The 113379-nt window shown below is 70.7% G+C and carries 107 protein-coding genes, 1 tRNA gene, 3 pseudogenes and 1 riboswitch (1 of these 112 cut by a window edge); of the genes and pseudogenes, 65 read left to right on the top strand and 46 right to left on the bottom strand.

Going from position 1 to position 113379, the window contains the following annotated elements; translation table 11 throughout:
* The 4 genes in view from ACF1B9_RS00805 to ACF1B9_RS00790 are tightly spaced (each overlapping or abutting the next) and all read left to right on the top strand, a layout consistent with a single transcriptional unit that may run on beyond the window.
* Positions 1-271: the 3' portion of an ABC transporter ATP-binding protein gene (locus ACF1B9_RS00805; RefSeq protein WP_391742085.1), read on the top strand. Its footprint begins 473 nt before the window's first position; only the last 271 of its 744 coding nucleotides appear in the window; the start codon falls outside the window, past its left edge; its stop codon occupies positions 269-271.
* Positions 271-1158: a branched-chain amino acid ABC transporter permease gene (locus tag ACF1B9_RS00800; RefSeq protein ID WP_391742086.1), complete on the top strand. Its 888-nt coding sequence runs from the start codon at positions 271-273 to the stop codon at positions 1156-1158. The genes ACF1B9_RS00805 and ACF1B9_RS00800 overlap by 1 nt, the downstream gene beginning before the upstream one ends.
* Entirely contained in the window at positions 1155-2309 is a 1155-nt protein-coding gene (locus ACF1B9_RS00795) for a branched-chain amino acid ABC transporter permease (RefSeq protein WP_391742087.1), read from the top strand. Before ACF1B9_RS00800 ends, ACF1B9_RS00795 begins: the two co-directional genes overlap by 4 nt.
* Complete coding sequence (locus ACF1B9_RS00790) at positions 2306-3226, top strand: alpha/beta fold hydrolase (RefSeq protein ID WP_391742088.1); 921 nt, start codon at positions 2306-2308, stop codon at positions 3224-3226. The genes ACF1B9_RS00795 and ACF1B9_RS00790 overlap by 4 nt, the downstream gene beginning before the upstream one ends.
* A 54-nt stretch (positions 3227-3280) precedes the next feature.
* On the opposite strand, the gene ACF1B9_RS00785 is transcribed toward ACF1B9_RS00790, so the two are convergent.
* The 6 genes and pseudogenes from ACF1B9_RS00785 to ACF1B9_RS00760 form a co-directional block, all read right to left on the bottom strand.
* Positions 3281-5257 (bottom strand): helix-turn-helix domain-containing protein, encoded by a 1977-nt coding sequence (locus ACF1B9_RS00785; protein WP_391742090.1) that lies wholly within the window; start codon positions 5255-5257, stop codon positions 3281-3283.
* A 30-nt stretch (positions 5258-5287) separates the two neighbouring features.
* Complete coding sequence (locus ACF1B9_RS00780; protein ID WP_391742091.1) at positions 5288-6130, bottom strand: 3-hydroxybutyrate dehydrogenase; 843 nt, start codon at positions 6128-6130, stop codon at positions 5288-5290.
* Between the two features lie 158 nt (positions 6131-6288).
* A pseudogene (locus ACF1B9_RS00775) lies at positions 6289-6399 on the bottom strand (aldo/keto reductase); the annotation flags it as partial.
* A gap of 102 nt (positions 6400-6501) precedes the next feature.
* Positions 6502-7257, bottom strand: coding sequence for a copper homeostasis protein CutC (locus ACF1B9_RS00770; protein WP_391742093.1), 756 nt, complete (start codon positions 7255-7257; stop codon positions 6502-6504).
* Entirely contained in the window at positions 7254-8777 is a 1524-nt protein-coding gene (locus ACF1B9_RS00765) for a M81 family metallopeptidase (protein WP_391742096.1), read from the bottom strand. Before ACF1B9_RS00765 ends, ACF1B9_RS00770 begins: the two co-directional genes overlap by 4 nt.
* A 22-nt stretch (positions 8778-8799) precedes the next feature.
* A complete protein-coding gene (locus ACF1B9_RS00760; protein ID WP_391742098.1) occupies positions 8800-10020 on the bottom strand; it encodes an ROK family protein in 1221 nt (406 codons plus the stop codon).
* Between the two features lie 282 nt (positions 10021-10302).
* Here ACF1B9_RS00760 and ACF1B9_RS00755 point away from each other — a divergent pair, with 282 nt between their 5' ends.
* The 5 genes from ACF1B9_RS00755 to ACF1B9_RS00735 are packed head-to-tail and all read left to right on the top strand — an operon-like array spanning position 10303 to position 16667.
* Positions 10303-12123 (top strand): peptide ABC transporter substrate-binding protein, encoded by a 1821-nt coding sequence (locus ACF1B9_RS00755; protein ID WP_391742100.1) that lies wholly within the window; start codon positions 10303-10305, stop codon positions 12121-12123.
* A gap of 50 nt (positions 12124-12173) precedes the next feature.
* A complete protein-coding gene (locus ACF1B9_RS00750) occupies positions 12174-13133 on the top strand; it encodes an ABC transporter permease (protein WP_391742102.1) in 960 nt (319 codons plus the stop codon).
* Positions 13130-14029, top strand: coding sequence for an ABC transporter permease (locus ACF1B9_RS00745; protein WP_391742103.1), 900 nt, complete (start codon positions 13130-13132; stop codon positions 14027-14029). The genes ACF1B9_RS00750 and ACF1B9_RS00745 overlap by 4 nt, the downstream gene beginning before the upstream one ends.
* Positions 14026-15735 (top strand): dipeptide ABC transporter ATP-binding protein, encoded by a 1710-nt coding sequence (locus tag ACF1B9_RS00740; RefSeq protein WP_391742105.1) that lies wholly within the window; start codon positions 14026-14028, stop codon positions 15733-15735. Before ACF1B9_RS00745 ends, ACF1B9_RS00740 begins: the two co-directional genes overlap by 4 nt.
* A complete protein-coding gene (locus ACF1B9_RS00735; protein ID WP_391742106.1) occupies positions 15732-16667 on the top strand; it encodes an ROK family protein in 936 nt (311 codons plus the stop codon). Before ACF1B9_RS00740 ends, ACF1B9_RS00735 begins: the two co-directional genes overlap by 4 nt.
* A 181-nt stretch (positions 16668-16848) precedes the next feature.
* On the opposite strand, the gene ACF1B9_RS00730 is transcribed toward ACF1B9_RS00735, so the two are convergent.
* Positions 16849-17835: an aldo/keto reductase gene (locus tag ACF1B9_RS00730; RefSeq protein ID WP_391742107.1), complete on the bottom strand. Its 987-nt coding sequence runs from the start codon at positions 17833-17835 to the stop codon at positions 16849-16851.
* A 225-nt stretch (positions 17836-18060) separates the two neighbouring features.
* Between ACF1B9_RS00730 and ACF1B9_RS00725 the strand changes: the two genes are divergently transcribed.
* The 4 genes from ACF1B9_RS00725 to ACF1B9_RS00710 all read left to right on the top strand — a co-directional run bounded on the left by ACF1B9_RS00725 (position 18061) and on the right by ACF1B9_RS00710 (position 22433).
* Positions 18061-19533, top strand: a complete 1473-nt coding sequence (locus ACF1B9_RS00725; protein WP_391742108.1) for a PHB depolymerase family esterase — start codon at positions 18061-18063, stop codon at positions 19531-19533.
* Between the two features lie 429 nt (positions 19534-19962).
* Positions 19963-20415 (top strand): hypothetical protein, encoded by a 453-nt coding sequence (locus tag ACF1B9_RS00720; RefSeq protein WP_391742109.1) that lies wholly within the window; start codon positions 19963-19965, stop codon positions 20413-20415.
* 105 nt (positions 20416-20520) lie between these two features.
* Positions 20521-21120 carry an ArsR/SmtB family transcription factor gene (locus tag ACF1B9_RS00715; RefSeq protein ID WP_391742111.1) on the top strand — a complete coding sequence of 200 codons (600 nt, stop codon included), beginning with the start codon at positions 20521-20523 and terminating at the stop codon, positions 21118-21120.
* Complete coding sequence (locus tag ACF1B9_RS00710; protein WP_391742112.1) at positions 21117-22433, top strand: MFS transporter; 1317 nt, start codon at positions 21117-21119, stop codon at positions 22431-22433. Before ACF1B9_RS00715 ends, ACF1B9_RS00710 begins: the two co-directional genes overlap by 4 nt.
* Before the next feature lie 152 nt (positions 22434-22585).
* Here the strand turns inward: ACF1B9_RS00710 and ACF1B9_RS00705 are convergent, their stop codons facing one another.
* Together ACF1B9_RS00705 and ACF1B9_RS00700 are read right to left on the bottom strand one after the other, a co-directional pair.
* Positions 22586-22819 carry a ferredoxin gene (locus ACF1B9_RS00705; protein WP_391742113.1) on the bottom strand — a complete coding sequence of 78 codons (234 nt, stop codon included), beginning with the start codon at positions 22817-22819 and terminating at the stop codon, positions 22586-22588.
* Complete coding sequence (locus tag ACF1B9_RS00700) at positions 22819-24279, bottom strand: aldehyde dehydrogenase (protein WP_391742114.1); 1461 nt, start codon at positions 24277-24279, stop codon at positions 22819-22821. The genes ACF1B9_RS00705 and ACF1B9_RS00700 overlap by 1 nt, the downstream gene beginning before the upstream one ends.
* A 244-nt stretch (positions 24280-24523) precedes the next feature.
* On the opposite strand from ACF1B9_RS00700, the gene ACF1B9_RS00695 reads away from it, so the two are divergent.
* The 8 genes from ACF1B9_RS00695 (at position 24524) to ACF1B9_RS00660 (ending at position 33655) form a co-directional block, all read left to right on the top strand.
* On the top strand, positions 24524-25021 hold the full coding sequence (locus tag ACF1B9_RS00695; RefSeq protein WP_391742116.1) for a lipocalin-like domain-containing protein: 498 nt from the start codon (positions 24524-24526) through the stop codon (positions 25019-25021).
* 373 nt (positions 25022-25394) lie between these two features.
* A complete protein-coding gene (locus ACF1B9_RS00690; protein ID WP_391742118.1) occupies positions 25395-26450 on the top strand; it encodes an MBL fold metallo-hydrolase in 1056 nt (351 codons plus the stop codon).
* A gap of 229 nt (positions 26451-26679) precedes the next feature.
* Positions 26680-26815, top strand: a riboswitch (cobalamin riboswitch).
* Between the two features lie 107 nt (positions 26816-26922).
* A complete protein-coding gene (locus ACF1B9_RS00685; RefSeq protein WP_391742119.1) occupies positions 26923-28197 on the top strand; it encodes a prenyltransferase/squalene oxidase repeat-containing protein in 1275 nt (424 codons plus the stop codon).
* Positions 28194-28880: an SCO2322 family protein gene (locus tag ACF1B9_RS00680; RefSeq protein WP_391742120.1), complete on the top strand. Its 687-nt coding sequence runs from the start codon at positions 28194-28196 to the stop codon at positions 28878-28880. The genes ACF1B9_RS00685 and ACF1B9_RS00680 overlap by 4 nt, the downstream gene beginning before the upstream one ends.
* Positions 28877-30052 (top strand): energy-coupling factor transporter transmembrane component T, encoded by a 1176-nt coding sequence (locus ACF1B9_RS00675; protein WP_391742121.1) that lies wholly within the window; start codon positions 28877-28879, stop codon positions 30050-30052. The genes ACF1B9_RS00680 and ACF1B9_RS00675 overlap by 4 nt, the downstream gene beginning before the upstream one ends.
* A complete protein-coding gene (locus ACF1B9_RS00670) occupies positions 30049-31773 on the top strand; it encodes an ABC transporter ATP-binding protein (RefSeq protein WP_391742122.1) in 1725 nt (574 codons plus the stop codon). The genes ACF1B9_RS00675 and ACF1B9_RS00670 overlap by 4 nt, the downstream gene beginning before the upstream one ends.
* On the top strand, positions 31770-32621 hold the full coding sequence (locus tag ACF1B9_RS00665; RefSeq protein ID WP_391742123.1) for an ECF transporter S component: 852 nt from the start codon (positions 31770-31772) through the stop codon (positions 32619-32621). Before ACF1B9_RS00670 ends, ACF1B9_RS00665 begins: the two co-directional genes overlap by 4 nt.
* 422 nt (positions 32622-33043) lie before the next feature.
* Positions 33044-33655 (top strand): hypothetical protein, encoded by a 612-nt coding sequence (locus ACF1B9_RS00660; protein ID WP_391742124.1) that lies wholly within the window; start codon positions 33044-33046, stop codon positions 33653-33655.
* Between the two features lie 77 nt (positions 33656-33732).
* On the opposite strand, the gene ACF1B9_RS00655 is transcribed toward ACF1B9_RS00660, so the two are convergent.
* Together ACF1B9_RS00655 and ACF1B9_RS00650 are read right to left on the bottom strand one after the other, a co-directional pair.
* Positions 33733-35016, bottom strand: a complete 1284-nt coding sequence (locus ACF1B9_RS00655; RefSeq protein ID WP_391742126.1) for an alpha/beta hydrolase — start codon at positions 35014-35016, stop codon at positions 33733-33735.
* 255 nt (positions 35017-35271) lie between these two features.
* Complete coding sequence (locus ACF1B9_RS00650; protein WP_376273357.1) at positions 35272-36441, bottom strand: steroid 3-ketoacyl-CoA thiolase; 1170 nt, start codon at positions 36439-36441, stop codon at positions 35272-35274.
* A 281-nt stretch (positions 36442-36722) separates the two neighbouring features.
* Here ACF1B9_RS00650 and ACF1B9_RS00645 point away from each other — a divergent pair, with 281 nt between their 5' ends.
* Both ACF1B9_RS00645 and ACF1B9_RS00640 read left to right on the top strand, forming a co-directional pair.
* Positions 36723-38000 (top strand): cytochrome P450, encoded by a 1278-nt coding sequence (locus tag ACF1B9_RS00645; protein ID WP_391742127.1) that lies wholly within the window; start codon positions 36723-36725, stop codon positions 37998-38000.
* A 133-nt stretch (positions 38001-38133) separates the two neighbouring features.
* On the top strand, positions 38134-39153 hold the full coding sequence (locus ACF1B9_RS00640) for an AEC family transporter (RefSeq protein ID WP_391742128.1): 1020 nt from the start codon (positions 38134-38136) through the stop codon (positions 39151-39153).
* A 148-nt stretch (positions 39154-39301) separates the two neighbouring features.
* On the opposite strand, the gene ACF1B9_RS00635 is transcribed toward ACF1B9_RS00640, so the two are convergent.
* Positions 39302-41287 carry a bifunctional glycosyltransferase 87/phosphatase PAP2 family protein gene (locus ACF1B9_RS00635; RefSeq protein WP_391742293.1) on the bottom strand — a complete coding sequence of 662 codons (1986 nt, stop codon included), beginning with the start codon at positions 41285-41287 and terminating at the stop codon, positions 39302-39304.
* Between the two features lie 394 nt (positions 41288-41681).
* Between ACF1B9_RS00635 and ACF1B9_RS00630 the strand changes: the two genes are divergently transcribed.
* Together ACF1B9_RS00630 and ACF1B9_RS00625 are read left to right on the top strand one after the other, a co-directional pair.
* Entirely contained in the window at positions 41682-42773 is a 1092-nt protein-coding gene (locus ACF1B9_RS00630; RefSeq protein WP_391742294.1) for a DUF2330 domain-containing protein, read from the top strand.
* Between the two features lie 169 nt (positions 42774-42942).
* Positions 42943-43431 (top strand): GNAT family N-acetyltransferase, encoded by a 489-nt coding sequence (locus ACF1B9_RS00625; RefSeq protein WP_391742129.1) that lies wholly within the window; start codon positions 42943-42945, stop codon positions 43429-43431.
* Positions 43432-43467: 36 nt separating this feature from the next.
* Here ACF1B9_RS00625 and ACF1B9_RS00620 read toward each other — a convergent pair whose 3' ends face one another.
* Complete coding sequence (locus tag ACF1B9_RS00620) at positions 43468-45534, bottom strand: DHA2 family efflux MFS transporter permease subunit (protein WP_391742131.1); 2067 nt, start codon at positions 45532-45534, stop codon at positions 43468-43470.
* Between the two features lie 395 nt (positions 45535-45929).
* Between ACF1B9_RS00620 and ACF1B9_RS00615 the strand changes: the two genes are divergently transcribed.
* From ACF1B9_RS00615 to ACF1B9_RS00605, 3 genes are all read left to right on the top strand, one after another.
* Entirely contained in the window at positions 45930-46967 is a 1038-nt protein-coding gene (locus ACF1B9_RS00615) for a peptidoglycan-binding protein (RefSeq protein ID WP_391742133.1), read from the top strand.
* Positions 46968-47239: 272 nt separating this feature from the next.
* Positions 47240-47800, top strand: a complete 561-nt coding sequence (locus ACF1B9_RS00610; RefSeq protein WP_391742134.1) for a poly-gamma-glutamate hydrolase family protein — start codon at positions 47240-47242, stop codon at positions 47798-47800.
* The gene (locus ACF1B9_RS00605) at positions 47764-48198 is read left to right on the top strand and encodes a hypothetical protein (protein ID WP_391742135.1); all 435 of its coding nucleotides are present in this window, start codon (positions 47764-47766) and stop codon (positions 48196-48198) included. Before ACF1B9_RS00610 ends, ACF1B9_RS00605 begins: the two co-directional genes overlap by 37 nt.
* A gap of 349 nt (positions 48199-48547) precedes the next feature.
* Here ACF1B9_RS00605 and ACF1B9_RS00600 read toward each other — a convergent pair whose 3' ends face one another.
* Both ACF1B9_RS00600 and ACF1B9_RS00595 read right to left on the bottom strand, forming a co-directional pair.
* A complete protein-coding gene (locus ACF1B9_RS00600; RefSeq protein ID WP_391742136.1) occupies positions 48548-49018 on the bottom strand; it encodes a hypothetical protein in 471 nt (156 codons plus the stop codon).
* Positions 49019-49183: 165 nt separating this feature from the next.
* Positions 49184-49426, bottom strand: a pseudogene (locus ACF1B9_RS00595) (IS110 family transposase); the annotation flags it as partial.
* Positions 49427-49502: 76 nt separating this feature from the next.
* Here ACF1B9_RS00595 and ACF1B9_RS00590 point away from each other — a divergent pair.
* Positions 49503-50153, top strand: a complete 651-nt coding sequence (locus tag ACF1B9_RS00590; protein WP_391742295.1) for an HAD-IA family hydrolase — start codon at positions 49503-49505, stop codon at positions 50151-50153.
* A gap of 17 nt (positions 50154-50170) precedes the next feature.
* On the opposite strand, the gene ACF1B9_RS00585 is transcribed toward ACF1B9_RS00590, so the two are convergent.
* Positions 50171-50905 (bottom strand): ABC transporter permease, encoded by a 735-nt coding sequence (locus tag ACF1B9_RS00585; RefSeq protein WP_391742137.1) that lies wholly within the window; start codon positions 50903-50905, stop codon positions 50171-50173.
* A gap of 269 nt (positions 50906-51174) precedes the next feature.
* Here ACF1B9_RS00585 and ACF1B9_RS00580 point away from each other — a divergent pair, with 269 nt between their 5' ends.
* From ACF1B9_RS00580 to ACF1B9_RS00570, 3 genes are all read left to right on the top strand, one after another.
* Positions 51175-51819 carry an HNH endonuclease family protein gene (locus ACF1B9_RS00580; RefSeq protein WP_376217117.1) on the top strand — a complete coding sequence of 215 codons (645 nt, stop codon included), beginning with the start codon at positions 51175-51177 and terminating at the stop codon, positions 51817-51819.
* 1274 nt (positions 51820-53093) lie between these two features.
* Positions 53094-53549: a DoxX family protein gene (locus ACF1B9_RS00575; protein WP_391742139.1), complete on the top strand. Its 456-nt coding sequence runs from the start codon at positions 53094-53096 to the stop codon at positions 53547-53549.
* Positions 53550-53935: 386 nt separating this feature from the next.
* The gene (locus ACF1B9_RS00570; protein ID WP_391742140.1) at positions 53936-54610 is read left to right on the top strand and encodes a DedA family protein; all 675 of its coding nucleotides are present in this window, start codon (positions 53936-53938) and stop codon (positions 54608-54610) included.
* Here the strand turns inward: ACF1B9_RS00570 and ACF1B9_RS00565 are convergent.
* The 3 genes from ACF1B9_RS00565 to ACF1B9_RS00555 form a co-directional block, all read right to left on the bottom strand.
* Positions 54591-54821, bottom strand: a complete 231-nt coding sequence (locus tag ACF1B9_RS00565; RefSeq protein WP_351075848.1) for a DUF2277 domain-containing protein — start codon at positions 54819-54821, stop codon at positions 54591-54593. The genes ACF1B9_RS00570 and ACF1B9_RS00565 overlap by 20 nt on opposite strands.
* A gap of 139 nt (positions 54822-54960) precedes the next feature.
* Entirely contained in the window at positions 54961-56334 is a 1374-nt protein-coding gene (locus tag ACF1B9_RS00560; RefSeq protein ID WP_391742142.1) for a DUF1254 domain-containing protein, read from the bottom strand.
* A gap of 226 nt (positions 56335-56560) precedes the next feature.
* The gene (locus ACF1B9_RS00555; protein ID WP_391742143.1) at positions 56561-56995 is read right to left on the bottom strand and encodes a hypothetical protein; all 435 of its coding nucleotides are present in this window, start codon (positions 56993-56995) and stop codon (positions 56561-56563) included.
* A 328-nt stretch (positions 56996-57323) separates the two neighbouring features.
* On the opposite strand from ACF1B9_RS00555, the gene ACF1B9_RS00550 reads away from it, so the two are divergent.
* From ACF1B9_RS00550 to ACF1B9_RS00540, 3 genes are all read left to right on the top strand, one after another.
* Entirely contained in the window at positions 57324-58307 is a 984-nt protein-coding gene (locus ACF1B9_RS00550) for a MerR family transcriptional regulator (RefSeq protein ID WP_391742144.1), read from the top strand.
* Positions 58308-58351: 44 nt separating this feature from the next.
* A complete protein-coding gene (locus ACF1B9_RS00545) occupies positions 58352-58426 on the top strand; it encodes a 50S ribosomal protein bL37 (protein ID WP_373302405.1) in 75 nt (24 codons plus the stop codon).
* A gap of 167 nt (positions 58427-58593) precedes the next feature.
* On the top strand, positions 58594-59727 hold the full coding sequence (locus ACF1B9_RS00540) for a sensor histidine kinase (RefSeq protein ID WP_391742145.1): 1134 nt from the start codon (positions 58594-58596) through the stop codon (positions 59725-59727).
* 393 nt (positions 59728-60120) lie between these two features.
* Here the strand turns inward: ACF1B9_RS00540 and ACF1B9_RS00535 are convergent, their stop codons facing one another.
* Both ACF1B9_RS00535 and ACF1B9_RS00530 read right to left on the bottom strand, forming a co-directional pair.
* Positions 60121-60438 carry a 4a-hydroxytetrahydrobiopterin dehydratase gene (locus tag ACF1B9_RS00535; protein ID WP_391742146.1) on the bottom strand — a complete coding sequence of 106 codons (318 nt, stop codon included), beginning with the start codon at positions 60436-60438 and terminating at the stop codon, positions 60121-60123.
* Between the two features lies 1 nt (position 60439).
* A complete protein-coding gene (locus ACF1B9_RS00530) occupies positions 60440-61684 on the bottom strand; it encodes a Twin-arginine translocation pathway signal (RefSeq protein WP_391742147.1) in 1245 nt (414 codons plus the stop codon).
* A 322-nt stretch (positions 61685-62006) separates the two neighbouring features.
* Between ACF1B9_RS00530 and ACF1B9_RS00525 the strand changes: the two genes are divergently transcribed.
* The 4 genes from ACF1B9_RS00525 (at position 62007) to ACF1B9_RS00510 (ending at position 64235) form a co-directional block, all read left to right on the top strand.
* Positions 62007-62156, top strand: a complete 150-nt coding sequence (locus ACF1B9_RS00525) for a hypothetical protein (protein WP_391742148.1) — start codon at positions 62007-62009, stop codon at positions 62154-62156.
* A complete protein-coding gene (locus ACF1B9_RS00520; RefSeq protein ID WP_391742149.1) occupies positions 62153-62332 on the top strand; it encodes a hypothetical protein in 180 nt (59 codons plus the stop codon). Before ACF1B9_RS00525 ends, ACF1B9_RS00520 begins: the two co-directional genes overlap by 4 nt.
* A 186-nt stretch (positions 62333-62518) precedes the next feature.
* Positions 62519-63058 (top strand): CYTH domain-containing protein, encoded by a 540-nt coding sequence (locus ACF1B9_RS00515; protein WP_391742150.1) that lies wholly within the window; start codon positions 62519-62521, stop codon positions 63056-63058.
* A gap of 61 nt (positions 63059-63119) precedes the next feature.
* Positions 63120-64235, top strand: a complete 1116-nt coding sequence (locus ACF1B9_RS00510; protein WP_391742152.1) for a radical SAM protein — start codon at positions 63120-63122, stop codon at positions 64233-64235.
* Positions 64236-64364: 129 nt separating this feature from the next.
* Here the strand turns inward: ACF1B9_RS00510 and ACF1B9_RS00505 are convergent, their stop codons facing one another.
* Both ACF1B9_RS00505 and ACF1B9_RS00500 read right to left on the bottom strand, forming a co-directional pair.
* Entirely contained in the window at positions 64365-64604 is a 240-nt protein-coding gene (locus ACF1B9_RS00505; RefSeq protein WP_391742153.1) for a helix-turn-helix domain-containing protein, read from the bottom strand.
* Between the two features lie 503 nt (positions 64605-65107).
* Positions 65108-65179: transfer RNA gene (locus tag ACF1B9_RS00500), tRNA-Val, on the bottom strand.
* 238 nt (positions 65180-65417) lie between these two features.
* On the opposite strand from ACF1B9_RS00500, the gene ACF1B9_RS00495 reads away from it, so the two are divergent.
* The 4 genes from ACF1B9_RS00495 to ACF1B9_RS00480 all read left to right on the top strand — a co-directional run bounded on the left by ACF1B9_RS00495 (position 65418) and on the right by ACF1B9_RS00480 (position 68720).
* The gene (locus tag ACF1B9_RS00495) at positions 65418-66182 is read left to right on the top strand and encodes a DUF4097 family beta strand repeat-containing protein (protein ID WP_391742154.1); all 765 of its coding nucleotides are present in this window, start codon (positions 65418-65420) and stop codon (positions 66180-66182) included.
* Between the two features lie 71 nt (positions 66183-66253).
* Positions 66254-67696, top strand: coding sequence for a hypothetical protein (locus ACF1B9_RS00490; protein ID WP_391742156.1), 1443 nt, complete (start codon positions 66254-66256; stop codon positions 67694-67696).
* A gap of 127 nt (positions 67697-67823) precedes the next feature.
* Complete coding sequence (locus ACF1B9_RS00485; RefSeq protein ID WP_391742157.1) at positions 67824-68414, top strand: DUF4383 domain-containing protein; 591 nt, start codon at positions 67824-67826, stop codon at positions 68412-68414.
* A gap of 75 nt (positions 68415-68489) precedes the next feature.
* Positions 68490-68720, top strand: a complete 231-nt coding sequence (locus ACF1B9_RS00480) for a zinc ribbon domain-containing protein (RefSeq protein WP_351075827.1) — start codon at positions 68490-68492, stop codon at positions 68718-68720.
* Between the two features lie 89 nt (positions 68721-68809).
* Here the strand turns inward: ACF1B9_RS00480 and ACF1B9_RS00475 are convergent, their stop codons facing one another.
* From ACF1B9_RS00475 to ACF1B9_RS00460, 4 genes are all read right to left on the bottom strand, one after another.
* Positions 68810-69469 (bottom strand): O-methyltransferase, encoded by a 660-nt coding sequence (locus ACF1B9_RS00475; RefSeq protein WP_391742159.1) that lies wholly within the window; start codon positions 69467-69469, stop codon positions 68810-68812.
* 220 nt (positions 69470-69689) lie between these two features.
* Positions 69690-70553: an HAD family hydrolase gene (locus ACF1B9_RS00470; protein WP_391742161.1), complete on the bottom strand. Its 864-nt coding sequence runs from the start codon at positions 70551-70553 to the stop codon at positions 69690-69692.
* Positions 70550-73261, bottom strand: a complete 2712-nt coding sequence (locus tag ACF1B9_RS00465; RefSeq protein WP_391742162.1) for a phosphoribosyltransferase — start codon at positions 73259-73261, stop codon at positions 70550-70552. The genes ACF1B9_RS00470 and ACF1B9_RS00465 overlap by 4 nt, the downstream gene beginning before the upstream one ends.
* A 100-nt stretch (positions 73262-73361) precedes the next feature.
* Positions 73362-74525, bottom strand: coding sequence for an HpcH/HpaI aldolase/citrate lyase family protein (locus tag ACF1B9_RS00460; protein WP_391742164.1), 1164 nt, complete (start codon positions 74523-74525; stop codon positions 73362-73364).
* A gap of 220 nt (positions 74526-74745) precedes the next feature.
* Between ACF1B9_RS00460 and ACF1B9_RS00455 the strand changes: the two genes are divergently transcribed.
* Entirely contained in the window at positions 74746-75651 is a 906-nt protein-coding gene (locus ACF1B9_RS00455) for a TerD family protein (protein ID WP_391742166.1), read from the top strand.
* A 138-nt stretch (positions 75652-75789) separates the two neighbouring features.
* Here the strand turns inward: ACF1B9_RS00455 and ACF1B9_RS00450 are convergent, their stop codons facing one another.
* The 6 genes from ACF1B9_RS00450 to ACF1B9_RS00425 form a co-directional block, all read right to left on the bottom strand.
* A complete protein-coding gene (locus tag ACF1B9_RS00450; protein ID WP_391742167.1) occupies positions 75790-76524 on the bottom strand; it encodes a Tellurium resistance in 735 nt (244 codons plus the stop codon).
* A 203-nt stretch (positions 76525-76727) separates the two neighbouring features.
* On the bottom strand, positions 76728-77867 hold the full coding sequence (locus tag ACF1B9_RS00445; protein ID WP_391742169.1) for a DUF475 domain-containing protein: 1140 nt from the start codon (positions 77865-77867) through the stop codon (positions 76728-76730).
* A 70-nt stretch (positions 77868-77937) separates the two neighbouring features.
* Complete coding sequence (locus tag ACF1B9_RS00440) at positions 77938-78513, bottom strand: TerD family protein (protein WP_361445306.1); 576 nt, start codon at positions 78511-78513, stop codon at positions 77938-77940.
* 158 nt (positions 78514-78671) lie between these two features.
* Positions 78672-79247: a TerD family protein gene (locus ACF1B9_RS00435; RefSeq protein WP_391742296.1), complete on the bottom strand. Its 576-nt coding sequence runs from the start codon at positions 79245-79247 to the stop codon at positions 78672-78674.
* Between the two features lie 146 nt (positions 79248-79393).
* Entirely contained in the window at positions 79394-79852 is a 459-nt protein-coding gene (locus ACF1B9_RS00430) for a peroxiredoxin (RefSeq protein WP_391742171.1), read from the bottom strand.
* 263 nt (positions 79853-80115) lie between these two features.
* On the bottom strand, positions 80116-80553 hold the full coding sequence (locus ACF1B9_RS00425; protein ID WP_391742172.1) for a DUF3052 domain-containing protein: 438 nt from the start codon (positions 80551-80553) through the stop codon (positions 80116-80118).
* A gap of 468 nt (positions 80554-81021) precedes the next feature.
* Between ACF1B9_RS00425 and aceE the strand changes: the two genes are divergently transcribed.
* Positions 81022-83763: a pyruvate dehydrogenase (acetyl-transferring), homodimeric type gene (gene aceE / locus ACF1B9_RS00420; RefSeq protein WP_391742174.1), complete on the top strand. Its 2742-nt coding sequence runs from the start codon at positions 81022-81024 to the stop codon at positions 83761-83763.
* A gap of 66 nt (positions 83764-83829) precedes the next feature.
* Here aceE and ACF1B9_RS00415 read toward each other — a convergent pair whose 3' ends face one another.
* Together ACF1B9_RS00415 and ACF1B9_RS00410 are read right to left on the bottom strand one after the other, a co-directional pair.
* Positions 83830-84246, bottom strand: coding sequence for a peptidase inhibitor family I36 protein (locus tag ACF1B9_RS00415; RefSeq protein ID WP_391742175.1), 417 nt, complete (start codon positions 84244-84246; stop codon positions 83830-83832).
* Positions 84247-84420: 174 nt separating this feature from the next.
* Complete coding sequence (locus tag ACF1B9_RS00410; protein WP_391742297.1) at positions 84421-86013, bottom strand: MFS transporter; 1593 nt, start codon at positions 86011-86013, stop codon at positions 84421-84423.
* A 134-nt stretch (positions 86014-86147) separates the two neighbouring features.
* Between ACF1B9_RS00410 and ACF1B9_RS00405 the strand changes: the two genes are divergently transcribed.
* The 7 genes from ACF1B9_RS00405 (at position 86148) to ACF1B9_RS00375 (ending at position 93952) form a co-directional block, all read left to right on the top strand.
* Complete coding sequence (locus ACF1B9_RS00405) at positions 86148-86840, top strand: TetR family transcriptional regulator (protein ID WP_391742177.1); 693 nt, start codon at positions 86148-86150, stop codon at positions 86838-86840.
* Positions 86841-87072: 232 nt separating this feature from the next.
* Positions 87073-88296, top strand: coding sequence for an alpha/beta hydrolase (locus tag ACF1B9_RS00400; RefSeq protein WP_391742179.1), 1224 nt, complete (start codon positions 87073-87075; stop codon positions 88294-88296).
* Between the two features lie 85 nt (positions 88297-88381).
* A complete protein-coding gene (locus ACF1B9_RS00395) occupies positions 88382-89356 on the top strand; it encodes a DUF4429 domain-containing protein (protein WP_391742181.1) in 975 nt (324 codons plus the stop codon).
* Between the two features lie 123 nt (positions 89357-89479).
* Positions 89480-90847, top strand: a complete 1368-nt coding sequence (locus ACF1B9_RS00390; RefSeq protein ID WP_391742183.1) for a sensor histidine kinase — start codon at positions 89480-89482, stop codon at positions 90845-90847.
* The gene (locus tag ACF1B9_RS00385) at positions 90844-91527 is read left to right on the top strand and encodes a response regulator (RefSeq protein ID WP_391742185.1); all 684 of its coding nucleotides are present in this window, start codon (positions 90844-90846) and stop codon (positions 91525-91527) included. The genes ACF1B9_RS00390 and ACF1B9_RS00385 overlap by 4 nt, the downstream gene beginning before the upstream one ends.
* 173 nt (positions 91528-91700) lie before the next feature.
* Positions 91701-92747, top strand: a complete 1047-nt coding sequence (locus tag ACF1B9_RS00380; protein ID WP_391742187.1) for an alpha/beta hydrolase — start codon at positions 91701-91703, stop codon at positions 92745-92747.
* Positions 92744-93952: an acyltransferase gene (locus ACF1B9_RS00375; protein ID WP_391742189.1), complete on the top strand. Its 1209-nt coding sequence runs from the start codon at positions 92744-92746 to the stop codon at positions 93950-93952. The genes ACF1B9_RS00380 and ACF1B9_RS00375 overlap by 4 nt, the downstream gene beginning before the upstream one ends.
* 46 nt (positions 93953-93998) lie before the next feature.
* On the opposite strand, the gene ACF1B9_RS00370 is transcribed toward ACF1B9_RS00375, so the two are convergent.
* Positions 93999-95015: an aldo/keto reductase gene (locus ACF1B9_RS00370; RefSeq protein ID WP_391742191.1), complete on the bottom strand. Its 1017-nt coding sequence runs from the start codon at positions 95013-95015 to the stop codon at positions 93999-94001.
* The gene (locus tag ACF1B9_RS00365; protein ID WP_391742193.1) at positions 95015-95476 is read right to left on the bottom strand and encodes a MerR family transcriptional regulator; all 462 of its coding nucleotides are present in this window, start codon (positions 95474-95476) and stop codon (positions 95015-95017) included. The genes ACF1B9_RS00370 and ACF1B9_RS00365 overlap by 1 nt, the downstream gene beginning before the upstream one ends.
* A 496-nt stretch (positions 95477-95972) precedes the next feature.
* Between ACF1B9_RS00365 and ACF1B9_RS00360 the strand changes: the two genes are divergently transcribed.
* Positions 95973-96161: a hypothetical protein gene (locus ACF1B9_RS00360; protein ID WP_391742195.1), complete on the top strand. Its 189-nt coding sequence runs from the start codon at positions 95973-95975 to the stop codon at positions 96159-96161.
* 142 nt (positions 96162-96303) lie between these two features.
* On the top strand, positions 96304-97125 hold the full coding sequence (locus ACF1B9_RS00355; protein ID WP_391742197.1) for a serine hydrolase domain-containing protein: 822 nt from the start codon (positions 96304-96306) through the stop codon (positions 97123-97125).
* Positions 97126-97131: 6 nt separating this feature from the next.
* On the opposite strand, the gene ACF1B9_RS00350 is transcribed toward ACF1B9_RS00355, so the two are convergent.
* The gene (locus ACF1B9_RS00350) at positions 97132-97569 is read right to left on the bottom strand and encodes an ATP-binding protein (protein ID WP_391742199.1); all 438 of its coding nucleotides are present in this window, start codon (positions 97567-97569) and stop codon (positions 97132-97134) included.
* Positions 97570-97654: 85 nt separating this feature from the next.
* Here ACF1B9_RS00350 and ACF1B9_RS00345 point away from each other — a divergent pair, with 85 nt between their 5' ends.
* Both ACF1B9_RS00345 and ACF1B9_RS00340 read left to right on the top strand, forming a co-directional pair.
* Positions 97655-98479, top strand: coding sequence for a helix-turn-helix transcriptional regulator (locus tag ACF1B9_RS00345; RefSeq protein ID WP_391742201.1), 825 nt, complete (start codon positions 97655-97657; stop codon positions 98477-98479).
* Complete coding sequence (locus tag ACF1B9_RS00340) at positions 98463-98729, top strand: DUF397 domain-containing protein (RefSeq protein WP_391742203.1); 267 nt, start codon at positions 98463-98465, stop codon at positions 98727-98729. The genes ACF1B9_RS00345 and ACF1B9_RS00340 overlap by 17 nt, the downstream gene beginning before the upstream one ends.
* A gap of 154 nt (positions 98730-98883) precedes the next feature.
* Here the strand turns inward: ACF1B9_RS00340 and ACF1B9_RS00335 are convergent, their stop codons facing one another.
* Positions 98884-99894 carry an MFS transporter gene (locus ACF1B9_RS00335; protein WP_391742205.1) on the bottom strand — a complete coding sequence of 337 codons (1011 nt, stop codon included), beginning with the start codon at positions 99892-99894 and terminating at the stop codon, positions 98884-98886.
* Positions 99895-100141: 247 nt separating this feature from the next.
* On the opposite strand from ACF1B9_RS00335, the gene ACF1B9_RS00330 reads away from it, so the two are divergent.
* The 3 genes and pseudogenes from ACF1B9_RS00330 to ACF1B9_RS00320 all read left to right on the top strand — a co-directional run.
* Complete coding sequence (locus ACF1B9_RS00330) at positions 100142-100666, top strand: TetR/AcrR family transcriptional regulator (RefSeq protein WP_391742298.1); 525 nt, start codon at positions 100142-100144, stop codon at positions 100664-100666.
* Entirely contained in the window at positions 100663-101316 is a 654-nt protein-coding gene (locus ACF1B9_RS00325; protein WP_391742207.1) for a hypothetical protein, read from the top strand. The genes ACF1B9_RS00330 and ACF1B9_RS00325 overlap by 4 nt, the downstream gene beginning before the upstream one ends.
* A gap of 103 nt (positions 101317-101419) precedes the next feature.
* Positions 101420-101746, top strand: a pseudogene (locus tag ACF1B9_RS00320) (prolipoprotein diacylglyceryl transferase family protein); the annotation flags it as partial.
* 18 nt (positions 101747-101764) lie between these two features.
* Here the strand turns inward: ACF1B9_RS00320 and ACF1B9_RS00315 are convergent.
* From ACF1B9_RS00315 to ACF1B9_RS00300, 4 genes are all read right to left on the bottom strand, one after another.
* Positions 101765-102274, bottom strand: a complete 510-nt coding sequence (locus ACF1B9_RS00315; protein WP_391742209.1) for a signal peptidase II — start codon at positions 102272-102274, stop codon at positions 101765-101767.
* 206 nt (positions 102275-102480) lie between these two features.
* Positions 102481-103212: a hypothetical protein gene (locus tag ACF1B9_RS00310; protein ID WP_391742211.1), complete on the bottom strand. Its 732-nt coding sequence runs from the start codon at positions 103210-103212 to the stop codon at positions 102481-102483.
* A gap of 311 nt (positions 103213-103523) precedes the next feature.
* On the bottom strand, positions 103524-104591 hold the full coding sequence (locus ACF1B9_RS00305) for a peptidase (RefSeq protein ID WP_391742213.1): 1068 nt from the start codon (positions 104589-104591) through the stop codon (positions 103524-103526).
* Positions 104592-104595: 4 nt separating this feature from the next.
* Positions 104596-105111, bottom strand: a complete 516-nt coding sequence (locus ACF1B9_RS00300; RefSeq protein ID WP_391742214.1) for a hypothetical protein — start codon at positions 105109-105111, stop codon at positions 104596-104598.
* Positions 105112-105432: 321 nt separating this feature from the next.
* Here ACF1B9_RS00300 and ACF1B9_RS00295 point away from each other — a divergent pair, with 321 nt between their 5' ends.
* Positions 105433-106023 carry a GNAT family N-acetyltransferase gene (locus ACF1B9_RS00295; RefSeq protein ID WP_391742215.1) on the top strand — a complete coding sequence of 197 codons (591 nt, stop codon included), beginning with the start codon at positions 105433-105435 and terminating at the stop codon, positions 106021-106023.
* Between the two features lie 153 nt (positions 106024-106176).
* Here ACF1B9_RS00295 and ACF1B9_RS00290 read toward each other — a convergent pair whose 3' ends face one another.
* Together ACF1B9_RS00290 and ACF1B9_RS00285 are read right to left on the bottom strand one after the other, a co-directional pair.
* Complete coding sequence (locus tag ACF1B9_RS00290) at positions 106177-106821, bottom strand: dihydrofolate reductase family protein (protein ID WP_391742216.1); 645 nt, start codon at positions 106819-106821, stop codon at positions 106177-106179.
* A 106-nt stretch (positions 106822-106927) separates the two neighbouring features.
* The gene (locus tag ACF1B9_RS00285; RefSeq protein WP_391742218.1) at positions 106928-107584 is read right to left on the bottom strand and encodes a pirin family protein; all 657 of its coding nucleotides are present in this window, start codon (positions 107582-107584) and stop codon (positions 106928-106930) included.
* A 146-nt stretch (positions 107585-107730) separates the two neighbouring features.
* Here ACF1B9_RS00285 and ACF1B9_RS00280 point away from each other — a divergent pair, with 146 nt between their 5' ends.
* The 5 genes from ACF1B9_RS00280 (at position 107731) to fabF (ending at position 112632) form a co-directional block, all read left to right on the top strand.
* Positions 107731-108930 (top strand): helix-turn-helix domain-containing protein, encoded by a 1200-nt coding sequence (locus ACF1B9_RS00280; protein WP_351075729.1) that lies wholly within the window; start codon positions 107731-107733, stop codon positions 108928-108930.
* A gap of 89 nt (positions 108931-109019) precedes the next feature.
* Complete coding sequence (locus tag ACF1B9_RS00275; protein WP_391742220.1) at positions 109020-109934, top strand: ACP S-malonyltransferase; 915 nt, start codon at positions 109020-109022, stop codon at positions 109932-109934.
* A 13-nt stretch (positions 109935-109947) separates the two neighbouring features.
* Positions 109948-110979 carry a ketoacyl-ACP synthase III gene (locus ACF1B9_RS00270; protein WP_391742221.1) on the top strand — a complete coding sequence of 344 codons (1032 nt, stop codon included), beginning with the start codon at positions 109948-109950 and terminating at the stop codon, positions 110977-110979.
* Positions 110980-111044: 65 nt separating this feature from the next.
* Positions 111045-111293 (top strand): acyl carrier protein, encoded by a 249-nt coding sequence (locus tag ACF1B9_RS00265; RefSeq protein WP_351075721.1) that lies wholly within the window; start codon positions 111045-111047, stop codon positions 111291-111293.
* Positions 111294-111369: 76 nt separating this feature from the next.
* On the top strand, positions 111370-112632 hold the full coding sequence (gene fabF, locus ACF1B9_RS00260) for a beta-ketoacyl-ACP synthase II (RefSeq protein ID WP_391742223.1): 1263 nt from the start codon (positions 111370-111372) through the stop codon (positions 112630-112632).
* A 135-nt stretch (positions 112633-112767) separates the two neighbouring features.
* Here the strand turns inward: fabF and ACF1B9_RS00255 are convergent, their stop codons facing one another.
* On the bottom strand, positions 112768-113262 hold the full coding sequence (locus tag ACF1B9_RS00255; RefSeq protein WP_391742224.1) for a DUF3145 domain-containing protein: 495 nt from the start codon (positions 113260-113262) through the stop codon (positions 112768-112770).
* Positions 113263-113379: the final 117 nt, after the last annotated feature.

Raw genomic sequence — 113379 nt, 5'->3', positions numbered from 1 at the left:
CGATGAACCCACCAAGGGCCTGGCGCCCAAGGTGGTCACCGAGGTCGCCCAGGTGCTGGAGCGGGCCGCCGAGGCGGTGCCGGTACTGCTCGTGGAGCAGAACCTGGCCGTCGTGCGACGCCTGGCCGAGCACTGTGCGGTGCTCGCCGACGGCCGGACGGCCCATCAGGGGCCGGCCGCCGAGCTGCTGGGCGACGCGGAGGCGGCTCGCAGGCTGCTCGGCGTGGGCCACGGCCCGCTCACCGCACACACCGTGGAGGCGGATTCCTGATGTCCACCGTCGTCCTGCTCACCATGACCGGACTCGGTCTGGGTGCGCTCTACTTCCTGATCGCGTCGGGGCTCTCACTGATCTTCGGCCTGATGGACGTGCTCAACTTCGCGCACGGGGCGCTGCTCTCCCTCGGCGCGTACGGCACCTGGTGGGCGGCGTCCGGTCATCTGCCGGGCGCCGGACCGGGCGGAGCGGGTTTCGTCCTCGCGGTCCTGTTCGGTACGGCGGTGGGCACCGCCGCCGCCGTGCTGCTGGAACTCGCCGTCGTCCGCCCGCTCTACACCCGGCCGCGCGAGCAGGTGCTCGCCACGGTAGGGGTGGGGCTCGCCGTCCCCGCGCTGCTGTCGGGGATCTGGGGCTCGGACGCCCGGACCTTCCCCGGGCCGAAGGCGCTGTCCGGCACCTTCGGCCTGTTCGGCGCGCAGGTCCCGGTCAACCGGCTGGTGCTGGTCGCGGCGGCGGTCGTCGTCCTCGTGGCGCTACGGCTCTTCCTCGGCCGTACCCGGCACGGTCTGGTGGTGCGGGCCGGGGTCGAGGACCGGGCGATGGTCACCGCCCTCGGCATCGACGTGCGGCGGGCGTTCACACTCGTCTTCGCGATCGGTGGCTGCGCCGCCGCGCTCGGCGGGGCGCTGGGCGGGCTGTACTTCGGTTCGGTCGACCCCCGACAGGGCACCTCGCTGCTGATCTTCGCGTTCGTCGTCGTGGTCACCGGGGGCATGGGCTCGGTGACCGGCGCAGCCGTGGCGTCCGTCGTCATCGGCCTGGTCCAGCAGTTCGCCAACTACTACACCGCAGCGGGTCTCGGCGACCTGGCCGTCGTCGTCCTGCTCGCCGCGCTGCTGCTTCTGCGTCCGCGCGGACTGACCGGGAGGCTCGCGTGAGCACCGCCACCGAGACACACGACCGCACCGGCGACCGGCACACGGTCGTGCCGGCGCCCGGGAACACCGCCCGGCTGCTGCACCGCTGGTGGCCCGCCGCCGCCCTGCTGGTCCTCGCCGTCGCGCCGTACAGCGCACTGCCGCTGCCCGGCCTCCTGGACGGACCCCTCGGCAGCCCGGGAAGTCTGCAACTCCTGGCCACCTGCCTGCTGTTCGGCGCCCTGGCGACCGGATACGACCTGCTGCTCGGCCGCACCGGGCTGCTCTCCTTCGGGCATGCGCTCTACTTCGCCGTGGGCAGTTACGCCACCAACATGTTCCTGCTGGAGGCGGGCCTTCCGTTCGCCGTCTCCGCGCTGCTGGGCCTCTGCTCCGGGATCGTGCTCGCGCTGGTGCTGGGATCGGTGAGCCTGCGGGTCACCGGCATCGGCTTCTCCATGGTGACGCTGGCCTTCGCCCAGGCGGGCTCGATCCTGGTCTCGCGCAACCCCGGTGGCCTCACCGGCGGCGAGGAGGGGCGGGCCGCCCCCGCCGATCTGCTGCCGTCCGGGCTCGTGGGGATCGAGCACACCGCGAACCTCTACTGGGTGGCGCTCGCCTACCTCGTCCTCACCCTCGCCGTCGTCCACTGGGCGGTCCGCTCCCCCACCGGCCGCGTCTGGGAGGGCATCAGGGAGAACGAGCGCCGGGTGGAGGTGCTGGGGCTGAAGCCGTACGGATTCAAGCTGACGGCCTTCGTCCTGGCGGGTGCGCTGGCCGCACTGGGCGGACTCGTGCATCTGCTGCTCACCGGCGGCTCGACCCCGCAGACGACCACCTCCGACTTCACGCTGTCCCTGCTGGTGATGGTGGTGCTGGGCGGATCGGGCACCCGCTGGGGCCCGATGGTCGGCGGCATCCTCTACACCTGGGCCGATCACCGGCTCGGCGACCTGGCGGGGTCGGGCGCGGTCGCCGACCTGCCCGCGGTGCTGCGGGTGCCGCTCTCCCAGCCGCTGTTCCTGCTGGGTGTGCTGTTCGTGGCCGTGGTACACCTGCTGCCCGGCGGCCTGGCCCGGCTGCCCTCCCGACTGGCCGCGGCACGCCGCGGGCCCACCGCCACCGAAACGCTCCCGGCCGTGCAGGCCCGGAAGGAGAACGGACGCCCGTGATTCCGTACGAAGAGATTCAGGTCCCCGTGACCGGGGGCGAGCTGGCGGTACTGCGGTGGCCGGCCGTCGATCCGGGCGCGCCGGCCGTCGTCGCCCTGCACGGCATCACGGCCAACGCGCTGTCCTGGGGCGCGGTGGCGAGGCGGCTGGAGGGCCGCCTCACCCTGATCGCCCCGGATCTGCGCGGCCGGGCCGGGAGTTCGGCCCTGCCGGGTCCGTACGGGATCGCCGCGCACACCGATGACGCCGCCGCGCTGGCCGAGGCGCTGGGGCTGGACCGGGTGGTGCTGGCTGGCCATTCGATGGGCGCGTTCGTGGCGGCGCTGGCCGCCGTACGGCATCCGGAACGGTTCGGGCCGCTGCTGCTGGTCGACGGCGGCATCGGCTTCCCCGCCCCCACGCATCTCTCCCCGGACGAACTGATGACCGCCGTGATCGGCCCGGCCATGGACCGGCTGTCGATGACCTTCCCCGACCGGGCCGCGTACCGCTCGTTCTGGCGGGCGCACCCCGCGTTCGCGGCCGCCTGGTCGGCCGAGGTGGACGCGTACATCCAGCGGGACCTGACCGGGGACGAACCCGCCATGCGCTCGACCTGCCGGATCGAGGCGGTACGCACCGACGGCGTCGGCCTCTTCGACGAGGAGGTGCTGACGGCGGTACGGAAGCTCCCCGCCCCGGCGACGCTGCTGTGGGCGCAGCGAGGACTGATGGACGAGGAGCAGGGCCTGTACGACGAGACCCGCCTGGCGGCGGCCGGGCTCGGCGACACGGAGGTGACGCCGGTGCCCGTACGGGACGTCAACCACTACACGGTGCTGACGGGCGACACGGGCGCGGACGAGATCGCCCGCCGCCTGCTGGCCCTGGCCGGGACCCCGAGCGCGTCCGACGCCACCGCCCCGCCCGGGACCTGAGCACCCGCCCGCGAGCCCACTCGCGCAGGCCCGCCCCGAGCGGCCGGGCGGCCGCTACCGATCCCGGCCGCCCGCCAACCGGTGCAGGCGCAGTGCGAGTTGGATCTCCAGGGCCCGACCCGGCTCGTTCCAGTCCCGTCCCAGCAGCACCTGTACCCGGTCCAGGCGCTGCACCACCGTATTGACGTGCACGTGGAGTTCGTCCTTGGCGCGGATGAGACTGCCCCCGGAACCGAAATAGGCGCCGAGGGTCCGCACGAGCTGGGTGCCGCGCTGCGCGTCGTACTCCAGCAGCGGCCCCAGCGTCGCCGAGACGAATCCGTCGACGTCCTGGGCGTTGCCCAGCACCACACCCAGGAAGCCGAGTTCGTCGACGCACGCGCCTTCCCCGGTACGCCCCAGGACCCGCATGGCACGCAGGCAGCGGGCGGCCTCCCCGTACGCGGACGCCAGCTCGCGGGCGCCACGCGCCGGTCCGGTGGCGGCGACGGTGACGGGGGCCTGGATCAGCTGCCCGAGCTGGGCGGCGGCCGAGCGCGCCGCGTCACCGGCGGCCGGGGCGGGGTCGTCGCTCGCTATCAACAGCACCACGTGCCCGGCGTGTTCGGCGCTCACCCCGTGGATGTCCCCGCCGAACAGATAGCGCATCGCGGCAGGGGCCAGCCGCTCCCGGGTTCCGCCCTCGGCCACCAGCAGCAGGTGCGGACGGTCGAGGTCGATGCCGAGGCGCCGGCCGCGTTCGGCGAGTCCGGCCGGGTCGCGGTCCGCGTCGGTGAGCAGGTCGGTGATCAGCTCGCCGCGGACCCGGTTCTCGGTCTCGGCGACCGTGCGACGCAGCAGCAGAAGGAGTCCGGTGACCACCGAGGCCCGTTCGAACAGCCGCCGGTCGGAGTCGTCGAGTTGTTCGCGCCGGTGCAGGACGAGACCGGCCAGGAGTTCCTGTCCGGCGAGGACGGCACAGATCCACCGGCCGTCGCGGTGCACGGCACGGGCTCCGGTACGGGACGCCTCGGCGGTCTCGGCCAGCCATCCGGCGTCCGTGCTGTCGGCGGCGAAGTCCGCGCCGTCGGGCCGGACCGCCGCCAGGAGCCGGCCGCCCGGGTCGTGAATGGTGAGCGGGGAGTCCAGCAGCCCCGCGACCGCCTCGGCGACGTCCTTGACGTCACGGCCGCGCAGAACCAGGTCGGTCAGCCGGTCGTGGGACTCCTCGGCCCGGCGCATGGCCGCCGAGTGCGCCCGGACGGCCGCGTTCGCCTCGGCCAGCTCGGCGTTCGCCCCGGCCAGTTCGTCCAGGGCGGACCGGGTGTCGGCGAGAGCGCGGGCGGTGTCGATGGCGATGGCGGCGTGTGCGGCGAGGGAGCACAGCAGGGCGACCTCGTCCGGGCTGAAGACGCGGGGCGCGCGGTCGGCCGCGAAGAGGACGCCGATGACCTTTCCCGTACCGCCGCGGCTGGAGCCCAGGAGCAGGGGCACGCCCAGGATGGCGACGAGCCCCTCGTCCAGCACCCCGGCGTTGATGTTGCGGGTGTGGTGGAAGCGGTCGTCGGTGCGGTAGTCATGGGTCGCGTACGGGCTCGCGGTCTGTGCCACCAGACCGCCGAGCCCATGGCCGAGCTCCAGCCGCAGCCGCTGGAAGAGCACCGACACCGACCCGTCGGTGACCCGCATATAGGTGTCCCCCGCCTCCTCGTCAGGGAGGGTGAGATACGCCGTGTCCGTACCGAGCAGCATCCTGGCCCGGCGGACGATGGCCTTCAGCACCTCGTCCAGGTCGCGGGAGGCGGCGAGATCACCGGCGGTGTCGAAGAGCGCGGTGAGCTGGAGCTCGCGGCGCCGGTGCTGCCGCAGGGCGCCCCTGATGCGCAGGGCGGTGGCGGTGGCCCGCTCCACCTCCGCCAGATCGCCCGCGGGCACGCCGGCGGCCCGCGCCTGCGAGGAGACGGCGCCCAGTGCCTCGGCGGGGGCGTCGTCGGCCAGCAGTTCGAACAGGCGCCGCAGATGGGGAGCGGCGGAGGCGGACGGTTCAGACATGGGCGGCCAGCGTTCGTAGGGGGCGGGAGGTCAGTTGGCGGTCCAGCCGCCGTCCATGGAGAGCGAGGTGCCGGTGATGTGCCCGGTACGCGGTCCGCAGAGCCACAGCACGGCCTCGGCGACCTCGTCGGGTTCGATGAGCCGCTTGATCGCGCTGCGTTCCAGCATGATCCGGCCCACCACCTCCACCTCGGAGATGCCGTGCGTACGGGCCTGGTCCGCGATCTGGTTCTCGACCAGGGGGGTGCGTACGTACCCGGGGTTCACGCAGTTGCTCGTCACCCCGTGTTCCGCCGCTTCGAGCGCGACCACCTTGCTGAGTCCCTCCAGTGCGTGCTTGGCCGTCACATAGGCCGACTTGTAGGGGCTGGCCCGCAGGCCGTGCACGGACGAGATGTTGACCACGCGCCCCCAGCCGCGTTGGTACATGCCCGGCAGGGTCCGGCGCAAGATGCGGAACGGGGCTTCCACCATGACGCGCTGGATCAACGCGAAGCGGTCCGGCGGGAATTCGTGCACGGGGGCGACGTGCTGGAGCCCGGCGTTGTTGACCACGATGTCCGCGTCCGCGGGCAGCGTGTCCACCGCCTCGGGCACCGACAGATCGACCACCCACGCCGTCCCGCCGAGCGTCTCGGCCAGATCCCCGGCGGCTCGGGCGGCCTTGTCCACCACATGGACGTGGGCGCCCGCGGCGGCCAGGGCCTGTGCGCAGGCCCGCCCGATACCGCTCGCACCACCGGTCACCAGGGCGGTGCGCCCGGCGAGGGGCCGGTCTGCGGATGCCGGCGAGGAGCCGGCGGCGGGCGAGGGGACGATGAGCGGGGCGGTGTGCGCGCCTGGCCCGTGGTCCGGGCTCTGAGGAGTCTCCATGGTCGTCACCGTAAGGAGACCGAAGCCCACGTCACACGGCGCCGGTGCACACACCGACGCACTCCGGCATGGTGGCGGCGTACATGGTGCGGGCCCTCGCCGGGGGCTGTCGGCGGGCGGCGTCCAGGGCGATCGGGGCAGCGGGACCGGGGCTGTCGGTGGGCCGCGTCGAGCGCCGCCCGCTGCTCGGTGGTCGGCTCCAGGTCCACGGCGGCCAGGCTCTCGTCGGACTGCGCGACGGAGGAGGCGCCGACCAGCGGGACGAACGGGATGTCGCCGCGGCAGAGGTGCGGACATGGTGCCGGGGCCCCCGCCGAGACGTGGGCAGGGCGAGTCCGTCGCGTACCGCCGGCTCGTGCCCCGGCCCGAGGTCAGCCCGCCGCCTCCACCGCCCGTCGTGCCTCGGCCACCACTTCGGGGTCGGTGACGAAGTGGGTGTCCTGCTCGGCCGACGCGCCCCCGGCGCCGAGCGGTATCCACTTGCCGCCGCGCCGGGGCAGCGCCCTCGCCTTGGCGGAGAGGTGGACAGCGGCGACGCCGACCGCGGTCAGGGCCGGGATGTCGGCGGGACGCACGCCGCCGCCGGCCATCACCTGCACCCCGGGTGCGGCGGCGGCCATCGCGGCGATCGCCGCCAGCCCGTCGGCCGCGGCGGGAGCGCCGCCCGAGGTGAGGACCCGGGTGAGACCGAGTGAAGGCAGCAGTGCGGCGGTGGCCACCGGGTCGGCGGCCTGGTCGATGGCGCGGTGCAGGGTGATGTCCACCGGGCGGCCCGGGGCGCGGGCCGCTTCGGCGAGCCGGGCGACCGCCACGGTGTCCAGGGCGCCGTCGACGGTCAGCGCGCCGATCACCACACCGGAGGCACCGGAGGCGATGACGGACCGCACCTCGGCGGCCATGAGCGCGATCTCCTCCGCGTCATGGACGAAGTCGCCCGGCCGGCACCTGACCAGCACCTGCACCGGGAGCCCTTCCGCGGCGACCGCCTCCACCAGGGCTGCCGACGGGGTCAGGCCGCCCAGCTCCAGGGCGGCGCAGAGTTCGACCCGGTCGGCGCCGTGCTCCCGGGCGGTCCGGGCGCCGGCCGGTGAGGTGACGGCGATCTCCAGGGCGGGGCGCGCGGTCACTCGTCGTCCCCGGTCAGCGGCTGGTCGGAGGCGGAGATGATGCGGGCCGACAGATCCGGGTCGGCCATCTCGCGGTCGAAGGGGAACATCGGGCGGCGGATGCGGTGGTGGCCCAGGCGCACCAGGTCCTGGTCCACACCACCGGGGGTGAGCGCCATCTTCCACCCGACCGACATGTCGAAGAGTTCGGGCTCCAGGTAGCCGATCTTCACGATCACGATGTCGGCCCCGCGCGGGTCGAGGTCCAGGTCGGTGAAGTCGTGCTCGTGGTGGTAGGGCTTGCGCAGCTCGGTGAGGATCGCGTACACGCTGCCGACCCGGATGACGACCTCGGTCCGGGCGTCGCGGTCGCCGTGCCGGATGGCGTGCACCGTACCGGTCAGGGTGACCGGGCCCGCGTGCCGGTCGTCCACCTCGGCGCCGGCGGTGACCGTGACGGTGGCGCCGACACCCGCGGCGACGGCGGTCTCGACCGCGGCCGGTCCCGGCACCGAGGCGTAGACGACGGTCGGGCCGTCGTCCTTCTGGAACTCCGGGCGGGCCAGCAGCCGGGTCAGGCCCCAGGTCACGTCACCGGCGCCCCCGGCGGTCGGGTTGTCCCCGGTGTCGCTGATGAAGTACGGGCGCTGGTCGGAGCCCAGGGCCTCGTCCAGGATGCCGTCGAAGGTGCCGGTCGGGGCGACGAAGTCGAAGTCGCCGCGGGCCTTCCAGAAGCCCTGGGCCAGGCGCTCGGCACCGGCCGACACGGCGGCCCGGTCGGTGCCGGTCACCACCACCACGGCGCGGTTGCGCGGTTCGTCGGCCCAGGCGTAGCCGACCCATATCGCGGCGTCGATCACGCCGTCCGTGGCCTCGACCTCGTCCACGGCGGCGTACACGCTCCTGGCCGGCTCGATCCGGGTGGAGGTCTGCTCGCCGGCCAGCAGCACCGGCACCGGCACCCAGGCCTTGACCGGGCGGGGCGCGCCGGAGACCAGCAGGTCCACCAGATTGCGGACGGCCCGCTCCTTGGTCTCCATGTGGTCCTCGTGCGGGGCCATCCGGTAGCAGGTGATCAGGTCGCTGCCGTGGGCGAGTTCGCGGGAAACATTGCCGTGCAGGTCCATCGAGGTGGAGATGATCACGTCGGGGCCGACGGTGGCGCGGATGCGCTCCAGCAGCACCGCCTCGGCGTCGTCGACGCCCTCCACGGTCATCGCGCCGTGGATGTCGTACCAGAGGCCGTCCGGCCGGGGCAGCGCGGCGAGCCGTTCGATCAGCTCGTCGGTCAGCTCGGCCCAGGCGGCGGCGGTGACGGTGCCGCCCGGCAGCGACTTGCCGACCAGGGCGCCGTGCCAGTCGGCCGCCTCGCGCAGTTCCTCACCGGGAGCCAGGAAGGGGTAGCGGTCCAGCACTTCGGCGCCGCGCGAGGGGTGGAAGGCGGCGGCCCGGGTGCGAGCGGGGGAGAAGGTGGACGACTCGATGCCGAGTCCGGCGATGGCTATGACCGGGCGGGCTGCGGCGGTGCGGGATTGCGACATGGCTCCTCGTAGGGGTGGGGCGTCAGACGTGACGGGGCGCTGGGGTGCGGAACCGGTCGGCGGCGCCGACCTCGCTCAGGGCGCGGGCCAGGGCGCGCTGCAGGGCGAACTGCCCGGCGCCGACCAGTCCGGCGTCGGCGCCGAGGCCGGCCCGCTCGATGGTGAGGTGTTCGGTGACGAGCGGGTGGCAGCTCTCGTAGAGCTGGCTGCGCACGGCGGCGACGAACGGTTCCAGGGTGGAGAGGATGCCGCCGAGGTAGACGGCGTCCGGATTGAAGAAGTTGACGTTGGCGGCGAGCACTTGGCCGAGGTAGTCGCCGGCCCTGCGGACCGCGCGGGTGGCCTCCGGGTCGGCGTCCATGGCCAGCCGGGCCACGTCCTCGGGGCTGCTGACGTCGGCCCCGCGCTCGCGCAGGATGCGGACCAGGGCGGCGCCGGACGCCACGGTTTCCAGGCAGCCGGTGTTGCCGCAGGAGCAGGGGGTGTCGGCGCCGGCGTCGATCCGGATGTGGGTGATGTCACCGGCCGCGCCGGTGCCGCCCCGGTAGAGGCGTCCGTCGACGATGACTCCGGCGCCGATCGCGGAGCCGATCTTCACCATGATCGTCTGCCGGTGCTCGGCAGGCCGTACGGTGTGCTCGCCGACCGCCATGCAATTGGCGTCGTTGTCCACGGCGGCCGGGACGCCGAAGCGTTCCTCCAGCCAGGCGGTGACCGGGAAACGGTTCCAGCCCGGCATCCGCGACGGCAGGACGACCGACCCCGACGCGATGTCCACCGGCCCGGGCAGCGAGAGCCCGACCCCGCGCAGCCGGCCACGTCCACGCTGCTCGGCCAGCGCCTCCAGGGTCTCGGCGAGCCGGGGCAGAGCCGCCTCGGGGCCGTCGGCGATCACGAAGGGGACGGTCGAGACATCGGTCAGACCGCCGCCGGGCAGCACCACACCGATCCGGGCGTGCCGACTGCCGAGGTCGGCGGCGACCGCGAACTCGTCGTTGCTTCCCAGTCTCAGCACTTTGCGGGGGCGCCCGCCGGTGGAGGACTGGGTGCCCTCCTCGGCGATCAGCCCGCGCTCCACCAAATGGGCCACGGTGAGAGAGATGGTGGAGGCGGCAGCCCCCAGCAGTCCGGCGAGTTCGGCGCGTGACGACGCCTGGCCCGATGCGACGAGTTCCAGGACCCGCGCGGCGAGGGCTGGAGTGCCTTTTGCGGCCCTGCGGTCCCATGCACTTATTTCAGTCATGTACGAAGTAACTTCCGCAACGATGGGTGTGGCGAAGACAATACGCCCGCGCTCGGCGCGGGGGAACAGCTTCGTGAAGGAAGTAGGCCCTACCTGAAACCCATTCAATCCACCCAAATACCCCCAATGGAGAGGAGTGATCGAGGCGAGAGGGCTTTTGCCAGAGGTGCAGTAACTTACTTTTTACTAATTCTTGTTTGTTTCTTCGGCATGTCCGGCGTTAGCTGTCGTGAACGCAGTGCCGGTCCCGGACATACGGGTCCTTTCACTCTGAGGAGAGTCATGTTCCTTGCTCACACGGCGAACAGCCGCCGCTGGGCCCTTGTCGCGGGCGCCGCTGTCACCGCGGGTGCTCTGCTGACCGGTTGTTCCGGGGGCGGCACTTCATCGTCGTCCGGCTCCGGCTCGTCGGACACCATCAACTACGCGCTGCCGGCCAACTTCACGCCGAACTGGATCCTCCCGGTCGGCACCGCCGCGCACCTGAACACCAACAACTCCTCCATATCCCAGTCCCTCTGGGAGCCGCTGATCGCGTACGACGGCTCCGCCGGCAAGGTGGGCTGGAACAAGGACAACTCGCTCGCCACCGCCGCAGACTTCGCCAAGGACAGCAAGAGCGTCACGATCACGCTCGGCGACCGGCACTGGAGCGACGGCAAGCAGATCACCTCCCGCGACGTGGAGTTCTGGTTCAACCTGGTCAAGGCCAACAAGGCCGACTGGGCCAGTTACAGCCCGGGCAAGGCGCCGGACAACTGGACCTCGCTGAAGATCGTCGACGACACGCACTTCACCATCACCTTCGACCAGGCGTACAACCAGCAGTGGATGCTCGGCAACGAGTTGAGCATGATCCGCCCGATGCCGCAGCACGTCTGGGACAAGACCAGCGACTCGGGCACCGTGTCGGACCTCGACCGCACCCCCGCGGGCGCCAAGCAGGTCTGGACGTACCTGAACGACGTCGCCAAGAAGATCTCCGGCTACGCCACCGACCCGCTCTGGAAGACGGTCAGCGGCCCGTACACCATCAAGTCGTTCTCCACGGCCGGCAAAGTCCAGCTGACGGCCAACGCCAAGTACGACGGCGGCGGCAAGGCCAACATCAAGACCGTGAACCTGCTGCCGTTCACCACCACGGACGCCGAGGAGAACGCGCTCCGGGCAGGCACGGTCGACTACGGCTACATCAACGCCACCAACCTCAGCCAGGAGTCGTCCTTCACCGCCAAGGGCTACACGGTGAAGCCGTGGTCCGGCTGGGCCATCACGTACATGCCCTACAACTTCAACAACCCGGCCATGGGCGCGGTGTTCAAGCAGCTCTACGCCCGCCAGGCGATCCAGATGTCGGTGGATCAGACCACCCTCTCCAAGGTCGTCTTCAACGGCACCGCGGTCCCCACCTACGGCCCGATCCCGCAGGGCCAGAGCTCGTCCTTCGTCTCGTCGGAGCAGGAGAACAACCCGTACCCGTTCTCCACCTCCAAGGCGAAGCAGCTGCTGACCGACCACGGCTGGAGCGAGCAGAACGGCACCATGGTGTGCACCGCGCCGGGCACCGGCGACAACCAGTGCGGCGCCGGCGTGGACAAGGGCACCAAGTTCCGGATGCAGGTGCTCTCGCAGTCCGGTTCGACCGTGACCGACAACATGATGAGCGCCCTGCAGTCGTCGTTCGCCAAGACCGGCATCGACTTCACCATCAAGACCGCCCCGGTCAACTCGGTCCTCTCGCAGGCCGGTCAGTGCAAGGCCGACCAGGCCGGCTGCAAGTGGCAGCTGTCGTTCTTCGGCACCGCGGGCAGCTGGTACTTCCCGGCCTACCCGAGCGGTGACTCGCTCTTCGCCACCGGCGGCGGCTCCAACTTCGGCAGCTACTCCAACTCCGCCGTGGACAAGCTGGTCACCCAGACCACCACCTCCTCCTCCGACGAGGCGGTGCAGAAGTACAGCGCGGCCCTGGCCAAGGACCTCCCGGTCATCTGGCTGCCGGAGCCGGACTACCAGGTCTCCGTGGTCAAGAAGGGCCTGGGCGGCTTCGCCCAAGACTCGCTCGCCAACTTCCACCCCGCCATGTGGAAGTGGACGACCAAGTGAGCCCGGCCGGTGACCCCGCGTACCACTGAGCCGAAGCGACCGGAAAACACATGAGCACTTCCTCGTACCTGATCAGGCGAGTCCTCCAAGCCGTCGTGGTGATCGTCATCGTGACGATCGTGGTCTTCGGTCTGCTGCACGCCCTGCCCGGGGGTCCCGCTCGCGGGATCCTCGGTCCGCAGGCCACGGCGCAGCAGATCACGTCCTTCAACCACGAGCAGGGCCTCGACAAGCCACTTCCCGTGCAGTACTTCTACTACCTGAACCAGCTGCTGCACGGCGACCTCGGAACCTCGTACACCCTCAATGAGCCGGTCTCCCAGCTCATCACCGAGCGGCTGGCCAAGACCCTGCTCCTGACCGCCCTGTCGGCGTTTCTCGGCCTCGTGCTGGCCATCCCACTGGGCATGTGGCAGGCCGTCCGGCGCAACAAGCCGGTCGACTACGTCATCACCACGCTGAGCTTCATCGCCTACTCCACGCCCGTGTACTTCCTCGGGCTGATCCTGGTGCTGGTGTTCAGTCAGGCGCTGCCGTGGTTCCCGTCCCAGGCCCCGCAGGGGGACACGCTCGCCCAGGTGTTCTCCGAACCGCAGGCGCTGGTGCTGCCCGTCGTCGCCGGTGCCGCCTCGATGATCGCGGTGTTCAGCCGCTACATGCGGGCGGCCACCCTGGAGAACCTCTCCGAGGACTACGTCAGGACGGCGCGGGCCGGCGGTTCCCGCTCCCGCGCCATCCTGTGGCGGCATGTGTTCCGCAACTCGCTGACGCCGGTGGTCGCCATGCTCGGCTACTACGTGCCGGTGCTGTTCGGCGGCGCCCTGGTGGTCGAGCAGCTCTTCAACTACCCCGGTATGGGGCTGCTCTTCTGGACCGCCGCGCAGTCCTCCGACTACCCGGTGCTACTGGGCTGCGTGCTGGTCATCGCGACCGCCACGGTGGTCGGCACGCTGCTCGCCGACATCGTCCAGCGGATCATCGACCCCCGAGTGAAGGCAGGCCGGGCATGAGCGCCGTCATCCAGCCGGGCCAGGTGCCCGGCACGGCCACCGCCGTCGCCACGGCGTCCGGCTCCCGCCTCGCCGTCCGGCGCTTCCTGCGCAACCGGCTCGCCGTGGTCGGGCTCGGCGTCGTGGTCTTCTTCATCCTGTTCTGTTTCGCCGGTCCGCTGGTGTACTCCACCGACCAGACCCACACGATGCTCCAGCAGGTCAACCTCGCCCCCAGCGGTTCGCACTGGCTCGGCACCGACGCGGTCGGCCACGACGAGCTGGGCCGGCTGATGTACGGCGGCAAGGTGTCGCTGATCGTCGGCCTCGCCGCAGGCATCCTGGCCACCGTGATCGGCACCCTGTGGGGCGCCGTCGCCGGCTACGCGGGCGGCTGGGTCGACGCGGTCATGATGCGGATCGTGGACGCGGGGATCGCCATCCCGGCGCTCTTCATCCTGCTGGTGGTTTCTGCCATCACCACCCCGGGCCTGACCGGGCTGATCGTCATCCTGGGCTTCGTCTCCTGGCTGGTGCCGTCCCGGCTGATCAGGGCTGAAACGCTCTCCCTGAAGAACCGTGACTACGTCCTGACCCTGCGAGCCATCGGCGGGACGCACGCCCGGGCGATCACCCGGCACATCCTGCCGAACTCGGTCTCGACCATCATCGTCGCGGCCACCTTCCAGATCGCCGACGCCATCCTGCTGGTCGCCTACGTCTCCTACCTGGGCCTGGGCGTCCAGCCGCCGGCCACCGACTGGGGCGGCATGCTCTCGGCCGGTCTCACCGCCGCCTACTCCGGCTACTGGTGGCTCATCCTGCCGCCGGGCCTGGCCATCATCCTGGTGGTGTGGGCGTTCAACGCGATCGGGGACGGACTCCGCGACGCATTCGATGTGAGGGGACGCGGATGACCGCCACCCAGGGCTCCGCCGCCCCGCCGGCCGGGCCGATTCTCGAACTCGACGACCTCGGTGTCGTCTTCACCACCGAGACCGGCGAGGTGCCGGCCGTCCGGGGTGTCTCCCTGCACGTCCGCCCCGGCGAGACGCTCGCCCTGGTCGGCGAGTCGGGTTCCGGCAAGTCCACCATCGCGCTGGCCGCGATGGGCCTGCTGGCCGGCAACGCCCGTGCCACCGGCAGCGCCACCATCGCCGGCAACCAGGTGGTCGGTGCCCGCGAGGCCGACCTGGCGGCACTGCGCGGCCGGACCGTCTCCATGGTGTTCCAGGAGCCGGCCACCGCGCTCGACCCGCTGACCCGGATCGGCAGGCAGATCGCCGAGGTGATCCGCAACCACCGCAAGGTGTCCGCCAAGGAGGCCGCCACCGAAGCCGTCGAACTCCTTCGCAAGGTCGGCATCCCCGAGCCGGAGAGGCGGGCCACCGCCTACCCCTTCCAGCTCTCCGGCGGACAGCGCCAGCGGGTGGTCATCGCCATGGCCATCGCCAACGAACCGGCCCTGCTGATCGCCGACGAGCCGACCACCGCGCTGGACGTCACGGTGCAGGCCGAGATCCTCGACCTGCTGCGCCGGCTCGCCGTCGAGACCGGCACCGGTGTCCTGCTGGTCACCCACAACATGGGCGTGGTCGCGGACTTCGCCGACCGGGTCGCCGTGATGTACCACGGCGAGATCGTGGAGACCGGGCCGGTCGAGGACGTACTGCTCCGTCCGTCCCACGAGTACACCGAGCGGCTGCTGGCCGCGGTGCCGCGGCTGTCGGTCGCCGAGGCGGGCCGGCCGGCCACGCCGGCCGCCGCCGCCCGCCCGGACACCGAGCCGGTGGTCGAACTCCACGACATCTCCGTGGTGTTCGGCCGTGGCAAGGGCGCCGTGCGCGCCCTCGACGGGGTCTCGCTCGCCGTCCACGCCGGGGAGACCCTGGGCCTGGTGGGCGAGTCGGGCTCCGGAAAGTCCACCGCATCCCGGGTCGCGCTCGGTCTGATCCCGCCGAGTTCCGGCACCGTCTCGCTGTTCGGCACCGACCTCGGCCGCACCCGGTCCCGCGCCCGCCGGGCGCTGCGGGCCGGTATCGGCGTGGTCCTCCAGGACCCTGTGGCCTCGCTGGACGCCCGGATGACGGTCGGCGAATGCGTCGCCGAGCCGCTCAGGGTGCACCGCCGCGAGCTCTCCGCCAAGGACCGCCAGAGCAAGGTCGCCGACGTCCTCGACCGGGTCCGGCTGCCGCGTGAACTCGCCCGGCGCGCACCCCGGGAGCTGTCCGGCGGTCAGCGCCAGCGGGTCAGCCTGGCCCGCGCCCTGGTCCTGGAGCCCCGGCTGCTGGTCGCCGACGAGCCCACCAGCGCGCTCGACGTGAGTGTGCAGGAGGCGGTGCTCGAAGTGATCTCCGAGCTCCAGCACGAGCTGGGCTTCGCCTGTCTCTTCGTCTCCCACGACCTGGCCGTCGTACAGCACTTCGCGCAGCGCGTCGTGGTGATGCGGGCCGGCCGGATCGAGGAGCAGGGCCCCACCGGGGCAACCCTGCTGCACCCGGAGACCGACTACACCCGTCGGCTGCTGGCCGCCGTGCCGGTGCCCGACCCGGTGATCCAGCGCGGCCGCAGAGCCGAACGTCTGGCCACCCTCGCGGCCGGCCGGACGGAGGCGCAGGTATGAGCTTTTGTGACCGTACGCTCTTCGCCGGAGTGGACATCGGCGGCACCACGACCCAGGTGGTGGTCTGCGCCGAGGACCTGACCGTACTGGACCGCGCGGAGGTGGCGACCCCGGCGGCCGACGGCGGCCGGGCCATGATCGGCGCGGCCCTGGCCGCGCTGGCCCCGCTGCTGAAGCGCACCCCCGGCCGGCTCGCCGGCTGCGGGGTCGGCGCGGCCGGCGTGGTGGACTCCGCCACCGGCCGCATCCTGGTGGCCAGCGACTCCTTCACCGACTGGGCCGGCTTCGCGGTGACGGACGCCGTCGAGGAGGCACTGGGCGTCCCGGCGTTCCTGGACAACGACGTCAACGCCTTCCTCTACGGGGAGGTGTCCGCCGGCGCCGTGCGCGGCGAGTCGGACGTCCTCGGGATGACGCTGGGCACCGGGGTCGGCGGCGCGCTGTGGACCGGCGGCGCGCTGTTCGCCGGGCCGCACGGCGCGGCCGGCGAGATCGGGCACATCCCCGGCTTCGGTGATCTGCTCTGCACGTGCGGCGGCCGGGGCCATCTGGAGACCCTGGCCTCCGGCCGTTCCATCGGCGCCCGTTACGCGGACCGCACCGGCCGCCGGCTGACCGCCCGCGAGGTCGCACAGGCCGCCGGCCGCGGTGACAGGGACGCCCTCGCGGTGTACCGGGCCGCCGGTGCCGGGATCGCCCGGGCGATCGTGATGACAGCGGGCGTCGTGGACATCACCACGGTGGTGGTCGGCGGCGGGGTCAGCCACGCCTGGCCCTTGCTGAACCCCCTCATCCTCGCGTCGCTGGCCACCGACCCGCCGGTCAGCGGCCACCCTGTCCGGCTGGTCAGGGCCGCCCTGGGGGCCGACGCCGTACCGGTCGGCGCCGCGGCACGGGTGCGACAGGAACTCGCGACGAGGGTCGAAGTCTGAGGAGGCCGGAGCCCGCGTCACACTGGGTCGGTGCACACGCCGTCGTACCTCGGCATGATGGCGACGTACATGGTGCGGGCCCTCACCGGGGCCGTCGGTCGGTCGCGTCCGGGGCGATCGGGGCACCGGGACCTGGGCTGTCGGTCGGCCGCGTCCGGGGCGATCGGGGCTTCCTGGGCTGTCAGTGGACCGCGTCCAGCCCCGCCCGCTGCTCCGCGGTCAGCTCCAGGTCCACTGCGGCCAGGCTCTCGTCCAGCTGCGCGACCGAGGAGGCCCCGACCAGCGGGACGAACGGGATGTCGCCACCGATGAGCCAGGCCAGGACCACCTGGTTGACGGTCGCCCCGGTCTCCTCGGCCACCGCCCGCAGTGCCGCCTGCCGGACGGGGGTGCCCGGGTGGTCGAACTCCGGGCCCAGCGGCTTGTCCGCGCGGACGTAGGCCCCGGCCAGCAGCGGGGAGTAGGCCACCGGCACGAGTGAGGGCTCGGCCCGCAGATAGCTGAGCAGGTCCCCGCCCGCCACGCCCTCCTGGCCGTCGGGGGAACGCAGGCTCGGCGCGTCCGTGCGCCGACGCAGATAAGTGTGGTGGTACTGGAGGACGTCGTACCCCGGCAGCCCGGCGTCCGCCGCGATCCTGCGGGCGCGTTCCACCTGCCACGCCCAGTGGTTGCTCACCCCGAGCAGGCCGACGGTGCCTTCGGTGACCAGTTCCGCGAAGGCCTCGACGGTCTCCGTCATCGGCACGCTCCGGTCCTGGACGTGTGCGTACAGCAGGTCCAGCTTGTCCACGCCGAGGTGCTCCCGGCTGCGCTCCGCGGACTCCCGTATCACCTCGGCCGAGAGTCCTTCGAGGCCTTGGGAGAAGTCGGTGGCGGGGACGTTCGGCCGGGCCCCGAGCTTGGTGGCGATGACGATCTCGTCCCCGACACCGCGGCTGCGGCGCCAGCGGCCGAGCAGCTGCTCGCTCTCCCCGCCCCGGGTGCCGTTGATCCAGAACGCGTAGTTGTCGGACGTGTCGATGAAGGTTCCGCCGGCCTCGGCGTACCGGTCGAGGATCGCGAAGGACGTCGCCTCGTCGGTGCGTGTGCCCATCAGCATCGCGCCGAGGCTGAGCACACTCACCTCCCGGCGGGTGGCGGGGTCCGTGCCGATGGTGCGGTAGCGCATGCGGGGTCCCTTCCCAACTGCCCGTACCTGTGCGGGCGTCGACGGGAGTCTGCATGTTGGAGCGCACTCCATGTCAACGAGCGCAAGAGCGGCGCCGCACACTGCCACGCGCGGGGAGTGTCCGCCGGGCCCATGGGCGCGCCGGACGGCGGCTCATAGCGTCCGCCCCGCACCCGCCCGCATCGGACGGCCCGCACCGTCCGAACCTCACACAGGGAGGCACCCGTGCGCCCATCGACCCTGCGACGCCTGCTCCGGCGCGTCGCGACCACGGCCGCCCTCGTCCTTGTCACGGCGACGCCGAGCACCGTCGCAGCCGTACAGCCGGCCGCTGCCGCCGGCGGTCTGCAGCAGGTCACCGGCTTCGGCTCGAACCCCGGCAACCTCCGGATGTACGAGTACGCCCCGGCGAATCTGTCCGCGAACGCGCCGCTGGTGATCGCCCTGCACGGCTGCACACAGACCGCCGACGACTACTACACGAACTCGGGCTGGCCGAAGTACGCCGATCTGTGGGGCTTCGCCGTGGTCTTCCCGCAGACCACGTCCGCCAACAACGCACTGTCCTGCTTCGGCTGGTTCGACCCGGCCGAGGACACCAGGGGCAGGGGCGAGGCCGCCTCGATCGTGCAGATGGTCGAGTACGCGAAGCAGCGTCACGGCTCGGATGCCCGCCGGGTGTACGTCACCGGCCTCTCGGCGGGCGGCGGGATGACGGCCGACCTGCTGGCGGCGTACCCGGACGTGTTCGCGGGCGGCTCCGTGGCCTCGGGCCTGCCCGCCCAGTGCGCGACGAGCCAGTCGGCCGCGTCCGGCTGCCAGACGGGCCCGCAGAAGCTGACGCCCGCGCAGTGGGGCGACAAGGTACGCGGCTCCTACCCCGGCTACTCGGGCCCCTGGCCCCGCGTGGCGATCTGGCAGGGCACCTCCGACTACACCGTGTACCCCGCCAACGCCACGGCCCTGCGCGACCAGTGGACGGACGTCTGGGGCATCGGCCAGACCCCGTCGTCCACGGACTCGCTCCCCGGGAACACGACGCGCAGCGTCTACGACGACGCCTCCGGAAGGCCCGCCGTGGTGACGTACTCCGTCTCCGGCATGGGCCACGGCCTGGCGGTGGGTCCGGGCTCGGGCACCGACCAGTGCGGTACGACCGCCGCGTACTTCCTGAGTGCCATCTGCTCGACGTACCACACCGGCGTCTTCTGGGGCCTGGACCAGGCCGCACCCGGCGGTGGCGAACAGCTCCCCGCCCCGTCCGGCCTCCAGGTCGCGTCCGTCACCGCGAACAGCGCCTCGCTGTCCTGGAACGCGGTCCCGGGCGCGGCCTCCTACACGGTCCACCGCGACGGCACAAAGGTCGCCTCCCCCGCCTCCACGACGTACACGGACACGGGGCTCACCGCCGGTACCGCCTACCGGTACACCGTGACGGCGGTCGACGGATCGGGCACGTCCGGTACCGCCTCACCGCCGGTGACGGCGACCACCACCGGCTCCGCACCCGCGCGCTGCTTCACCGCGACGAACTACGCGCAGGTGGCGGCGGGGAGGGCGCACACCACGGGCGGGTACGTGTACGCCAACGGCTCGGGCGAGAACATGGGCCTGTACAACGTCTTCGTCACGCACACGCTGAAGGAGTCGCCGGCAGGGTATTTCGTGGTCGCGGACAGTGGCTGCACGGCCGGTTGAGCCGGGTCCGCGATCGAGCGGGAATCGCGGGGCACAGACATCGTGGCCGCGCCGGGCAATCCCGTCGCCATGACATCGTTGTACTCACTCACGACTTCCGGAACACGGATTGCACCGATTGTCGTCGCAGGCGGTTTCCTTTCGCGCCTATCAGGACGACCGACGATTTCGTCCCTCGCTGTCCTTCGACGCCGTCGTCCACCCCGTTCGCCCCCTCGCCATGGGGATCAAGCCGGGCCAGAAGCCCGCACACTTCGCGAACTCACAGCCGACTATCGGTACATCGGCAGTGAAATCAGCCAACTCACCATGGAGGAGACCGTTTCACGGATGAAGGCCGCGCGTGCCGGAATCCACGGTCTCCCACATTCGGCTTGTTTTGCGTTTATTCATGTTCGTGTGCGCCATGGTGCGTGACACGCTTGGGCGGTGCTGCTCACGGATCAGGAACACCGCATCGAATTGCGCCCGCTGCGCTATCAGTTCCCGGTGGTCGTCGGCGACCGGTACGACGACAACTGGTTGGTCGTCGAGGGTGAGGTGACCACGCCCGAGGCCAGTTGGTCCTTCACCGACCCGTGCCTGCTGACCGGCGAGGCGCGTCAGATCTCGCCGTGGCTGCGCGCGGCCGGCGGCGAGACGCTGACGGGCAGGCTGCCGGATCTCGCCTTCCTGGAGCCCGTTCTGTCCTTCAGTCACGCCGCGGGGGGCCACGGTGCCGGGGCGGTCCGCGTGCACCTCTGTTACGAGGCGTCGCCCGCGTGGCGGAACGGCGAGAAGGGACAGGACGAGTACGTCATCGACATCAGGACCAGCACCGAGGAGCTGCGCCGGGCCGCGGACGAATGGGACCGCCGCCTGGCTCCTTTCCCCTCCCGCTGATCCGGACGTGCCCGCCCGTCTTCCCGGCCGGGGAGGGACGGTGAGCGTGTGCACATTCACTGTGAGAGTTGACTCTCACATTTTGTGAGAGGACACTCTCACGTCATGGATTCCGGGAATCGGCTGGGCGATATCGAGATCACCGATCCGCAGGCGATGCGGGCGTTGGCACATCCGGTGAGGCTGGCGATCCTCGACCGCCTCCACCGCCACGGGCCGGCGACGGCCACGCAACTCGCGCCCCACGTCGGAGCGACTCCCTCGGTGACCAGTTGGCATCTGCGGCACCTGGCAGGCTTCGGACTGGTCCGGGATGCCGAGGCCGGGGCGGACCGTCGGCAACGGCGGTGGGAGGCGGCAGCGCGTGGTTTCCGGTTCGAGGCACCGGAGGACGAGGAGGGCAGGTCGGCCGCGCGGGCGCTGTCCCGGGAAATGTTTGTCCGCTATGGAGATCTGCCGAGCAGGTGGGTGGTCGAAGTCGAGCCCGGCCTGGACCCGTTGTGGCAGAGGGCTGGTGGTCTGGCCAACACCCGTGTGGTCGTTTCGGCGGAGGAACTCGCGGCGATTCAAGACGCGATCGAGCACGTACTCGCGCCTTACGTGACACGCAACCCTGCCGAGCGTCCGGCCGGAAGCCGGGGCGTCCAGCTGATGCGTTACGCCCTGCCGGAGCAGGACGAGGAGCAGGCCGGCGGGACACCGTGAGCGCCCCGGAGGCGGGCGCTCCGATATCTCTGTGGCGTGACCGGCGCTTTTGCCGGTACTGGGCGGGGCAGTCGATCTCGGAGTTCGGCGACCGGATCACCGAACTGGCACTGCCGCTGATCGCCGTGACAGCGCTGAGTGCCTCGGCCAACCAGGTGGCGTGGCTGACCGCGCTCATCTGGACTCCGAATCTTCTCGCGATCATTCTGGGGGCTTGGGTCGACCGTCGGGTCCACAAGCGCCGCCTGATGGTCTTCGCTGATCTGGTGCGCGGGGCGGTGTTGCTCAGCCTCCCCGTCGCGTACCTGCTCGACGCGGTGAGCCTCGGTCAGTTGTATGCCGTGGCGGTGTTGACCGGCACCGCAGCGGTGCTGTTCAACACCGCCTATCCGCCCTTCTTCGCTCATCTCGTGCCCCGCTCGTCCTACGTCGAGGCGAACAGCAGGCTCAGTGCCAGTCGGTCGGTGTCGCACGTGGTCGGCCCGGCGGTCGGCGGCGGTCTCGTTCAGGCGTTGACCGCGCCCTTGGCTGTCGTTGTCGATGCCTTGTCGTATGCGGCGTCCGCGTTCCTGATAGGGCGGATCCCGCTCGGTGAATCGCCCACCGGTATCGACGAGGCAGCGGTTCCTTCACTGCTACGACGTGCCCGGGAGGGGATGAGCTTCGTCACGCGACACCCGGTGCTGCGTGCCGGGCTCTGCTGCGCGGTGACTGTCAACTTCTTCACCTTTGTCGCAGGCAGCGGGCTGATGGTCCTGTTCGCCAGCCGTGTCCTGGGGCTGCCCGCCGGAGTGATCGGGCTGGCTCTGGGGGTCGGTTCCACCGGCGCCTTCCTCGGTGCCGTCCTCGCCCCGAGGATCTCGCGGCGCATCGGGGTGGGGCGCAGCATCGTGGTGGGAGCCGCGCTGTTTCCGGCGCCCATCGCCATCGCGGCCGGCGCGGGAGGCCCGCTCTGGGCCCGCGCCGGAGCGCTGGCCGCGGCGGAGTTCCTCTCCGGGATCGGCGTCATGCTCTTCGACGTCAACCTCAACTCCCTGCAGACCAGCGTGATTCCTGATGGCATGCGCAGCCGCGTGGCGGGCGCGTTCAGCACCGTCAACTACGGCATACGTCCCATCGGAGCCGTCGTCGGCGGCCTGCTCGCCACCGCCTTCGGCCTGCGGGCAACCCTGCTCATCGGCGCCGCCGGGGGAACGCTGTCGGTGCTCTGGCTACTGGCTTCACCGATACCGCGCATCCACTCCCTGCCTCCGGACGACGTGGCCACTCCATGCGGCGCCGCCGATTCGGACAACCGCCCGACGCCTTGCTGACCCGGTGCCGAATCCGGCCGGCGAGCGTGGGCAGACCGTCTCCCTGCTGCCGGTGCGCATCGGGTACGCCCGTGCCTCGGCCGCCCGCCAGGAACTGGCGAGCCGGCTCGAAGCCCTCCACCGCGGCCAAGCCCTGTTACGGGCCGCCCCTTTCAGTCCTCCGGCGGGAAGACGACCTCCCCCGAGCCGATCAGCGTGATCGTGATCGCCTCGACCGGGCATCCCTCGGCCGCCGCGAGCACCCGCTCGTTGGCGTCGGTCTCCGGGGCCGACGGACGGGACTGCCGGGCGGAATCCAGCGCGAATCCTCCCGGGGCGTGGTTCACGCACATTCCGGAACCGATGCAGACCCCGCGGTCGACCTCCACGGCCCAGCGGTCCCCCATCACGCCCCCTCGTATCCGGCCGGCAGATGAATCATCTTGTGCTCGAAGTACTCGGCGTATCCCTCGGGCCCGAACTCCCGTCCCAGACCGGAGTTCTTGTAGCCGCCGAAGGGACCGAGCATGTCGAGGCTGAAGGTGTTGACGCTGTACGTGCCCGTTCTGACCCGGCGGGCGATGTCGATGCCGCGCTCGGTGTCGGCGGTCCAGACGCTGCCGCTGAGGCCGTACTCGGAGTCGTCGGCGATCCGTACGGCCTCGTCCTCGTCACCGTACGGCAGGAGGCAGATGACGGGACCGAAGATCTCCTCGCGGGCGACGCGCATGGAGTTGTCGACGTCACCGAAGAGGGTCGGCTCCACGTACCAGCCCCGGTCCTGGGACGCCGGACGCCCGCCGCCGGTGAGGATCTTGGCGCCCTCGTCCTGGCCGATCCTGATGTAGTCGAGCGACCGCTGCTGCTGGCGCCGCGCGACGAGGGGGCCGAGTTCGGTGGCGGGATCGAGCGGGTCGCCGACCCGCAGCGCGCTCGCGGCAGCGGCGAACGCCTCGGCCGTCTCGTCGTAGCGGGAGCGCGGAACGAGGATCCGGGTCTGGGCGACGCACGCCTGGCCGTTGATCATCCAGGCGAAGGGAACGATCCCGGCGACGGCCGTCTCCAGATCGGCGTCCGGGAGGATCACGGCGGCGGACTTGCCGCCCAGTTCCAGTGTGACACGGGTGAGGTTGCGGGAGGCCACCTCCATCACCCGCCGCCCGGCGGCCACGGAGCCGGTGAACGACACCTTGTCGACGCCGGTGTGCCCCACCAGGTACTCGCTGACCTCGCGGTCGGCGGGCAGGATCGACAGCACCCCCTCGGGCAGCCCGGCCCCGGCCGCGATGTCGGCCAGGATGTAGGCGTCCAGCGGGGATTCGGGCGAGACCTTGAGCACGGCGGAGCAGCCGGCCAGCAGCGCGGGCGCGAGCTTCGCGGCGGCGGTGAACTGCGGAACGTTCCACGGCACCACCGCCGCGACCACCCCGACCGGCTCCCTGCGCACCAGCAGCGGCCCGAGAGCACCGTCCCGGCGCTCCTCGTACGGGAAGGTGCGGGCGACGGTGATCGCCGCGTCCCACACCATCATCGCGGCGAGCGCCTGCACCATGACGCTCGACGTGTACGGAGTGCCGTTCTCCGAGCTGATGACCCGGGCGATCTCCTCGTACCGCGCGGCGAACGCGTCCTTGATCCGGGTGATCACCGCGATCCGCTCGTCCAGGGTCATCCGCGGCCAGGGCCCCTCGTCGAACGCCCGCCGGGCGGCGGCGACGGCCCGGTCCACATCCCCCTCGCAGGCGTGCGGCACCCGGCCGATGACCTGTTCGGTGTGGGGCGATACGACCTCGATGACATCCCGGCCCAGCGGATCGACCAACTCCCCGCCGATGAACAGTTTTCCGTGTTCGACAAGCTCGGTCATGGCTGCTGCCTCCCGCGACCCGGCACGTTACCTGACTCCGTGTCAGAACTGATACCAGTTCCAGTTCCAGGAGTCCACGGCTTCGACAACGCGCGCGGCCGGACGGCCGTCGTCGCGCCACCCGGGCTTTCGCGGCACACGACTCGCTTCCCCGGTGTGCCGCACGGGTAGGGACGAGAACGACCCCGTCCCCCACGCACCCGCTCCAGAAGTTCCGAATTCCACCAGCTCAGAAGGGAAACACGTGTACGCCCCATCCCGCACCGAACCGGATCACCCGTCCACCCCCGGGCCAGTCACCTCCGAACACCCCCTCGTGGGCGCCTGGTTGCTGAGCACCGTCGCCATCATGGGCGCCACCGGCGACACGCTCGAACACCCCCTCGGGCAGAGTCCGACAGGACTGATCACCTATACCGCCGACGGCCACATGTCGGTGAGCATGCTGAACCCGGAGGCCGAGTCCTCCCCGGAGGAGGGGACGGCCGGACCGGTCGACACCGCGACCCTGTTCAGGACTTCTCCTTACCTGGGATACGCGGGCACCTACGAGGTGACGGGCGACCTGGTCGTCCACCATCTGCACGTGGCGTCCTTGCGCCCGTGGGTCGGCACCAGGCAGGAGCGCCGGTGGCGGGTGGAGGGGGACCGATTAACCCTGCTCCCCCCGACCGAGGGAACCGGCGACGGAGCGCGCACCCCGCGACTCGTGTGGCACCGTCCGGCCAAGGGCGCCGCATGAGCGACGAGTGATCCGGGTCACCGGCCGCCCGGCCGGTGACCCGGACCCACTGCCCGGCGCGGGGCTCCGACCGTACGGACCGCCCCGCGCCGACGCGTGAACCGTGGCCCGCGCGGCGCGCGACGGGCGCGGGCCACGGGCGGAAACACGGGGCGGCCCGCGCCCAACACCCACCGGCGCGGTCGTCCCGCGAGCCGTCGGCGGCCGCCCGCAATCCCGTGCACCCCGAACTCCCGGGGTACGCCGGGCAGATGGACGTACCGACAGATGGTCGACCGGGGCTACTACTGAAACAAGTTCTCGTTACAGTGGGCGCGGTGCGCCGCACGCCATACGTCCGGTGCCTCAGGCCTCGAAGAGAGATGAGGAGCCCATGACGCAGGTGACCGACCATGGCGGGGGCGTGCACAGCATCAAGGTCCCCATCCCGGACAATCCGCTCGGCCACACCCTCGTCCATGTCCTCGACACCGATCGCGGGCCGGTCCTGATCGACACGGGCTGGGACGATCCGGAGGCGTGGGACACCCTCACCGCCGGGCTCGACGCCATCGGTACGGGCATCGGCGACATCCACGGTGTGGTCATCACCCATCACCACCCCGACCACCACGGCCTCTCCGGCCAGGTGCGCGAGGCCTCCGGGGCCTGGATCGCCATGCACGCGGCGGACGCCGCGATCGTGCGCCGCACCCGGGAGGCCCGGCCCGGCACCTGGCTGGCGTACCTCTTGACGAAGCTCACCGCGGTCGGTGCGCCCCAGGAGCATCTCGCGCCGCTGCGGGCCGCGGTCGAGGGCGGTCGGATGCGCACACTGCCGGGGCTGCGGTCCGCGCTCCCGGACCGGGAGATCGTTCCGGGTGAGCTCCTCGGCCTGGCGGGCCGCCGACTGCGGGCGATCTGGACTCCGGGGCACACGCCCGGTCATGTCTGTCTGCATCTGGAGGAGGAGCATCCGGGGAATCTGCCGGGCCGGGGGCGGCTGTTCTCGGGGGATCATCTGCTGCCGGGGATCAGCCCGCACATCGGGCTGTACGAGGACCCGGACACCGCGCCGGGCACCGCCCCCTCCGCCGGGGGAGACCCCATCGGTGACTACCTCGGCTCGCTGGAGCACATCGGCCGGCTCGGCGTGGCGGAGGTGCTGCCCGCCCACCAGTACGCATTCACGGACGCCGCGCGGCGCGTACGGGAACTCCTGGACCATCACGAGGAACGGCTGACCGGACTGCTCAAGCTGCTGGCCACCCCGCTCACGCCGTGGGAGCTGGCCGAGCGGATGGAGTGGAACCGGCCGTGGGAGCAGATCTCGCACGGTTCACGGAACATCGCCGTCTCGGAGGCCGAGGCGCATCTGCGGCGACTGGTCAGGCTGGGGCGCGCGGAGGCGGTGGCGGGGAGCGAGCCGGTGACGTACATCGCGGTGTGAAGGGCGCGGCGGGCCGTCGGGCAGGGAGCTCGTTCACCCTCTCCCGGGCACCCCGGGCACCCCGGGCACCGGCACGGGCCGGGCTTCCGGCGAGCGCGGTGAAGCCGTCGCCCGTCGGGCCCCCGGGGCCGCGGGGAGCCGTCGCCCGTCGGGCCCCCGGGGCCGCGGGGAGCCGTCGCCCGTCCCGTGGGGGACGAGCCCCCGGACGGCCCCGGAACCCGTCCGGCCCCGCCCGGTAGAGTGTGCGGGTCGTCATCATGCCCGTTCAGGGGGAAGCCGGTGCGAATCCGGCGCTGACCACGCAGCCGTGAACCGTCGTCGCAGACGGTGAGTCGGAATGCCCTGTCCGCGGTCGTGACCGGCTCGCGACCTCCGGAACCCCGGTGGTCGGCACCGTCGAGGTATACGGAGCCGGAGCCTGGTGCCTGAGCGTGCCTGTGCCCGGTTCCCCGCAGGAGAGGCCCCGCCCGCCATGACCGTACGCCGCAGCGCGGCATCGCTCGCCGCCATCGCCACCGTGCTCTGTGCGGCCGCTGCCCCGGTCGCGGTGGCGGCGCCGTCCCCTTCCCCCTCGCCGTCCGCTGCCCTGCCGTCCGGGCTGTACGGCACGAAGGACCCGACCTACGACGGTGTCTGGCGGCAGTCGCTGGCCTTCCTCGCCCAGCGGCTGGAGGGCGTCACGCCCGCGACGGAGTCGGTGGACTGGCTGATCGCCCAGCAGTGCGGCAACGGCGCCTACGCCGCGTACCGGCCCGACGTCTCCCGGCCCTGCACCGGGAAGACGGTGCTGGACACCAATGCCACCGCGGCCGCCGTCCAGGCGTTCGTCGAGGTGGGCGGGCACCGGGACACCGTGAACAACTCGGTCCGCTGGCTGAAGTCCGTACAGAACGAGGACGGCGGCTGGGGCTACACCGCCGGCGCGCCCAGCGACGCCAACTCCACCTCGCTGGTGATCGGCGCCCTCGCCCGGCAGGGCCAGCGGCTCGCGGACATCACCACCCCGAACGGCAAGACCCCCTACTCCCCGCTGCTCGCGCTCGCGATCCCGTGCGGCGGCAAGGACGGCGGCGCCTTCGCCTACCAGCCCGACAAGGCCGGCAAGCTCGCCGCCAACGCGGACGCCACCGCCGCCGCCGTGCTCGGCACGATGGGCAAGGCCCTGGCCGTCGGGAACAACGCCGCGACCAAGGGGACCAGCTGCCACCCGGGGTCCGGTCTCACGCCCGAGCAGGCCGCCCAGAACGGCGCCCACTACCTCGCGAACGCCCTCGCCACGAGCGGCCACCTCGACCTGGCCCCGATGCCGGGCGCCTCCGACACCACCCCGCAGCCCGACTTCGGCAACACCGCGGACGCGGTCGTCGCCCTGTCCGCGGCGGGCCACCAGGACAAGGCCGCCAAGGCCGTGGCCTGGCTGAAGAAGAACTCGGGCCCCTGGGCCGAGCAGAACGGTCCCGCCGCCTACGCCCAGCTGGTCCTGGCCGCGCACGCGACCGGCTCCGACGCCCGCGACTTCAACGGCGTCAACCTGGTCGACCGGCTGAACGCGACCGGTCCCGCGCCCGCGGCCGTCACGACGCCCGACCCGTCCGCCGACACCGGGTACGAGGCCACGGAGAAGGACCAGGTGCACAGCGGCGACGACGTGATCGGCGGCGTGTGGTGGTTCATCGGCATCGGCCTCGTCGTCGCTGCGGCCGCGGCCTTCCTGATCAGCGGCCGGCGCAAGAACCGGCAGCTGTGAGGCGGGCGGGAAGGGCCACCGCGCTGCTGGTGGCCCTGGCTGCCGTCCTGGCCGTGCTCGGCGCGGGGACGGCCCAGGCGGCCGGGTACCGGTACTGGTCGTTCTGGGAGAGCTCCAGCACCGGCTGGACGTACGCCACCCAGGGCCCGTCCCTGGTCCGGCCGGACGACGGCACGGTGCAGGGCTTCCGGTTCTCGGTGAGCGAGGACTCCCAGGACTCGGCGAAGCCGCGCCGCTCCCCCGACTTCGCGAAGATCTGCGCGGACACCCCGGCCCAGGACGGCACCAAGCGGGTCGCGCTGGTCATCGACCCGGGCACGGCGGCGGACGCCCCGGTCGGCGAGACGCCGCCCGCGCCGCGTACCGCGTGCGCGCGGGTCACCCCGGACGCGAGCACCGCCGAGGCACTCGCCTCGGTGGCCAAACCGCTGCGTTACAGCAGCGACGCGCTGCTCTGTGCCATATCCGGCTATCCGGGCTCGGGCTGCGGCGAACAGGTCTCGGGCGACGGGCACGCCACGCCTTCCGCGACCGTGTCCCCGGGCGCCTCCGTCCCCGCCGCCGCCTCCGCCGGTTCGGGCGGCTCCGGCGGCGGGCCGTCCGCCGGGGTGCTCGTCGGCGTCGGCGCCGTTCTCCTCCTCGGCATCGCCGCAGTCGTGCAGGCCCGCCGCCGCCGCGGATGACCGCCCCGACCAGCGGCGCGGTGACCGGCGCCACCGGCACCGTCCGGCCGCGCCGGCCGCTGCGCGCCCCCGGGGCGACCCGGAGCAACGCCCTGCCCGCCGGGGCCTGGTGGCTGTGGGCGCTCGGTCTCGCCACCGCCGCGTCCCGGACCACCAATCCACTGCTGCTCGGGCTGCTGGTGGGGGTCGCGGGCTATGTGGTCGCGGCGCGCCGTACGGACGCGCCGTGGGCCCGTTCGTACGGGGCGTTCATCAGGATCGGGCTGTTCGTCGTCGGTGTGCGGCTGGTCTTCTCGGTCCTTCTCGGTTCACCGATCCCCGGGACGCATCCGGTGTTCACGCTCCCCGAGGTGCCGCTGCCCGACTGGGCGAAGGGCGTCAGGATCGGTGGCCGGGTCACCGCCGAGCAGTTGGTCTTCGCGCTGTACGACGGGGCGAAGCTGGCGACCCTGCTGATCTGTCTCGGTGCGGCGAACTCGCTCGCCAACCCGGCCCGGCTGCTGAAGTCGCTGCCGGGTGCGCTGTACGAGGCGGGGGTCGCCGTCGTCGTCGCCATGACGTTCGCGCCGAACATGGTCGCCGATGTGGTGCGGCTGCGCACCGCACGGCGGCTGCGGGGCCGTCCGACCGGCGGCGTCAAGGCGGTCCTCCAGATCGGACTGCCGGTCCTGGAGGGTGCGTTGGAGCGCTCGGTCGCGGTGGCGGCCTCGATGGACGCGCGCGGATACGGGCGCACGGCCCAGGTTCCGCCCGCCGTCCGGCACACCACGAACGTCCTCACGCTCGGCGGGCTGCTCGGGGTGTGCGCGGGCACGTACGGGCTGCTGGCCGCGCAGGGCGCGGTGTACGGACTGCCGCTGCTGATCGCCGGGCTGGTCGCCGCGATGGCCGGGCTGCGGCTCGGCGGGGCCCGCTCGGTCCGTACCCGCTACCGGCCCGACCGGTGGGGTGGGCGGGCCTGGCTGGTGGCGGGTTCGGGGGTCGCCGTGGCCGTGGCGATGGTCTGGGCGGGCGGTGTCGACGCGGAGGCACTGCGGCCGGGCGTCGTACCGCTGGCCGCGCCGGTGCTTCCGCTGTGGCCCGCGGCGGCGGTGCTGATCGGGCTGTTGCCCGCGGTGGTGGCGCCCGTGCCGGCCCCGGTGGGCGCGCCGCATTCCAAGGAGAGCCAGTGATCCGGTTCGAGCACGTCTCGGTGCGCTACGAGGGCACCGCGCGCCCCACCCTGTCCGGGGTCGATCTGACCGTCCCGGAGGGCGAGTTGGTGCTGCTCGTCGGCCCGTCCGGGGTCGGCAAGTCGACGCTGCTGGGTGCCGTCTCCGGTCTGGTGCCGCACTTCACCGGCGGCACGCTGAGCGGCCGGGTCACGGTCGACGGGCGCGATACCCGTACCCACAAACCACGCGAACTCGCCGATCTGGTGGGCACGGTGGGTCAGGACCCGCTCTCCCACTTTGTCACCGACACGGTCGAGGACGAGCTGGCGTACGGGATGGAGTCGCTGGGCCTGGCCCCCGACGTGATGCGGCGTCGGGTCGAGGAGACCCTCGACCTGCTGGGTCTGGCCGGGCTGCGCGACCGGCCGATCGCCACGCTCTCCGGCGGCCAGCAGCAGCGGGTCGCGATCGGCTCGGTGCTCACCCCGCACCCGAAGGTCCTGGTCCTCGACGAGCCGACGTCCGCCCTGGACCCGGCGGCGGCCGAGGAGGTCCTCGCCGTGCTCCAGCGGCTGGTGCACGACCTCGGTACGACGGTCCTGATGGCGGAGCACCGGCTGGAGCGGGTGGTGCAGTACGCGGACCAGGTCGTCCTGCTGCCGTCACCGGGCGCGGCACCGGTCATGGGCGCGCCCGCGGACGTCATGGCCGTCTCCCCGGTCCACCCGCCGGTCGTCGCGCTGGGCCGGCTGGCGGGCTGGGAACCGCTGCCGCTCTCGGTCCGCGATGCCCGGCGCCGCGCGGCCGGTCTGCGCGAGCGGCTGGCGTCGGCACGGCCGCCCGCCGCGCCGTCCGGACCGGCCGGGGCCGTCGTGGCCCCGCTGCCCGCCGTCCCGGCACCGGCGCGGCGCGGCGCCCTCGCCCGGCTGCTGGGCCGCGGCGCCCGGACCACCACCGCCGCTCCCGGTCCCGTGGGCGACACCCCGGCCCGGGTCGAGCGGCTCGGTGTACGGCGTGGGCGCGTCGAGGCGCTGCGCGGGGTGACGCTCACCGTCGCCCCCGGCGAGACGGTCGCTCTGATGGGCCGCAACGGTGCGGGCAAATCCACTCTGCTGGCCACGCTCGTGGGCATGGTCGAGCCCACCACCGGCACCGTCCTCGTCGGCGGCCGGATCCCGCACCGCACGCAGCCGCGCGAGATGGTGCGCCGGGTCGGGCTCGTACCGCAGGAGCCGCGCGATCTGCTGTACGCGGACACGGTCGCCGCCGAGTGCGCCGCGGCCGACGCCGACGCGGGCGCCGCGGCGGGCAGCTGCCGGGCCCTGGTCTCCGAGCTGCTGCCCGGTGTACCGGACGACACCCACCCCCGTGATCTCTCCGAGGGCCAGCGGCTCGCGCTCGCCCTGGCCGTCGTGCTCACCGCGAGGCCTCCACTCCTGCTCCTGGACGAGCCGACCCGTGGCCTGGACTACGCGGCGAAGGCCCGGCTGGTCACGGTTCTGCGCGCGCTCGCGGCCGAGGGCCACGCGATCGTCCTGGCCACGCACGATGTGGAGCTCGCCGCCGAGCTGGCGCACCGCGTGGTGATACTCGCCGACGGGGAGATCGTCGCGGACGGGGAGACCCGGCAGGTGGTGGTCTCCTCCCCGGCGTTCGCCCCGCAGACCGCGAAGATCCTCGCCCCGCAGGAGTGGCTGACCGTGACACAGGTGCGTCGCGCACTGGGAGCCGGGGCATGAGCGGAAAAGCCGGCGGGAAGGGCCGCACCACGGACCGGCGCCCGGTACGGCCGATACGTCTGGGGCCGCGCGCGATCGCCGCGCTCGTCCTCATCAGCGCGATCGGCGTGGTCGCGTTCGGCTGGCCGCTGCTGGCCGGCGCGGGCTCCGGTCTGGCGCACTCCCAGGACGCGCCGTGGCTGTTCGCCGCGCTGCTGCCGCTGCTGGTCGGCGTGGTCGTCGCGATGATCGCGGACTCCGGTCTCGACGCGAAGGCGGTGGCCATGCTGGGGGTGCTGGCGGCGGTCGGCGCCGCGCTGCGTCCACTGGGCGCGGGCACGGCGGGGCTGGAGCCGATGTTCTTCCTGATGGTCCTGAGCGGCCGGGTGCTCGGGCCCGGCTTCGGCTTCGTGCTCGGCTCGGTGACGATGTTCGCGTCCGCGCTGCTCACCGGTGGAGTGGGGCCGTGGATGCCGTTCCAGATGCTGTCGATGGGCTGGTTCACGATGGGCGCGGGCCTGCTGCCGGGGCCGGACCGGCTGCGCGGGCGGGCCGAGCCGCTGATGCTCGCGCTGTACGGGTTCGTGGCGGCGTTCGCGTACGGCACGGTGATGAACCTGTACGGCTGGACGATCGTGCCCGGTCTCGGTTCGGGGATCTCGTTCCACGCGGGTGACCCACTGTCGCAGAACCTGGTCCGCTTCCTCGCGTACTGCACGGCGACCTCGCTCGGCTGGGACCTGGGCCGGGCCGTACTCACCGTGGTGCTGACCCTCACCATCGGCCCGACGCTGCTGAAGGCGCTGCGCCGGGCCACGCGCCGGGCCGCCTTCGAGGCCCGGGTCACATTCGACGCCTCCGGTGAGTGAGGACTCCCACAGGGCGTTGGTCCTCCACGATGCCGGGGAGCAGCCGCGCCGCCGCGGTGGACACCGTCCCGCATCCGCTCCGACCTGCTCAGGAGCCCTTCGGGGTGGTCCGGACGGTGCGGGCCCTTCGGCTCCGGGTAACGAGGCCAACCACCGGTACTGAGCCGGTGGCTCCTGAGCCCGCACCAGGGTCCCGACCACCGGTCGGGGCCTTCGCCACGCCGTAAAAACCTTCAAGACTTGACAAATGTTCAAGTTCATATAACTTGGCGAGCTTAATTACTCGTTGGTCCATCTAGGCGCATTTTGCTCGGCCGTCCGTTCCAGACGGCCGCCGGAGCGTTGTCACCTACGTGGAACCTCGTGAATTCTGGGATCGGAACACCGTCCTGGCGGAAGCTTTCTGCGCCAGCGACGAACGCATGCGTCAGGCACAGGCGTTGCTGGACGAGGCGCAGGCCGAGCGCAGCAGGACACTCGCGGCATTCGCCGTCACGGTCGGCGACGACGGCTCGATCGCGGACTTGATGGGCCTCAACGAACGCGAGGTGCGATTAGCACGTCGCACGGTGGGCCGCACCGACGCGCGCTCCCTCGCCGAGGAGCTCCTCAGGCGGCCCCCGCAGGCGGCGCCGGAGCCGAAGGACGAACCCCCCGCCGTACCCGAGATCCCGTTTCCGCACCCACGTGAGGAGATGGTCGTCCCGCCGCCGGACATGGCACCGCCCGCCCCCGCCCCTGCCGCGGCAGCGCCCGTCGAGGTGGAGAACACGGTGTTCTGGTCGCCCAGCATGGACTCCGTGCTGCTGTGGAGCTGGGAGTCCGGCCTCGACCTGCAGACGGTCGCCGCCGAACTCGGACTGGAGGTACGGGCGCTGCTGATGCGCGTACAGGAACTCGCCAACGACGGGCTGCTCACGCTCGCGGCCCCGGTCGCCGAGGTGAGCCGGTCCGGGCGGCACCGCCGCCACGAGGACGGGTACGCGACCCTGTTCAGCCCCACGGCCACCTTCCCCACCCACGTGCCGTACTGAGCGGGCGTCTCCGCCCGCCGCCCCACGGCGTGGATCCGGCCGGGCCGCCGGCCGGATCCGCCCCGCCGGGGCCGGGTTCAGTGCCGCGCGGCGACCGTGTCGAACCAGCGCACGATCTGGGGCCCCGACTTCATGTACGTGGCGTTGTGGCCGGTCGCCCCCTGGTCGACCACCCGGGCCCTGACACCGTGCTCCGCCAGGTCGGCCGCGCAGTTGCGGGCGTTGGCGATCGGCACATCGGTGTCGCCCGACGAGGAGTACAGACGCACGGGCACGTCCGGCTTCCAGGCGCAGTTGCCGTCCTGGGCGCGCACCGCGGCCAGCAGGGCACCGGTGGGGTGCTGGACCTGCCGGTAGTAGTCGTCGGTGAGCAGTTCCTTCAGAGTGCCGGGCAGCGCCGGGATGATCTGCTCCTCGACGTGGTTGGTGTCGAACAGGTCGTCGACGATTCCCGCGTACGGCTCCCGGAACGCTTCGGAGGGGTCCTTGTAGAGCGGGTGGAGCCCGTTCTGCGCGGTGAGGAAGTACGTCATGTAGAAGATGCCGCTGATGTCGTTGACCCGGCCGTCGAACAGGGCGGGCATCTCGGCGTGCTCGATGTCGTACGGCCCCGAGACCGGGGCGAGGGCGCGGAGCCTGAAGTGCCGGTCGGCGCCGTTGTCGAGGGCTCTGCCCAGGGCCATCGCGACCTGGCCGCCCTGGGAGAAGCCGCTCGCGTACACATCGCCGGTGAGCGGGCGGTTCAGCCGCTGCGCGGCGGTGCGGGAGGCCCGCAGCATGTCGACGGAGGCGGTGACGGAGGACTTGGTGTCCATGTACGGGTGGCGGCCCGGCCCCTTGCCGAGTCCGAGGTAGTCGGGGGCGGCGACGGCACGGCCCGCCGAGGCGTGGAGATAGGGGGCGAAGCGGCCGAAGTCCTCGCCGACGGAGGGCGCGTAGTCGCGGTGGGCCATCGTGCCGTGGGTGTCGGAGACCAGGTCCAGTCGGTGCGGGCCGCCCTTGGGAAGGACGAGGAGTCCGGTGGCGGTCGTGGGGGCGCCCTGCGGGGTGACGGTGCGGTAGGTGAGGCGGTAGGCCCGCAGGCCGTGGCGGACGGTGTCGGTCGCCATCCCCCCGGAGGCGAGGAAACGGGCCACGTCGGCGCGGCCGAGGTCGGCCACGGGGGTGAGGGACAGGAGGTCCCCTCTGTCTCGCGCTGCGAGCGTGTGGGAGGACTCGGCCGCACCGACGGGCTGTTGGGCGACGGCGGGCACGGTGCCGAGTGCGGCCAGGACCACCACGGTGGCGGCGGCCGGTCCACGGCGGGCGGTGCGGCGTCGCTTGCTCCAAGTCGACTGGTTCGTAGCGCTGTTCTTTTCCATGCCCAAGACGCTATGCAGCCGGGCGTGGCACGGGTATCGGCCTGGGCCCCCGACCGGAGGTACACCTGACGACACCCCGGCCAGGGGGTGTGAGCTGCTGTCGGTCTGCTGAGCTGAAGTGTGCTGGAGTGGGTTCTGCCGGTGGGTTCACCCAGTGGGAACGGAAGTTCTGGGGCCGCATGGGTGACCTTGGCAAAACGGTCTTCCCCATCGGTGCGGTGCCGGAGCCGCCGCATCCTGCCCGCCGGCTCGACGTCAGAGCCGCTGGATGATGGTGCCCGTCGCCAGCGCGCCACCCGCGCACATGGTGATCAGCGCGAACTCCTTGTCCCGGCGCTCCAGTTCGTGCAACGCCGTGGTGATCAGACGGGCACCGGTGGCGCCCACCGGGTGGCCGAGCGCGATGGCCCCGCCGTTGACATTGACCTTTTCGAGGTCCTGCCCGAAGACCTGGGTCCAGCTCAGCACCACCGAGGCGAAGGCCTCGTTGATCTCGACGATGTCGATGTCCTTGAGTGACATCCCGGCCTTGCCGAGCACCGCGCGGGTCGCGTCGATCGGTCCGTCGAGGTGGAAGTGCGGGTCGGAACCGACGAGCGCCTGGGCGACGATCCGGGCGCGCGGCTTGAGCTTGAGCGCGCGTGCCATCCGCTTGGACGCCCACATGATCGCGCAGGCTCCGTCGGATATCTGGGAGGAGTTGCCCGCGGTGTGGATCGCGGTGGGCATGACCGGCTTGAGCCGGCCGAGGCCCTCCATCGTGGTGTCCCGCAGCCCCTCGTCCCGGTCGACCAGACGCCACATCCCCTCACCGGCCGCCTGCTCCTCCTCGGTGGTCGGCACCTGGACCGCGTACGTCTCCCGTTTGAAACGCTCCTCGGCCCAGGCGACGGCCGCCCGCTCCTGCGAGATCAGCCCGAGCGAGTCGACGTTCTCCCGGGTCAGGCCGCGGTTGCGGGCGATGCGCTCGGCCGCCTCGAACTGGTTGGGCAGGTCGACGTTCCACTCGTCGGGCCAGGGCTTTCCCGGTCCGTGCTTGGAGCCGCTGCCCAGCGGCACCCGCGACATGGCCTCGACACCACAGCTGATGCCGATGTCGATCACTCCGGCCGCGACCATGTTGGCGACCATGTGCGAGGCCTGCTGCGAGGAGCCGCACTGGCAGTCCACGGTGGTGGCGGCGGTCTCGTACGGAAGGCCCACGGTGAGCCAGGCGTTGCGGGCCGGATTCATGGACTGTTCGCCGGCGTGGGTGACCGTACCGCCGACGATCTGTTCGACGCAGTCGGCGTGGATGCCGGTACGACCGAGGAGTTCCCGGTAGGTCTCGCCCAGCAGATAGGCGGGATGCAGATTGGCGAGCGCGCCTCCGCGCTTGCCGATGGGGGTGCGTACGGCTTCGACGATGACGGGTTCCGCGGCCATGAGCTCGTCCTCTCCTCGCCCTTCCGCAGGGGCGTCCCGGCGCCCGCGGAGGGAACTAGTACGCGTTCTAGTTCTTCGAGCAGTCTTATGAGCCTTACCCCGGGTACGCAAGGGCCTTGCACACACCTTGCGCCCGCTTCATACCTGCCTCACCCACTCTTCACGCAACAGATCGGGCCACCCCTCTTGCCAGTTGTAGAACTCGTTACTACGTTTCGGGCAACTTCTGATGGGTCGTCAGGCATCGTTCGGGCGGCTCTCGGACCGACCTGGAGTTGCCGATGCCCTGCCCCCATCTGCCCGAAGGGTTCGACTTCACCGACCCCGACCTGCTCCAAGCCCGCATTCCGCACCCGGAGTTCGCACAGATGCGGCAGACCGCGCCGGTCTGGTGGTGCACCCAGCCGGCCGGTATCTCCGGTTTCGACGACGAGGGCTACTGGGTCGTCACCCGGCACGCGGACGTCAAGTACGTCTCCACCCACCCCGAACTGTTCTCCTCGCACACCAATACGGCGGTCATCCGCTTCAACGAGTCGATCAGCCGCGACCAGATCGACGTCCAGAAGCTGATCATGCTGAACATGGACCCGCCCGAGCACACCCGGGTTCGCCAGATCGTCCAGCGGGGCTTCACACCCCGGGCGATCCGCTCCCTGGAGCAGGCCCTCCGCAGCCGCGCCCGCTCGATCGTCGAGACGGCTCTCGCCTCCGCCGACGACGACGGTTCGTTCGACTTCGTCACCGACATCGCCGTCGAACTGCCGCTCCAGGCCATCGCCGAGCTCATCGGCGTACCGCAGGAGGACCGGTCCAAGATCTTCGACTGGTCCAACAAGATGGCCGCGTACGACGATCCCGAGTACGCGATCACCGAGGAGGTCGGCACCGAGGCGGCCATGGAGATCGTCTCGTACTCGATGAACCTGGCGGCCGCCCGCAAGGAGTGTCCGGCCAAGGACATCGTCTCCCAGCTGGTCGCCGCGGAGGGACAGGGAAATCTCTCCTCCGACGAGTTCGGCTTCTTCGTGATCCTGCTCGCCGTCGCCGGGAACGAGACCACCCGTAACGCCATCAGCCACGGCATGCACGCCTTCCTCACCCACCCCGATGAGTGGGAGCTGTACAAGCGCGAGCGGCCGGAGACCACCGCCGAGGAGATCGTCCGCTGGGCCACTCCCGTGGTCTCCTTCCAGCGGACCGCCACCCAGGACCTCGAACTCGGCGGGCAGCACATCAAGAAGGGCGACAGGGTCGGACTGTTCTACTCCTCGGCCAACAACGACCCCGAGGTCTTCGAGAACCCGGAAACCTTCGACATCTCCCGCGATCCCAACCCCCACCTCGGCTTCGGCGGCGGCGGTCCGCACTTCTGCCTCGGCAAGTCCCTCGCGGTGATGGAGATCAACCTGATCTTCAACGCGATCGCCGACGTGCTGCCGGACCTGCGACTGGTCGGCGACCCGCGGCGGCTGCGCTCGGCCTGGCTCAACGGGATCAAGCAGCTGCAGGTCAGCACCGCCGCACACGGTGCCGACCTCACCACCGCCGTGGACTGACGGCCCTGCACCGGCTTCGGACGGCGGGGGCCGTCTCCCTCACGCCCCGGCCCCCGCCGCCCGTACCGGCAGCCCCGACCCCGCCCGAACCCCCGTGCGGAATGAGCACATCGGCGCGTGGATCATGGCGGGAATGCACGCTCTGCTCTCTGCCTTCGCCCCCATCTGGATCCTCACCGCCATCGGCTGCGCGGCGGGCCGCGGCGGCCTCCTCGGTGTCCAGGCGGAAGCGGTGCTCGGCCGGTTCGTCTTCCATGTGGCCATGCCCGCGGCCCTGTTCGGAATGGTTTCCGGGGCGCGGCCTGCCGACTTCGCCAACTCCTCGATGCTGGCCTTCGCGGCGGGTACGACGCTGGTCTGCGGTCTCGGCTTCGTGGCGGCCGGCCGGTTCTTCGGCCGGGGCACGGCCGACCGGGCGATCGGCAGCATGGCGGCCGGCTACGTCAATTCCGCCAATCTCGGCATCCCGGTGGCGGTCCAGGTGCTCGGTGACGCGTCGTTCGTCGCCCAGATCATCCTGTTCCAGGTGCTGTTGGTCTCTCCCGTGATCCTGACGCTGCTGGACGCGGGCACGGGGCTGGGGCCGGGGACGGGTACCCGGAAGGGCGTCGTGTTCCGGCGGATGCTGACCATGCCGGTCCGCAACCCGGTCATCATGGCCTCGCTGCTGGGTGTCGTCGTCTCCGCGCTCGGACTCCGGCTGCCGCACGCCCTCGCCCACTCCTGCGACCTGCTCGGTGCCGCCGCGGTGCCGACGGCCCTGATCACGCTGGGCCTCTCCCTGAACGGCCGTCCTACGACCGACGGTCCGGCGACGGAACCCGCGAAGGGCGGTGCGGGCGAAGAAGGAGCGGGGCGTGCGGGGCGTGCGGTGCGCACGCGGCGCGCGGAGGTCGTGGTGGCGGTTGCCCTCAAGACGCTGGCCCAGCCCCTGACCGCGTTCGTCGTCGGCGGGCCGCTGCTGCGCCTGCCGGACCATCAGCTGCTGGCCGTCGTGCTCTGCTCGGCGCTGCCGACTGCTCAGAACGCCTTCATCTACGCCCAGCAGTACGGCCTGGACACCCGAGTGGCCCGCAACTCGGTGGTGGCCTCGACCGTGGTGTCCATGGCCACGCTGTCCCTCGCCACCTGGGCCCTGGGGGCGGCCCCCTGAGCCGTTCGAGTGGCGGACCGGAGCGGATGGACGGATGCTGGTCGAGCGACGATCCATGCCGAAGGGGCCGGGGGACGACGAGTTCGTCCCCCGCACCCCTTCGGCACCTCGGGGTTCCGTCCCCGGACGGCACTCCTCCCGGACACGGTCACCTGCGTTTGCCGCCCACCGCGTCGCCGGTCGGTCTCGCGGCCGGACGCGGAGCCGGAACCGCCAGGTCGTCCAGGGGTTTTGCCGCCGCCGGCACGGTCGGCGGCCGCAGTTTCCGGGGCCCTGACAGCATGTAGGTCAGTCCGAAGCCGAGCGCGACGACGACCGCGCCGCCCACCGCGTCCAGCACCCAGTGATTGGCCGTGGCCACGATCGCGGAGACCGTGAACAGCGGGTGCAGCACCCCGAGCGCCTTCATCCACGCCTTCGGGGCCAGCATGACGACGACCACTCCGCACCAGAGCGACCAGCCGAAATGCAGCGAGGGCATCGCCGCATACTGGTTCGTCATCGAGGTCAGCGTTCCGTAGTCCGGCTTCGCGAAGTCCTGGACGCCATGGACCGTGTCGATGAATCCGAGCCCCGGCATCAGCCGTGGAGGGGCCAGCGGGTAGAGCCAGAAGCCGACCAGCGCGAGGAGCGTGGCGAAGCCGATGGAGCTGCGGACCCAGCGGTAGTCCGCGGGACGCCGTACGTACAGCACGCCGAGGACCGTCAGCGGCACGATGAAGTGGAACGTCGAGTAGTAGAAGTCGAAGAAGTCCCTCAGCCACACGACCTCGACGACCGCGTGGTTGGCCCAGTGCTCGATGTCGATGTGGAGCCACTGCTCCAGGGAGTGGATCTGGCGGCCGTGGTGTTCGGCGGTGCCGCGGCCGGCCGTCGCCGCGAGCCTGACCTCCGCGTACGCGGAGTACACGACCCTGATCAGCAGCAGTTCCAGCAGCAGGTTGGGGCGGCTGAGCACCCGCCGCCAGAGGGGCAGCAGGGGGACGCGGCTCCAGCGGGCCGGGGCCGGGACGGCGTGGTCTGCGGGCACCGGCCGCTGCCAGTACGGCGAGGTGCGCGACAGGAACGGTGCGGCACAGGCCGCACCGAGCGCCGCGAGCAGCAGGGCGTTGTCGCGTACGGGGAAGAGCACCGCCATGTCCGGCAGCAGCATCTGTGCCGGCAGCGTGATCACGAGCACCACGACCGCCGGCCACATCAGCCGGTCGGAGGCCCGCTTGCCGACCCGGCCGACCACGGCGAGCAGCAGCCACAGCAGCTGGTGCGGCCAGGCGGTCGGAGAGACGGCGACGGCGGCGCAGCCGGTCACGGCGACGGCGAGGAGCAACTGCCCGTCGTGCGCGTACCGTACGGCGCGGCGTAGTCCGAGACAGCAGACGGCGGCGGCGAGCACCACGAACAGCACGATCTCGATCGGTCCCGCCAGTCCGAAGCGGAGCAGCGCGCCGTGCAGGGACTGGTTGGCGAGGCTGTCAGGGTCGTCGCCGAGCCCGGCGCCCGCGACATGGTGCACCCAGTAGGTCCACGAGTCGTGCGGCATCGCCGCCCAGGCCAGCGCGGTGCAGGCGGCGAACGCGGCGCCGCCGGTCACGGCCGCCCGTCTCCGGCCGGTGAGCCAGAACAGGATCGCGAAGAGCAGCACGGTCGGCTGGAGTGCGGCCGCGAGGCCGATCAACAGACCAGAGGCGCGTTCTCCGCGCACCGTGAAACAGGCCAGCAGCACCAGCAGGACCGGCAGGATGCTGGTCTGCCCCAGGTGGAAGGCGTTGCGGACCGGCAGGGAGAGCATCAGCAGGCTGATCGCGACAGGGGCGGCCAGCAGAGCGGTGCGGCGGGTGACCGGGCCCGGCAGCGCGCGGGCCGCGATGATGCCCAGGGCGGCGACGAGCAGCAGCGAACCGAAGGTCCAGGCGACGCCGAGGCTCTGTTCCGCCGCCCTGGTCAGTGGCTTCAGCACCAACCCGGCGAACGGCGTGCCGGTGAACCGGTCGGTGTCGTACAGCGAGCCCGTGACATGCAGGACACCGTTCTCACCGATCCAGGTCTCCAGGTCGGTGAGCCGCTCGCCCGGCGGCTGCCGCAGCACCACCGCCATCTGCCGTACGGCCAGTGCGGCCACAACAATCCAGAGCAGGGCCCGAGCAGCCCTGATCCTCGCCCCCGCCGCCGCGTCTCCGCTCACACTGTGCTCCGCATTCGCCACGCTGCGCCGACCCTCCCGCCGTTTCGGTACCCGTCCTTCGATCCGGGCGTGCTGTGAAACCTTCGCATTGCGCAATGAAGTAGACACAATCCACCCCCTCTTCGCCTGACTGTCGCCCTCCTTTTTCCGAAAGAGAGTCCGCAAGGGCATACCGGTCGGGCGACCGGGCCGGAACCGGGCCGGAACCGGGCCGGTGGTTCCCACGTCCTCCCCCGTGTTCGTCGATCACGGGGGAGGAAGACAGGACATGCGGTGCGCGGACGGGAAGCGGAGCGCCGGGGACGAGGGGCGCTCATGGGCGGCGCGTGCGCTGTCGCTGGTGCTGATGCTGGTGTCGCTGCAGCTGGGATCACTGATCAGCCCGGCGTACGCGTGCGGCTGCGGGGCGATGGTCCCGAGCAGGACGACGCAGGTCTCGGTCGACCGGGAGACATCAGTGGTGGACTGGGACGGCCGTACCGAGCAGATCGTCATGCGGCTCACGGTGCGCGGGGACGCCCCCGAGGCGGCCTGGATCATGCCGGTTCCGCACCGGGCGAGCGTGGAGCTCGGTGATCCGTCGCTCTTCTCCGAGCTGGCCACCCTGACGGCGCCGGTTCGGGCGACCAGGCACTACTTCTGGCCGCGCTCCGGCGACTGGCCGTTCGCCGGTTCGGGCGACGGTGCCCGGGTGGGCGGACCTTCGGCGGGCGCCCCGCCGGTCCAGGTGGTCGGCCGGGAACGGCTCGGCCCGTTCGATGTGGCACGGCTGGCCGCGACCGACCCCGAGGCGCTGCAGAAGTGGCTGGAGGACTACGGCTTCGAGCTGCCCGACCGGCTGGCGACGGCGCTCACGCCCTATGTCGACCAGAAGTGGGAGTACGTCGCGATCCGCCTGGCCCCCCGGGACGGGAAGAGCCCGCTCGTCGGCGACCTCGATCCGCTGCGGCTGCGCTTCGCCAGCGACCGGCTGGTGTACCCGATGCGGCTCTCGAAGCTCGCCTCGACGCCGCAGCGGCTGGGCCTGTACGTCCTGGCCGCGCACCGGATGGAGCCGCGCGGCGCGATCGGCGGCGATGCGCCGCAGGTGACGTACGCGGGCAGGATCGACCCCCGGTCGGCAGGGGGTGACACCGGGGCGCTGGAGGCGGTGACGGGTGGCGAGCCGGTGTTCCTCACCGCGATCGAGCAGTCGTTCCCGCACCCGGAACGGATCGGCGGCGACCACGAACTGCGCGCGACCGGGGCCGACACCCCGTACCGGACCATGGTGTACACGGACAGGCTGCTGACCGTGGGCGGCCTCCCCGTCTGGGTGCTGTCGCTGCTCGGGGCCGTACTGGTGGCGGCCGGGGCGGCGCTGCTGGTGCTGCGGGCCCGACGGCGGCGGCCGGTGTCGCCTCCGCCTCCGGTCGTGGTTCCGCCGCCGCTGGGGTGAGTGCCCGCGCGCCATCCGAACGCTTGCACGTGGGGTGAAACGCCGCCTCCACCGATCCACCCCGCCGTCGAGCCGCTCGCCTCCGGCGCCTGCGGCCCGTATCTCCCTGTGGCCCTCATCCCGCTTATCCGTTCGATCCCGTGTCCCCACCCGCGTCACAATGACCGCCATGACCTGGACCACGGCCCCCGAACCCTTCGACTCCCCCGACGCCGCACTGCTGCGGCGTGACTACTACGACGAGGTCGCCAGCCGCTACTGGGAGCGGCCCGCGACCGCCGAGGAGATCGACGAGGGGCTCACCGACGACGGCGCCGACCGGCTCGTCCCGCCCACCGGACAGTTCGTCGTCGGCCGGTTCGGCGGGAAGCCCGCGGCCTGCGCCGGACTGCTGGTGGTGGACGCGGACATCGCGGAGCTGACCCGGGTGTTCGTGCGCCCGGAGTTCCGCGGCACGGGCGGTGGCGGACTGCTCCTGGCGGCCGTCGAGAGCGCGGCGCGCGGCTTCGGCGTGCGCACGGTCAGGCTCGACACCCGCAACGACCTCGTCGAGGCACGGGGGCTCTACGCCAAGCACGGCTATCGGGAGGTCCCGGCGTTCCACCGGCGCCAGTACGCGGAGCACTGGTTCGCTAAGGACCTCCGGCTCCAGCCGTAGCGGCTCGCGCAGGCCACGCAGGTCGGAAGAAGCGGCTCAGACAGGCCACGCGGGTCCGGCCGCGTGGTCCCGCCTCGGCTCGGGACTGTGGGGCCGTTCCCTGCTCGACCCGTTCGTCTCCGCGGTCAGCTCCGCCACGAGTCCGACCAGGTCGGTCGGCCGGTCCGGCCCCCACCAGTCGCCCAGCAGCTCGGCCATCGACTCCTCGCGGGCCGCCGCGAGCTTCACCACCACTTCCGCGCCGCTCTCGGTGAGCACCAGTTGCACGCCTTCGCGGCGGACCAGTCCGCGCTCCTCCAGTTGCCGCGCCGCCTCGTTGATCACCCGCAGCGGCACCGGGGCGGCCTCGGCGAGCGCGGCCGGCTCGACCGTGCCGTGACGCTTTATGCGCAGCAGCATCCAGCTCGCCGCGGGCAGCAGGTCGTACCCCGCCCTCGCGGTGATCTTCTCGTAGACCTCGCGACGCCCCTCGCGGGTGGCCAGCACCGAGAGCGCTCGGGCGCATTCGTCGTACGAGGACCGCTCGACCGGGTTCGACGCCAGGGTCTCGCTGGGCTCCGGCGCGGTCACCGAACCGCGCAGCCTGTCCTCCTTGAGGAACCAGGCGAAGACGAAGGCGACCAGGACGACGGGTGCCGCGTACAGGAACACGTCGGTGATGGAGGTCGAGTACGCGTGCAGGACCGCCGGCCGCAGCACGGGCGGCAGCCGGCCGATGGCGCGCGGGTCGGCGGCCAGCCCCTCGGCGCTGGCCCCGGTGGGCAGGGTGCGACCGGCCAGCGCCGCGGTCAGTTTGGCGGTGAGCCGGTTGGTGAAGATCGTGCCGAAGACGGCGACTCCGAACGAGGCGCCGATGGAGCGGAAGAAGGTGGCACCGGACGTGGCGACACCGAGGTCCTCGTACGTGACGGCGTTCTGCACGACCAGGACGAGAACCTGCATCACCAGACCGAGGCCGGCTCCGAAGACGAAGAAGTAGACGCTCATCTCCAAGGTGCTGCTGGTCTCCGTCAGCCGGTGCAGGAGCTGCAGGCCGATCGCGGTGACGCCGGTGCCCGCGATCGGGAAGACCTTCCAGCGGCCCGTGCGGCTGACGATCTGCCCGGACACGGTCGAGGTGAGAAGCAGACCGAACACCATCGGGAGCATGTGCACACCGGACATCGTCGGCGTGATGTTGTGCACCACTTGCAGGAACGTCGGCAGGTAGGTCATCGCGCCGAACATCGCGAAGCCGACGACGAAGCTGATGACGGCGACGAGACTGAAGGTCCTGATCCGGAACAGCTTCAGCGGGATGACGGGCTCCGCGGCGCGGCGTTCCACGTACACGAAGGCGATCAGCAGCAGCACGCTCAGAGCGGCGAGAGCGACGATCTGCGCCGAGCCCCACGCCCAGGTGGTGCCGCCGAGCGAGGCGACGAGGACCAGGCAGGTGGCGACGGAGGCGATGAGGAAGGTGCCGAGGTAGTCGATGGCGTGCTGCGTGCGCCGGACCGGGATGTGCAGCACGGCGGCGATCACGAGGAGTGCGACGACGCCGATCGGCAGGTTGACGTAGAAGACCCAGCGCCAGCTGAGATGTTCGGTGAAGAACCCGCCGAGAAGCGGCCCGAGGACGCTCGTCGTACCGAAGACCGCGCCGAACAGACCCTGGTACTTGCCTCGTTCGCGCGGCGCGACGATGTCGCCGACGATCGCCATCGAGAGCACGATGAGGCCGCCGCCGCCGAGACCCTGAAGAGCCCGGAAGGCGATGAGCTGTGGCATGTTCTGGGCGATGCCGCAGAGCGCCGAGCCGATGAGGAAGATGACGATCGCGGTCTGGAAGAGCTTCTTGCGCCCGTACTGGTCGCCGAGCTTGCCCCAGAGCGGAGTCGCGGCGGTCGACGCCAGCAAATAGGCCGTGACCACCCAGGAGAGATGTTCCAGACCGCCGAGGTCGCTCACGATGGTCGGCAGCGCGGTGGAGACGATGGTCTGGTCGAGTGCGGCCAGGAGCATTCCGAGGAGCAGCGCACCTATGGCCACCATGACCGACCGCGTGGAACGGCCTTCACCGGGGGCCGGGGCCGCGGCCTGGGGGCTCAGGTGCTGGGCCATAGAACATCTCCTCGGGTCCACTACCTCCCCATCCTGGCTGTTCTGCGCGGTTATGGCCTGCCGAGCGGCACTCGAGAGGAACGACCTGGAGGGACCGGGACCGGTCGGAACGGCCCCGAGGGGACATGGCAGGACGGATCAGGGGGCGGCGTCACGGTGCGGCATGGACCGGATACCGCATTTCGGTACGGCATTGGGCATCTCGGTGGCGGGCTGCATAATCGCAGGCAGTTCAAGGGGAGGGGCCCACAATGACCGGACATATGTGCCCGGAGTGCGGTATGGACAGAAGACCACCGGACGAGGGACGGAGACCCGGCGGAGAACCGACCGGAAGACCCGGGTCCGGACAGGGCTGCAGGTGCGGGGAGCGGGGGACGCAGCGCGGCGACGAATTGCGCAGAGCCGCCGAGCAGCAACGGGTCGCCGAGCGGTCGGCGGCCGACAGGGCAGAGATCGCGGCGGCGGAGGACTTCGATCCGCTACGGATCCGGCCGTACGTGACACTGGGGGTCGACGAGACTCCGGCCACCGACGACGAGCCGCAGCGGCCCGACTCGCCCCGCCACCCGGCGGGAGACGCGACCACGACGATGCCGCTCCTTCTCGGCCGGCGGACGGCGGGGCCACCGCCGGACGCCGTCGAACCGGCCGAAGCGGGCGGCACGACGGCCGCCCTGCCGCCCCTCGCGCCGAACTCCGCGCAATGCCCCGCGCCATCCTTCGCCCCGGCCCCCGCCGAGGGGGCCACATCGGCCTCGGGACCGGCCTCCGCCGCACCCTTCGCGCCCGACGCCGATCCCGTTCGGCCTCGCCGACGACGGCCCTTCGGGGCACTCGCCGTGGGTACGGCCGTGATCGCGGTGGTGGGCACGGCGGCGTTCGCAGGGGGCCTGCTCGACGGAAGCGGCAACGGGGACGCAGACCGGGACACGGCCCTGCCGACCACGATGGCGAGCATTCCCGAGGCAAGCGTCCGGGCGGAGGAGTCGGCACCGGCCTCCGTGTTGCCGCCCCCGCCCTCCGGAACGGCGACCACGTCACCGTCCGCGCCCGCCTCCGCACCCCCCTCGGCGAGCGCCTCACCGTCACCGTCCGCTTCCGCCACCTCGCAACCCGCCACGACCCCGCCCCCACGCCCGGCGTCCACGCCGCACGCGAGCCGTCCGGCGTCGGTCGCGCCGCCCGCGCCACCGGAAGGTCCCACACTGCGCCCCGGCGACCAGGGACCCGAGGTGGCGGAGCTGCAACGTCGGCTGGAGGAGATCTGGCTGTTCCACGGACGGGACGACGGCGACTACACGGGGCAGGTCGAGCACGCCGTGAGCGTCTATCAGTCGTACAAGGCGATCGAGGGTGACCAGCCCGGGGTGTACGGACCCCGCACGCGCCGCGCACTGGAGGCGGAGACGACGGGACGGGGCCGCTCCTGAAGGCCTGCGCCCAAAGCCCCGTCCGACACGGAATTGGCTTTCGGGGACAGCTTTTTGTATCGTGATGAAACAAAGTAGCCTCCGCCCGCCACCCCCTGACCGGCGGGCGAGGCTGCTTGTTCTCTTCACCCGTGCTTTCCTCTCCCCCCGTGCCCTGGAACCCGCCCATGCCGGCCACCGCCCTCACAGGCCGCACCCTCCTTCTCAGCTAACCCTCTGTAGCACTTTCAGGCGATGCACGTTGATCGGCGCGGGTACAGGGGGGCTGACCAATGGCTGACACGTACAGCAACTTCGCGCAGTTGGCCGCAGCTGAACAGGAGGGCACGGCGTGGCGCCGAGCCGCGGTCGCCCCGGCCGGGGCGACGTGGGCCGCGACAGCCATTCACGGTGGCGGGATCGAGGGCGGGTCGGGCGAGATGGCCCGCGAGATCTCGCTCGGGGGATCGGCCATGGCGTACTACGAGTTCGCCGGGCTCAAGGCCAGCAATAACACCACCTTGCACATCACCTCGACGCGCTTCGACGAGCCGATGGGGCAATCCCTTGTGGCCGGGGTGCGCCGGTGCTTGTCCTTCCACGGATACGTGGGCACCGATGGTGTGCCTGAGACCGCGATCGGCGGACTCGATGCCGACGTGGTTGCCCGGCTCACCGATTCACTGACCCGCGCCGGGTTCCTCGTGACCACCGCGCCATCAGAGATCGCGGGGCGGTGGGCACAGACACGCTCGCGGCGGGCGGTGGCCATTTCCTCGCACTCGCCGCCCGTGCTACCGACACGAACAACTGCTATTTGGCCCGCGTCGAGTTCTCGCCCACGCAGACGGTGATCCTGACACTCCGAAAGCGGGTCGCCGGTACGGAATCGCTGCTGGTGCAGAACACCACCGGCCTTTCCCACGCCGCGACCGCGCGGTTCGCGATCCGGTTTCAGGTGACGGGGACAACGCTCCGCGCCCGCGTCTGGCCCGCCACCGCGCCGGAACCGAGCACGTGGCAGCTGGAGACGACAGACACCGACCTGACGGAGACAGGGCAGGTAGGAATGCGCGCCATCCTGTCGACCGCCTACACCGGGACACTTCCGGTAGTCGCGTCCTGGGGCGATTTCGACGGGGCCGGCACCGTGCAGACGTTCGCCGTCACCCGAGCCGTAAACGGCATCAGTAAACCCCAGACGGCCGGCACGGATGTCCGCCTCGCCGTACCCACCATCGCCGCTCTTTAAGGAGGCACCCCCATGGCTGGCTCGCCGGACAGCGAATCACTGCCACCAGACTCAGGGACGGCGCGCCCTGGGTGGTGAACTACACCGCCCTCACGTCGTCCACGACGCCCACCACCAGCACCGCCCCGCAGGCAGCGATCACTGCACCGCCCATCACCTTCCGTTCGGGACGGGCGTACCGCATCGCCTACCGCGGCGGCATGACCAGCAACACCGTGGGCCAACAGGGCACCATGACCGTCACGAAGGGCGCCGCAGGAGGGGCCACAATCCTCAACTCCCAGCGAGTACCCGGACCCACGGGGCAGGCCGGAACGGTGGGGCCTGACGCGATACGACGGGGGCCCGGTCAGGCGGGGATCAGCTTGAACTCGAAACGTGCCGTCTTGGTGGGGTCTTCTTCCAGCTTGGTGCGGTCTACTGCCACAGACCGGTCGGCCGAGTTGAATTTCTGCAAAAGCTCGGGCCAGGACTCGGTCTCAAGCCACCTCTTGCTGCTCTTGGGTGCGTGTACGAGGCGCCTGTACTTGCCGTACAGCATGATCCCATTCTCGGTGGGGAGGGTGTGCCAGAGGGTGGCGTCGTCGTAACTCTTGAGGAGGACACCCTTGGAATCCCACGTCCAGTACGCGTTGTCCTTCGAGCTGGCCTCGGTGTGCTCGATGACGTAATCGGTACCCTGATGGTCATGGAAGATGACCGGATGCCAGTTGTCGCCGTCGGTCTTGGACAGCCTGAGCCAGTTCCCTTCGAAGCCCACCCCCCGGTTGTCGTGGACGAGGTAGTACTTCTTGCCGGTTGTGATGCCGTCAGTAGCCATGGAGACCTTTCCCTAATGGCGGTCAGTGATCAATAGATTACTCTCTGAGGTCGCCTGGTGTGGGGGATCCGGTAGCGCCTTCGCCGATCCGTCCATCCGGCCGGCGCATCGCACGCCCCGGCCAACCGCACAGGGCATGTCAAGGCAGAAGTCAAGCCGCGCCGGAACTGGCGAGGCGACCGTGAACAGGCGTTTGTCCCTCAGCATCGCCCACAGCACGTCCACCCTGCGCCGGGCAAGGGACAGCAGCGCCTGGGTGTGGATCAGCCCCTCACCTCGCTTCTTCCGGTAGTACGCCTGCGACGGCCCCGGCATCGTCACAGCCCGCGCTGTAGCTCCCGAAACCGCCCCGGCCGACCGCCCCCGTCGGCCGGCCGGGGCTCCGTTGCGTCTCTGGATTGGCCAGAGCAGCACGCTTCTTTGTATCGTGGCGAAACAAATAAGCTACGGCGTAGAGGATGGCCCCGTGCCCAGGTCAGAGACCATTGGTGTTTTTAAGGCGTTGCTCCTGGACATGGACGGCACCCTCGTGAACTCCGACGCCGTCGTGGAGCGCTGCTGGCGGCGCTGGGCGCTGCGGGAGGGGCTCGACCCGGAGGCGGCGCTCAAGGTGGTGCACGGGCGGCAGGGGTACGCCACCATGGCGGCGCTCCTCCCGGACCGTCCGATGGAGCAGAACTACGCGGACAACCGGGTGATGCTCGCCGAGGAGACCGCCGACACCGACGGCGTCGTCCCGATCGCCGGCGCCCCCGCCTTCATGGACGCGATCGCCGCGCTTCCGCACGCCCTGGTCACCTCGGCCGACGCGGCACTGGCCCGGACCCGGATGACCGCGTCCGGCCTGCGGATGCCGGCCACCCGCGTCACCGCGGAGTGCGTCGGCGCCAGCAAGCCGGACCCCGAGGGCTTCCTGAAGGGAGCGGCCGAACTGGGCTTCGCCCCGGCGGACTGCGTCGTCTTCGAGGACTCGGAGGCGGGCATCGCGGCCGGCCGGGCGGCGGGCATGCGCGTGGTGGGCGTCGGCCCTCGGGCCGCGGCACTTTCGCCCGACGCGCACATCGATGACCTGACACAGCTCCGGGTGGAAGCGGCAGCCGACGGTTCGATCCGGCTGCACATCAGCGCGCGATGACCCCTGCCCGGCGGACGTCAGTCCCGGTGCAGCCGCCCCCGCGCCACCAGTTCGAGCACGACCGTGACGGCCACCGCCTGCACGGCCAGCAGCGCGACCAGCACGAACAGTTGCACGGCCCCCGCCTGGACCGGTGAGGCGCCGCCCAGCAGCATGCCCACGAAGGCGCCCGGCAAGGTGACGAGCCCGACCGTCCGCGTCTGATCGAGCCCCGGCAACAGCGCGTCCGCCGCCGCGGGGCGTGCGATCTCCAGCCTCGCGTCACGGTCGAGCAGCCCGAGCGCCATAGCGGCCTCGACCTCCCCGCGCCGGGTCGTCAGCTCGTCCAGCGCCCGCCGACCGCCGAGCACGGTCGCGGTGAGCGCACCCCCGACGAGGATGCCGGTCACCGGGATCAGCGCGATGCCCCGGACCGGGACGAGTCCGGTGGACAGCAGCAGGGCGATCACCGGTGCGACCCCCGCCCCGATCGGCAGAGCCGCCCACCACCAGGTCCGATTGCGGGTGACCCGGCGGCCCGCGGTCACCGTCGCCACGGCGTACATCAGCGCCACGAACGCGAGCAGTGGCGGCAGCGAACCGACCACCCAGCCGATGAGCAGGGACACCGCGGCGAGTTGGACCGCGGCCCGCAGCCCGGCCAGCAGGATCTCCCGCGAGCGGCCGAGCGAGGCCAGTGCGGCGACGCCGGCCGCCGCCGCGAGCAACAGGGCGAGGACGACCCCGAGCGTGATGTCGACCGGTAGCAGCACGCCGTAACCCTATGACCGGTCCGGTCCGACCGGAATCCACCAACCGGCCCTCGTCACAGGTCGGTTGCCGATGCGTCAGCACATACGCCCCGCACAGATGCGGACGTACGCCCCCATTGCTCCAGCACCGTTCGTCAGAACTCTTGATGTGACGTGCCCATGTCGCCACTCTGTTACCTGGCGCCCACCCCACGGAAACCCGGCGCCGCCACGATGGCCGGGCCCCACAGGTAACCCGTCCAAGTTCCCCCCACGCACAAGGAGTTCGCATGTCAGGTGTCTACGCGCGTCGCATCGCCGTCCTCGCCGCATCCGCCGCCCTCGCCGCAACGACCGGCCTGCTCACCGCCCCCACCGCCCAGGCGGCCATGCCCACCCCGGTCTCGGCATCGACCGCCCGCACATATCTGAGCCAGTTGACCGTCTCCGCCGAGGGCTCGTCGACCGGCTACAGTCGCGACAAGTTCCCGCACTGGATCACCCAGTCGGGCACCTGCAACACGCGTGAGGTCGTCCTCAAGCGGGACGGCACGAACGTGACGCAGGACGCCAGTTGCGCGGCCGTCAGCGGCAGTTGGTACTCGGAGTACGACGGCGCCACCTGGACCGCCGCCTCCGATCTGGACATCGACCACATGGTCCCGCTCGCCGAGGCCTGGCGATCGGGCGCCAGCAGCTGGACCACCGCCCAACGGCAGGCATACGCCAACGACTTGACGCGCCCGCAGCTCATCGCCGTCACGGACAACGTCAACCAGTCCAAGGGCGACAAGGACCCGGCCAAGTGGCTGCCCCCGCTCACCTCGTACCGCTGCACCTACGTGCGCGCCTGGGTGCATGTGAAGCACTACTACAACCTGAGCGTCGACTCGGCCGAGAAGAGCGCCCTTCAGTCGGTCCTCAACAACTGCTGAGAACAGCGGCGTTGAAAGACCGCTGAACACCGCGGCGGGCGCCACGCCGGACACCGCACCGAACGCCGCACCGAGCGACTCGGCGAACAGGTCGGCGAACAGGTCGGCGAACGGGTCGGCGGGGGCGCGAAGCCGAACTACCCGCCCCTCCCCCGTCGTTCGTGGCCGGGTAGGGAGCCGTGCACACCGCATGGCTCCCTACCCGTACGCGGTAATGGCGCGAGGGCACGACGCAGCGGCCGTGACCGCCGCCTCGGTCACCCACCGGGCGGGCCGGAGGCGGGGCCGGCCGGGAGGCGCTTGGCGCGGGAAGCGCGCCGGCCGCGCCGGGACGCCGCGCCGCTCCGCCGCGGAGCCGGTGCGGCGGAGCGTACGCGCCGGAGCCACCGGAGTGTTTTCGGCCGAGTAGGGCTGCCGACGAAGGGCTCCCCTCGCGGCCCGCACGCTCGGCGAGCGGCGGCGATCGGCACTCGACGCCGATGCGGCCCACCAGGAGCGCGAGGAGACCTCCACCGGCCCCGGTCCCTACGGCCATCCCTTGTTCGACACCTCGCGCCGCATCCCCCTGCCGCCGCCCGCCCACGACGCGGCGCAGCGGAACGCCGCGCACCGTCAGGGCGAGCGCCGCGGACCCGAGGGATGCCGGACCGGCTCCGGCGGGAAGCCGTGCCGGCGCTCCCACCTGGAACATCGGACGCTCTTCCCCGGCTCCTTCCAGGAACCGACGGGGCCGGTCCGGCGACAGGACCGGGAGGCCGACCTAGCTTGCGATGGTTTGCGCAGTGTCAGGTGTTGTGCACCATGCGTACACCATGGAGCCCCCACGCCCCCTGGGCATCCGATGGCCCCCCTCGACGCACGCGCCCGTCGGCTGACCTGCCCCCTCGCGCACCACTCGTCCCCCGGGCCACCCGGAACCACCCTCCGGCCCGGCCGACAGCCGTTCCACCGGCGCCTCGGTCGGCCCACAGCACGACACGAGCAGGCGAGCGCGACTCCAGCACACCCTCACAGAGAGACGCACCCCCGTTCGTTGATCTCCTCATGCCACTCGTCCCGCGTGGCCGGAAAGTTGCGCCGACATTGGTTCAGGCCAAGGCAACGAAGGAAGGTGTGCAGCTGGAGACGGTGCCGACGCAAGCATTGGTCGACAGCCACAGGGCAACTTTCAGCCAGTCGACAGAATGTTGAACTTGCAAGCATTGGTGAGGTTTCCCTAATCTGTGGCACTCAATCGGTTCACGTCCCCACCAGACCGAAGGAGCCCTCCCCCCATGCACGCACGTTTGAATCAGGCTCAGCCCTACGCTCTCGGCCTGTTCCGGATCGTCGTAGGCCTGCTCTTCGCCTGCCATGGCACCGCCTCGCTCTTCGGCGTCCTCGGCGGCGCGATGGGCGGCGGCTCCATACCCGCCGGAACCTGGCCCGGCTGGTACGCGGCAGTCATCCAGCTCGTCGGCGGCGGCCTGGTGGCGCTCGGCCTGGGCACCCGTGTCGCCGCCCTCATCTCGTCCGGCTCCATGGCGTACGCGTACTTCAAGGTCCACCAGCCCGAGGCGCTCTTCCCGCTGCAGAACGGCGGCGAGCCCTCGGCCGTCTACTGCTGGGCGTTCCTCCTGCTCGTCTTCACCGGCCCCGGCGCGCTGGCCCTCGACCGGCTGTTCGGCCGGGGCGCCGCGGAGCACGGCGAGGAGCACGCGCACGAGCAGGCGCCGGCCGTAACCGTCTGACGCACGGGAAGCCCGCGACAGCCGGCAGACCGCCGCGGCGGCCACGACAGCCGAGGCAGCCATGACGGGCTGATCCGTGCAGGCCCGGCCCCGGCGCCCGCGGGCCGTTCCGCACACGGTCGCCCCCGCGTCCGCGAGCCGCCCCGCACACGGCGGATCCCGCCTGCGGGCCGCTCCGAGGACGGCACATCCCCCCAGCCCGCGGGCAGCAGCCCACGTACGCCCGGAACCCGAGCTTCCCATTTCCGGGCGTACGTGACCTTCCCAACATCGCGCGTATTTGTAGATCACCGGATGAGCGTCAGGCGTACGCTGTACAGCTGGCCCTGCCGCTCCTGCCGCTCCCCTGCGACGTCGCGGCGTTGTTCCGGATCGGGGAGTAGTAGGTGCTTGAGAGTGTGGGCGCACTGACCGGCAGCCCATGGATCTACGCCGTGGTCGCCCTCTCGGTGCTCCTGGACGTCTTTCTGCCCGTGCTGCCCAGCGGGGTCCTGGTGATCACCGCTGCCACGGCCGCCGCCGCCGGTTCGACGACCGTCGCCGGGGCGGCCGCCGAGCAGGTGCCCCAAGTCCCCTCGCTCCTCGCGCTGATCCTGTGCGCGGCCGCCGCCTCGGTCCTCGGCGACCTCGTCGCCTATCGGCTGGCCTGGCGCGGCGGCGAGCGTCTGGACCGGGCCATAGCCCGCTCCCGCCGCCTCACCTCCGCGCAGGAACGCCTCGGCGCCGCCCTCGCCCGGGGCGGCGGCATCCTCGTCATCATCGCCCGCTTCGCCCCGGCAGGGCGCTCGGTCGTCTCCCTGGGCGCCGGCGCCGCGCATCGCAAGGCGACGGAATTCCTGCCCTGGTCGGCCCTGGCGGGCGTGGCCTGGGCCGGTTACAGCGTGGGCCTCGGCTACTTCGGCGGCCAGTGGCTCGGCGCGACCTGGGTGGGCACGGCCGTCTCGGTCCTCGCCCTGTTCGTGGCGGGAGCCCTGGCCGCGTACGTCATGCGCCGCCCGGCAGCGGCGGCGGCCGCCCAGGCATCGGCGACTGCGACGGCGACTACGGTGTCGGCGTCCTGACCGCACCCCGTATCTCCAGACCGTCCAGCAGCCTGGCGGTCGCCTCGGCGATCTCGTCGACGGCCCGGTCGAACACCTCCTGATTGTGCGCGGCCGGAGCGCGGAAGCCTGACACCTTGCGTACGAACTGCAGGGCGGCGGCCCGGATCTCCTCCTCGGTGGCCTCTTCGGGCAGGACGGGCGGGCGAAGGGTCTTGATGCTGCGGCACATGCCTCCAGTGTGGACCGGGCCACTGACAACGGCCGGGAGAACGCGTCGGCCCGGCGGCCGGGACGGGCATGGATTCGTTCGACGGCCGGGACGGGTGTCGGCCCGACACCTTCGCCCCCGCCTCATCTTCACCCCCGCCTCATCGCTCCGTTCGCCGTGAGCCGTCCCCTTCCCCGGTCCGTTCGAGGGCGGGGATCTCGTACACGCCGTCGAGGATCTCCGGCCCCGGCTCGTAGAGCGCGAGCACCGGCCGGAACTCCCCGGCCGGCGCGGGCAGCCAGTTCGCCGCCGCGGCCAGGTCGTCCGGCCGCTCCCGCTGGATGCGGATCGTCAGCGAACCGTCCTCGCCGTACACGAGGCCCGGGGTGCGGTCACCGATGGAGTACCTCCCGAGGGGATTCCCGACGAGGCGGTGGTCCGGCACGTCGTACATCGTCATGGACCAGAACGCCCCGACCGGAGGCGGCCGGTCGAAGCGCAGCACATAGGAGTGGGCCCCGTTCAACCGCTCGCCGTCGGCGTCGCGCAGGGTGTGGGCGTACACCGCCTCGTAGCCGTGGACACCCCACAGCCAGGTCCGTGCCGCCACCGCCCTGGTCCGGTAGGAGCTCTCCCGGTCCTCGATCCGCCATTCCGGCGAGTCGAGGGCCCCGACACCGTAGTGGTCGAGGTTGTAGTCGAAGAGGTGCGGATCCATCTCCCAGCCCCCGCCCGCCGCCGGGGACCGGCCCGCCTCCTCCACCCGCACTCTGCCCCGGACCAGGCCCTCGGTCAGTGCGAGCACGAGGGCGGGATCGGCGGACACGTACGGCGACGGCCCCTCCTCCAACAGCCCCAGCGGCTGAAACCGGTCCTGGTACGCCCGGTCGGCCGCGGACGGCGGAAAGTCGGCCATCCAGACCCTGAGCTGTTCGAAGAACCGCAGCGGCTCGGGTACGTCGGGGTCGGGTGCCGGGAGACCCGTGCGGTGGGTACCCGGTTCCAGATGGGTGAGGGTGAGCTGTGCCTGCAGCGCGCGGACCCGGCCCATGTCGTCCGGGCCGTCGCAGACGTTGCGGCCGATGACGGAGACGACGGAGGTCGGAGCGTCGATCACGCCGCGCACCGAGCCGGGCACGCCGCCCGACCAGCCGGGCGGCGCGACGAGCCAGTCCCCGGCCTGCGTGCCGGTGGCACGGTGGCCGACGTACGCGAAGTTGTTGGTCCAGGCGTCCACGAACTGCAGCACGTAGTACGCGCCGTCCGTGTCGGGGACATGGAGCAGCACCGGCCCGCCGGAGAGGTCGAGGTGGGCGACGGAGTGGACCGTGTCGTGGTCGACGGTCACGCAAGCCGTTCCGGGGGACGCCTGTTGTTCGGAGTGGGCGAAGTGGTTGAAGGCAGTGGGCGGCAGCGGCCCGATACCCGTCTGCATGAAGTCCTCGACCGCCGACAGGCCATGGACCAGCGGACAGCCGTAGACGTACGCCTCGGTGGCAAGGGCGACGAGTTCTTCCGTGCTCTCCTCCGGCATCGCGGTCCTCCCCTCACCCGTTCAGGAAGCGGGTCGCAACGGAGCGGCGGGGCATCCCGGAACACGTCCTGGAACACGTCCCGGAACATCTCCTGGAACAGCGGGCCGCCATGTGTCGACCACCGTGCGCGCGGACCGAGTCGGACTCGTACGCCCGGACGGCGGCGATGATGAGCCGTCCGGGCAGGGGCAGTCGGCACCGGGTGGTACCGCGATCGGCACCCACTCAGATGACCGCCTTCGCGTCCTCCGTGCACAGGGCCCAGATCACGAATGTGTCGATGGCGATGGAGATGATCGCCCAGATCGGCTGGTACGGCAGCCACATGAAGTTGAGGACCAGACTGATGGCGGCGATCACCACACCCGTGGCCCGGGCCCAGGTGGCGCCCTTGAGGATGCCCCACCCGACGAATCCGAGCACGATGCCGAGAATGAGGTGGATCCATCCCCACGTGCTCACGTCGAACCTGAACGTGTAGTTGCTTATGCGCGCGTAGACCTCATCGGACGCGATCCCGCTGATGCCCTTGATCACTCCGAAGAAGCCGTCGACGAGCAGCAGCACGCCGGCGAACATGATTCCGCCGGCCGCCCAGGGGTTGATGTCCTCCTGGTCCGCGGAACGGGTCGGTCCGGGCGTGGACGCTGAGTGTGCCATGGGGACTCCTTGGCCGAAGCGGGACTGCGGATCAGAACCGACCCTGCGGGGCGCTCCGCGGCAGGACCACCCGGACGCACCCGTACGGGTGACGCCTCGGATGCGCGACGGTACGGCGCGGCGGCCGTACGTCGCGCGGGACCCGTACGGGTGCGTCCGGGACCACGACGCCGGGAGCCGCGACGACTTCACACCCTGCGGGTGGGCCGCCCGGGAACTCGCCCAGCCGTACGACACGACCCCCGTGGGGCGGGTGCGAAGGTAGGGGGACACGTAACGACGTACCGGGCTTGAGTCTCCCGTGGGGGGAGACGCGAGGGTGGGGGACATGGACGGCGACGCGCTTCACTCGATCGGCGATCTGGCCCGGCGGACCGGACTGACGGTCAAGACCGTCCGGTTCTACGCCGACCGCGGGATCGTGCCGCCGACCGACCGCAGCCCGGCCGGCTACCGCCGCTACGACACCGAGGCCGTCGCACGTCTGGAACTGGTGCGGACGCTGCGCGAGCTGGGGCTGGATCTCACCACGATCCGCAGGGTCATGGACCGGGAGCTCTCGCTCCCCGAGGTCGCCGCAGCTCACGCCGAGGCACTGACGGCGCTGATCCGCACGCTGCGCACGCGGCGCGCGGTGCTCACCGCGGTGGCCAGGCGCGGGTCCACACCCGAGGAAATGGATCTCATGCACAGACTCGCCAAGCTCTCCGAGGACCAACGCCGAAACCTGATGGGCGAGTTCCTCGACGCCGCGTTCGGCGGCCTGGACACCGACGCCGCGTTCACCGGAATCATGCGCTCGATGACCCCCGAGCTGCCCGACGATGCCGGCACCGAACAGGTCGAGGCCTGGATCGAGTTGGCGGAACTGTCCCAGGACCCCGATTTTCGCGCCGCCGTACGCCGCCTGGCCGGGTACCACGCGGCCATGCGCGCCCAAGGCGATCCGACCGGTCCGCGCCGCGACCCGGCGGCGACGGTCCGCGACCACGTCGCGTCGGCTCTGGCGGCCGGCATCGCGCCGGCATCGCCCGGGGCGGACCCGGTCGTCGAGGCCGTCATGACCCGGTACGCGCACGATGTCGGCCACCCGGACGACACCGCCCTGCGTCATCGGCTGCTGACCGTGCTGGAGACCGCGAACGACCCCCGCCGCCTGCGGTACGCACAACTGCTCGCGGTGATCAACGCCTGGCCTCCCCCGGATGACCCGACACCGGCCTTCACCTGGTTCACCGAGGCATTGCGCGCCCGGCTGCCGGCGCGCCACGCCCGCCGCACCTCCGGTGCAGCCGCACCGGGCCGATCCTAGACTGACGAAAGCCTGAATAGTCCCGAATAAGGGAGATGTGCAGCATGGCCAAACGAGGAAACAAGCGCCGCGGCCGCAAGAAGAAGAACGCCAACCACGGCAAGCGTCCCAACGCCTGAGCAGGCCGGACGGGCAGCCGGGGGCACGGTCTCCGCGCCCCCGGCGGGAGTGCAAGCGCACGAAGGGGTTACGACCTGGTGCACGACAGCGAGCGGGCTCCCGGCGTGCACCAGGTCGTTACTTTCGGCAGTGCCGGGCCGCCCGTGGGCTGCGTACCGTCGTCCGGGTGTACAGAACGATGATCAGTGGCGCGGTCCGTCGGGCCGTCGGCCTGGGGAGTCTGCTGACCGTTGCGGCGGCATGCTGTGTCGGGCTGAGCGCCGTCAGCATGTGGTGGGCCCTGCCCGCGGCCGTGTCTGCCTTCTTCGCCGGCCGGGAGCCCGGAAGAACCGGGCCCACGGTACTCGCGCTCGTGGCGGTCGTCGCGGGCGGAGTGGTGGCGGTGGCGCTGGTGCCGTCCTGGCTGCTGATGGCCGGGCGGTTCGTCGCCGTGGTGGTGGTGGCCGCGATGCTGCCCTGGTTCGCCGGGCCCTTCTGGCGCCAGTACCAGGAACTCGTGCGGGCGGGCTGGGAGCGCGCCGCCCGGCTGGAGCGCGAACAGCGGCTCGTCGCCGAGCAGGCGCGGTCCCGGGAACGGGCCCGGATCGCCCAGGACATGCACGATGTCCTCGGACACGACCTCAGCCTCATCGCCCTGTCCGCGGGCGCCCTGAAGCTCGCCCCCGGACTCGACGAGGCCCAGCGGACGGCGGCCGGGGAGATCCGAGCACGGGCGGCGGCTTCGGTGGAGCGGCTCGGCGAGGTGATCGGCATCCTGCGCGAGGAGGCGGACGACGAGGCGCCCCACCCGCCCGGCACGGGCATCCCCCGGCTGGTCGACGAGGCCGCGGACGCCGGTCTCGCGGTGCACCTGCGGATCGAGGGCGACGCCGACGCGGTGCCGCCGACGGTCGCGCGGGCCGCCCACCGGGTCGTACAGGAGTCGTTGACCAACGCCGCCAAGCACGCGCCGCACGCAGCGGTGCGTGTGCGGGTGACCCACACGGCCGAGGAGACGAGGATCCGGGTACGGAACGGACACTCGCCCGCCCGAGGCCGGCCCGAGGGCGTACCGGGCACCGGCAGAGGGCTGATCGGACTCGATGAACGGGTGCGGCTGGCGCAACAACGGGCGGAAAGTTCGGCGGCGGCGGCTCGATCGGCATGGCTCCCCGCTACGCCCGACTCCTCTGAAAGGACAACTCCATGGCCACACCTCTGTCTCCTGCCGCGGTCCTCGCCGCCCTCCGCGCTGAGGGCGTGCGCGTCGTCGAGGTCGGCAACTGGCGGACCCACAACCGCAACCAGAAGGGCAGGGTGACCGCGGCCCGGCGGGGCCGACTGGCCCGGCCGCATCTCCGTCTCCTGGCCCGTCTGGTGCTGCGGGCCGCGACGGCGCGGACTCGGTGGTCCCGGGGTCGGCCGGTCCGGCGGGCCCTGCTGGGCCTGCTGGCCCGCCCGGTGCTGCTGGGAAGGACGGCCGTGACGGCGCGGCTGGTCGCGATGGTCAGAGGTGCCCGGCCGGGTACAGCCTCCAGCCGCCGCCGGGCGGCCCTGACGCCCTGGTCTGCCGCCGTACCACACCGTCCAGTCCCGACCCCACACCGAGCACCCCCGCCGTGGCCGGTCTCCCGCCGGACCGCCGACGCTCCTGAACCATCACGCCCCCTGTTCCGGCTACGGCCGGGCAGGGGGCGGATTCGTGCGTCCGGGATCAGTCGACGGGCGTGGACTGATGTGCTGCGGCGATGGCGTCGATCCGGGCGGCAAGGTCGAAGTCGGCCTCGGTCAGCTTGTAGTCGGCGTCGTGGGTGGTGACTGCGATGTGCAGGTGGTCGATCCGCAGGTCGATGTCCGCGTGGTGGCCGATGCGCCGCTCCCGGTCGGCAATGTGCACGATCATCGCGACACCGGCGTGATACCGGATATCCACTCGTCGCGTGATTTCGTCTCCGTCACGAGTCCACTTCGGCAGCGCGGCCAGCCGCGCCTCAATCTCCTCGTCCGTCAGCGGCTTCGGTACGCCTGCCACGTCATCCCCTCTCAGCCACGGGCTCCAGGATCTCAGCAAGATCCCGGCCGACCGGGGCATCCTGCCACGGCCGCATCGCCCGCTCCAGAGTGACCAACTCCCGCCGCATCCTGGCCGAGCGAGTCTCAACCGCAATCGTCGCCACGGTCCGGGCGATCTCCAGCGCCTGATCCGGCTCCCGAGCAGCTGCCGCCGCCGTCGCTTGCCGAGCCAGGTACACGCCGCGGTCGCGGCGGGCGGTCTCCGGCACGATTGCAAGAACCTGCGACCACAGAGCGCCCGCCTCCGCGCCAAGGCCGAGCCGCCCGTAGCAGGTAGCCCGCTGCACTTCAAGGTAGCCGGGGGTTCGACGGCAGGCATTGCCCCAGGGCAGATCGTCGTCCACGCGGGACAGCAGCCGGTCGGCCTTGTCGATGAGGTGGTCGACCAGGTCTCGGTCACCGGTGAGGCTGGCACCATGGGCCTGCTGCTGCATCGCCATGATGCGCACCTTCGGCACAAGCTGGTCGGCCTCATCGAGTGCGGCTTCGCAAAGGTCGACGACGGCATGGCCGTCTCCGAGATCGGTTCGTACCTGGGCCTGGTTGACGAGCGAGTACGCGATGAGGTGCGGATCGCGTGACCGCATCGCAATCTCCTGGGTGACGCCGCGCCAGAAGGATGCGCCGTCCATGTCCCCGGCGTCCTGATACAACCAGCCAACGAGCGCCGCGTAGGCCGCACCGACCCGCAGGAGACCGCGGCGGGTCTCGCCCTTTGCCGAGCGGACCAACTTATCGATGAGCTGGTACTGCGCGGACACGGTGCCGATCAGGTCGTGAGGGCCGAGGAACATATCTGCCCGGTAGTGACCCTCCAGCTGCTGCTGGAAGTAGTCGATCAGGGCAGGGTCAACGTGCTGCGGCGCGACCGGTCCCGCAACGAGCGCGGCAGCGGTGACGGAGCCGAAAGCTTGGCGGCGCACCTGTTCCTCTTCATGGTGCTCGGGCCGGATCCAGCCCGGCGGAGTGGTGAAGCCCAAGTCCTCCGGCCAGCGACCGAGTGCGTCGTGAATGACGATCGCGGTCTCCTCGGCCGGCCACCCGGGTCGGTCGCCCTCCCAGCGTCGCCAGGTGCGGGCTGAGACGGTGAACTGGTGGTCGTCGAGGAGCTGCTGCCCGTGCTCTGTGATCGCGGTGGCGGCGGCTTCGATGGTTCGCCACCCCTTGCGTAAGCGGGCGGCCCGCAGCGCGTCGTTGCGGCTCATGTGTCCAGTCTGAGGTGTCATCACTCGCGCTCCCGACCGTGGCCGCTACGTGGCCACCCGTGGCCATCCGGCGACCTATTCACTGCTCACCGTGCACGCACATCATCAGTGTGTGAAGGCAGGGCGGTACAGCGAACCGACTGAATGCCCCTCAATCGACGTAGGCCGGGGACCGGCATGGCAATGACGATCAAGGTGTACGAAGTGGACCGCTTCGGTCGGGCGCGCGTGATCCGCCCTGAGGCCGAGGTCACGCCGCTCAAAACCGTGGACCAGTCGTCCGCGTACCCGGACTGCGAGTGCGAGCAGCGAAGGACCGCGCATGACCACCCAGACGAAGCCGGGCACTACGCCAGATGTCGCGTACCGCACCTGGCTCGGCCACACCACCACGTGCGCCACCTGCCGTGCCGGGGCGTCCTGCCTGACGGCGGTCCGGCTCGGCCGCGCGTGGCGGGAGACCCGCCGATGAAGACCGAATCGACCAGAATCATCACGCACTGCTGCTGGGACATGGACCCCAAGACCTACGCGCGCTGCACCCTGAAGCCCGACCACACAGGCGACCACCGCGACTGGTACACCCGTCCGTCGTGGGACCGCCCCTGCGTCTCGTGGGCCGCCGAGGCCGCACCGCACCAGCCATGATTCCCGCTCGCGGCTGCTGATCGCGCCCACCAGCCGCGGGCGGGCCTCCCTCCCAGATCCAGGAGGACTGCACCGCGCACGAGCCGCCGACCTGGCCCTCCGCGTGGTCTGCCGCAGTGCCATCCGTTCCCCCTACGCTGCACGATCGTTCAGACCACAGCAGCGCCCAGCGATCGGAGAACCCCCATGGCAGGCATTGAGTTCGAGGCGAAGGCCCTGGACATCGACCCCGTGAAGACTGCGCGGCTCATCACCGACGCCGGCGGCGCCCAGCAGGGCGAGGCCCGGCTCATGCGCCGGTACGTGTACGACACCATCCCGGCCATCCCCGGACGGTGGGTCCGACTGCGCGACACCGGCGCTGGCATCACCCTGTGCGTCAAGCAGATCACCACGGACGCCGTCGACGGCACCCACGAGACCGAGGTCACCGTGAACTCGTTCGAGGAAACCGCCGCGCTGCTGCACCTCACCGGCTTGACTCCACGCGGCTACCAGGAGAACCGCCGTACTTCGTATGTCCTCGGCGCGGTCCGACTGGAGATCGACGAGTGGCCCCGCATCCCGCCGTACCTGGAGATCGAGGCAGACAGCGAGGCGCAGGTCTGGGACACGGCCGCCGCGCTCGGAATCGACCGTGAGCGTCTGACGTCCATCAACACCACAAAGGTCTACGGGCTGTACGGCATCGATCTGGACTCCATTCCCGACCTGCGGTTCGAGTAGGTCGGCGTCCGTCACTCCCGGCCGGGGCGCACGGCTCCGGCCGGTACGGAGAGGGGGCACCATGCACGATCCCAAGAACCTACCGGTCGAGGTCAGGCCGGACCGCACCCTACGCGTGAAGATCATCGACGCGTGCGGGCTCGCCTGCTCGTTCTGCCACAACGAGGGCACCCCCGTTGCCACCGACAACGCCGACCGCTCCGCCGGTGAGTTCACCGGCACTGCCGGGCGCTCCGGTCGGGTATCCATCTACCTGAAGACCAACGGCGCCGACTTCCTTCCGGCCCGCATCCCCGCCGACAGTGACTTCGCCCTGGCGCTCGCCGCGGTCCGCGGCAGCCTGCCCACCACCGAAGTCCACTTCACCGGCGGGGAGCCCACGCTTCACCCCGAGCTGCCCGGCTTGATCCGGATCGCGCGGCGCCTTGGGCTGACTGTCGGCCTGACCTCGAACGGGGAGAACGGCGCGGCCGTCATACCCGAAGCCGCCGAGGCCGGCCTCGACCGCATCAACCTGAGCGTGTTCGGGACCACGCCGGAAGAACTCGCTGCGGTTCAGGGGCCGCGCCTCGCCTCGCGGAAGCTCGCGGCCCGCAAGCTCGACGCGCTCTCGAAAACGGTCGATACGGCCCGTGCGCACGGCATCAAGGTGTCGGCGAACATCGTGATCCCCGACTACAACCACGTGGAACGGGTGCTCCGGATCATCGAACAGCACGGCCGTTCTGTGGTGGTGCGCATGCTCGTGTCGTTGGAGGACGACGGCGCGTCGCTGGCCGCCATGCAGGAAGTCGTCAACCACCTCGGCGCCGTACCCGTCCGGCGGATCATTACGGCGGGGGCATCGGATCAGCGGGTGCGGTACCGGCTGCCGGACGGACGGACCCTGTACGCGAAGAGCATCCGCGCCGTGCGCCTCCCGGAGACGTGCGCCGACTGCCGGTTCAACAACCCTGACGACTGCCAAGAGGGGTACTACGGCGTCCGCCTGTACCGCGCCACCGACGGACCGTTCATGGTCGGCGTGTGCATTCAGCGGATGGACCTGTGCCTGCCGCTCGGCGAGTTCGTCATGAGCCAGCGGTGCCGAGAAGTGGCCGCCTTCCGGGATGACGAAACAGCGCGCTTCGCGAAGCTGTACGCGGTGCAGGCGCCGTCGGCGCGGCCCGGAACGTAGCACCTCCTCAAGCTGACCCCGGCTGTCAGTATCCCGTTGCAGATGGCCGGGGCCTTCCCCAGCAGCGGACAGCCCGCTCTGTAACCCCGTAATCGTCCCGGTCGACCGCCCCCGTCGGCCGGTCGGGGCTCATGCGCGTACGAGATCGGCGAGCGGTACACCGGTCGCGTCGGCGATACGGATCAGGGTGTCGATGCGTGCGGCGGCGTGGCCCTGCTCGATCCGGTTGTACGGGCCCAGGGTGATACCAGCCCGCAACGCAATGTCCTCTTGGGAGAGGTTCGCGTGGAGACGGGCGGCTCGGATCTGCTCGCCAATTGCCCGGCGTCGGGTGAGAACCCGGTCCGCGGGTAAGGGCGAGTGGCGCACCCGTCCACATTCACCGGATCATGATCGTTTTGTCTTTACGGTGAACCGCAAAATGGTTGATCACGCAGTCTGCGGGTATCAACCCGCCTCCGCCCGCGCATCGGCGTTCGCGTGTCCGCCAGATTGCGCCGGATGACGCCATGACTCGGTCAAGGCGTCCCGCCCCGCATCCATTTGGGTGCGGGGCGGTCTACCGTGGACAGCAGAAGACCCCCACCGAGCTGTGCGGTGGGGGTCTCGCTCTTGTGGGCCCGACCTCCCCGTCGAGGCGTCACAGGTTCCCGGGAGGCGCGTGTCAGGCGTGCGCGGAGAGGCACTCCTGCCCCTCCCATGCGCCGCACTTTACGTGGTCAGCGCAAGAGTTCCAGGCCCCTTTTGGAGTGAACGGGGAATGTTCATCTTCCTGGGGATGTGGCATCCATGTGGCATCGATCATGGAAACGGCCCTCCGGTCGATGACGACCAGAGGGCCCATTCAGGCTTTCACCTGCAGTTTCCGACTGTGGGCGCGGACGGTTTCGAACCGCCGACATCTGCTTTGTAAGAGCAGCGCTCTACCCCTGAGCTACGCACCCGTGGATGAGGCAACAGCGTACATGGCCCACGGCCCACGGGCACAAACGGTTCCGGGGTGGTAGTGGGCAGGGAGGCGCGGTCCCTGGGGCGGCGTGGGCGGGGCTGGTGAGTTCCCGGGGGATATCCCCACCCCTTTTCCGGTAGCCGGCCGGATTCTGGCGGGTGAGTCCGCCTCCGTACGGTGAAGCCCACACCGTCGGGGACCGCCCGTCGTGCAACCTTGGGGGACAGAACACCGTGGCACTCCGTACCCGCACTCTCATCGCGTCCGGCGGGGCCGCGCTTCTCGGGCTGGCCCTCACCGGCTGCGGCAGTTCGGACACCGCCGACGCGCCCGCCGAGCACAAGTCGTTCGCGCTCAGTGGGAAGACGCTGACCATCCGCTCCGGGCACACATCCCTGGAGCTCGTGCCTGCCGATGTGCGAAAGGTCGAGGTGACACGTCGGGTCGACGGCTGGGTGGTCTTCGGGAACGGGCCCGATCCCCAGTGGTCGATGCAGGACGACACGCTCACGCTGCGGGTGAAGTGCAGGGCGATCATCAGCGACTGTGCCTCGCAGCACCAGGTGAAGGTGCCGCGCGGGGTGGCCGTGGTCGTCAAGGGGGACAACGGAAAGGTCGTCGCGTCCGGCTTCGACACGCCCCTCAACCTCCACGCCGACAATGGGAAGGTGACCGTCCGGGATTCCAGCGGGCCGCTCGAGCTGGAGAGCGGCAACGGCTCCATCGCCGCCGAAGGGATCTCGGCCACGTCCGTGTCGGCGCGGTCCGACAACGGCAGGGTGCGGCTGGGGTTCACCGCCGTGCCGGATCTCGTGGAGGCCGAGAGCGACAACGGAAGGATCTCCATCGATCTGCCCAGCGGGTCCGTGAGGTACGCGGTGAGCGCCACGGCCCGTAACGGAAGCACCTCGGTGGACGCGCCGCGCAGCGATGACAGCCCCCACGTCGTGAAGGCCCACAGCGACAACGGCCGGGTCACGGTGCGAAGCGTGAACTAACCGGCCCGTGTGTTCGTCCTTACCTGGTGGGAGAATGTTCCGGGCAGGGCGAATCGGCACGGGAGAGGGATGTGACGGCGACACACGCGCGGCCGCGAGCGAGAGCGGGTGGGAGTTCCGCCGTCAGGAATGCCACTGCCAGGGATGTCGCTGCCAGGGATGTCAGGGGTGTCTGCGGCTTTAGAGGTGCCAGGGGTGTCGGGGACGCCCTCTTGCTGATGTTGCTGCCTGTGCCGCTGCTCGCCGCCACGTTGCCGGCCGCGTTCGCCGGTGGCGGTACACGGCGCTGGTTCGGCGGGCGCGGGGAAAGTCAGCGCGCCGAGGCACAGGCCGCGAAAGATGCCGCCGCCGCCGCTTTCTACGAGCTGGACACGGCTCAGCGCGATCTGCGGATCTCGATCGAGACGATCACCGCGGTGGACAGTTCGCCCGGGGCGCGCAAGGCCGTGGACGACTTCGCCGCTCTCGGGCGACGGATCGACGACGCCAGTCATACGTACATCACCGCGGTCGACGCGCACGACCTGGACCGGGACGATCTGGAACCGGCGGTCGCGATTCAGGCCAGGACCGAACTGACCAAGTCCAAGGACGAGCTGGTACGGGTCAAGGGCGAGCTCGACCGGTTCGCACAGGGCCTCGGGCCGCTGCTGGGCAACGCGGAGACGCAGCTCGCCCGGCTCGCGCCCGCCGTGGAGCGAGCCCGGCAGGCGCTCCTCGGCGCGAGCAACGCTCTTGACGCGGTGCGGGCGTCCGGACTGCGGGCGGACGATCTCGCCGCGCGGCTGGCAGCCCTCGCTCCTGAGCTGACCAAGCTGAACCAGGGCGCCGGCCGGCACGGTGTTCCGGAGACCTTGCAGCGCGCCGACCGCGTACTGCGCGATGCCGAGGCGGTACGTGCGCAGGCCGCTCAGCTGCCCGAGCGGGCCGCCGAGATCGATCACCGGCTGGTGTCGCTGCGGACCCGCGCGCAGGCACTGACGACCCGGGCCGACTCGGTGGAGCCGGTGCTGAGCGAGCTGCGGCGGCGGTTCTCGGCGGCTTGCTGGCAGGACCTGCAGCCCGTGCCGGAGCAGGCGGCCACCCATGTGCGGCAGGCCGAGGAGAAGCTGAAGGAAGCGGCCAGGGCACGGGACGAGCAGCGGTGGGCCGACGCGACGTCCCGGCTGAGCACGGTCCGCGCTCTGCTGAACGCCACCGACGAGGCGGTGTCCGCGGCCGGTGACCGGCTGCACCGGCTCGACGACGTGGCCAAGGACCCTCAGCAGGAGATCCAGCGGACCCGATTCGCGCTCCGGGACGCCCAGCGCCTGGCCATGGCGGGGCGCAACACTCCAGATCCGCGCCATGCCCGGCCGCTGGACGACGGCGTGGCCCGGCTGGAGCGCGCCATCGCCGGACTGGAGGGGCGCCACCCGGACTACTGGCACTTTCTGACCGAGACCGAAGCCGTGCGTCAAACGGCTGCGCGGGTGGTCTCCGAGATCCGTGAGGAGCGCGGGGCGGGCGGCTGATGTGCGGGCGGGAGGGCCAGGGCGGCCCCGATGCGCCGGGCCGGTCTCCGCGGCCGCCGTTCTGATGTGCGGGGGCGAGGTCGCGGGCGGATCCTGGTACTACGCCCGCCGGAGACCGGAGACCGACATGGCCACCCATGTACTGCACGCCACCGGACGACACACTCCCCGACGCCCTCGTAGGGCCACCCGGCTCGACAAGCACCTGCCGATCGATCACCGGCTCAGCAAGGTATACCGGGTCGGGGCAGGGCTGATGGGGCTGGTGCTGCTGGCCTTCGGGATCCTGGGAGTGATCGACGAGATCGGTTTCTTCAGCACCGGCGGCGCCACCGTCGCGGGCCTCAACACCAATGGCGCGCTCAGCGTCCTGTCCATCTGCGTCGGCCTGCTGCTGTTCATCGGGATGGTGATCGGCGGCAACTTCGCCTCGACGCTCAACATGGTTCTGGGCATCGCCTTCATCCTCAGCGGCTTCATCAATCTCGCGCTGCTCGACACCGCCTACAACTTCCTCGCCTTCCACCTCCAGAACGTGCTCTTCAGCTTCGTGGTCGGCCTGATGCTGATGGTCTTCGGGATGTACGGGCGGGTGAGCGGCGGCCTTCCTCACGACAATCCGTACTGGCGGGCCCGCCACCCCGAAGAGGTCGAGCGGGAACTGCAGATGGTCCGGAAGGCGATGAACGCGGCGATGCCGGGCGTTCGTCGTCGCTGACCCGTTCGCCCACCCTTTCGCCCGGCTCCCGGCCTCTCCCGGCCTCTCCCGGCCGGTGCCGGATAGCCTGGGCACATGCCTCGTTACGAGTACCGCTGCCGCTCCTGCGGAGACACGTTCGAACTGAGCCGCCCGATGGCCCAGTCCTCCGATCCGGCCTCCTGTCCCGCCGGGCACGCCGACACCGTGAAACTGCTGTCCACCGTGGCCGTGGGTGGTTCTTCGGCCAAGTCCGCGCCCGCCGCACCGTCGGCAGGTGGCGCAGGGGGCGGTGGCGGCTGCTGCGGCGGAGGTTGCTGCGGCTGAGAGCCGGGGCGGGACATGGGGGTCGCGCCTGCCGACCCGTGTGTCCGGAGTTCTCCGAACCGTCCGGTCGCCCCGTCCGCGAGCACTTCTCAGCGCTTACGGGACAGCGTCAGCCCGTCCGACACGGTGAGCAGCACGCTGTCCATCCGCTGATCGGCGGCCACGTGGTCGTTGAACTCCTTGATCGCCGCCGCTCCGCCGGTGGCCCGCGGGTCGGTCACCCCGCCATGGAAGAGCACGTTGTCCGTGACGACGAGACCGCCCTGCCGCATACGGGGCACCAGTTCTTCCCAGTACGGGATGTAGTTGCCCTTGTCCGCGTCCAGATAGGCGAGATCGATGTGCGGCTCGGCCGGCATCGCCCGCAGGGTGTCGAGTGCGGGGGCGATGCGCAGCTCGATCCGGTCGGCGACGCCCGCCTTCTCCCATGCCTGCCGACCGTAGGCGGTCCACTCCTCCGAGATGTCGCAGGCGATCAGCCGCCCGTCGGCGGGCAGCGCCTGGGCCATCGACAGGGCGGAGAAGCCGGTGAACGTCCCGACCTCCACGATGTGCCGGGCCCCGGTCAGCCGGACGAGAAAGGCGAGCAGTGGTCCCTGCTCCTCGGCCGACTGCATGCCCGCATACTCGGGCAGGCGGGCATACGTGGTCTCGACGAGCTCGCGCTGCACCGCGTCGAGCGGCGGATTGTGCGCCAGCATGTACGCGTACAGCTCGTCCGTGATCTTGGTTTCGTTGCCCTTGGTCATCACATGCTCCTCATCGGTCCTGCTGGGGCCGCGCCGCCCGTCCCCGCAGGCTGCGGGGCGTGCGGGCGGGAACGCGGTGACTGTAGTCGCTGATCTTCACCGGTCACGCGAGGTCGGGCACGCGTCGGGCACCCCGTCATGCGAGATCAGCGCGCGTCGGGCGTCCGGCGCGCGTCGGATCCGGAACGGTCACGGATCCGACGCGCGTCCGTGGGAGGTGTCAGAACGCCTGTCCCCGGCCCGAGGCCCGCAGGAGGTGCCGCAGAATTTCCTCTCCCGCCGCCACGCCGCGTCCGGCCGTCACCTCGACGTGCGGGGCGCTCCAGCCGGTGTCGGCGAGTTCACCGTGGGCCGGACGCCAGGCGCGGTCGGCGGCGAGGAGCAGATCGGCGTCGAGGAGGCTGTCACCGGCGGCGAGGGCGCGTGTGGCGCCGGTGCGCCGGGCGACCTCGTTCATGGCGGCGCTCTTGGTGAGCGGGCCCGGTACGGCGTAGATCTTGCGGCCCTGGAGGGAAACCGTCCAGCCGCGGGTCTCCGCCCACTCCCCCAGTTCCTCGACCCAGCCCTCGGGCAACAGCGGGCGTTCGACGACGAGATAGGCGAAGAGGTCCTCGGCGACGCGCTCCTTGAGCAGCCAGGCGGGATCGGCCGCCGCCAGGAGATGGGCGCGGACCTCGGCGAGCGAGGCGCATTCGTCGGCGAGCCTGCGGGAGACCCGGGCGTGCCAGCCGGGGTCGGATTCACCGTCGACGAGCAGGTGTCCGCCGTTGGCGCAGATCGCGAACCGTGGTGCGGGGCCGGGGAGATGGATACGCCCGTACTGCTCGCGGGTGCGGGTGGTCGTCGGGACGAACACCGTGGAGCGGGCGAGTCCGTCGAGCAGTGCCGCGGCCGTCTCGGTCAGGTAGGAGAGCGGTTTGTGGTCGTACATCTCTACGCAGAGCAGCCGGGGGGCCTCGGCGTCCGGCATGGGGAGCTGGAGCGCCGCCGCCGAATAGATGAGAGTGCGGTCGAGGTCGCTGGCGACCAGGGTCACGGGGTCGGGCGAAGTGGTGGGGGCGGGCGGCGTGGCCGGGCTCGTCACTTCGACTCCACCGCCTTGCCGTCCGCACCCGTCGCGCCCCTGGTGTACTTCGGGTGGATCAGACCGACACAGGTGTAAGGGAGTCCGTCGACCTCCTCGACCGGGACGCCCCGCTGTTCGGCCAGCAGCCGGATGTGCTCAAGGTCCGCGCCCGCACCGCGCGTGGCGAGGATCTTCCACGGGACGCGGCGCAGCAGTACGCGGGTCGTCTCGCCGACGCCCGGCTTGACCAGGTTCACATCGTGGATTCCGTACTCCTCGCTGATGCGCTCCACCGCGGCCCAGCCCTCCCAGGTCGGGGCGCGGTCGGCCGCGAGCAGCTCCTTCACCTCGGCGTCCACGGCGTCGACGACCTCGTCGAAGTGGGCGGCGACGGTGTCCAGGAAATGGCCGGACACATCGCTGTCCGCAAGCTCCCGGTAGAACTTCGCGCCGTGGAAGTCGTCGGGTCCGACCAGGTCGGAACGGAGGACGGTCCGCGAAATCAGCCCGGAAACGGTGGAGTTGAGGCAGGCGGACGGGATGAGGAAGTCCTCGCGGGTGCCGTAGGTGCGGACGCAGCCGCCCGGGTCGGCCAGGACCGCGATCTCGGGGTTGAATCCGTCGAACTCGGCGAGCGCGGCGGACAGTTCACGCGTGATCGCCCCCTTGCCGGTCCAGCCGTCGACGAAGACGACATCCGCCGGATCGTGGTGGGCGGCCAGCCAGCGCAGGGCGTTGGCGTCGATGCCGCGGCCCCGCACGATGGAGACGGCGTAGTGCGGCAGGTCGAGTCCGTGCCGGTGCCGGGCCCAGCGGCGCATGAGCACGCCGACGGGGGTGCCGGCCCTGGCGAGGGAGACCAGGACGGGGCGGGGGGTCCGCTCGGCGAGAACCGTCTCGGTGACGGTGCCGACGGCGCGGGCGACGCGGGCGGCCGACAGCTCCAGCGCCGCCTTGAACAGGCCCTGGTACTGGGCGGACGGCTGGTACTCGACGGGCAGCGACTCGGCGTAGTGCGCGCCACCGCTCTGTATCGCCTCCTCGCGCTCCTCGGTGGGCGCCTCCAGTTCGACGTCCGAGAGGTCCTGGAGCAGCCAGCCGACGTCGTCCGGTGCGTAGGAGGAGAAGGCGGGGCCGCGGAGGGGCTCGGGCAGCATGGGGGGTTCCTGCCGTTCGGAGGCGTACGCGGGGAGGCCCGACGCGGTGCGTGAGGCGGCGTACGACGGGACGTACGAGGGGACGACGACGAGCAGCACGCGGTCGACGTGTGCGCCGAGCTGCGCCAACAGGCCGCCGGGAGAGTGGAGTTCGGGGGTGTCGGCGGTGGAGTCGACGGCCACGACGACGGCGTCGAAACCGGCGCCCGCGACGTTGTACGCGTACCGGTCACCGGGTCCGTCGGCCGGGTTGTCATGGGCCGGGAAGACCAGCCGGGTACGTATCGCATAGCCGGGGTCGTCCACCGCGAGGACGGGGGAACGTGTGGTGGTGGAGTACCGCACCTCGGCATCGGTGTGGTCCTCCAGGGCCGTGCCCAGGCGGAGAGGGGCGTACATCAGCTCCTCGAAGCCGAGGACGAGCACGCGTCGGGCGTCGCCCAGCGCTGCGGCGATACGGGCGGCCATGGCCGGAAGCACCGGCTCCAGGGCGGCCCGGTGGGCGGGGGTGAAGCCGTGCCGTCCACCGTCGGGCACGCCGGCGGGCCACTGGAGGTCCACCCGGGTACAGAACCCGCGCCCGGGTTCGACGCCCGCCTCCGGGGCGGCGGAACCGGCTGCCGAAGGAGCAACGGAACCGGTTGTCCGCGACCTTGCGGAGGCCGTCGCTTCGGAGGCCGCCTCCTCGGGGCTCGGTGGACCGGCCGCTCCCGGCTGCGCGGAGCGTGCCTCCTCCCGCGCGGCCACCAGCGTCTGCCCCTTCTCCAGAACGCCCTCGGGAAGGGTGACGGTGCCCGAGCTCCTCGTCACCAGGTCGACGCGTGCGCCGATCTCCGCGGCGAACTCGGTCAGCCGCCCGTGGTCGGCCGGCGACCGCATGTCCACCAGGGCGACGACGACGTACCGGCTCCGCGGGTACCGCTCGTGCAGCGCGCGGATGGTGTTGAGCACGGTGTTGCCCGTGGAGAACTCGTCGTCCACCAGCACCAGCGGCGCACCGACGCCGGCGCCCGGACCCGCGCCCGTGTCCGCACCCGCGCGCACCTCCGCGCCTGCGTCTGCCTCTGCGTCCCTCGGGTCGCGATCGCCCGCCAGCAGGGCCGGGTTCTCCGGGAGCAGGAGATGGGAGGTGGCGTGCGAGTGCGACTCCTCGAAGCCTCCCGCCCGCTCCACGCCCTCGACGGGGCGGCGCGTCGAGTGGAGGTACGGCGCCACCCCGAGCCCGTCGGCGACCGCGTGCCCGAGACCGGTGGCCGTCTCCGCATAACCGAGCACGACCGCCCGCCGCGCCGCGGCGTCACCGAGGAGTTCGCGCACCCGTCGGCCGAGCTCGAAGCCGGCGGCGTACACCACGGAGGGCTTCTGCGGCACGTGCTTGCCGAGCACGTTCGACACGAGCAGATGGGCCCGCTTGGGGTTGCGGCGCAGGGCGAGGCCCAGCAGGTCCCTCAGCTCCTTGTCGCCGTCTGGGCTCCCGTCGCCGACGAGCTCGACGCCCAGTCGCTCCGCCACCCAGCTGCCCGACCACACCACGTTCGCCGCCTCTTTCCCTGCTGCGCGCTCGCTCATCGAGACACACCCGTTCCGCGGAGCCCGCTCACCCCATGGAGCCGACCCACCCGGCGGGGCCCTCGCGCCCCTTGAAACCCGTTCACTCCCCGCGCCGCGCTCATTCCGCGAGGCCTGCGGCCAGCAGATCCACGAAGCCGACGTCCTCCCTCGACACGCCGAAGACCTCGGCCCGCTGCAGGGTCCGCTCGGCCCAGGCGCGGTGCGGCTTCACCTCGTTCATCTTGTTCGTGTACGCCGACCGCATCACGCCACCGCCGTCACGCTCCGGCCGCAGGATGTCCTGTGCGTCACTGAACTCTTCATGACTGACCACGGACAGCGCATGCACCGGCGCGACGTGCGACGGATGGATGCAGGTCTTGCCGAGCAGGCCGTTGGCCCGGTCGAGCTCGATCTCGCGCAGCAGGCCGTCGAGGTCGTGCTCGATCAGTGCCGTGCGCAGTTCCTCGGCCCGCCCCTCCAGGAAGGGACTGCGGCGCAGCTGCGGTTTGAACATGCGCTCCTGGAGCCGGAAGTACTCCCACACCGGCCCGGTGATCGTGAAGCCGGTGCCGTCCGCCCGGCCCAGGACGTTGACCACGTCGCCGATGACGGCGGCGACGATCTGTACGTCGTAGGCCGTCATGTCGGGCGCCCTGCGGAGCCCGTACGCCGAGCAGAAGTCGGTGACGCCGAGCCGCAGCGCGAGGACCCGCTCGCGGTACTTGTCGACGGTGCGGGCTATTCCCCGGAGTGCTTCGCCACGGGTCTCCAGATGCAGCAGCTCGGGCGATTCGAGAACGGGCATCGCGAACAGGCGCTGCCCGCACACCTTCTCGGCGTTGGTGAGTGCCTCCAGGTACGGCACGCCGCAATCTTCGGTGAACTTCGGAAGTACAAAACCAGACAACAACCGGACGGTGCGACCGAGCCGGCCCACCAGGTCCGCTATCTGGCCCGGCTCCCGGACCCGGATGAAGAGCAGGGGCACATCGACACCGCGCGCGTCGAGGTCGGCGAACTGTCTGACCAGGTTCTCCTCGGCACCGACGACCTCGGAGTCGTCGATCGAATCCTCCAGGCACAGCACCATCGAGACGACACCGCGCCCGACCTGCTTGATGACGTCGTCAGCAAGCCTCGGCCTGGTGGCAGGGCTGTACAGGGTCGCTCCCAGGGCGGCCGAAAGCACGCGGGCCGGTGAGTCCGCGCCGAATTCGCACGGCTCCTGGAAGAACAGACCCTCTCTCGCAGCGGGCGCAATATGCCCGAAATGACGCATGTGATTCCCCCGAACTGGCTGACCGGCCGGACGACGTATGGCCGGTAATAGTACGTACGGACGGGTGTCAACAGTTCCCCGCAGGCATGAACTCCGGGTAACTCGTCCATTTCCCGACGGGTCGACGTACTGCGGACGACGTGGTTCCGACGCACCGCCGAGACACCCGGTACGCCCCCCACGTTGTCCACGCGGGTAGCCAGCAGGCAGGATGACGGGCATGACGCACGCGATGGTGAAAGGCTCGAACGTCCCTCTGAACGCCTTGGCCGTACGGGCCGTGCTGCGCTGGACCCCGGGGGCCGGGGTTCCGGATGTGGACGCCTCGGCCCTGTTGCTCGGAGCCGGTGGCCGCGTGCGCTCGGACGAGGACTTCGTCTTCTACAACCAGCCCCGTCACCCCTCCGGCCTGGTACGACGGCTGCCGAAGCGCAGCGTTCCCGAAGGGCTCACGGACAGCATCGAGGCGGACCTCAACGCGCTCGACGCCTCGGTCGAGCAGGTGGTCGTCGCCGCGTCCTCCGACGGAGCCGCATTCGCTCAGGTGCACGATCTGCGCATCCTGCTGTACGACGCGGCGTCGGCGGGCGGAGATCCGCTCGCCGTCTTCGATGTGCGGCCGGAGACCGGCGAGGAGACGGCGATCATCTGCGGCGAGCTCTACCGGCGCGGCGATGGCTGGAAATTCCGGGCCGTGGCACAGGGCTATCCGACCGGTCTGGTGGGTCTGGCGACCGCCTTCGGCATCTCGGTGGACGAGTCGGAGGCCACGGCGGAGCCTGGTCCGTCTCCCTCGTCCATGACACCTCCCTCTCCCGTGGCGGCACCCCCGTCGGCCGCGCCGCCCGCGTTTCCCCCGCCCGCGCCCCCGTTCCCGCCCGCAGCGGCCCCGGGCAACGACTCCCAGGTCACGGTCCAGCACCAGCAGCCGCCGGCCTACGGATACCCGCAGCCCGCGGCGGCCCAGCCGGCTCCCCAGCACGTTCCCCAGCCCGCGTACGGGTATCCGCAGCCGGCCACCGCTCAGCCCGCCTACGGCTATCCACAGCCGGCCGCGGCCGCCGCGCACGCCCCCGACCCGAATTTCGTGCTGCCACCGCAGGGGCCGCAGTTCATACGGTCCTGAGGCGGTCCCGCGGCAGCCGAGGGGGCGCCTCGCGACGGCCGAGGGGCGGCCATCGGCCGCCCGAGCCACCCGTGATCACGGCCCAGCCACCGCTGAGGGCAGGAGCGCCGCTCCGCCGCCGACGGGCAGGAGCGCCGCTCAGGCCCGGGACTTGTAGCCGCGTCCCCACTGCATGCCCCAGCCGTACAGCCGGTCCAGCTCCGACTGGAATCCGTACACGAACTTCACCTCGCGCCGCACGATCAGCTCGTCCTTGACGTTCTCCACCGTGAACACGGCGCAGGAGCGGGCCTCCGGGGCGTGCTCGTCGAGTTCGATCTCGATCCGCGGGCCGTTGCCCGGGTAGAGCGTCACCTTGGCGTGCGTACGGTCGAAGGCAGGCGTCTGGTCGTAGATGTAGACGAAGAACAGCAGCCGTTTGATCTGGTCGCGCTGGTCGAGATTGACGTAGACGGTCTCGCCCGACGGCGCCCCGAAGCGGTCGTCCCCGCTGAGCCGGATGTACGGCGGTGCGTTGAGGTCGCCGATGAGGTTGCCCAGCGGCTGGACCACGCCCTTGGTGCCGTCCTTCAGCTCGTACATGCAGCCCAGGTCCAGGTCGACGTTGACCACGCCCTGGGTGTGCGCCTGGACCACGTCGGGCTTGAAGAGCTGCATGGGCCGCAGCAGCCGGCCGCTCTGCCGCGACCTGCCCTCGATGTCCGACGTACGCATCCGCCAGGAGAGGTTGACCCGCAGATTGCCGGTCAGCGCGCCCTGCTTGGTGAGCGAGACCGTGGCGTGCCGCCTGGAGAGCACGATGGAGTTGGTCGACGCGTTGCCCGACTCGAACTGTGCCTCGCGTCGTGGCCACAAGCTGTCCCAGAACGCCATCCCCAACCCCCACACGTATCGGTAGAAAAAGTTCCCCGGCCCGGTGGACGCCCCATGCGTCGCACAGGTCACCCACATCACTGCGGGGCGGCCGCCGGGCCGGGTCCCGGTGTTGCCGGAGAACCGTCGCCGTACGGACCGCCCCGCTGAGAGCGTTCCTCAATTCCCCCCGGGTCACACCCCGGACGGTCATTACTGCCGGGTCACACCCCGGACGGAACCTCTTCCCTGGAATCCGTGTCGTCGCCCGCGGCCTCCAGCGCCTTGTTGCGCCGGACCGAGGACCAGAAGGACCAGGCGATCAGCACGACGCCGACAAGCCCGGTGATGATCTCGTTGATCTGGTACTGGATGGTGACGAGCAGAATGACGGCCAGCGCGCCGATGGCGTAGTGGGCGCCGTGCTCCAGGTAGACGTAGTCGTCGAGCGTGCCTTGACGGACCAGGTAGACCGTCAGCGAACGGACGTACATGGCACCGATACCGAGGCCGAGGGCCATCAGCACGATCTCGTTGCTGATGGCGAAGGCGCCGATGACACCGTCGAACGAGAAGGAGGCGTCGAGCACTTCCAGGTAGAGGAACATGAAGAACGCGGCCTTGCCGGAAAGCGCGATCGCGGAGATCTTCTTGCCGCTCTTCCTGGCCTCCTCCTCGGCCTCGGCCTCCCGCTCCTCCTCTTCCTCCAGCCTGTTCTCGAAGAAGCCCGAGAGACCGCCGACGATGAGGTACGTGATCAGACCCGCGACTCCGGCGAGCAGGACGGTCTCCGCCTTGTCCGCGTGGCCGCCGCCGTGCTGGTGCGCGTTCGTCGCGAAGGTCAGGGCCGAGACCAGCAGCACGATCAGCGCGATGCAGACCGACAGCATGTCGACCTTGCCCAGCTTGGCGAGCGGGCGCTCGATCCAGCGCAGCCACTGGATGTCACGGTCCTCGAAAATGAAGTCGAGGAAGATCATCAGAAGGAACATGCCACCGAAGGCGGCAATCGCCGGGTGAGCGTCCGTGACGAGTTCCTGGTAGCGGTCGGGCTGGGTGAACGAAAGATCGACTGCTTCGATCGGGCCCATCTTGGCGGTGATCGCCACGATCACGACGGGGAACACCAGCCGCATGCCGAAGACCGCGATGAGCACGCCGACCGTGAGGAAGATCTTCTGCCAGAAGGCATTCATCTTCTTCAGGATTCCGGCGTTGACCACCGCGTTGTCGAAGGACAGCGAGATCTCGAGGACGGAAAGGATCGCGACTACGCCGAGAGCCTGCCACCCTCCGTAGAACACCGCTGCGACCAGGCCGAGCGCGGTAACCGCGAACGACCAGCCGAAGGTTTTCAGAAGCACTGGCTACCCCATCGTGTATGTACGGGTCTCCCCCAGGTGTGTGCGGGGCTCCCCCGCGCCGGGCGCGGCTTTACGAAACGTTGACCCCAAAGTCTAGAGCGATACCGCGCAGTCCCGACGCGTACCCCTGTCCCACTGCACGGAACTTCCACTCACCGTTGTACCGATAGAGCTCGCCGAAGATCATCGCGGTTTCCGTCGACGCGTCCTCGGTGAGGTCGTAGCGCGCGAGTTCCTGACCGTCCGCCTGGTTCACCACACGGATGAACGCATTGCCGACCTGGCCGAAGGTCTGCCCCCGGTTGTCCGCGTCATGGATCGAGACCGGAAAAATGATCTTGTCGCAGTGCGCGGGCACCTGCGTGAGGTTCACGATGACCGACTCGTCGTCGCCCTCGCCCTCGCCCGTGAGGTTGTCGCCGGTGTGCTCCACGGAGCCGTCGGGGCTCGTGAGGTTGTTGTAGAACACGAACCATTCGTCGCCGAGCACACGGCCCGACTGGCACAGCAGCGCGCTGGCGTCGAGGTCGAAGTCGGCGCCCGTGGTGGATCGTGCGTCCCAGCCGAGCCCGACCAGCACCTGGGTGAGGTTGGGTGCGGCCTTGGAGAGGGAGACGTTGCCTCCCTTGGCGAGTGTGACGCCCATGGTGTGTCCTCCCCGAGTCGATGAACCGTCTGTTGAGCCGGTGAGCCGGTGAGCCGGCTGTCGAGCGCGTCCGGCGCCGCACGGGGTGCGGCGCCGGACGGAATGCAGGCCTGCGTGACCCGGGCCGCTCCTCGACGGCTCGGCCCGGTCGCGCCTTCTCAGACGTTGACGCCGAAGTCCTGCGCGATGCCGCGCAGCCCCGAGGCGTACCCCTGGCCGATGGCGCGGAACTTCCACTCCGCCCCGTTGCGGTACAGCTCGCCGAAGACCATGGCGGTCTCCGTCGAGGCGTCCTCGCTCAGGTCGTAGCGCGCCAGCTCGCTGTTGTCGGCCTGGTTGACGACGCGGATGTACGCGTTGCGCACCTGGCCGAAGCTCTGCTGGCGGGTCTCGGCCTCGTAGATCGAGACCGGGAAGACGATCTTGTCGACATCGGCAGGAACGCCGGACAGGTTCACCTTGATGACCTCGTCGTCGCCCTCGCCCTCACCGGTGAGGTTGTCACCGGTGTGCTCGACGGAGCCGTCGGGGCTCTTGAGGTTGTTGAAGAAGACGAAGTTGCCGTCGCTGCCCACCTTGCCCTCCGCGTTCGTCAGCAGGGCGCTGGCGTCGAGGTCGAAGTCACCACCGGTGGTGGTGCGGGCATCCCAGCCCAGACCGACGGTGACCGCGGTCAGGTTGGGCGCGGCCTTGGTCAGCGAGACGTTGCCGCCCTTGCTGAGGCTGACTCCCACGAGTCCTCCCATTGGTTTCCTTGGGGGCCGGCGGGCGCCGGCGCCTCCACGTTGCGTTGGCATCCGATCAACGACTGGATCCTAGTGACCGGTTCCCGGCCAAAGCAGGCTTTTGTTCAGGACGCCCTCAGATCCGCCGCTCGCGGTCAGAGCGCGTCGAGCGCCTTGACGTAGTCGTTGAGGTCCCGCGCGTCGGGCAGGCCGTTGACGACGGTCCAGCGCACCACGCCCTCCTTGTCGATGATGAAGGTGCCGCGCACCGCGCAGCCCTTCTCCTCGTCGAAGACGCCGTACGCCCGCGAGGTCTCGCCGTGCGGCCAGAAGTCCGAGACCAGCGGGTACTCGAGGCCTTCCTGCTCGGCGAAGACACGCAGGGTGTGGATGGAGTCGTTGGAGACGGCGAGCAGCTGCGTGTCGTCGTTCTCGAACTTCGGCAGCTCGTCCCGCAGCGCGCAGAGCTCACCCGTGCACACGCCGGTGAAGGCGAACGGGTAGAACAGCAGCACGACGTTCTTCTTGCCGCGGAAGTCGGAGAGCTTCACGGTCCGGCCGTGGTTGTCCTTCAGCTCGAAGTCCGGGGCCTTGGTGCCGACCTCGATCGCCATGAGACGCGTCCCTTCGCTACGTTCACCGGGCTGGGCTGTCCGGGTGGCTCCCACCCTACGCAGGGCCCGCAGCGGGCCACGCAGCACCCGCACGGGGGCATCCTGCACCCCGCCGGCCCGCACGGACGCAGGACCTGGCCCCGCACGGGCCTACGGGGCGTGTACGGGCGGGCCCCGGCAGGACTCCGCTCACACGGAAGGCCCCCGGCGGCGCGTGCTCATGCCGTCGGGGGCCTTCGGGGCGGATGCGTGGCGAATGCCGTTCAGCGCTTGGCTCGGGCCGCCTTCGGTGTGACCAGACGGCTGCCCGTCCAGTCCTTGCCCGCATTGATGCTCTTGGTCTGGGAGAGACCGGCGGTCTGCGCAGACTCGTTGATGTCGCTCGGTTCGACGTATCCGTCACGGCCGGTCTTCGGCGTCATCAGCCAGACCGCGCCGCCGTCCTCGATCAGACCAATGGCATCCACCAGCGCGTCCGTAAGGTCGCCGTCCTCGTCGCGGAACCACAGCAGGACGACGTCTGCGACGTCGTCGTACTCCTCGTCGACGAGTTCCTGGCCGATAATGGCCTCAATGCCCTCACGGAGCTCCTGCTCGACGTCGTCGTCGTAGCCGATCTCCTGGACCACCTGTCCGGGCTCGAACCCCAGGCGTGCTGCCGGGTTGGTCCGCTCCTCCGCGTGGTCCGCGGTCGCGCTCACGGGTTGCCTCCTGATCATGTTTCGGAAAATGCTTCAGCCACGCGCGTGCGCGGGGCGTTGGCCGTAGTCCACACGGGAGCGGCGGATCGCGCAAGTACCCAGCGTCCGAGACCGCCTAAACGGTGACGTTCCCTGCCACGTCGCCGCACTGTCGGCAGGTCCCCTGCGGGGGCCGCGCCACCGTCCACACCCTTTACGTCCGTTCACAGCTTATGCCGTTTCGGTCCGCCATTCGGAGTCGAACATCCTTTGGGAACGCTTGGACGGGTTGGGCGTATGGTTGCGGTTTGGACCAGCCCATCCCCGCGCTCCGGACGTGATGTCTCGCAACACGGCGGTTACCTCTCGGTAGAGATGACGTTTACGCCCTCGCGGTACACGATGGTGATGGCGTACATGCATACACCTCGGGGGCATGTCTCCCGTGGCCAGGCCCTGTAGAGCAGCACCGAACAGCGAAGGAACAGCGTGGCTTCCGGATCCGATCGCAACCCGATCATCATTGGCGGCCTGCCGAGCCAGGTCCCGGACTTCGATCCCGAAGAGACCCAGGAATGGCTCGACTCGCTCGACGCCGCGGTCGACGAGCGAGGCCGTGAGCGGGCCCGTTACCTGATGCTCCGGCTGATCGAGCGTGCGCGCGAGAAGCGCGTCGCCGTGCCGGAGATGCGCAGCACGGACTACGTGAACACGATCGCCACGAAGGACGAGCCGTTCTTCCCCGGCGACGAGGAGATCGAGCGCAAGGTCCTCAACGCGACCCGCTGGAACGCGGCCGTGATGGTGTCGCGCGCCCAGCGTCCGGGGATCGGTGTCGGCGGTCACATCGCCACCTTCGCCTCCTCGGCCTCGCTGTACGACGTGGGCTTCAACCACTTCTTCCGGGGCAAGGACGACGGCCTGGGAGGCGACCAGATCTTCTTCCAGGGGCACGCGTCCCCGGGCATCTACGCCCGCGCCTTCCTGCTCGACCGGCTGAGCGAGGCGCAGCTCGACGCCTTCCGCCAGGAGAAGTCGAAGGCGCCGAACGGTCTGTCCAGCTACCCGCACCCGCGGCTGATGCCGGACTTCTGGGAGTTTCCGACGGTCTCGATGGGCCTCGGCCCGCTCGGCGCGATCTATCAGGCCCGGATGAACCGCTACATGGAGGCGCGTGGCATCGCCGACACCTCCGCGTCCCATGTCTGGGCCTACCTGGGCGACGGCGAGATGGACGAGCCCGAGTCGCTCGGCCAGCTCTCCATCGCCGCCCGTGAGGGCCTGGACAACCTGACCTTCGTGGTCAACTGCAACCTGCAGCGCCTCGACGGCCCGGTGCGCGGCAACGGCAAGATCATCCAGGAGCTGGAGTCGCAGTTCCGGGGTGCCGGATGGAACGTCATCAAGCTGGTCTGGGACCGCTCCTGGGACCCGCTGCTCGCGCAGGACCGCACGGGCATCCTGGTCAACAAGCTGAACACCACGCCGGACGGGCAGTTCCAGACGTACGCCACCGAGTCCGGCGCGTACATCCGTGAGCACTTCTTCGGGGACGACCCGCGGCTGCGCGACATGGTCAAGGACATGACCGACGACCAGATCCTGCACCTGGGCCGCGGCGGTCACGACCACAGGAAGGTCTACGCGGCCTACGCGGCGGCCAAGGCCCACAAGGGCCAGCCGACGGTGATCCTGGCGCAGACCGTCAAGGGCTGGACGCTGGGGCCGAACTTCGAGGGCCGCAACGCGACCCACCAGATGAAGAAGCTCACGGTCGAGGACCTCAAGCGGTTCCGCGACCGGCTGCACATCCCGATCACGGACAAGCAGCTGGACGAGGGCTACCCGCCCTACTACCACCCGGGTCGTGACTCGGAGGAGATCCAGTACATGCACGACCGCCGCAAGGGCCTGGGCGGTTACGTCCCGACCCGTGTGGTGCGCGCGAAGCCGCTGGTTCTCCCCGAGGACAAGACCTACGCGACCGCGAAGAAGGGGTCGGGCCAGCAGTCGATCGCCACCACCATGGCGTTCGTCCGCATCCTGAAGGACCTCATGCGGGACAAGGAGATCGGCAAGCGCTTCGTGCTGATCGCGCCCGACGAGTACCGCACCTTCGGCATGGACGCGTTCTTCCCGAGCGCGAAGATCTACAACCCGCTCGGCCAGCAGTACGAAGCGGTCGACCGCGATCTGCTGCTCGCGTACAAGGAGTCGCCGACCGGTCAGATGCTGCATGACGGCATCTCCGAGGCCGGCTGCACGGCCTCGCTGATCGCCGCCGGTTCCGCGTACGCCACGCACGGCGAGCCGCTGATCCCGGTGTACGTCTTCTACTCGATGTTCGGTTTCCAGCGCACCGGGGACCAGTTCTGGCAGATGGCCGACCAGCTCGCGCGCGGCTTCGTGCTGGGTGCGACCGCCGGTCGTACGACGCTGACCGGTGAGGGTCTCCAGCACGCGGACGGCCACTCGCAGCTGCTCGCCTCGACCAACCCGGGCTGCGTCGCGTACGACCCGGCGTTCAGCTATGAGATCGCGCACATCGTCAAGGACGGTCTGCGTCGGATGTACGGCGGGACCCCCGAGGAGAACGAGGACGTCTTCTACTACCTCACCGTCTACAACGAGCCGATCCAGCACCCGGCCGAGCCCGAGAACGTGGATGTCGAAGGCATCCTCAAGGGCGTGTACCGCTACAAGGCCGCCGAGCGGGGCGAGATCCCGGCCCAGATCATGGCGTCCGGTGTGGCCGTCCCGTGGGCGGTCGAGGCGCAGCGGATCCTCGCCGACGAGTGGAACGTCCGGGCGGACGTCTGGTCGGCGACCTCCTGGAACGAGCTGCGCCGCGAGGCCGTGGACGTGGAGCGGTACAACCTGCTGCACCCGGAGGAGGAGCAGCGCGTCCCGTACGTCACGCAGAAGCTCTCCGGCTCGGAGGGACCGTTCGTGGCGGTCTCGGACTGGATGCGTTCCGTGCCGGACCAGATCGCACGCTGGGTGCCCGGTGCGTACCAGTCGCTGGGTGCGGACGGTTTCGGCTTCGCCGACACCCGTGGCGCGGCCCGCCGGTTCTTCCACATCGACGCGCAGTCGATCGTCCTCGCGGTGCTCACCGAGCTCGCGAAGGAGAACCGGATCGACCGTTCGCTGCTGAAGCAGGCGATCGACCGGTACGAGCTGCTGGATGTGACCGCGGCCGACCCGGGCGCGGCCGGCGGCGAGGCGTAGGCACGGCGGATCACGGCCGAAGGGCGGCGGAACCAGTGGTTCCGCCGCCCTTCGGCGTGTCCGGCGTCAGTTCTCCCAGACCTTGAAGGCCCTGATCTGGTAAGGGGACTGGGGCACCCAGGTGCCACCGCCCGGGTAGGTCTCGAACTCACCGGTCTCGGCGCACTCCGCCGACTGGTACGTGGTGACCGGCCGGCCGGTGCGGTTGGCGAGCGCCTGGGCGCTGCCGCCCTTCGGCAGCGGGACGCAGCTGTCGATGTCGATCGTGGACAGCTCATGGGTCTGCCGGGCTCCGGTGAAGTCCGGCTTCACCCAGAGGCAGAGCTGCCCGCTTCCGCAGGCACCGGGCCGGGCGGGCGCCGAGTGGGTCACGGCCCGCGGGATCGCGGAGTGGGCGGTGGCCCGCGGGATCGCCGAGTGGGCCGCGGTCTGCGGGATCAGGGCGGTTGCGGCCAGGGCGGCGGCAAGGACGGTCATGCGCATGAAAATCGACCCCCGTGGTGGTGCGAATCAGTTGCACGCACCCTGACCTGCGGGGCAGCGTCCGGGGAAGGGGCCGCGGACCACACCACCCGGATAGGCGACAGCCCCGCCGGAACGGTCCGGCGGGGCTGTCGTACGCGCTGTGTTGACGCCGTGCGGCGTCGTGACGGGCGATCAGATGTGACCGGCGCCCGCGCCCGCCCCGGCATTCGCACCGCGCTTGGTGAGCGTGGCGACCAGCGCGGCGACCACCGCGACGATGCCCGCGACCATGAACGCCGTGCTCATGCCTGACACGAACGTGTCATGGGCGACGCCCGCGATCTTCCCCGCGACCTCCGGCGGTACGTTCCCGCCCACCGGCGGGATGCCGACCTCGACGGCCGAGGACGCCTGGTCCATCTGCTGCGGGCTGAGCGGCGGAAGCTCCGCGGCCTTCCAGTTGTCGGGCAGCTTCGAGCTGACCTGCGAGGCCATGACCGCGCCCAGCACCGCCGTACCGAGGCTGCCGCCGACCTGCATGGCGGCCTGCTGCAGACCGCCCGCGACGCCGGAGAGCTCCATCGGAGCGTTGCCGACGATGACCTCGGTGGCGCCGACCATCACCGGGGCGAGGCCGAGACCGAGCAGACCGAACCAGATCGACATGGTCAGGGTGCCTGTGCCGGTGTCCAGCTGGGACATGCCGAACATGGCGACCGCCGTGCACACCATGCCGCCGACCAGCGGGACCCGCGGGCCGAACCTGGTGATCATGGCGCCGGCGAGCGGCGAGGCGACGATCATCATCCCGGTCAGCGGCAGCAGGTGCAGACCGCTGTCGACGGGGCTCAGACCGTGCACGTTCTGGAGGTAGAAAGTGACGAAGAACAGCCCGCCCATGAAGGCGAAGGCCATCAGCACCATCAGGACCGCGCCCGCGGACAGCGGCACGGACCGGAACATCGCCAGCGGGATCAGCGGCTCCCTGACGTTCTTCTGGGAGAACGCGAAGACCACGAACAGGGCCACGGCGGCGCCCAGGAAGCCGAGCGTCTTGTAGTCGCCCCAGCCCCACTCCGAGCCCTTGATGAGGGCCCAGATCAGGCAGAACATCGCCTGCGACAACAGCACGATGCCGCCGATGTCGAACGAGCGCGGCGCGTTCTCGGCGCGGTGGTCCTTGAGGATCACCAGGCCCAGCAGGAGCGCGATCACACCGACCGGCACATTGATGAAGAAGACGGACTGCCAGCTGACGTGCTCGACGAGCACCCCGCCGAGGATCGGTCCGCCCGCGGTCGAGGCACCGATCACCATGCCCCAGATGCCGATCGCCATGTTCAGCTTCTCGGCCGGGAAGGTGGCGCGCAGCAGGCCGAGCGCGGCGGGCATCAGCAGGGCGCCGAAGAGGCCCTGGAGCACCCGGAACACGATCACCAGCGCGACGCTGTGGGAGAGGCCGATGGCTCCCGATGCCGCGGCGAAGCCCACGACGCCTATGAGGAAGGTCTGGCGGTGGCCGAACCGGTCACCGAGCTTGCCCGCGGTGATCAGGGAGACCGCGAGGGCGAGCATGTAGCCGTTGGTGATCCACTGGACGTCGGCGAGCGATGCTCCCAGGTCCTTCTGGATGGCGGGGTTGGCGATCGCGACGATCGTGCCGTCGAGCGCGACCATCATCACGCCGATGGCCACGGAGAAGAGCGTCAGCCAGGGGTGGCCGCGCAGCCCCTTGGCAGGTGCGGGCACGGCGCTGTTCTGCGGCTCCCGCGACGCCTTTTCCACGGTGGTCTGACTAGTCATGTGCGGGAGATTAGTGTCAGTCTCTGACAGTTGACAAACCATTTCACAAGTCAGTAACTGTCATATTGCTCACAGATACGCTGAGCTGGGAAAAGCGGAGAAAGAGGACCACTTCAGTGACCGATGGGCAGCGGGCCGCGCATCCGACCGGACAGTGCGGACGACCGACCGGACTGCGTGAACGGAAGAAGCGACGCACCCGGGACGCCCTGCTGCACGCCGCCGTCGATCTTTTCATCACCCAGGGGTACGAGGAGACCACCGTCGACCAGATCGTCGACGCGGTCGGCGTCTCCCAGCGCACCTTCTTCCGCTACTTCGCCGGCAAGGAGGCGGTCGCCTTCGCCCTCCAGGAGATGATGGAGTCGCACTTCCTCTCGGAGCTGCGCAGGCGCCCCGCGGCGGAGGCCCCGTTCGAGGCGATGCGCCGCGCGGTCCTCTGCGCCTGGAACAGCATCAGTGAGGCGATCGAGGCGATCGTCACGGTCGAACTTCACATGCGTACGTACCGGATGATCGAGTCGACGCCGTCGCTGCTCGCCGCCCATCTGCGGCGCTGCATCGATCTGGAGAACCGGGTCGCCCTGCTGATCGCCGAACGCGAGGGGCTCGACGTGGAGACGGACCCCCGGCCGAGGGTCGCCGTGGCCGCGTTCAGCGGGGTGATGCGGGTGACCGGACAGCTCTGGGGGCAGGGGCACGACGCCAGCGTGGACTCGCTGCGCGCGCTGACCGAGGTGTACCTGGACCAACTCGTCCCGGCGCTGGCCGGGAGCTGGCGGGCAGGAGCCGACGCCGGGCTCGGGTGACGCCATGGAAGCTCCGTCCGATGTGCTGTACGCCTCAGTGTCATGACATGACCGACTTCACAACAGCCGTGCCCCGGCGGCCACATACGACGCTCCGAGGGCGCTCCACGCGCCTGAGTGTGCGTGCCGCACCAACACAGCGTGAAACAACCGGCCTTGAATTCCCGACAGCCGGGTGATGTGCGTCACCCTCTTCACGGCTGCCGCCGCGCGTCTCCTAATGTGGGCCTGAGTGACTTCCTTCGACTCCTCTCCCACGCTCACCGCATGGCGCGCGCTGCTCGCCGTCGCGGTCGTGTTCGTGATGCTGGCGACCACGGGCTGGACCGCCGTGCGTCACCAGCGCACCGACGAGCCACGCACCCTCGCACTCGCCGCCTGGGCGCGGGGCCACGTGGCCGGGCACGCGCTGCCCGACGTCGACGCGCCGCCGTACCGCCTGGCACAGTTCTTCACCTCGCTGACTGCCGCGCAGCGCACCGCCCTGGCCGACAAGTACCCCTTGGTCGTCGGCAATCTGAACGGTGCCCCGGTCACCCTGCGCTATCACGCCAACCAGCGGGCCCTGGTGACGGCACGGACGGTCGAGCGGCAGCGCATGCACGACTCCAGGCTCTCCCCTGACGGCCGCGCCGAGGCGCTCCGCCGGATGGACCGCTTCGACTCCATGCTCGACCGCGGCCGGCACATCCTCGCGTTCGACCCGTCCGGAAAGGGCCGCGCCGCGGAGGTGTTCGGCGATCTCGACCGGGCCCAGCGAATCTCCGTGATCGTCCCCGGCGTCGACACCAACCTGCTGACGCTGGAGCGGTCCGCGCCCAAGGTGAACGCCGCCCCCGTCGGCATGGCGAAGTCGCTGTACGCGGCGGAGCGCGCAGCGCGCCCCGGCATCCGGACCGCCGTCATCGCCTGGGCCGACTACACCACGCCCGCCGGGATCGGCGTGGACGCGGCCCTGGGGAATCTCGCCGAGCGCGGGGCGGTCCGGCTGAACGCCCTGGTGGGCGCGTTGCCCGGCAACGCGCCGGTCTCCCTGTTCTGCCACAGCTACGGCTCGGTGCTGTGCGGTGTCGCCGCGCATGAACTGCCGTCCAGGGTCACCGACATCGCGGTCGCGGGCAGCCCCGGCATGCGCGTGGAGAACGCCGGGCAGCTGCGCACCCAGGCCAGGGTCTGGGCGACGCGGGACCACGGCGACTGGATCGAGGACGTTCCGAACCTGGAGCTCGGCGGGCTCGGTCACGGGGCCGACCCGGTCGACCCGGGCTTCGGCGCGCGCATCGTCTCGGCGGGCAACGCGGTCGGGCACAGCGGCTATTTCGAGCCGGGCACCGGGAGCCTCAGCAACTTCGCCGCCATCGGCGTGGGGGCCTACGACTCGGTGAGCTGCGCGAGCTCCGACAGCGCCTGCCACGAACAAATCACCGGCAGCCAGGAGCCCGTCCTGAAGATCTGAGGGCTCTCAGCCGCCGCAGCCGACCGGAAATTGCGGTCTACGCCGAAGGGGGACGTGCGGGCAAGTGCCGCATACGATGAGGCACATGGGTGATGTGCTGGCCGGAATTCATGCCACCTGGGAGTTCGACACCGACTCCGTGCTCATCCGCTTCGAACGGGGTATACGCACGCCGAAGCTCTTCCAGAGCCTGCGTGAACGCCGCGTCCCGCACGCGGCGCTGTCGTCGGTGACGCTGACCCCGGGCAAGCGGGGCACGGTGGTCCTGCACGCGGTGCCGAGACCCGGTGCCGACCCGCTGCTGGAGGCCGCGGCCGGGCAGCTCAAGGACGGCTGCGACCCGTACCGGCTGGTGCTGCCCGCCGAGCGCGAGACGCTCGCCGAGTACTACGCGGACGAACTGCGCGCCCTGCTCCCTCCCGACGCCGCGGAGCCCGCCGAGCGGTTCCTGGTCGCGGCCCCCGAGGCGCCGATGCAGTTCAAGGCGTACGACGGCCGGGCCGGCTTCGACGGGGACCGGATCTCGTTCCGCTGGTTCTGGACGGGCGCCTCCACGGCGAAGTGGAAGGCCGGTGACCAGACGTTCGCGGTGACGGAGCTGAGCGGCGTCGAGTGGCGCTCGCCGGAAGCCTTCGACGGCTATCTGCGGCTGGTTCCGAGAGGTCTGGAGGGTGCGGCTCCGGGGCCGGGCAGCGGCCTCGCCGTGAGCGCCGGCTCCGGCATGACCGCGGGCGCGGAGGTCGTCACGGGCACGGTGCGCAGCGCGCAGCCGACGGCTCCCCACCCCACCCGGGCCGATCAGGATCCTGCCGCGGTGATCTTCGGCCTCGGCTACGGCCCGGTGCACGAGTCACTGCCGTTCGCCGCGGCCGTACTGGAGTCCGTACGCAGGAAACAGCCGGCGCCCGCCGCGCAGGCCGCCGTCCTGGCGGGCGCGGGGCGGCGCGATCCCGCGGACATCGCGGAGCGGATCCGGCACCTCGGGGAACTGCACCGGGCGGGGCTGGTGACGGACGACGAGTTCAGCGCGAAGAAGGCCCAGCTGCTCGCCGAGTTGTAGACGCCAGGTGCCCGACGACCGGGGCCCGGCTCGCCGGTAGTACTCCCGTACGAGAAGCGCGGCGGTGGACCGGGACTCCGGTATGACGCCGCCGGGCCGCGCCGCGCTTACGCTGATCGGGCCATGTCCACTTCCCCGCCGCCCATGCCGTCCACGCCGCCCCGCACGCCCCCGCCGCTGCCCCAAAGACCCCCGCCGCCCGTCGACGGCCTGCTGAGCGCCGCCCGGCGCAATCTGCGCGAGCTCGCCCACGAGCTGTCCCACCCGTCCCATCCCGCGACGCCCTTCCTGGCGAACGCGCCGAGGCGGTGGCAGCGGCTGCTGCCGTACGTCGTCGTCCTCGCCCTCGTCGCGATCTTCGTCCCGGTCACGATCAATGTCCTGACCCATGGGTACGGCGTGAACGGAGGGCTGGCGGGAGCTCTGGCCGTCGCGCAGGCGGCGCCGCTCCTGATGCTGGCGCACCGGCCGCTGCAGGCGTGGTGGATCATCTTTCCCGCCGACATCCTGGGTGCGGCCGCGCTGCGCGGGTATCCGGTCGGCGCGTTCCACATCTGGCCATGGCCGCCGCCCACCCTGGTCGCCTATCTCTTCCTGCTGCTCGCGCTGGCCCTGCGCGAGACCCGGCGGACCCTGATCGCGGTCTGGGTGGCGACGAGCTCGGCGAGCCTGGTCCTGCACCTGATCTCGCCGGAGCGCAGCGATGGCAGCGCGCTGCTGCTCGTGATCCTCGGTGCGGTGGTCCTGGTGATCGGCGCGGCGCTGCGGGAACGGGGCGACGTCCAGCGCCGGCTGGCCGAGCAGGAGACCATCAGCGAGGCCGAGCGGGCGCAGCGGACGCTGCTGGAGGAGCGCACCAGGATCGCCCGTGAGCTGCACGACGTGGTCGCGCACCACATGTCCGTCATCACGGTCCAGGCCGATTCCGCGCCGTACCGGATCAGCGGGCTGCCCGAGGAGGCGGTCGAGGAGTTCGGCGCGATCGCGGCGAGCGCGCGGGAATCGCTCACGGAGATGCGGCGGCTGCTGACAGTGCTGCGCAGCGAGGGCACGGAGGGTGAACGAGCGCCGCAGCCGGGGCTCGACCGGCTGCAGCAGCTGGTGGAGGCGACGGTGCGGGCGGGGCTGCCGGCCGAACTGTCGCTGGCCGCCGATGTGTCGGACGTACCGCAGGCGGTGGATCTGTCGGCGTACCGGATCGTGCAGGAGGCCCTGGCGAACGTGGTCCGGCACGCGCCCGGTGCGCGGACCAGGGTCTCGGTCACGTCCGACGGCGTGCATCTGACCGTGCTGGTGGTCAACGATCGGGCGGAGAAGCCCGGTTCACCGCTGGAGACGACCGGGACCGGGCACGGTCTGGTCGGTATGCGGGAACGCGTACGGTTGACGGGCGGCACGCTGGACACCGGACCGCTGCCCGACGGCGGCTTCCGGGTGGCTGCGCGGCTGCCGCTCACCCCGGTTCCGCCCCCGACCTCGGAGGACTCTTGACCATCCGCGTGATCATCGTCGACGACCAGGCCATGGTGCGGGCGGGGTTCGCGGCACTGCTCTCGGCACAGAGCGACATCGACGTGGTCGGTGAGGCGCCGGACGGGCGCCAGGGCATCGACGTCAGCCGGCGGGTCCACCCGGACGTGGTCCTGATGGATGTCCGGATGCCCGAGATGGACGGCCTGGCGGCGGCCCGCGAGCTGCTGAACCCGCCCGCGGGCGTGGTGCACCTGCCCAAGGTGCTGATGCTCACCACGTTCGACGTGGACGACTACGTGTACGAGGCGCTGCGCGCCGGGGCGTCCGGCTTCCTGCTGAAGGACGCGCCGCCGGCGGATCTGATCTCGGCGGTACGGGTGGTCGCGGCGGGCGAGGCGCTGCTGGCGCCGTCCGTGACCCGGCGTCTGATCGCCGACTTCGCCCGGCAGGGGCCGTCCGGGGCGGCCCGGAGCGGGCAGGCGCTGCGGCTGAACGCGCTGACTCCGCGCGAGCGGGAGGTGCTGGAGCTGATCGCGCGGGGGCTGTCCAACCAGGAGATAGCCGCGCGGCTGGTGCTGGCCGAGCAGACGGTGAAGACCCACATCGGACGGGTGCTGACCAAGCTGGATCTGCGGGACCGCGCGCAGGCGGTGATCTTCGCGTACGAGGCGGGAGTGGTGGTACCGGGCGAGCAGTAGGGGGCTCTCCCCCCTCCCACGTCTCCGGCAGTCCCCCCGTACACCCCCTACCCCGGTAGCACCCCGCATTTGGCCCCCTGGTGCGACGTCCGCGCACCCACTCCCTTCCTACCTTCCTCTCCGTCGCGCCGATCGGCGCGCGGGAGCCGGGTCAGCCGGAGAGGGAGGGCGGGATGCGCCGTTACGCAAGGACTCTGGTCGCGGTCGCGCTGGCGACCACCGTGGTGGCGGGGACGGCCGGCTGGGCGTCCGGGAACGCGCAGCAGGCCCTGACCGGGCCACCTCCCGGAACCGCGGCCTGGCGCGCGGATCGGGTGCTGGGGCGCGAGCTGCCGGACCCGGAGCGGACCACCCCCACCGAAGTGAGCCGATTCTTCCGGGGGTTGACGGCGACACAGCAACAGACCCTGGTCGCACGGCACCCACTCGTCGTCGGGAATCTGGACGGCGTACCCGTCGCCCTGCGCTACCGGGCCAACGCCCGTTCCCTGCGGGCCAGTCGCGACCCCCGATACACCCATCTCACCGGATCGGGACACCGCCGGATCCTCGCCTTCGATCCGCGCGGACGCGGTCAGGTCGCCGAGGTCTTCGGGGACTTGAGCACCGCGCGCCATGTGGCGGTCGTGGTGCCGGGTTCGGACATCGACGCCGGGACCTTCGACCGTACGAACGATGTGTACGGCACTCCGGCGGGCATGGCGAAGTCCCTGTACGCGGAGACCGGACGCGGCAGCGCGGTCGTCGCCTGGGCCGGCTACACCACCCCCGTCGGCATCGGCATCGATGCCGCGACGGGCTCGCTCGCCGAGGCGGGCGCCGGCCGGCTGACCCGGTTCACGGACGGGCTGGCCGCCGACGGCGTGCCCGCGCCCGCCGTGTTCTGCCACAGCTACGGCTCCGTCGTGTGCGGACTCGCCGCGTCCCGGCTGCGCGCCACGGACCTGGTCGTCCTCGGCTCGCCCGGGATGCGCGCCGACGACGTCGAGGATCTGCACACCACCGCCCGGGTCTGGGCGGCCAAGGACGCCACGGACTGGATCGACGACGTACCGAACGTCGAGGTGGCGGGCCTGGGCCACGGCCCCGATCCGACCGGCCCGGAGTTCGGCGCACGCCACGTGCCGGCCCATGACGCCCACGGGCACACCGGCTACTTCGCCCCCGGTACGGACTCGCTCCGCGCCTTCGCCTCGATCACGGAGGGGGAAGCCCGATGAGCCTCAGCACGCTCGCCGAGCGCATCGACGCCCGTACCCCCGCCCATCGCGACCGCGCCGTCGACGGCCTGCGCGCCCTCGCCCTGCTCGCCGTCCCGACCGGCCACTGGCTGCTCGGCGGCTTCCGCCTCGACGGCGACGGCGCGCTGCACAACGCCAGCCCGCTCTCCACGTTCGGCGCTCTCGCCCCGGCGAGCTGGGTGCTCCAGATGCTGGGCATCTTCTTCCTGGTCGGCGGGTACGCCTCCGTGCTCTCGTACCACCGCAGGAAGTCCACCGCCGGGGCCTGGCTGCGCGGACGCGTCGCCCGCCTCGGCAGGCCGGTGCTCGGGGTGACCGCCGTCTGGGCGGCGATGATCCCGGTGCTGAGCACGCTCGGCGTGCCCGGAGACACCCTGCGGACCGGGTCGACGCTGGTGATCCAGCCGTTGTGGTTCGTCGGGGTGTACACGGTGGTCACGGCGCTCACCCCGTACTGCGTCACGGCCGCACGGAAGCTGGGCGGCTGGGCCGCCGTGCCGCTGCTGGGCTCGGTCGCCGTCGTCGACTTCCTGCGATACGGGCCGTTCGCCGACGCCATGCCGTCCTGGCTGAGCGTGCTGAACATCCTTCCGGGCTGGCTCTTCGCGTACCAGCTCGGCGTCTCCTGGGGCGAGGGTCGCATCGGCAGGCGGGGCGCCCGGCTGTTGCTGATCGGTGGGACGGTGTTGTTCGCCGCGCTGCTGCTCGCCTTCCACTACCCGGCGTCGATGGTCGGTGTCCCCGGCGAGGCGCGGACGAACTCGCACCCGCCGTCGCTGCTCGTCCTGGCGCTGGCCGCCGCGCAGAGCGGTGCGGCGATCCTGCTGCGGGACCGGATCGGCCGGCTGCTGCGCAAGCCGCTGCTGTGGGCGCCGGTCGTCGTCATCAACCTGTCCGCGATGACGATCCTGTGCTGGCACCAGACGGCGATGCTGGCCGCGGCGGTCCCGGCGTCGTTCGCCGGTGCGGTGCCGGGGCTGACGACCGGGCCCGACACGGTCGGCTGGATCCTGGCCCGGATGGCGTGGATGCCGGTGTTCGCGGGGCTGCTGGTGCTGATCGCCCGGTACACGCGCCGGTTCGAGGCGCCGTGGCAGACCGGTACGCGCGCGGCGAACGCCCGCCGGGCGGTGGCGGGCCTGCTGGCGACGGGATTCGCGGTGTACGCGCTGGGGCTGGCGTAGGAGTGCGGGGCCGGGAGACCCGGCCCCGCACCCGAACCGGAAACGACTACTCGCGCGCGGCGGACGTGCTGCTCATGTCCGGGTACCGGTCCCCCGCCACCTGTCCCGCGATCGGCTCCAGCAGCGCCAGCTCCTGGTCCGTCAGCGTGAGCCGAGTGGCGGCCACGTTCTCCAGCAGCCGGCTGCTCCTGCGGGTGCCCGGGATCGGCACCACGGTCAGGCCGTGCACCTGGGCCCGCTGCTGCACCCAGGCGAGCGCCACCTGCGCCGCGGACGCCCCGTGCGCCGCCGCGATCTTGTGGACGGGCTCCAGCAGGGCGGCGTTCGTCTTCGCGTTGTCGCCCGTGAAGCGCGGCTGGAACTGTCGGAAGTCGCCCTTCGACAGGTCCTTGGCCGCGTCCGCGAACGCCCCGGTCAGGAAGCCGCGACCGAGCGGCGAGTACGGCACGACGGTCACCCCGAGTTCGACGGCGGCGGGCACGGCGCTGCGCTCGATGTCCCGGCTGAAGAGCGACCACTCGGACTGCAGGGCGGCGATCGGATGCACGGCGTACGCCTCGCGCAGCTCCGCGCCGGTGACCTCGCTCAGCCCGAGCTGCTTCACCTTGCCCTGCCGCACCAGCTCGGCCATCGCGCCGACGGACTCGGCCAGCGGGACGGCCGGGTCGCGGCGGTGCATGTAGTACAGGTCGATGACGTCGGTCTTCAGCCGCCGCAGGCTGTTCTCGACGGCCTGACGGATGTACGCGGGGTCGTTGCGCACGCCCCGGTAGTGCGGGTCGTCGTCCTTGCGCTCGATGGCGAACTTCGTGGCGAGGGTGATCTCGTCCCGGTGCGCCCCGACGAACGGGGCGAGGAACTCCTCGTTGGCGCCGAGACCGTACACATCGGCGGTGTCGAAGAGCGTGACGCCCGCCGCCAACGCCGTCTCCAGCGTCTCGCGCGCCGCTCCCTCGTCGGTGTCCCCGTAGAACTCGCTCATGCCCATGCAGCCGAGCCCCTGCACACCGACCTGCGGGCCGCCGTTGCCGAGCTCCACCGTGGCGATCTTGTTGTCAGTCATCAGGCACAGGGCCTTTCCGGCGCCCGTCGGGCGCTCGCATAGAAGTCGATCTTGTGGTCCAGGACGGCGAGGGTGTCCTGGAGCTCCGCGATCCGCGTCCTCACGTCGCGGCGGGTCGCCTCCAGCAGCTCCTGCCGTTCCTCGAAGGTGTGCTCGCCCTCGCGCAGCAGCTCCGCGTACCGGACCATGTCGGCGACCGGCATCCCGGTCAGCCGCAGCTTGCCGACGAACGCCAGCCAGTCCAGGTCACGGTTGGTGAAGCGGCGCTGACCGGTGTGCGACCGGTCGACATGCGGCATCAGCCCGATCCGCTCGTACCAGCGCAGGGTGTGCGCGGTGAGCCCGGTGAGGGCGACGACCTCGCTGATGGTGTAGCGGTCCTGCCCCTCGGGGCGCGGATGCGCCCGCGGGGCCGAGGCGCAGACGTCCACCTTCACGGAAGTGCTCTCCATCACCGTCATGCCCTCCACGCTAGAACCTTGGAGTGCACTCTAAGCAAGCGCGGACGGCGATTCGCCTCAGGAACGACGAGCAGGTCGCGGAAGTGTCGCTCGAACGCGGCAGAGGCGAGAGCAACGACCGGCTTCCCGTGAGCCATCCTCATCCCCGAAGCCAGCAGCCGAATCTCCTGCCGGCTGCTCACATTTCCGTCATTGCCGTGATTATCCAGAAGGAACCCACCAGGACAGCCCCAGCACCCACCACTCGAAATATCGCAGCCGTCGAATTCCCTCCCGGGAGGAAAGTCCCCGGCAGCCGCAGCGACCGTTGTCTCCGTCGCGACGAACGGGACCGACACACCGGGGGGCGGTTCAGTCGCCACGCCCTGTGCGTCAATCCCGTTCGCGTACAACGAAGCAGCCCCGGGCGACACCATCAGGGTCGAGGCCGGCACCTATGTGATGACCGCCCCCCTGGTCATGCTTCGCCCATCCCAAGAAGCCCTGCACCAGCCCGGTGACCGTCGTCGCGAACGAGGAGACCCCGGTCGTCATCAACATCAAGAAGCTTGAGCCCAAGCCGAAGCCCAAGCCCAAGCCGAGGCCCGAGCACCACCACAAGCCGAAGCCGAGGCCCGAGCACCACCACAAGCCCAAGCCGAAGCCCCACCACAAGCAGCACTGCCACGCGCGGTCGTGCAAGTGATCTAGCCTCGGACTTTCGAAACGGTCTGCCGACCCCGTCGGCAGACCGTTTTACGTTCCGTGTCGGGTGGCCAGCAGGCCGGCGTCCGTCTCCGACCTTGCCGGCCATCGGCTCGCCTCGGATGCCCGTTACGCTCGTACGCATGCAGAGCCTGGCGATGATCGACAACTGGCCCGTCCCCACCGCGGCTGCGGCCGTCGTACGAGCGGACGGCACGGTCGTCGGTACGCACGGCCCGACCGCGCACCGTTTCCCGCTCGCCTCCGTCACCAAGCCGATCGCGGCCTACGCGGCGCTCGTGGCATACGAGGAGGGCGCGGTCGAACTCGACGAACCGGCCGGGCCCGAGGGCTCCACCGTCCGGCACCTGCTCGCGCACACCAGCGGGCTCGCCTTCGACGAGCACCGGACGACGGCCGCGCCCGGCACCCGGCGGCTCTACTCCAACGCGGGCTTCGAGGTCCTCGGCGACCACATCGCCAAGGCCACCGACATCCCGTTCCCGGAGTACATACGCCAGGCGGTACTGGAACCGCTCGGGATGACCTCGACCACGGTGGACGGCTCGCCCGCCAAGGACGGCATATCGACCATCGATGATCTGGCACGGTTCGCGGCGGAGGTGCAGGCGCCCCGGCTGCTCGACCCGCGCACGGTGCTGGCCGCGCAGACCGTCGTGCATCCCGGTCTGAAGGGCGTGCTGCCGGGTTACGGCCACCAGAACCCCAACGACTGGGGACTCGGCTTCGAGATCCGGGACCACAAGTCGCCGCACTGGACGGGCAGTTCCTCGTCCCCCGCGACCTTCGGGCACTTTGGCCAGTCCGGCACGTTCCTGTGGATCGACCCGGTCGCGGGCGCGGCCTGCGTCGCGCTGACCGACCGGGCCTTCGGCCCGTGGGCCGTGGAGGTGTGGCCGGTGTTCACGGACGCGGTGCTCGCGGAGCTCGGCTCCGGCCGCTGAGAGCCGTCATCCGTCGGCCGCTGTCGTGGCCAGGCACTCGAACCACACCGTCTTGCCACGGCCGTCGCGGCGCGGTTCCGCGCCCCAGCGGTCGGTTACGGCGTCGACCAGGACCAGCCCTCTCCCGCCCTCGTCGAGTACATCGCCCAGGGCGGCGCGGGGCAGGTCCGGGCAGCCGTCCGCGACTTCGACTCGCACACCCCCGACCGGGAGCAGGAAGATGAGCGTCTGGCAGCGGCGGCCGGGGACGTGCCGTACGACATTGGCGATCAGTTCGGTGAGCGCCAACTCGGCAGCGTCGGCGACGTCGAGAAGATCCCAGGCGGTGAGGTAGAGCCGCAGGATGCGGCGCAGATGCCGGGCCGAGTGCTCGCCGATCGCGAAGTCGGCGTGGTAGGTCGCCTCCAGCAGATCGTCGGTCTGCGGCTCGATTACGTGATTCATGTCACCAGAGTGCAGCGACATGGTTACGCTCGGCTACGTACCGAACTGAACGCCGTGAGGCGTTGAACGCCGGAGGTGCCCTGCCGTGCCCAACGTCCAGACACTCGACCCCAGCGCTTCCCCGTTGGACTACTACGGCTGGGAGCTGCGCCGCCAGAGAGAGGCCAACAACCTCAAACAGGGGCAGCTCGGCGACATCATCTTCTGCACCGGCTCGCTGATCGGCCAGATCGAGACGACGAAGAAGGTCCCCACCCGCGACTTCTCCGAGCGGCTGGACGCGGCGCTCGGCACGGGCGGGGTGTTCTCACGGCTGATCGGCCTGGTCCTGCGCAGCCAACTGCCCACCTGGTTCCAGCCGTACGCGGAGATGGAGGCCGGCGCGGCGTACATCTCCACGTACCAGGCGCAGTTGGTGTACGGGCTGTTGCAGACGGAGGAGTACGCGCGGGCCGTCCTGGCGACCGGTATGCCGGACGACATCGAAAACCTGGTGGCGGCCCGGATCGAGCGCCAACGCATCCTGGAACGGGAACGGCCGCCGCTCACCTGGGCCGTTCTCGACGAGGCTGTGCTGCACCGGCCGATAGGAGGTCATGAGGTGATGCGAAAGCAACTCCAGCGGCTGTTAGACCTCGCCGACCACCGCTGGATGCGGATCCAGGTGCTGCCCTTCGCGGCCGGTGAACACACAAGCCTGGACGGGTCGTTCAACCTGCTGCGCTTCGACGACGACCCCGACATCGTCTACACGGAGGACATCGTCTCCGGCCATATGACCGCCAACCCCGACACCGTCAGGGAGGCCGCGCGCCGTTACGCTCACTTGCAGGCCGCAGCCCTCTCCGTCGAGGCTTCGGCGGCCCTGATCACCCGCGTGATGGAGGAGCGATATGCAGACCCGGCCTGACCTGAAGAACGCGCGATGGCGTAAGTCCAGCTACAGCGGAAGCACCGGCGGCGACTGCGTCGAGTGCACCGTCACCGGCGGCGCGGCCTGGCGCAAGTCCAGTTACAGCGGCACCAGCGGCGGCGACTGCGTCGAGGTGGCCGACGGCCTCCCCTGCGCCGTCCCCGTCCGCGACAGCAAGAACCCGGACGGACCTGTCGTGACCGTCGGGGCGGACGCCTGGCAGACCTTCGTGGACGGGCTCCGCTGAAGTCGCTGCAAGCGCCCGTACGGCAAAGGGGGTTCGGGATGACGTGGTCGTCCCGAGCCCCCTTCTGCTCCCCCGTGACGCGTGCCACCGCTTCATGCACGACCGCAGGGGCTGGTACCGCGCCTGACGTGTCTGCCGTCGGGGCCCGTCGGTCTCACGGAATCGGGGAGCGATTGGCGTCTTCACGGGGTGCGGCCGTCGCCGAGGCGAGTCGGCCGCGTGTGTCGACAGCCGGGGCCAGGAGGACTGCCGAGGCGACAAAGACCAGAACCACCAGCATGGCCGGGCGCAGGCCCCAGTGGTCGCCGAGGAATCCGAGGCCGGGTGGGCCCACGAGGAACGCGATGTAGCCGATGGTGGCCACGAGGCTGACACGGGCCTTCTGGTCCAGGCCCGACTCCCCGGCGGCGGACAGGGCGACGGGAAAGCCCAGGGATGCGCCGAGCCCCCAGAACAGGACGGCTGCTCCGGCGAGGGCGGCGTTGTCGGAGAAGATCACCAGGATCAGTCCGAGTGCTCCGGACAAAGCGCCGGCGCGCACGACGGCGGTGCGGCCGAAGCGGTCCAGGAAGAAGGTGCCACCGAAGCGGCCGATGGTCATGGCAGCGGCGAACCCGGCATAGACGAGAGAGCCGAGGGTCGCGTCCAGACCGTGTCCGTCCACCATGAGCAGCGGCAACCAGTCGTTGGCCGACCCTTCGGCGAGGGCCATCGCCAGGACGATCGCACCGATCAGGACGAGTTTGCGATCCTTCCAGACCTGCGGTCGGGCGTGGCCGACGCCGGTGTCGTCGCGGGCGTCGGGTGCCTGCCTCCCGGTGCCTGCGGGGACCGAGCGGATGGCGTACCAGAAGATCGCGGCCGAGATCAGGGCGATCCCGGCGAGATGCCAGTGGACCGGCAGGCCGGTGGCGGTGGCGGCCATCCCCGCGCAGGCGCCGATCACGGTGCCCAGACTGAAACAGCCGTGCAGGGTGGGCAGCGTGGTCGTGCCGCTGATCCGCTCGATGTCGGTGCCGTCGATGTTGACGGCCACATCGCCCGCCCCCATGCCGGCTCCGAACGCGCACAGTCCCGCCATGACCATCGGCACGGAGGCCAGGAGACCGCCGATGCTGACGAGGACCGCCGCGTACGGCCACGCCTCCAGCACTCGCGGGCACATGCTTCCGACGCGACCCGGACCTTCGCGAGGTCGGCATCCCGTGAAATGCAAAAACGCAGCGGCAGGCGGGAGTTCGACGCTCTCCAGGCTTGACGGCTAACACCGTTAGCCGTAGTTTGGCGCACGGCTAACATCGTTAGCCATGTCGGTGAGTCGCAACGTGAGAGGGCCGCAGTGAACACCGCCACAGCCAACAGAATGACGGTTCCCGGGGAAGAGCGCCGTGGCTGACCGCGCGCAGCAGATCATGGCCGCCGCCCGGGAACTGCTCGACACCGAAGGGCCGGATGCGTTGTCGATGCGGCGCATCGCCGAGCGTGTCGGCATCCGGGCGCCTTCCTTGTACAAGCACTTTCCGGACAAGGCCGCTGTCGAGGCCGGACTCCAGGCGCAGGGGATGACCCAGCTGGCTGAGGAACTGGAGGCCGCCGAAGCCGAGATCGGCGTCGAACCGGCCCTGCTTGTGCTCGCCCGCGCCTACCGGCGTCATGCTCTCGCCAACCCGCACCTCTACCGCATCACTCATGGTCGGCCGCTCGCCCGCACCGCGCTTCCCGAAGGACTCGAAGATCGCGCGGCGACGCCGTTGGCCCACGCAGTGCACGGCGACATTCCTGTCGCGCGCTCGTTCTGGGCATTCGCGCACGGCATGGTCGTGCTCGAACTCGACGGTCGCTTCCCGCCCGGCGCAGACCTGGACGCCGCATGGCGCACCGGCTGCGATGCGTTCGCCCAGGCAATCCGAAACAAGACCGGGGAGGACATCGCATGACCGCAAGCGCCAAAGAGCCCGCTACCGGCGTCACCGTGCGCGCCGCCGGATACGTACACGCCGCAGCGTGGATTCTCGGGCTCGCCGCCGCCTGGGGAGCCACACCCGAAGTCGGTGACACACACGCCGGGATCACGACCGCGTACGCCGACCGGCCGGTGCAGGTTGTCGTCCAGGCGCTGCTCGTCCACGGTGTGGCAGCTGTCGGCCTGCTTGTCGTCGGATCCGGACTGCTCGACCGGGCCCGCCGCACCGACAACACCGCGGCTCGCTCGGCCGGTTGGGCCGCAAGAGTCGCCGGGGCGCTCGCATGCGTGCAACTCGTCGTGGAACTGATCGCGGTGTCTGGAGCCGATACAGCGTCACCGGGCAGGACCGGCGCACTGTTCGAGGCGGTCCAACGTGCCGACGGAGTGAAGATGTTCGCGCTCGCCGCGCTCGCCGCGGCCGCGTGCGTGGCCTCGCGGCACGGCACACTGCTGCGGCGTTGGGAGGTCGTCATCGGCTGGGTCCTCGCCGCTACGATCACCGCTTCCGGCATCGGTTACCTCCTGCTGTCCACCACCTTGACCCCGGCGGCATTCCTCTCACTGCCCTTGCTGCTGATCTGGATCGCCGCGCTCGGCGCAGCCCTCGGGCGCCGGCCCTGAGCGCTCGCCCGACCGGGCTGGCTTCTGATCAACGGTCTCAAGAAGTCGTTCGGTGCACGCCTGATCACCAGTCCGCTTGACTGAGGGCTCTTACGGAGTGACCATGCATCTCGCCTACCTGCCCAGCCCTTCGACCGGGGTCCTTCACCTTGGCCCGGTTCCGTTGAGGGCGTACGCCTTCTGCATCATCCTGGGCGTGTTCGTGGCCGTCTGGCCCGGCAACCGGCGCTGGGTTGCGCGCGGCGGGGATCAGGGCGTGATCGCGGACGTCACCATCTGGGCAGTGCCGTTCGGTCTCGCCGGTGAACGGCTGTACCACGTGATCACCAGCCCCGACGCGTACTTCGGCGAACGCGGCGAGCCGATCCGAGCGCTGTACGTGTGGGAGGGCGGGCTCGGTATCTGGGGCGCCATCGCTCTGGGCGAGATCACGTGAGCCCGTACCGGGTCAGGCGGATTCTTCGCCCGGCACCTTGGCGAGCTCCACACCACGCAGGCTGAGCAGCACCAACGCGACGCACCCGCAGGCGAGCGCGATGTCGGCGACGTTACCCACGAACGGGCCGTAGTCGATGAAGTCCACAACATGCCCGCGGGCCACCCCGGGCTCGCGGAAGAGCCGGTCGCCCAGGTGGGACACCGCACCGCCGAGCAGCACGCCCAGCACGAGGGCCCAGCCCGCAGAGGCCAGTCGACGTGCGGTGTAGAGGATGCCGACCACTGCCGCTGCCGCCGCCAAGGTGAACACCCATGTCGCCCCGGTGCCGATGGAGAACGCGGCGCCGGGGTTGTACAGCAGTCGGAAGTGGATCAGAGGGGGGATCACGGCGACGCGCTCGCTGTCGGACAGCGCGGAGACCGCCCACCATTTGGTGAGCTGGTCCGCGAGCAGGACCACCGCCGCCAGCATGAGCATCCTGCCGTACAGCCGGCTTGAACCCCGCTCCAACCGCATCATCAGGGGCCTCCGTGCGTAGCGATGTCCGAACCAGGATTCCCTGAGCCTATCGGCCCCTCCTGAGGTGTCTTGCAGCTTTCCCGGGCAAAGCCCCGTCGGACTACCTGTCGGACTGCCCGTCGGACTGTCAGTGCTGCCGGCCACGCTCCCTCGTTCTGTGACGTGAGTTGCTTGATGGCGTCAATGACCCGGCGGGCTGAGCGTTGTCAGCGGTCGTGGCGAGCGCACTGGTCATGACGCCCGTCGTGCCCGTCGTGCCCGTGGTGCCCGTGGTGCTTGTGGCGCTTGTGGTGCTTGTGGTGCTTGATCGTGGTGCTGTCGGTGGCGGTGTGGGTGGTGGTGTCACCGCCTCCGGTGACGGTAGCGGTGTTGGTGACCCGTGCACGGGCGTTGCAGGAGACGTCGACCTTCAGGGTGACGGGCGGGTAGCTGTGCCCGGCAGGCAAGACGTCGCTGCGTTTACAGGTGAGGGTGGCCAGAGTGCAGCGCCATCCCCTGCCGGTGATCCTGTCGGCCCGAAGACCTGCGGGGAGGACGTCGTGGACGGTGACCGTGGTGCCATTGGTCGGGCCGGCCGCGGTGACGTTACCCACAGTGATGGTGTAAACGCCGTCCTCGCCCTGGGTGAAGGGTTTCGCGTGACTCTTGGCGATGGTCAGGGAGGGTTGGCTGACTGGGATGACCGTAAATGTGAGGCCGGTACTGCCGGTGCTGTCGGTGCCGCTGGGGTCACCGGTGTCGGTGCCACCGGGTTCGGTGAGGCCGGCGGTGGTGAAGGTGTCGTTCAGCGGCACCGTCCCCTCATTGACCTGGGCGACGTAGGCGCGCTGAACCGTGGCGGTCGAGGCTGTGGCCAGGACGATCGCCAGGACGGCCAGCCTGGCCATCATGACCGCCCCCGTCTTGCGGGTCCGCACCCTCAGCCACAATCGAGACATGCCGCCCCTACCTCCCGTGCCACGGCTTGCTCCAGCCCGCCCTCTCCCCTGCCTGAACACCGACATCTCCGCTTCCAAACCGTCGACAACAAGCCATAGTTACTCAGCGTGACATAAAGATCACTTTACGCTTCCACGAGTGGGCTCGCGCATACGACACGACGCTGATCTCGGCGAGCACACGAGACTCGACAAACACAGCGGGTGGGCGAGTGGTGCGCCGAGGTCGGAGCGCCGGCAAGGATGGCGCCGACGCAAAAGGAGCGGTGACGCGCTCGATGACGACCCTCATGCGTCGCCCACGGAGCAGATCAGCCGGCTGCGGGGGCGGGCCTCGGTCGGAGTGTCCTCCGGCGGCGCCGGAGGAACGTGGAGAGCAGAAGGCACAGAGCGGTGAGGACGAGGGCTGAAAGCCCGGTGACCACAGGGGTGGGGAAGTGCCCTTGCTGGGCGGCCGACGCGGCGACCGCTCCGGTCCTACCGGGAGTCGTCGGGAAGGTGATGGTGGCGCGCTTGGTGTGCTCGACCAGGCCGCTTTTGAGCGTGAGCGCCACGGTCCAGGGGCCGTCCGGCAGCCGTGCGTCCAGCGGGACAACCGCCTCCGCAACGTCGCCCGGAGCCAGTGTGGTGCCCGCCTTGGCGGCCGAGAACGGTCCAGCGCGCAGTCCGGCCGGCCCGTCGAAGAGGGAGAGTCCCCCGCTGATGTCCAGGGCACGGCCCCCCGTGTTGTGGATCCGGGCGCGAACCTCCACCCGCCCGTCGCGGGCTCGGGTCGGATAGAGCCGCTCGATCTTGAAGTCCGAGGGTGGCTCACCACCGGGACCGACGTCGAGGTACATGCGGACGCCCACCCGGCCCAGCATCGTCAGAATGTGCGAGCGGTCCGTGGGGGTGCCCGTCTGCGCCCAGATGACGCCGTATCGCTCCCCGGCGGCGGCGTCCCTGGGCACCCGGACGGCGGTGCGTACCCGCGCCGTTTCGGAGGCCGCCAGCTCCAGGTCCGCCGTATCGAGTGACGTCCAGCCGGTCAGCTCGTTGGGGGTGCGCTGGGGCGCGAAGGTGAACTTGCCCTTCGCGATGGTGGCCGCCGCGGCGTAGACGTTGACGTGCATCGGTGTGGAGGACTCGTTGGTGATCTCCACCCGCCGCTCGATGGTCGAGCCGGGCGCGACGTGGTCGACGATGTAGGCATGCGCCCTGGGATCGGCACGGCGGCTTTCCGGAGCGTCGAGCAGCTTGATACCGATGATCCTGCCCGCAGCCGGGTCCTGCGGGGAAGACGCCCCGGGTGCCCCGTGCCCCGCCGCCGGCATCACCCCGGCCGCCTGTACGAAGGCCAGCACCAGCAGCAGAACCCAGTACCGGCGCGCACCCTTCATTCCGTCAGGCAACGGACTGGGTCAGCGTTCCGGTGTAGGCCCCGCCGACGGCGCCGGCAGGCACGTCAACGGTGACTGTCGGGTTCCAGGTCGCGGTGTTGTCTCCGACACCGGCGCTCCCGGTGACCACCGTCTGCCCGGAGTTGCTCAGCGTCACGGGCGTTCCGGTGGCGGTAATGACGCCGGTCGTCGTGATCGACCCGGGATCGTAGTCGGCGCTGGTGGCGGGGATCGTCGACCCACCGCTCGTGAAGTCCGTCTCCGCCGCGGTCACCGTCCAGGAGGCCGAGAGGAGGGCGCGATCGTCGGTGACGGTCACGGGACCGATCTCCCCGCTGATCGCGGTGCCGGGCGCTCCCGAGCCGAGGTTGGCGCTGACCGGTACCGACAGCGTCAAAGCGCCGGACGTGACGGTGTACGTGACTGTGGTGCTGGGGTCGGCCGCTGCGACGGCGAGGCCCGGCTGGACCAGGACGAGGGCAGCGGCCGCGGCCGCGACAGATAGGCTTCGTGCACGCACGACAACTCCCGAAGTAGCCGCCCCCAGCGAACATCCTGGCTGACAGCGGACATGCTGGCTGACGTGACGCAGACAATCGGGCGCGGCCTGTTCACACAAGCCGACGCGCGCCGCACTCCGCCACACGAACGACCACATTTCAGCCGGAGCGAAGCCCAGCCCGCCTCGCCGGCACCCTCAGATCGCCTGGCCGCGATGACGAAGGACGGCAGCGAACGGCATCGCCCACCGGCACAGGTACGCACGCCTGAGCCGACGATTGCGCCGATCACTCGAGTGGGACGGAGTTCGGCGCCCCGGGAACCGCTACTCTCCTCGGCCATGACCGCCATAGTCCGCGCCACCGCCGCCGACGTCCCGGCACTCGTCTCCGTACTCGCCAGTGCCTACGCCGAGGACCCCGTCTGGTCCTGGCTGATGCCGCACGACCGGGACCGGCGACTGCGGCTGCTGTTCACCGCGCATCTCGCACAGCAGGTCCCGGCGGGCCGGGTGTGGACCGATCCGGACCGCACGGTGGCTGCGGTGTGGGCGGAGCCCGGGAAGTGGAGGCTGCCGGTGAGCTACCTGCTGCGCAACGCGGGCACGCTCCTGCGGGCGGGACGGGCCCAACTGCCCCGGACCGCCATGCGGTTGCTCGCGCTGGAGCACCGCCACCCCGCCGAGCCCGCGCACTGGTACGTCGAGTACATCGGCACCCACGCCGACGCGCGCGGTACAGGGCGCGGGTCGCAGGTGCTCGGCGGGCTGCTGGAACAGGCGGACGCGGACGGGCGGCCGGTGTTCCTGGAGTCGAGCAACCGCCGCAACCTCACCTTCTACCGGCGGCACGGCTTCGCGGTGCAGCAGGAGATGTCGTTCCGGTCCGGGCCGCCGATGTGGTCGATGTGGCGCCGGGACGCGGACCGGTAGCGCTTCGCCGACGAGCGGGCCCGCCGCCCGCGGCTGTGCGGTGGTTGCGGACGAGGGCGGCGGCCCGTGCCGACGTCCCGCCCGCAACCACGCGGTCATTTCACCGGAGGGCCGGCGCCGGGCGCGCCCGTCGTCCCCGAGCGCGCCCTCGTGTCACTTCCGCCAGAACAGGTGGTGCGTCACGCCGCTCGGGCTGGGCACGACCTCCAGGTGGTACCGGTCGAGCAGCTCGTCGGGGGACTCCCAGAGCCGTACTCCGGATCCGAGCTTCACCGGCGAGACCGCCACATGCATGGTGTCGACGAGGCCGGCGTCGAGGAACTGCCGGATGGTGGTCGCTCCGCCGCCGAGTCGGACGTCCTTGCCCTGTGCCGCTTCCCGCGCCTGCTCAAGGACCGTGGCAGGGTCGCCGTCGACGAAGTGGAACGTGGTGTCGGAGAGCGTGAACGAAGGACGCCGGTGGTGGGTCATGACGAACACCGGGGTGCGGAACGGGGGCTTGTCGCCCCACCAGCCGCGCCACTCGTGGTCGTTCCAGGGCCCGCGCTGGGGCCCGAACTTGTTGCGGCCCATGATCTCGGCACCGATGTTGCGGTCGTAGTCCCGCGTGAAGTGGTCGTCGAGGCCCCGGCTGCCCCCGGGATCGGTGCGCATGGGCCAGCTCGCCGTGGCACCGGCCCAGGCGAACAGCCTCTCGGGATCGGCGTGGCCGAACGGACTCTCGAAGCTCTGGTCCTCGCCGGCACCGATTCCGTCACTTGAGACGTTGAAGTTCTGGACTCTCAGTAGCTGAGCCACGTGTTCCTCCTGTGTTGTCGTGAACAGTGGTGAGACTCTCCGGGCCGGGAAACTCATCGCTGCATCCGTGGCCGACCGGAAATCCGGGCCCCCTGGCCTTCCCGGCTCAGGCCGACATCTCCCAGATCAGCACCTCGGCCGCCTCGGCCGCCACCAACTCCAGCCCCTCCTCGCCGGTGATCCGTGCCGCGTCACCCGGTCCCAGCTCCTCGTCGCCGAACCTCACATGCCCCGCCACCACGTGGACGTACACCCGCGCCGCGTCCGGCACCGCCGTGCGTTCCCCCGCGGCCGATCTGCGTACGTGCAGCATCGCGCCGGCCGCCGGGAGGGCGTAGGGGGTGGCGTCGGCGATCCCGGGAACGATCGTGTACGCGGGCTCGCCGCCCGGTTCGAGCGGGGCCAGCCACATCTGAAGGAACGTCAGCGGACCGTCGCCGTCGTTGCGCTCGACGTGACGGACGCCCGCGGCGGCGCTGAGGTGCTGGAGGTCCCCGGCCCGTACGACCGTGGCGTGACCGGTCGAATCGCGGTGGGTCAGCTCGCCCTCGACGACCCAGGTGACGATCTCCGTGTGACTGTGCGGGTGTTCGTCGAAGCCCGCGCCGGAGGCGAGCCGCTCCTCGTTGCAGGCCAGCATCGCGCCGAAGCGAAGGTTGTCCGGATCGTAGAAGCCGCCGAAGGAGAAGGCGTGCAGGGACTCGATGCCGGCGGCCTCGTCCCCGCCCGTGAAGCGGTCGTCGGAGCGCTGAACGGATATCACCCGTCCACGGTAGCCCGGCGCGGGCCGCCCGGGACCGCCCCCGCGGCCCCGCACCCCTTATTCGCCCGCCGTCCGCTACCCGGCAGTACGACCCGCGACAGCCCCGGCTCTCCGTGCACGTGGTCCGATGAGGCAGTCTTGTGTTCGTGCCCCGACCCGATCCTGAGCAGCCCGCTGCGAACGACGCCCACCTGCATGCCGCGACCCTGAAACGGCTGGAGCAGTCCTCCGGCCGCCTGGCCGCCAACGCGATCGCCCGCATGGACGAGACGCTGCCGTGGTACCGGGCGATGCCGCCGGAGAACCGTTCCTGGATCGGCCTGGTGGCCCAGGCCGGGATCGCGGCGTTCACCGAGTGGTTCCGGCATCCGGAGACCCCGCAGGCCATCTCCACCGATGTGTTCGGCACGGCTCCGCGCGAGCTGACCCGGGCGATCACGCTGCGGCAGACCGTCGAGATGGTGCGTACGACGATCGAGGTCATGGAGGCCGCGATCGAGGAGGTCGCCGCGCCCGGTGACGAGTCGGTGCTGCGGGAGGCGCTGCTGGTCTACGCGCGGGAGATCGCGTTCGCGACCGCCCAGGTGTACGCGCAGGCCGCCGAGGCCCGCGGTGCCTGGGACGCCCGGCTGGAATCGCTGGTGGTGAACGCGGTGCTGTCCGGCGAGGCCGACGAAGGCGCCGTGTCGCGTGCCGCGGCGCTCGGCTGGAACTCCCCCGAACACGTCTGCGTGGTGCTCGGTACGGCCCCGGACGGCGACAGCGAACTGACCGTGGAGGCGATCCGCCGGGCCGCCCGGCACGCGAAGCTCCAGGTCCTGACCGGGGTGCTCGGCAACCGGCTGGTCGTCATCGCGGGCGGCAGCGACAACCCGCTGCACGTCGCGAAGGCGCTGATCGGTCCGTACGCGGCGGGCCCCGTCGTCGCCGGGCCCGTGGTGCCCGATCTGCTGGCGGCCACCCGGTCCGCGCAGGCCGCCGCCGCCGGGCTGAAGGCGTGCGGTGCCTGGCAGGACGCCCCGCGGCCGGTGCTGGCCGACGATCTGCTGCCGGAGCGCGCGATGGCGGGAGACCCTGCCGCACGGGACCAATTGGTGGAGGAGATCTACAGACCGCTGGAAGAAGCGGGTTCCGCGCTCCTGGAGACACTGAGTGTGTATCTGGAACAGGCGAGCAGCCTGGAAGGCGCGGCAAGGATGCTCTTCGTCCACCCCAACACCGTGCGCTACCGGCTCCGACGTGTGACAGACGTCACCGGATGGTCACCCTCCGATGTCCGCTCGGCGTTCACTCTGCGAATCGCCCTGATTCTGGGGCGCCTGGCCGCCAGGGATCCGCAGTCCTAAACTTTTGTCGGACATCAACAATTCCCCATACGGTTCTTCGTCCCTGTCCCCACGGGCGTTCCGGACCATTCACAAGAGAGAGTGTGAGGGTGCTCGTACTCGTCGCTCCCGGCCAAGGCGCTCAGACGCCCGGCTTCCTGACTCCCTGGCTCGACCTCCCCGGTGCCACCGACCGCATCGCGGCCTGGTCCGACGCCATCGGGCTCGACCTCGCCCACTACGGCACCAAGGCCGACGCGGAGGAGATCCGTGACACCGCGGTGGCGCAGCCGCTGCTGGTCGCCGCCGGTCTGCTGTCCGCCGCCGCACTCAACGCATCGCCTGACATCGTCGCGGGTCACAGCGTTGGTGAGATCACCGCAGCCGCCCTCGCCGGAGTCATCGGCGACGAGGCCGCGCTGCGTCTCGTCCGTACCCGTGGGCTCGCCATGGCCGACGCCGCCGCGGTCACCGAGACCGGTATGGCCGCGTTGCTGGGCGGCGCCCCCGAGGTGACGGTCCCTCATCTGGAGAAGCTCGGGCTGACCCCGGCGAACGTCAACGGAGGCGGCCAGATCGTCGCCGCCGGTACCGCCGCGCAGATCGCCGCGCTGACCGAGGACATGCCCGAGGGCGTGCGTCGCGTGGTACCCCTCAAGGTCGCCGGTGCCTTCCACACGCACCACATGGCACCCGCCGTCGACCGGCTGCGCGAGGCCGCGTTGGCGCTGAAGATCGCCGACCCGACCGTGACGTACGTCTCGAACGCCGACGGGAAGGCCGTCGCCATCGGCGACGAGGTCATCTCGCGGCTGGTCGGCCAGGTGGCCAACCCGGTCCGCTGGGACCTGTGCATGGAGACCTTCAAGGAGATGGGCGTCACGGCTCTCATCGAGGCGTGCCCCGGTGGCACCCTCACGGGTCTCGCCAAGCGCGCGCTGCCCGGTGTGCAGACGCTCGCGCTCAAGACCCCCGACGACCTCGACGCCGCCCGCGCGCTCGTCATCGAGCACGCAGGCGCCTAAGGAGCCCGAGAGCATGTCGAAGATCAAGCCCAGCAAGGGCGCCCCGTACGCACGCATCATGGGTGTCGGCGGCTACCGTCCGACCCGGGTCGTGCCCAACGAGGTGATCCTCGAAACGATCGACTCGTCCGACGAGTGGATCCGCTCGCGCTCCGGCATCGCCACCCGCCACTGGGCGAACGACGAGGAGACCGTCGCCGCGATGTCGATCGAGGCGTCCGGCAAGGCCATCGCCGACGCCGGGATAAGCCCCGACCGGATCGGCGCCGTGGTCGTCTCCACCGTCTCGCACTTCGCGCAGACGCCCGCCATCGCCACCGAGATCGCCGACAAGCTGGGCACCGACAAGGCCGCCGCGTTCGACATCTCGGCCGGCTGCGCCGGCTTCGGGTACGGACTGACCCTCGCCAAGGGCATGATCGTCGAGGGCTCGGCGGAGTACGTCCTGGTCATCGGCGTGGAGCGGCTGTCGGACCTGACCGACCTGGAGGACCGGGCGACGGCCTTCCTGTTCGGTGACGGCGCCGGCGCCGTCGTGGTCGGCCCGTCCGAGGAGCCCGCGATCGGCCCGACCGTGTGGGGTTCCGAGGGCGACAAGGCCGCCACGATCAAGCAGACCGTGTCCTGGGACAAGTTCCGCATCGGCGACGTGTCGCAGCTGCCGCTCGACTCCCGGGGCAACGTCAAGTTCCCGGCCATCACGCAGGAGGGCCAGGCGGTCTTCCGCTGGGCCGTCTTCGAGATGGCGAAGGTCGCCCAGCAGGCGCTGGACGCGGCCGGGATCGCCCCGGAAGACCTGGACGTCTTCATTCCGCACCAGGCCAACATGCGGATCATCGACTCGATGGTGAAGACCCTGAAGCTGCCGGAGAGCGTCACGGTCGCCCGTGACGTGGAGACCACCGGCAACACCTCCGCCGCCTCGATTCCGCTCGCCATGGAGCGGCTCCTGGCGACCGGTCAGGCGAAGAGCGGCGACACCGCGCTCGTCATCGGCTTCGGGGCGGGTCTCGTCTACGCCGCGACGGTCGTTACCCTCCCCTAGGCACACCAGGCCTTTTTCGGCCCGGACGCCAGAACCCAGCAGATAAACATCGAAGGAGCGCCAACATGGCCGCCACTCAGGAAGAGATCGTCAAGGGTCTCGCCGAGATCGTCAACGAGATCGCCGGCATCCCGGTCGAGGACGTCCAGCTGGACAAGTCCTTCACCGACGACCTGGACGTCGACTCGCTGTCCATGGTCGAGGTCGTCGTCGCCGCCGAGGAGCGTTTCGACGTCAAGATCCCCGACGAGGACGTCAAGAACCTCAAGACGGTCGGCGACGCTGCCGAGTACATCCTCAAGCACCAGGCCTGATCAGGCCGGCTCTGTGTCGCCACCCGGCGGTGGCGCCGCTGATTCACGACCCTCTACACGTGGAGAAGATTTTCCAGTGAACTCGACCAATCGCACCGTGGTCGTCACCGGTATCGGCGCAACCACTCCGCTGGGTGGCGACTCGGCGTCGACCTGGGAAGGTCTGATGGCCGGTCGTTCCGGCGTCAAGCCTCTTGAGGGCGAACGTTTCGCCGAGTTGCCCGTCAAGATCGCCGCGCTCGCGGCGGTCGACCCGGGCGACGTCCTGCCCCGTCCGCTCGCCCGCAAGCTGGACCGCTCGGCGCAGTTCGCGCTGATCGCGGCCCGCGAGGCCTGGGCGGACGCCGGTTTCACCGGCAAGGCCGGTGAGGACGACGCGATCCGGCCCGAGCGGCTGGGTTCGGTCATCGCCTCCGGTATCGGCGGCGTGATCACCCTGCTCGACCAGTACGACGTGCTCAAGGAGAAGGGCGTACGCCGCGTCTCCCCGCACACCGTGCCCATGCTCATGCCCAACGGCCCGGCCGCCAACGTCGGCCTGGAGGTCAACGCCCAGGCCGGTGTGCACACTCCGGTCTCCGCCTGCGCCTCGGGCGCCGAGGCGATCGGGTATGCCGTCGAGATGATCCGCACCGGCCGCGCCGATGTGGTCCTCGCCGGTGGCACCGAGGCGGCGATCCACCCGCTGCCGATCGCCGCGTTCGCCAACATGATGGCGATGTCCAAGAACAACGACGAGCCCGAGAAGGCCTCCCGTCCGTACGACACCGGCCGTGACGGCTTCGTGCTCGGCGAGGGTGCCGGCGTCGTCGTGCTGGAGTCCGCGGAGCACGCCGCCGCGCGTGGCGCCAAGATCTACTGCGAGGTGCTGGGCCAGGGACTGTCCGCCGACGCCCACCACATCGCGCAGCCCGAGCCGACGGGTCGCGGCATCGCCGCCGCGCTGCAGAACCTGCTGGACCAGACGGACCTCAAGCCGTCCGAGGTCGTGCACCTGAACGCGCACGCCACCTCGACGCCGCAGGGCGACGTCGCGGAGCTGAAGGCGCTGCGCAAGGTTCTGGGCGACGACCTCGACCATGTCGCGATCTCCGCGACGAAGTCGATGACCGGTCATCTCCTCGGTGGCGCCGGCGGCATCGAGACCGTCGCGACGGTCCTGGCGCTGCACCACCGGGTGGCTCCGCCGACGATCAACGTGGAACACCTCGACGAGGAGGTGGAGGCGGACATCGTGCGCGACACGCCTCGGCCGCTGCCGGAGGGGCCGATCGCCGCGATCAACAACTCCTTCGGATTCGGCGGGCACAACGTGGTCCTGGCGTTCCGCAGCGTCTGACCTGCGGTCCGCGTCCCGGTACACCGAAACCCGTCTCCCCAGCTGGGGAGACGGGTTTCGTCCGTTGCACGGGGCGTTTCGGGGGCTCCGCCCCCGGACGCTCCTCAAGGCCCGGAGGGGCTGGATTTCGCGCCCTCACACCACCTGGTGGAGCCACCTCACGGGTGCGCCCTCGCCCGCGTGACGGAAGGGCTCCAGTTCGTCGTCCCACGGCTTGCCGAGCAGCTTGGCGATCTCGGCCTCCAGGTCGGTCTCGCCCCGGACGGAGCGCGCCAGCGCGGCCCGCAGCCGGTCCTCGGGCACCAGGATGTCGCCGTGCATGCCGGTGACGGCGTGAAAGATGCCCAGTCCGGGCGTGGAGCTGTAGCGCTCGCCCTCCGTGGTGGGGCTCGGCTCCGCCGTCACCTCGAAGCGCAGCAGATCCCAGCCGCGCAGCGCGGAGGCCAGTTTCGACGCCGTGCCGGGGCGGGCCTGCCAGGAGAACTCGGACCGCCAGGTGCCGGGCGCGGCCGGCTGTCTGATCCAGTCGAGCTGGACGCGCACACCGAGGACGCCCGCCACCGCCCATTCGACATGGGGGCAGAGCGCGCGCGGTGCGGAGTGAACGTACAGAACTCCACGTGTCGTCACCGGGACCTCCAGTGTGGGACGAAGTTCGCCTTCCCCAGCGGCCTCGCGCCCGTACCGTCACTTCTCGGCCGGCTCCCGAGGTTGTCATCAGTAAACAGCATCGGGGTGAATCTCCTG

Origin of the sequence: Streptomyces sp. NPDC014727 (genome assembly GCF_043083485.1) — a bacterium.
Classification (GTDB): Bacteria; Actinomycetota; Actinomycetes; order Streptomycetales; family Streptomycetaceae; genus Streptomyces.
Note: the sequence above shows the minus strand (reverse complement) of the source record. Positions and strands in the feature narration are given on the sequence as shown.

Coding starts and splice junctions, on each gene's coding strand:
- ACF1B9_RS00800 (WP_391742086.1), top strand. CDS start 271: ATGTCCACCGTCGTCCTGCTCACCATGACCGGACTCGGTCTGGGTGCG.
- ACF1B9_RS00785 (WP_391742090.1), bottom strand. CDS start 5,257: ATGTCTGAACCGTCCGCCTCCGCCGCTCCCCATCTGCGGCGCCTGTTC.
- ACF1B9_RS00780 (WP_391742091.1), bottom strand. CDS start 6,130: ATGGAGACTCCTCAGAGCCCGGACCACGGGCCAGGCGCGCACACCGCC.
- ACF1B9_RS00765 (WP_391742096.1), bottom strand. CDS start 8,777: ATGTCGCAATCCCGCACCGCCGCAGCCCGCCCGGTCATAGCCATCGCC.
- ACF1B9_RS00760 (WP_391742098.1), bottom strand. CDS start 10,020: ATGACTGAAATAAGTGCATGGGACCGCAGGGCCGCAAAAGGCACTCCA.
- ACF1B9_RS00755 (WP_391742100.1), top strand. CDS start 10,303: ATGTTCCTTGCTCACACGGCGAACAGCCGCCGCTGGGCCCTTGTCGCG.
- ACF1B9_RS00750 (WP_391742102.1), top strand. CDS start 12,174: ATGAGCACTTCCTCGTACCTGATCAGGCGAGTCCTCCAAGCCGTCGTG.
- ACF1B9_RS00745 (WP_391742103.1), top strand. CDS start 13,130: ATGAGCGCCGTCATCCAGCCGGGCCAGGTGCCCGGCACGGCCACCGCC.
- ACF1B9_RS00740 (WP_391742105.1), top strand. CDS start 14,026: ATGACCGCCACCCAGGGCTCCGCCGCCCCGCCGGCCGGGCCGATTCTC.
- ACF1B9_RS00735 (WP_391742106.1), top strand. CDS start 15,732: ATGAGCTTTTGTGACCGTACGCTCTTCGCCGGAGTGGACATCGGCGGC.
- ACF1B9_RS00730 (WP_391742107.1), bottom strand. CDS start 17,835: ATGCGCTACCGCACCATCGGCACGGACCCCGCCACCCGCCGGGAGGTG.
- ACF1B9_RS00715 (WP_391742111.1), top strand. CDS start 20,521: ATGGATTCCGGGAATCGGCTGGGCGATATCGAGATCACCGATCCGCAG.
- ACF1B9_RS00705 (WP_391742113.1), bottom strand. CDS start 22,819: ATGGGGGACCGCTGGGCCGTGGAGGTCGACCGCGGGGTCTGCATCGGT.
- ACF1B9_RS00700 (WP_391742114.1), bottom strand. CDS start 24,279: ATGACCGAGCTTGTCGAACACGGAAAACTGTTCATCGGCGGGGAGTTG.
- ACF1B9_RS00690 (WP_391742118.1), top strand. CDS start 25,395: ATGACGCAGGTGACCGACCATGGCGGGGGCGTGCACAGCATCAAGGTC.
- ACF1B9_RS00685 (WP_391742119.1), top strand. CDS start 26,923: ATGACCGTACGCCGCAGCGCGGCATCGCTCGCCGCCATCGCCACCGTG.
- ACF1B9_RS00675 (WP_391742121.1), top strand. CDS start 28,877: ATGACCGCCCCGACCAGCGGCGCGGTGACCGGCGCCACCGGCACCGTC.
- ACF1B9_RS00665 (WP_391742123.1), top strand. CDS start 31,770: ATGAGCGGAAAAGCCGGCGGGAAGGGCCGCACCACGGACCGGCGCCCG.
- ACF1B9_RS00660 (WP_391742124.1), top strand. CDS start 33,044: ATGCGTCAGGCACAGGCGTTGCTGGACGAGGCGCAGGCCGAGCGCAGC.
- ACF1B9_RS00655 (WP_391742126.1), bottom strand. CDS start 35,016: ATGGAAAAGAACAGCGCTACGAACCAGTCGACTTGGAGCAAGCGACGC.
- ACF1B9_RS00650 (WP_376273357.1), bottom strand. CDS start 36,441: ATGGCCGCGGAACCCGTCATCGTCGAAGCCGTACGCACCCCCATCGGC.
- ACF1B9_RS00645 (WP_391742127.1), top strand. CDS start 36,723: ATGCCCTGCCCCCATCTGCCCGAAGGGTTCGACTTCACCGACCCCGAC.
- ACF1B9_RS00640 (WP_391742128.1), top strand. CDS start 38,134: ATGCACGCTCTGCTCTCTGCCTTCGCCCCCATCTGGATCCTCACCGCC.
- ACF1B9_RS00630 (WP_391742294.1), top strand. CDS start 41,682: ATGCTGGTGTCGCTGCAGCTGGGATCACTGATCAGCCCGGCGTACGCG.
- ACF1B9_RS00625 (WP_391742129.1), top strand. CDS start 42,943: ATGACCTGGACCACGGCCCCCGAACCCTTCGACTCCCCCGACGCCGCA.
- ACF1B9_RS00620 (WP_391742131.1), bottom strand. CDS start 45,534: ATGGCCCAGCACCTGAGCCCCCAGGCCGCGGCCCCGGCCCCCGGTGAA.
- ACF1B9_RS00610 (WP_391742134.1), top strand. CDS start 47,240: ATGGCTGACACGTACAGCAACTTCGCGCAGTTGGCCGCAGCTGAACAG.
- ACF1B9_RS00600 (WP_391742136.1), bottom strand. CDS start 49,018: ATGGCTACTGACGGCATCACAACCGGCAAGAAGTACTACCTCGTCCAC.
- ACF1B9_RS00580 (WP_376217117.1), top strand. CDS start 51,175: ATGTCAGGTGTCTACGCGCGTCGCATCGCCGTCCTCGCCGCATCCGCC.
- ACF1B9_RS00575 (WP_391742139.1), top strand. CDS start 53,094: ATGCACGCACGTTTGAATCAGGCTCAGCCCTACGCTCTCGGCCTGTTC.
- ACF1B9_RS00565 (WP_351075848.1), bottom strand. CDS start 54,821: ATGTGCCGCAGCATCAAGACCCTTCGCCCGCCCGTCCTGCCCGAAGAG.
- ACF1B9_RS00560 (WP_391742142.1), bottom strand. CDS start 56,334: ATGCCGGAGGAGAGCACGGAAGAACTCGTCGCCCTTGCCACCGAGGCG.
- ACF1B9_RS00555 (WP_391742143.1), bottom strand. CDS start 56,995: ATGGCACACTCAGCGTCCACGCCCGGACCGACCCGTTCCGCGGACCAG.
- ACF1B9_RS00550 (WP_391742144.1), top strand. CDS start 57,324: ATGGACGGCGACGCGCTTCACTCGATCGGCGATCTGGCCCGGCGGACC.
- ACF1B9_RS00530 (WP_391742147.1), bottom strand. CDS start 61,684: ATGAGCCGCAACGACGCGCTGCGGGCCGCCCGCTTACGCAAGGGGTGG.
- ACF1B9_RS00525 (WP_391742148.1), top strand. CDS start 62,007: ATGACCACCCAGACGAAGCCGGGCACTACGCCAGATGTCGCGTACCGC.
- ACF1B9_RS00520 (WP_391742149.1), top strand. CDS start 62,153: ATGAAGACCGAATCGACCAGAATCATCACGCACTGCTGCTGGGACATG.
- ACF1B9_RS00515 (WP_391742150.1), top strand. CDS start 62,519: ATGGCAGGCATTGAGTTCGAGGCGAAGGCCCTGGACATCGACCCCGTG.
- ACF1B9_RS00510 (WP_391742152.1), top strand. CDS start 63,120: ATGCACGATCCCAAGAACCTACCGGTCGAGGTCAGGCCGGACCGCACC.
- ACF1B9_RS00485 (WP_391742157.1), top strand. CDS start 67,824: ATGGCCACCCATGTACTGCACGCCACCGGACGACACACTCCCCGACGC.
- ACF1B9_RS00480 (WP_351075827.1), top strand. CDS start 68,490: ATGCCTCGTTACGAGTACCGCTGCCGCTCCTGCGGAGACACGTTCGAA.
- ACF1B9_RS00475 (WP_391742159.1), bottom strand. CDS start 69,469: ATGACCAAGGGCAACGAAACCAAGATCACGGACGAGCTGTACGCGTAC.
- ACF1B9_RS00465 (WP_391742162.1), bottom strand. CDS start 73,261: ATGAGCGAGCGCGCAGCAGGGAAAGAGGCGGCGAACGTGGTGTGGTCG.
- ACF1B9_RS00460 (WP_391742164.1), bottom strand. CDS start 74,525: ATGCGTCATTTCGGGCATATTGCGCCCGCTGCGAGAGAGGGTCTGTTC.
- ACF1B9_RS00455 (WP_391742166.1), top strand. CDS start 74,746: ATGACGCACGCGATGGTGAAAGGCTCGAACGTCCCTCTGAACGCCTTG.
- ACF1B9_RS00450 (WP_391742167.1), bottom strand. CDS start 76,524: ATGGCGTTCTGGGACAGCTTGTGGCCACGACGCGAGGCACAGTTCGAG.
- ACF1B9_RS00440 (WP_361445306.1), bottom strand. CDS start 78,513: ATGGGCGTCACACTCGCCAAGGGAGGCAACGTCTCCCTCTCCAAGGCC.
- ACF1B9_RS00430 (WP_391742171.1), bottom strand. CDS start 79,852: ATGGCGATCGAGGTCGGCACCAAGGCCCCGGACTTCGAGCTGAAGGAC.
- ACF1B9_RS00415 (WP_391742175.1), bottom strand. CDS start 84,246: ATGCGCATGACCGTCCTTGCCGCCGCCCTGGCCGCAACCGCCCTGATC.
- ACF1B9_RS00395 (WP_391742181.1), top strand. CDS start 88,382: ATGGGTGATGTGCTGGCCGGAATTCATGCCACCTGGGAGTTCGACACC.
- ACF1B9_RS00390 (WP_391742183.1), top strand. CDS start 89,480: ATGTCCACTTCCCCGCCGCCCATGCCGTCCACGCCGCCCCGCACGCCC.
- ACF1B9_RS00380 (WP_391742187.1), top strand. CDS start 91,701: ATGCGCCGTTACGCAAGGACTCTGGTCGCGGTCGCGCTGGCGACCACC.
- ACF1B9_RS00375 (WP_391742189.1), top strand. CDS start 92,744: ATGAGCCTCAGCACGCTCGCCGAGCGCATCGACGCCCGTACCCCCGCC.
- ACF1B9_RS00370 (WP_391742191.1), bottom strand. CDS start 95,015: ATGACTGACAACAAGATCGCCACGGTGGAGCTCGGCAACGGCGGCCCG.
- ACF1B9_RS00365 (WP_391742193.1), bottom strand. CDS start 95,476: ATGACGGTGATGGAGAGCACTTCCGTGAAGGTGGACGTCTGCGCCTCG.
- ACF1B9_RS00355 (WP_391742197.1), top strand. CDS start 96,304: ATGCAGAGCCTGGCGATGATCGACAACTGGCCCGTCCCCACCGCGGCT.
- ACF1B9_RS00350 (WP_391742199.1), bottom strand. CDS start 97,569: ATGAATCACGTAATCGAGCCGCAGACCGACGATCTGCTGGAGGCGACC.
- ACF1B9_RS00340 (WP_391742203.1), top strand. CDS start 98,463: ATGCAGACCCGGCCTGACCTGAAGAACGCGCGATGGCGTAAGTCCAGC.
- ACF1B9_RS00335 (WP_391742205.1), bottom strand. CDS start 99,894: ATGTGCCCGCGAGTGCTGGAGGCGTGGCCGTACGCGGCGGTCCTCGTC.
- ACF1B9_RS00330 (WP_391742298.1), top strand. CDS start 100,142: ATGGCCGCCGCCCGGGAACTGCTCGACACCGAAGGGCCGGATGCGTTG.
- ACF1B9_RS00325 (WP_391742207.1), top strand. CDS start 100,663: ATGACCGCAAGCGCCAAAGAGCCCGCTACCGGCGTCACCGTGCGCGCC.
- ACF1B9_RS00315 (WP_391742209.1), bottom strand. CDS start 102,274: ATGATGCGGTTGGAGCGGGGTTCAAGCCGGCTGTACGGCAGGATGCTC.
- ACF1B9_RS00310 (WP_391742211.1), bottom strand. CDS start 103,212: ATGTCTCGATTGTGGCTGAGGGTGCGGACCCGCAAGACGGGGGCGGTC.
- ACF1B9_RS00305 (WP_391742213.1), bottom strand. CDS start 104,591: ATGAAGGGTGCGCGCCGGTACTGGGTTCTGCTGCTGGTGCTGGCCTTC.
- ACF1B9_RS00295 (WP_391742215.1), top strand. CDS start 105,433: ATGACCGCCATAGTCCGCGCCACCGCCGCCGACGTCCCGGCACTCGTC.
- ACF1B9_RS00270 (WP_391742221.1), top strand. CDS start 109,948: ATGTCGAAGATCAAGCCCAGCAAGGGCGCCCCGTACGCACGCATCATG.
- ACF1B9_RS00265 (WP_351075721.1), top strand. CDS start 111,045: ATGGCCGCCACTCAGGAAGAGATCGTCAAGGGTCTCGCCGAGATCGTC.